91 protein-coding genes, 3 pseudogenes, 1 riboswitch and 1 other annotated feature (1 of these 96 running past the window's edge) are annotated in these 115,343 nt (G+C 37.7%); of the genes and pseudogenes, 79 read left to right on the plus strand and 15 right to left on the minus strand.

Translation table 11 applies throughout. From position 1 onward, the window contains the following. The first annotated feature begins 157 nt into the window (after window positions 1–157). From FYJ25_RS00005 to glgA, 8 genes are all read left to right on the plus strand, one after another. A complete protein-coding gene (locus FYJ25_RS00005) occupies window positions 158–9,574 on the plus strand; it encodes an InlB B-repeat-containing protein (RefSeq protein WP_167513752.1) in 9,417 nt (3,138 codons plus the stop codon). A gap of 231 nt (window positions 9,575–9,805) precedes the next feature. Then, entirely contained in the window at window positions 9,806–10,465 is a 660-nt protein-coding gene (locus FYJ25_RS00010) for a CpXC domain-containing protein (RefSeq protein ID WP_154580194.1), read from the plus strand. A 135-nt stretch (window positions 10,466–10,600) separates the two neighbouring features. After that, window positions 10,601–10,807: a 50S ribosomal protein L31 gene (gene rpmE, locus FYJ25_RS00015; protein WP_021907941.1), complete on the plus strand. Its 207-nt coding sequence runs from the start codon at window positions 10,601–10,603 to the stop codon at window positions 10,805–10,807. A gap of 149 nt (window positions 10,808–10,956) precedes the next feature. Next, window positions 10,957–11,898 carry a DUF1385 domain-containing protein gene (locus FYJ25_RS00020; protein ID WP_167513753.1) on the plus strand — a complete coding sequence of 314 codons (942 nt, stop codon included), beginning with the start codon at window positions 10,957–10,959 and terminating at the stop codon, window positions 11,896–11,898. Between the two features lie 2 nt (window positions 11,899–11,900). After that, entirely contained in the window at window positions 11,901–12,794 is an 894-nt protein-coding gene (gene prmC / locus FYJ25_RS00025; RefSeq protein ID WP_154580196.1) for a peptide chain release factor N(5)-glutamine methyltransferase, read from the plus strand. A 100-nt stretch (window positions 12,795–12,894) separates the two neighbouring features. Beyond that, window positions 12,895–13,974: a peptide chain release factor 1 gene (prfA, locus tag FYJ25_RS00030; RefSeq protein ID WP_005348348.1), complete on the plus strand. Its 1,080-nt coding sequence runs from the start codon at window positions 12,895–12,897 to the stop codon at window positions 13,972–13,974. A gap of 4 nt (window positions 13,975–13,978) precedes the next feature. Next, the gene (gene hisC, locus FYJ25_RS00035) at window positions 13,979–15,049 is read left to right on the plus strand and encodes a histidinol-phosphate transaminase (protein WP_154580197.1); all 1,071 of its coding nucleotides are present in this window, start codon (window positions 13,979–13,981) and stop codon (window positions 15,047–15,049) included. Between the two features lie 71 nt (window positions 15,050–15,120). Next, the gene (gene glgA / locus FYJ25_RS00040) at window positions 15,121–16,572 is read left to right on the plus strand and encodes a glycogen synthase GlgA (RefSeq protein ID WP_154580198.1); all 1,452 of its coding nucleotides are present in this window, start codon (window positions 15,121–15,123) and stop codon (window positions 16,570–16,572) included. A gap of 879 nt (window positions 16,573–17,451) precedes the next feature. Here glgA and FYJ25_RS00045 read toward each other — a convergent pair. The 4 genes from FYJ25_RS00045 to FYJ25_RS00060 all read right to left on the minus strand — a co-directional run bounded on the left by FYJ25_RS00045 (window position 17,452) and on the right by FYJ25_RS00060 (window position 20,867). After that, window positions 17,452–17,772, minus strand: a complete 321-nt coding sequence (locus FYJ25_RS00045) for a branched-chain amino acid transporter permease (RefSeq protein ID WP_154580199.1) — start codon at window positions 17,770–17,772, stop codon at window positions 17,452–17,454. Next, the gene (locus FYJ25_RS00050; protein ID WP_154580200.1) at window positions 17,769–18,500 is read right to left on the minus strand and encodes an AzlC family ABC transporter permease; all 732 of its coding nucleotides are present in this window, start codon (window positions 18,498–18,500) and stop codon (window positions 17,769–17,771) included. The genes FYJ25_RS00045 and FYJ25_RS00050 overlap by 4 nt, the downstream gene beginning before the upstream one ends. Before the next feature lie 692 nt (window positions 18,501–19,192). After that, window positions 19,193–20,410: a D-alanyl-D-alanine carboxypeptidase family protein gene (locus FYJ25_RS00055; RefSeq protein WP_154580201.1), complete on the minus strand. Its 1,218-nt coding sequence runs from the start codon at window positions 20,408–20,410 to the stop codon at window positions 19,193–19,195. Window positions 20,411–20,561: 151 nt separating this feature from the next. Continuing rightward, on the minus strand, window positions 20,562–20,867 hold the full coding sequence (locus tag FYJ25_RS00060) for a helix-turn-helix domain-containing protein (protein ID WP_021907146.1): 306 nt from the start codon (window positions 20,865–20,867) through the stop codon (window positions 20,562–20,564). Window positions 20,868–21,269: 402 nt separating this feature from the next. On the opposite strand from FYJ25_RS00060, the gene FYJ25_RS00065 reads away from it, so the two are divergent. The 4 genes from FYJ25_RS00065 to FYJ25_RS00080 are packed head-to-tail and all read left to right on the plus strand — an operon-like array spanning window position 21,270 to window position 24,885. Beyond that, window positions 21,270–22,253: a TFIIB-type zinc ribbon-containing protein gene (locus tag FYJ25_RS00065; RefSeq protein ID WP_154580202.1), complete on the plus strand. Its 984-nt coding sequence runs from the start codon at window positions 21,270–21,272 to the stop codon at window positions 22,251–22,253. Next, window positions 22,254–23,060 carry a TPM domain-containing protein gene (locus tag FYJ25_RS00070; protein WP_154580203.1) on the plus strand — a complete coding sequence of 269 codons (807 nt, stop codon included), beginning with the start codon at window positions 22,254–22,256 and terminating at the stop codon, window positions 23,058–23,060. Window positions 23,061–23,094: 34 nt separating this feature from the next. Then, on the plus strand, window positions 23,095–24,078 hold the full coding sequence (locus tag FYJ25_RS00075) for a TFIIB-type zinc ribbon-containing protein (RefSeq protein ID WP_243145648.1): 984 nt from the start codon (window positions 23,095–23,097) through the stop codon (window positions 24,076–24,078). Next, entirely contained in the window at window positions 24,079–24,885 is an 807-nt protein-coding gene (locus tag FYJ25_RS00080; protein ID WP_154580204.1) for a TPM domain-containing protein, read from the plus strand. A gap of 654 nt (window positions 24,886–25,539) precedes the next feature. Here the strand turns inward: FYJ25_RS00080 and FYJ25_RS00085 are convergent. Further along, window positions 25,540–27,675 (minus strand): BglG family transcription antiterminator, encoded by a 2,136-nt coding sequence (locus FYJ25_RS00085; protein ID WP_154580205.1) that lies wholly within the window; start codon window positions 27,673–27,675, stop codon window positions 25,540–25,542. A gap of 320 nt (window positions 27,676–27,995) precedes the next feature. Between FYJ25_RS00085 and FYJ25_RS00090 the strand changes: the two genes are divergently transcribed. The 12 genes from FYJ25_RS00090 to FYJ25_RS00145 all read left to right on the plus strand — a co-directional run bounded on the left by FYJ25_RS00090 (window position 27,996) and on the right by FYJ25_RS00145 (window position 46,370). After that, complete coding sequence (locus tag FYJ25_RS00090) at window positions 27,996–29,873, plus strand: PTS mannitol transporter subunit IICBA (RefSeq protein ID WP_154580206.1); 1,878 nt, start codon at window positions 27,996–27,998, stop codon at window positions 29,871–29,873. 114 nt (window positions 29,874–29,987) lie between these two features. After that, a complete protein-coding gene (locus FYJ25_RS00095) occupies window positions 29,988–31,130 on the plus strand; it encodes a mannitol-1-phosphate 5-dehydrogenase (RefSeq protein ID WP_005344894.1) in 1,143 nt (380 codons plus the stop codon). Between the two features lie 484 nt (window positions 31,131–31,614). Then, complete coding sequence (gene glmS, locus FYJ25_RS00100; RefSeq protein WP_154580207.1) at window positions 31,615–33,456, plus strand: glutamine--fructose-6-phosphate transaminase (isomerizing); 1,842 nt, start codon at window positions 31,615–31,617, stop codon at window positions 33,454–33,456. Between the two features lie 980 nt (window positions 33,457–34,436). Continuing rightward, a complete protein-coding gene (locus FYJ25_RS00105) occupies window positions 34,437–36,254 on the plus strand; it encodes a diol dehydratase reactivase subunit alpha (protein WP_154580208.1) in 1,818 nt (605 codons plus the stop codon). 293 nt (window positions 36,255–36,547) lie between these two features. Next, window positions 36,548–38,749 carry a fibronectin type III domain-containing protein gene (locus FYJ25_RS00110; protein WP_243145649.1) on the plus strand — a complete coding sequence of 734 codons (2,202 nt, stop codon included), beginning with the start codon at window positions 36,548–36,550 and terminating at the stop codon, window positions 38,747–38,749. Between the two features lie 197 nt (window positions 38,750–38,946). Then, window positions 38,947–39,816 (plus strand): DegV family protein, encoded by an 870-nt coding sequence (locus tag FYJ25_RS00115; RefSeq protein WP_154580210.1) that lies wholly within the window; start codon window positions 38,947–38,949, stop codon window positions 39,814–39,816. 41 nt (window positions 39,817–39,857) lie between these two features. Further along, complete coding sequence (locus FYJ25_RS00120) at window positions 39,858–40,511, plus strand: SGNH/GDSL hydrolase family protein (RefSeq protein WP_147607722.1); 654 nt, start codon at window positions 39,858–39,860, stop codon at window positions 40,509–40,511. Window positions 40,512–40,917: 406 nt separating this feature from the next. Then, window positions 40,918–41,958, plus strand: coding sequence for a branched-chain amino acid aminotransferase (locus FYJ25_RS00125; protein WP_021907006.1), 1,041 nt, complete (start codon window positions 40,918–40,920; stop codon window positions 41,956–41,958). 275 nt (window positions 41,959–42,233) lie between these two features. After that, on the plus strand, window positions 42,234–44,138 hold the full coding sequence (gene glgB / locus FYJ25_RS00130) for a 1,4-alpha-glucan branching protein GlgB (RefSeq protein ID WP_154580211.1): 1,905 nt from the start codon (window positions 42,234–42,236) through the stop codon (window positions 44,136–44,138). 272 nt (window positions 44,139–44,410) lie between these two features. Beyond that, complete coding sequence (locus tag FYJ25_RS00135) at window positions 44,411–45,349, plus strand: glycosyltransferase family 2 protein (protein WP_096239114.1); 939 nt, start codon at window positions 44,411–44,413, stop codon at window positions 45,347–45,349. 377 nt (window positions 45,350–45,726) lie between these two features. After that, complete coding sequence (locus FYJ25_RS00140) at window positions 45,727–46,035, plus strand: type II toxin-antitoxin system RelB/DinJ family antitoxin (protein ID WP_154580212.1); 309 nt, start codon at window positions 45,727–45,729, stop codon at window positions 46,033–46,035. Next, window positions 46,032–46,370 carry a type II toxin-antitoxin system RelE/ParE family toxin gene (locus FYJ25_RS00145; protein ID WP_154580213.1) on the plus strand — a complete coding sequence of 113 codons (339 nt, stop codon included), beginning with the start codon at window positions 46,032–46,034 and terminating at the stop codon, window positions 46,368–46,370. The genes FYJ25_RS00140 and FYJ25_RS00145 overlap by 4 nt, the downstream gene beginning before the upstream one ends. A 264-nt stretch (window positions 46,371–46,634) precedes the next feature. Here FYJ25_RS00145 and FYJ25_RS00150 read toward each other — a convergent pair whose 3' ends face one another. Then, window positions 46,635–48,029, minus strand: coding sequence for an alanine/glycine:cation symporter family protein (locus tag FYJ25_RS00150; protein ID WP_154580214.1), 1,395 nt, complete (start codon window positions 48,027–48,029; stop codon window positions 46,635–46,637). A gap of 452 nt (window positions 48,030–48,481) precedes the next feature. Between FYJ25_RS00150 and FYJ25_RS00155 the strand changes: the two genes are divergently transcribed. From FYJ25_RS00155 to FYJ25_RS00220, 14 genes are all read left to right on the plus strand, one after another. Then, window positions 48,482–48,778: a thiamine-binding protein gene (locus FYJ25_RS00155; protein ID WP_154580215.1), complete on the plus strand. Its 297-nt coding sequence runs from the start codon at window positions 48,482–48,484 to the stop codon at window positions 48,776–48,778. After that, complete coding sequence (locus tag FYJ25_RS00160; RefSeq protein ID WP_154580216.1) at window positions 48,747–49,526, plus strand: ABC transporter permease; 780 nt, start codon at window positions 48,747–48,749, stop codon at window positions 49,524–49,526. Before FYJ25_RS00155 ends, FYJ25_RS00160 begins: the two co-directional genes overlap by 32 nt. A gap of 51 nt (window positions 49,527–49,577) precedes the next feature. Further along, on the plus strand, window positions 49,578–50,627 hold the full coding sequence (locus tag FYJ25_RS00165; RefSeq protein WP_154580217.1) for an ABC transporter substrate-binding protein: 1,050 nt from the start codon (window positions 49,578–49,580) through the stop codon (window positions 50,625–50,627). Between the two features lie 40 nt (window positions 50,628–50,667). After that, window positions 50,668–51,402 (plus strand): ABC transporter ATP-binding protein, encoded by a 735-nt coding sequence (locus tag FYJ25_RS00170; protein WP_147607717.1) that lies wholly within the window; start codon window positions 50,668–50,670, stop codon window positions 51,400–51,402. A gap of 133 nt (window positions 51,403–51,535) precedes the next feature. Next, window positions 51,536–52,309: a C39 family peptidase gene (locus FYJ25_RS00175; protein ID WP_154580218.1), complete on the plus strand. Its 774-nt coding sequence runs from the start codon at window positions 51,536–51,538 to the stop codon at window positions 52,307–52,309. Window positions 52,310–52,619: 310 nt separating this feature from the next. Continuing rightward, window positions 52,620–52,872 (plus strand) — a binding site (T-box leader). 96 nt (window positions 52,873–52,968) lie between these two features. Then, on the plus strand, window positions 52,969–54,201 hold the full coding sequence (tyrS, locus tag FYJ25_RS00180) for a tyrosine--tRNA ligase (protein ID WP_154580219.1): 1,233 nt from the start codon (window positions 52,969–52,971) through the stop codon (window positions 54,199–54,201). A gap of 852 nt (window positions 54,202–55,053) precedes the next feature. Then, entirely contained in the window at window positions 55,054–55,407 is a 354-nt protein-coding gene (locus FYJ25_RS00185; RefSeq protein WP_096239121.1) for a rhodanese-like domain-containing protein, read from the plus strand. Window positions 55,408–55,551: 144 nt separating this feature from the next. Next, window positions 55,552–56,721 (plus strand): THUMP domain-containing class I SAM-dependent RNA methyltransferase, encoded by a 1,170-nt coding sequence (locus FYJ25_RS00190; protein WP_096239122.1) that lies wholly within the window; start codon window positions 55,552–55,554, stop codon window positions 56,719–56,721. 87 nt (window positions 56,722–56,808) lie between these two features. Continuing rightward, window positions 56,809–57,393 (plus strand): XTP/dITP diphosphatase, encoded by a 585-nt coding sequence (locus tag FYJ25_RS00195; protein ID WP_154580220.1) that lies wholly within the window; start codon window positions 56,809–56,811, stop codon window positions 57,391–57,393. Between the two features lie 19 nt (window positions 57,394–57,412). Next, entirely contained in the window at window positions 57,413–57,919 is a 507-nt protein-coding gene (locus tag FYJ25_RS00200) for a metallophosphoesterase family protein (RefSeq protein WP_096241523.1), read from the plus strand. 117 nt (window positions 57,920–58,036) lie between these two features. Beyond that, window positions 58,037–59,677: a 23S rRNA (uracil(1939)-C(5))-methyltransferase RlmD gene (rlmD, locus tag FYJ25_RS00205; protein ID WP_154580221.1), complete on the plus strand. Its 1,641-nt coding sequence runs from the start codon at window positions 58,037–58,039 to the stop codon at window positions 59,675–59,677. Window positions 59,678–59,960: 283 nt separating this feature from the next. Then, window positions 59,961–60,437, plus strand: a complete 477-nt coding sequence (locus FYJ25_RS00210) for a hypothetical protein (protein WP_154580222.1) — start codon at window positions 59,961–59,963, stop codon at window positions 60,435–60,437. Window positions 60,438–60,635: 198 nt separating this feature from the next. Continuing rightward, window positions 60,636–60,845 (plus strand): helix-turn-helix domain-containing protein, encoded by a 210-nt coding sequence (locus tag FYJ25_RS00215; RefSeq protein WP_167513754.1) that lies wholly within the window; start codon window positions 60,636–60,638, stop codon window positions 60,843–60,845. Between the two features lie 199 nt (window positions 60,846–61,044). Next, entirely contained in the window at window positions 61,045–62,655 is a 1,611-nt protein-coding gene (locus FYJ25_RS00220) for a DNA primase family protein (RefSeq protein ID WP_154580224.1), read from the plus strand. A gap of 1,920 nt (window positions 62,656–64,575) precedes the next feature. Here the strand turns inward: FYJ25_RS00220 and FYJ25_RS14715 are convergent. Together FYJ25_RS14715 and FYJ25_RS00225 are read right to left on the minus strand one after the other, a co-directional pair. Then, window positions 64,576–64,704 carry a hypothetical protein gene (locus FYJ25_RS14715; RefSeq protein WP_279237037.1) on the minus strand — a complete coding sequence of 43 codons (129 nt, stop codon included), beginning with the start codon at window positions 64,702–64,704 and terminating at the stop codon, window positions 64,576–64,578. Window positions 64,705–65,026: 322 nt separating this feature from the next. Then, the gene (locus tag FYJ25_RS00225) at window positions 65,027–65,422 is read right to left on the minus strand and encodes a hypothetical protein (RefSeq protein WP_154580225.1); all 396 of its coding nucleotides are present in this window, start codon (window positions 65,420–65,422) and stop codon (window positions 65,027–65,029) included. An 818-nt stretch (window positions 65,423–66,240) separates the two neighbouring features. On the opposite strand from FYJ25_RS00225, the gene FYJ25_RS00230 reads away from it, so the two are divergent. Both FYJ25_RS00230 and FYJ25_RS00235 read left to right on the plus strand, forming a co-directional pair. Beyond that, window positions 66,241–66,852 carry a ParA family protein gene (locus FYJ25_RS00230; protein ID WP_154580226.1) on the plus strand — a complete coding sequence of 204 codons (612 nt, stop codon included), beginning with the start codon at window positions 66,241–66,243 and terminating at the stop codon, window positions 66,850–66,852. Between the two features lie 72 nt (window positions 66,853–66,924). Next, complete coding sequence (locus tag FYJ25_RS00235) at window positions 66,925–67,185, plus strand: plasmid mobilization protein (RefSeq protein WP_243145650.1); 261 nt, start codon at window positions 66,925–66,927, stop codon at window positions 67,183–67,185. Between the two features lie 148 nt (window positions 67,186–67,333). Here FYJ25_RS00235 and FYJ25_RS00240 read toward each other — a convergent pair whose 3' ends face one another. Beyond that, the gene (locus tag FYJ25_RS00240) at window positions 67,334–68,248 is read right to left on the minus strand and encodes a type II restriction endonuclease (RefSeq protein WP_154580228.1); all 915 of its coding nucleotides are present in this window, start codon (window positions 68,246–68,248) and stop codon (window positions 67,334–67,336) included. A gap of 109 nt (window positions 68,249–68,357) precedes the next feature. Between FYJ25_RS00240 and dcm the strand changes: the two genes are divergently transcribed. The 18 genes and pseudogenes from dcm (at window position 68,358) to FYJ25_RS00330 (ending at window position 84,606) form a co-directional block, all read left to right on the plus strand. Beyond that, window positions 68,358–69,509: a DNA cytosine methyltransferase gene (gene dcm / locus FYJ25_RS00245; protein WP_154580229.1), complete on the plus strand. Its 1,152-nt coding sequence runs from the start codon at window positions 68,358–68,360 to the stop codon at window positions 69,507–69,509. Window positions 69,510–69,725: 216 nt separating this feature from the next. Continuing rightward, a complete protein-coding gene (locus FYJ25_RS00250; protein ID WP_154580230.1) occupies window positions 69,726–70,058 on the plus strand; it encodes a hypothetical protein in 333 nt (110 codons plus the stop codon). Between the two features lie 182 nt (window positions 70,059–70,240). Further along, window positions 70,241–70,651 carry a hypothetical protein gene (locus FYJ25_RS00255; protein WP_154580231.1) on the plus strand — a complete coding sequence of 137 codons (411 nt, stop codon included), beginning with the start codon at window positions 70,241–70,243 and terminating at the stop codon, window positions 70,649–70,651. Between the two features lie 388 nt (window positions 70,652–71,039). Then, window positions 71,040–71,807, plus strand: a complete 768-nt coding sequence (locus tag FYJ25_RS00260; RefSeq protein ID WP_154580232.1) for a hypothetical protein — start codon at window positions 71,040–71,042, stop codon at window positions 71,805–71,807. Continuing rightward, on the plus strand, window positions 71,789–73,135 hold the full coding sequence (locus FYJ25_RS00265; RefSeq protein ID WP_154580233.1) for a relaxase/mobilization nuclease domain-containing protein: 1,347 nt from the start codon (window positions 71,789–71,791) through the stop codon (window positions 73,133–73,135). The genes FYJ25_RS00260 and FYJ25_RS00265 overlap by 19 nt, the downstream gene beginning before the upstream one ends. A gap of 23 nt (window positions 73,136–73,158) precedes the next feature. Then, window positions 73,159–73,644 carry a hypothetical protein gene (locus FYJ25_RS00270; protein WP_154580234.1) on the plus strand — a complete coding sequence of 162 codons (486 nt, stop codon included), beginning with the start codon at window positions 73,159–73,161 and terminating at the stop codon, window positions 73,642–73,644. A 181-nt stretch (window positions 73,645–73,825) separates the two neighbouring features. Then, the gene (locus tag FYJ25_RS00275; RefSeq protein ID WP_154580235.1) at window positions 73,826–74,398 is read left to right on the plus strand and encodes a recombinase family protein; all 573 of its coding nucleotides are present in this window, start codon (window positions 73,826–73,828) and stop codon (window positions 74,396–74,398) included. Between the two features lie 133 nt (window positions 74,399–74,531). Then, complete coding sequence (locus FYJ25_RS00280; RefSeq protein ID WP_154580236.1) at window positions 74,532–76,283, plus strand: recombinase family protein; 1,752 nt, start codon at window positions 74,532–74,534, stop codon at window positions 76,281–76,283. A gap of 250 nt (window positions 76,284–76,533) precedes the next feature. Then, complete coding sequence (locus FYJ25_RS14495; RefSeq protein ID WP_243145651.1) at window positions 76,534–76,782, plus strand: ParB N-terminal domain-containing protein; 249 nt, start codon at window positions 76,534–76,536, stop codon at window positions 76,780–76,782. 243 nt (window positions 76,783–77,025) lie between these two features. Further along, on the plus strand, window positions 77,026–77,304 hold the full coding sequence (locus tag FYJ25_RS00290) for a helix-turn-helix domain-containing protein (protein WP_117603044.1): 279 nt from the start codon (window positions 77,026–77,028) through the stop codon (window positions 77,302–77,304). A 185-nt stretch (window positions 77,305–77,489) separates the two neighbouring features. Then, a pseudogene (locus tag FYJ25_RS00295) lies at window positions 77,490–78,008 on the plus strand (ORF6N domain-containing protein); the annotation flags it as partial. A 55-nt stretch (window positions 78,009–78,063) separates the two neighbouring features. Then, window positions 78,064–79,110 (plus strand): virulence RhuM family protein, encoded by a 1,047-nt coding sequence (locus FYJ25_RS00300; protein WP_154580238.1) that lies wholly within the window; start codon window positions 78,064–78,066, stop codon window positions 79,108–79,110. A gap of 235 nt (window positions 79,111–79,345) precedes the next feature. After that, window positions 79,346–79,594 (plus strand): hypothetical protein, encoded by a 249-nt coding sequence (locus FYJ25_RS00305; RefSeq protein WP_154580239.1) that lies wholly within the window; start codon window positions 79,346–79,348, stop codon window positions 79,592–79,594. Between the two features lie 151 nt (window positions 79,595–79,745). Further along, a complete protein-coding gene (locus tag FYJ25_RS00310; protein ID WP_154580240.1) occupies window positions 79,746–80,285 on the plus strand; it encodes an RNA polymerase sigma factor in 540 nt (179 codons plus the stop codon). Continuing rightward, window positions 80,272–81,051 carry a hypothetical protein gene (locus tag FYJ25_RS00315; RefSeq protein ID WP_154580241.1) on the plus strand — a complete coding sequence of 260 codons (780 nt, stop codon included), beginning with the start codon at window positions 80,272–80,274 and terminating at the stop codon, window positions 81,049–81,051. Before FYJ25_RS00310 ends, FYJ25_RS00315 begins: the two co-directional genes overlap by 14 nt. Continuing rightward, the gene (locus FYJ25_RS00320; RefSeq protein WP_005338319.1) at window positions 81,035–81,919 is read left to right on the plus strand and encodes an ABC transporter ATP-binding protein; all 885 of its coding nucleotides are present in this window, start codon (window positions 81,035–81,037) and stop codon (window positions 81,917–81,919) included. Before FYJ25_RS00315 ends, FYJ25_RS00320 begins: the two co-directional genes overlap by 17 nt. Continuing rightward, a complete protein-coding gene (locus tag FYJ25_RS00325; protein ID WP_154580242.1) occupies window positions 81,912–83,102 on the plus strand; it encodes an ABC transporter permease in 1,191 nt (396 codons plus the stop codon). The genes FYJ25_RS00320 and FYJ25_RS00325 overlap by 8 nt, the downstream gene beginning before the upstream one ends. Before the next feature lie 562 nt (window positions 83,103–83,664). Further along, window positions 83,665–84,606, plus strand: a complete 942-nt coding sequence (locus tag FYJ25_RS00330; RefSeq protein WP_154580243.1) for an Abi family protein — start codon at window positions 83,665–83,667, stop codon at window positions 84,604–84,606. A gap of 561 nt (window positions 84,607–85,167) precedes the next feature. Here the strand turns inward: FYJ25_RS00330 and FYJ25_RS14940 are convergent. Together FYJ25_RS14940 and FYJ25_RS00345 are read right to left on the minus strand one after the other, a co-directional pair. After that, window positions 85,168–85,299: a plasmid mobilization protein gene (locus tag FYJ25_RS14940; RefSeq protein WP_456298091.1), complete on the minus strand. Its 132-nt coding sequence runs from the start codon at window positions 85,297–85,299 to the stop codon at window positions 85,168–85,170. 191 nt (window positions 85,300–85,490) lie between these two features. Continuing rightward, on the minus strand, window positions 85,491–85,928 hold the full coding sequence (locus FYJ25_RS00345; protein WP_154580244.1) for an Rrf2 family transcriptional regulator: 438 nt from the start codon (window positions 85,926–85,928) through the stop codon (window positions 85,491–85,493). 330 nt (window positions 85,929–86,258) lie between these two features. Here FYJ25_RS00345 and FYJ25_RS00350 point away from each other — a divergent pair, with 330 nt between their 5' ends. Beyond that, window positions 86,259–87,107: an SIR2 family NAD-dependent protein deacylase gene (locus tag FYJ25_RS00350; RefSeq protein WP_154580347.1), complete on the plus strand. Its 849-nt coding sequence runs from the start codon at window positions 86,259–86,261 to the stop codon at window positions 87,105–87,107. Between the two features lie 47 nt (window positions 87,108–87,154). Further along, a complete protein-coding gene (locus tag FYJ25_RS00355) occupies window positions 87,155–88,132 on the plus strand; it encodes an SIR2 family NAD-dependent protein deacylase (protein WP_154580245.1) in 978 nt (325 codons plus the stop codon). Window positions 88,133–88,138: 6 nt separating this feature from the next. Here FYJ25_RS00355 and FYJ25_RS15190 read toward each other — a convergent pair. Continuing rightward, window positions 88,139–88,285, minus strand: a pseudogene (locus FYJ25_RS15190) (tetratricopeptide repeat protein); the annotation flags it as partial. 91 nt (window positions 88,286–88,376) lie between these two features. Between FYJ25_RS15190 and FYJ25_RS14720 the strand changes: the two are divergent. From FYJ25_RS14720 to FYJ25_RS00415, 13 genes are all read left to right on the plus strand, one after another. Further along, the gene (locus FYJ25_RS14720) at window positions 88,377–88,511 is read left to right on the plus strand and encodes a hypothetical protein (protein ID WP_279237038.1); all 135 of its coding nucleotides are present in this window, start codon (window positions 88,377–88,379) and stop codon (window positions 88,509–88,511) included. Window positions 88,512–88,692: 181 nt separating this feature from the next. After that, a complete protein-coding gene (locus FYJ25_RS00365) occupies window positions 88,693–89,703 on the plus strand; it encodes a LacI family DNA-binding transcriptional regulator (protein ID WP_154580247.1) in 1,011 nt (336 codons plus the stop codon). Next, window positions 89,700–90,317, plus strand: a complete 618-nt coding sequence (locus FYJ25_RS14505) for an MATE family efflux transporter (protein ID WP_243145652.1) — start codon at window positions 89,700–89,702, stop codon at window positions 90,315–90,317. The genes FYJ25_RS00365 and FYJ25_RS14505 overlap by 4 nt, the downstream gene beginning before the upstream one ends. Then, window positions 90,302–90,727 carry an MATE family efflux transporter gene (locus FYJ25_RS14510; protein ID WP_243145653.1) on the plus strand — a complete coding sequence of 142 codons (426 nt, stop codon included), beginning with the start codon at window positions 90,302–90,304 and terminating at the stop codon, window positions 90,725–90,727. Before FYJ25_RS14505 ends, FYJ25_RS14510 begins: the two co-directional genes overlap by 16 nt. Before the next feature lie 390 nt (window positions 90,728–91,117). Next, window positions 91,118–92,209, plus strand: a complete 1,092-nt coding sequence (locus FYJ25_RS00375; protein WP_154580248.1) for a GGDEF domain-containing protein — start codon at window positions 91,118–91,120, stop codon at window positions 92,207–92,209. Between the two features lie 218 nt (window positions 92,210–92,427). Then, complete coding sequence (locus tag FYJ25_RS00380) at window positions 92,428–92,925, plus strand: PTS sugar transporter subunit IIA (RefSeq protein WP_154580249.1); 498 nt, start codon at window positions 92,428–92,430, stop codon at window positions 92,923–92,925. An 88-nt stretch (window positions 92,926–93,013) separates the two neighbouring features. Next, window positions 93,014–94,483, plus strand: coding sequence for a PTS transporter subunit EIIC (locus FYJ25_RS00385; protein ID WP_154580250.1), 1,470 nt, complete (start codon window positions 93,014–93,016; stop codon window positions 94,481–94,483). Between the two features lie 174 nt (window positions 94,484–94,657). Continuing rightward, window positions 94,658–94,733: riboswitch (cyclic di-GMP riboswitch) on the plus strand. 195 nt (window positions 94,734–94,928) lie between these two features. Continuing rightward, window positions 94,929–95,867 (plus strand): prepilin-type N-terminal cleavage/methylation domain-containing protein, encoded by a 939-nt coding sequence (locus FYJ25_RS00390; RefSeq protein WP_154580251.1) that lies wholly within the window; start codon window positions 94,929–94,931, stop codon window positions 95,865–95,867. A 49-nt stretch (window positions 95,868–95,916) separates the two neighbouring features. Further along, window positions 95,917–97,569: a sensor domain-containing diguanylate cyclase gene (locus FYJ25_RS00395; RefSeq protein WP_243145654.1), complete on the plus strand. Its 1,653-nt coding sequence runs from the start codon at window positions 95,917–95,919 to the stop codon at window positions 97,567–97,569. Continuing rightward, on the plus strand, window positions 97,559–99,460 hold the full coding sequence (locus tag FYJ25_RS00400) for a GGDEF domain-containing protein (protein WP_154580253.1): 1,902 nt from the start codon (window positions 97,559–97,561) through the stop codon (window positions 99,458–99,460). The genes FYJ25_RS00395 and FYJ25_RS00400 overlap by 11 nt, the downstream gene beginning before the upstream one ends. An 84-nt stretch (window positions 99,461–99,544) precedes the next feature. Further along, window positions 99,545–101,914: a diguanylate cyclase gene (locus FYJ25_RS00405; RefSeq protein ID WP_154580254.1), complete on the plus strand. Its 2,370-nt coding sequence runs from the start codon at window positions 99,545–99,547 to the stop codon at window positions 101,912–101,914. A 50-nt stretch (window positions 101,915–101,964) separates the two neighbouring features. Continuing rightward, window positions 101,965–103,011 carry an ABC transporter substrate-binding protein gene (locus FYJ25_RS00410; RefSeq protein ID WP_154580255.1) on the plus strand — a complete coding sequence of 349 codons (1,047 nt, stop codon included), beginning with the start codon at window positions 101,965–101,967 and terminating at the stop codon, window positions 103,009–103,011. Continuing rightward, window positions 103,008–104,444, plus strand: coding sequence for a sensor domain-containing diguanylate cyclase (locus tag FYJ25_RS00415; protein WP_154580256.1), 1,437 nt, complete (start codon window positions 103,008–103,010; stop codon window positions 104,442–104,444). The genes FYJ25_RS00410 and FYJ25_RS00415 overlap by 4 nt, the downstream gene beginning before the upstream one ends. Before the next feature lie 76 nt (window positions 104,445–104,520). Here FYJ25_RS00415 and FYJ25_RS00420 read toward each other — a convergent pair whose 3' ends face one another. Together FYJ25_RS00420 and FYJ25_RS00425 are read right to left on the minus strand one after the other, a co-directional pair. Continuing rightward, entirely contained in the window at window positions 104,521–106,008 is a 1,488-nt protein-coding gene (locus FYJ25_RS00420) for an AAA family ATPase (RefSeq protein ID WP_154580257.1), read from the minus strand. Between the two features lie 40 nt (window positions 106,009–106,048). Then, window positions 106,049–107,035 (minus strand): diaminopimelate dehydrogenase, encoded by a 987-nt coding sequence (locus FYJ25_RS00425; RefSeq protein WP_147608548.1) that lies wholly within the window; start codon window positions 107,033–107,035, stop codon window positions 106,049–106,051. Window positions 107,036–107,539: 504 nt separating this feature from the next. Between FYJ25_RS00425 and FYJ25_RS00430 the strand changes: the two genes are divergently transcribed. From FYJ25_RS00430 to FYJ25_RS00440, 3 genes are all read left to right on the plus strand, one after another. Then, on the plus strand, window positions 107,540–108,184 hold the full coding sequence (locus FYJ25_RS00430) for a methylated-DNA--[protein]-cysteine S-methyltransferase (protein ID WP_154580258.1): 645 nt from the start codon (window positions 107,540–107,542) through the stop codon (window positions 108,182–108,184). Window positions 108,185–109,386: 1,202 nt separating this feature from the next. Further along, on the plus strand, window positions 109,387–109,668 hold the full coding sequence (locus FYJ25_RS14425; RefSeq protein ID WP_205677368.1) for a hypothetical protein: 282 nt from the start codon (window positions 109,387–109,389) through the stop codon (window positions 109,666–109,668). 168 nt (window positions 109,669–109,836) lie between these two features. After that, window positions 109,837–110,736: a DegV family protein gene (locus FYJ25_RS00440; RefSeq protein WP_154580259.1), complete on the plus strand. Its 900-nt coding sequence runs from the start codon at window positions 109,837–109,839 to the stop codon at window positions 110,734–110,736. 281 nt (window positions 110,737–111,017) lie between these two features. On the opposite strand, the pseudogene FYJ25_RS00445 reads toward FYJ25_RS00440, so the two are convergent. Continuing rightward, window positions 111,018–111,446, minus strand: a pseudogene (locus FYJ25_RS00445) (manganese catalase family protein); the annotation flags it as partial. A gap of 97 nt (window positions 111,447–111,543) precedes the next feature. Between FYJ25_RS00445 and FYJ25_RS00450 the strand changes: the two are divergent. The 3 genes from FYJ25_RS00450 to FYJ25_RS00460 form a co-directional block, all read left to right on the plus strand. After that, the gene (locus FYJ25_RS00450; RefSeq protein WP_154580261.1) at window positions 111,544–112,482 is read left to right on the plus strand and encodes a recombinase family protein; all 939 of its coding nucleotides are present in this window, start codon (window positions 111,544–111,546) and stop codon (window positions 112,480–112,482) included. Window positions 112,483–112,823: 341 nt separating this feature from the next. Further along, window positions 112,824–113,981 (plus strand): flagellin lysine-N-methylase, encoded by a 1,158-nt coding sequence (gene fliB, locus FYJ25_RS00455; protein ID WP_154580262.1) that lies wholly within the window; start codon window positions 112,824–112,826, stop codon window positions 113,979–113,981. 856 nt (window positions 113,982–114,837) lie between these two features. After that, window positions 114,838–115,343: the 5' portion of a sugar ABC transporter substrate-binding protein gene (locus FYJ25_RS00460; RefSeq protein ID WP_118313946.1), read on the plus strand. 475 nt of this gene lie beyond the right edge of the window; the window shows 506 of its 981 coding nt (coding positions 1–506); its start codon is at window positions 114,838–114,840; its stop codon lies off the right edge, out of view.

A 115,343-nucleotide genomic window follows, 5' to 3' on the forward strand; every position in this document is an offset into this window, starting at 1 on the left:
CTCCTTTCGGGGCGTGATTTATGGTTTCTAGTCAACTCCATTATATCACAAACCGTGAGGAGATTTTTATTTTTAACAACAAAAAAATGACGTATTTATGCGACTTGTGGCGTTTCGCAAACGCCTAAAAAGTATCAAAAAGAAAGGGAGAGAAAGTATGAAGCAACGATTTTTAAGTATTTTTCTTGCGTTAGCCTTAATCATTCCATTCTTTCCGCAGGTAACTTTACCAGCGAAAGCAGCGGAAACGACAGCAAAAACGCAGGATGAGAACAGTAACGAAAACACGGATGCTTTTGGAATCAAGATGGATACAACCATTGATACCCAAAAGGAAAAAGCGAATAACCCTTATGGAACAAAAGGATGGGTGAATCTTTTTACCGTACCGGAACTGTTTGTTTCACAGGGGTATGATGGCTACAGAAGTTTTGAAACCTATAATTATAATAATGACAGAGATCATAAAGAAGGTTCCATTGGAAGCATAACAGACGGAACTCGGACAGGTAAAAAAGAGGAAGGGAACAAAAACGGATTTACCATTATGGATACGGCACCTGTCGATGCAAAGGGCGAAGGGCAGAAGCGCTATGTAGCTGTTCTTGGTTACTGGCTTGGAGGAAAGCGTCTGGAGCTTTATATTGCAGATAAAGACGGAAACAGGGTAAGCAATACTTATGCTATTGGAGGAGAAAAAACGCTTGATTATCTGGAACAAGCAGATGCATTTGAAGATACAGGATTTGTTTCTGTAGCAGCAGGCGATTTTAACGGAGATGGAAAGGATACAGTTATAGCCTATGCTCCGTTGATGGAATCGGATAGTGAACAGCCTCAGTTGTGGGAGTTCTCTATAACTGCATACGGAAATAATATGCAGTTAGATAAAACAGGAACTGTCTGCAATATATTTGATATTTTAGGTACAGAGAATATAGCAACAAAACATTCAAATAACGGAAAAGTATTCAGAAATACACCAGTTGTTCAGATGACAACAGCAGATACAGACAAAGATAGCGTAGATGAGCTTGTTGTCACAGCGGGAATGAATAATACGAAGGCGGATGTAAATAACCGCCAGTCGAGAATGTTTATTTATGATAAAATCACAGAGGAAAAAACTTACTGGAATAAAACTTTTGAGTTAAATACCCAAGGATATAATAATGGTAATCAGAGACTCCGCTGGGCATCTTCTTCTGTAGGTAATCTTGTTATGACCGGCAGCGGTGCGGACTATCCGGAGATTATCACAGCAGGATGGGTAGATAAGAAAACAAATAAAGATGCAGATCTGACCCATGATATCGGTGCATATGTAACATCTTGTAGTAAAACAACTAAAAAAGGTAATTCTGCAATAGGAACGTATGCGAAAAGTGAAGTACCAGCAATAGGGAGTAATGGACAGCCACAGGTCAGTGGATTTACAAAGGATGGACATTACAGAGATGACGTGCAGTCCCTGGTCGTTGTAGATACCTTTGCTGCAGATGGTGTGAACGCAGCAGCCTCTGTACTGATTATGGATACGATATATACCTATGAAGCAGGGAAAGGTCTTAATGAGGAATACCGTACGGATTATTTTAATCACAGTGATAATGGAATTGGTACCTCTATCATTACAAATGGATTGGTACAGGATGCAGTATCCGGTAATTTTTCCGGCAATGAAGAAGGCAGGGAACAGATTGTATTTACAACCTGTCAGAAACGAGCATCAAAAAATCAATATTTCTATAAGACCTATACATACAAAAAGACAGGTAAATCTTCCTGGCAGTGTAACTCAACAGGATATCGTATTAGTAAGAAGGGGAATGCGTACACATCTTTATGTGCACCAGATATTGACTCAGACAGTACGATCGCAAGAATTAAAGACGTATCTTTAACATATACAGAGCCGGAAGTGCTTGCACTTCTTGAATCAACTCCATATTTTTCTGAGGTAGACGAGGGAGATATCGGCAATAGTGAAACAGCTTATGGTAAGGAGAATGGAGAGGGAACTTCTGTATCAACAGCAGAGGGACTTACCACGAATATCGTAGCTGGTTTTGAGTGGTCTGTTGATGATATCTGTGCCGGCTTTGTATGCGGTGCCGGCTTTGAGACGAGTGTAGAACAGGGATATACCTGGGAGACTGCTACGAGTACGACAAAGAAATTTTCCTTAAATTACTCCAATGATACGGGAGAAAATCAAGTTATTGTTTACAGAAGACCGGTTACAACATATCGGTATGAAATTAAAGGAACAAAAGATACGATGGTACTTGCGAGACAGGGTACTCTGCTGACAAGTATGCTTCCGGTGGATGAGTATAATGAGGCAGCTCAAAGCTATGAACTGGAAGAAATCGCAGATGGAACACTTGCCACACCGGGCAATCCATTCTCTTACCGTTCAAGTACAGCGGGTCTTAATAATGTGGCAGAAAGCAAAATAACTACCCAGTATGGAAAGGAAGGAACGGTAACACAGGAATTTTCAACAGAGACAGAACAGGAAAAGACATTTACCTATGACCTGAATGCTTCGTTTACTGCTTATGGACTTGTATTTGGAGTAAAAGCAGGAGGCGGTGCCGGTACAACTTATTCGGAATCGCAGTCTACGATTAATACAGAGGCGATTACAAAGACGGGTGCAGTTACAGGTAAACAGGTAGAAGGTTATGATTTTAACTGGAAATTTGCACATTGGACAACAAAGGTAAATGGTACAGAAATACCGGTTCTTGGTTATGTGCTTACGAATGTTATCGCACCTCCGTTTCCACCGGAAAATCTGGCAGTAGAGAGTGTAACATCTGATTCTGCGAAGATTACATGGGATGCAGGAGAAAGAGGAGCTGATGAATATCGTATTTATCAGATTTATTCTGATGGAAGTGATATTCAGATCGGAACAGTCGATGGAACAGAGAGTACATACGAAGTTACAGGATTAAAACCAGATACATCCTATACTTACGCGATTAAGGCTTATAAAGAAGGAAAGAAAGGGGATGCGATCTCCGGAGAATCTGTTTTCAGTGAGAAGCTTATTGTTACGACACTTCCGGAGAAGATGGGAACTGTCACCATCACTAATCCAGAAAATGCAAGTGTAAAGATTGGCGGAAGTGCTGTATTTAAGGCGGATTTATCCAGTACAGCTTCTGATTACAGAGCAACTAATTACAAATGGCAGCGAAGAGAAAAAGGTGGTAAATGGCAGACGATTGACGGAGCAAAATCCAGTAAGCTTACACTTAATGATCTTACAGAAGCAGATAATAATACAGAATATCGCTGTATTTTCCGCGTAAGTTACACAAGTGCCAGCTCTCTTATTGAATATTACAGTAAGGCAGCGACGCTTACAGTTGGTGAAACTTCAGTTTTCCCAAAACTTATGATAACCGGACATGATAATACGGGAAATGGAACACTTGCCAAACCGTATGCAGGCAAGTCCAATTATAATAAGAAGACAAGTACAACAAAGCAAAAGATAGAGACAACACAGAATATTACGATAGAAAAATCAGGTACGCAGCCGGAGTTAACAGTGTATACAGGTGGAGACCAAACGGATCCGAAGTATTACGGTGTTGGAAAAGATGAGAATGACAATGTAGTATATTATCAGGTGGCTAAGACCGGCGATACGTACACTGCAGGCGATAAGATTACAGTTGCTGAAAAATATTCCTATACGAATCTAAACGGCGCTGCAGTTACGGATGTTCCGGCAGAATTTAACAGTGGAAAGGATTCTATAACTGTAAAGAAAAATGATGTTACCTATTATCTTCAGGCGAAGATTACCGGAAAACGGAGAGCAGGTATCAATACAGGAAGCAGTGGAGTTACATCAACAGACAGTCGTCTGGAATCCATGACAGGAATCACATATTACTGGAAATCAAATAATGGATATTATACATATGATTCTTCCGCACCGGATACGCCTGGAAGTGCTGTGACTTTATCAGATGCCGATAAAAATGCATTATATGATGTTTACCACAAGGCAGATACGAAGGTTGTTGTTGGAAGAAATGAAACCTATACAGTAAGTGATACAAGTACAGTGAATGGAAAGCAGGAGACTACTTACGAAAATGAGAGTCAGTACGGATTTGCTCTTGTAACGATAAGCAGCGGCGAAACGACAACATATACAATCACTTCTATTCAGGAGGATGTAAAAGAAACTTACACCGTAGGAGATACAGAACTTGCTGGTTTTGATCCGGCGAAGCTTACGCTTGTGACAAAGCAGGTTATCAATATCGTAGAGACACCTGTATATACGACACAGGCTGGGGATAGATTAACTCTTCGTGCAAAAGTAACAGAAAATGAAAATGAGGACAATAGTAAGGCAGCAGTAGGTGCTTCTATAGAATTTAAGATTGTAAATACACAGACAAATGGAGTAGAGACGATCAGTGCGACGACGGATGCCAATGGTGCAGCATCCGCAGAATGGACAGCAGCTACGAGTGGTCTCTACAGCATTCAGGTAAATGTTCTTGCCAAATCCGGTTATACAGCATCGGCAACGAAGGCACAGTATTATAATGCAGGTGGAACGTACGAGACAAACACAACAGAATACCGTCTTGTATTATCCAGTGCAGGAAAGACTTTGACAGGAACCATGACCTATGGTGGAAGTGTTAGTTATGAGCTTCAGGAAAGAGCCATTACCGTTTCCTCAGATGCGGCAAAGGCACAGACTGTTGGGGAGTGGAAGGAGTCAGAAAAGACTAATCTTACTTATACGGTAGAAACAACAGAAAAAGACAGAAAGAAAGTGGATGAAGTTAAACAGCCATTATCAGTGGCAAGCTATAATTTCCGCGTTTATGATGGAGATACGATTGATCCACAGAAAGAACTTGCAGCGGCAGCTTTACAGGTAACAAAAGCAGCAGTAACAATTACACCGGAAATTAAAAATGGTGTAACCCCGTCTAGTGCTTCTGACATTACTTTAAAGGTGGAACCGGAAATTTCGGGAGTGAACCTTAATGATGTTCTTAATGTGAACTGTGGATATTTTACCGATAAAACAGCGACCGGTAAGTTTGATGTTATACTTTCCTACAAGACGGACAGCAATGGCGCGGTAACGGATAAAGTAAAAGCATTCCAGAATAATTACACAGCAGTATTTGAAAGTGCAAGCTTTACTGTAAAACCAGATAGTGCACAGGTGAAGTTTTCCTGTGGAGAAAATGGTACGATTGTTGGACGTTATGCGGATAACTGGTATCCGATGGCATCTGGAAGTAACCAGACCAAAGGAACGAGACTTCGTTTTGCAGTGGCACCAAACAGTGGCTATGGCGTAGCTAAGTGGATTATCAACGGAACGGATTACGCAGTAGATGCAAAGAATCTACCAGAGGGAATGCGTATTTCTGAAGACGGAAAGATCTTAGATGTAGCTTCATTTAATCCGGCATCACAGACCGCATCAACAAATCCAGGTCATACAAAAGACGGCGTTCTTACAGTAGAAGTGAGCTTCAAGAGTACCTCTCATGAGATTACTTACAGTGTAGATGGTAAAGGTGGGACCTTAACAGCCGTTAATGAAAATGATAAGAAGATTAATTCTGGAACTAAGATTACACAGGGAAGCAAGGTGACATTTACCGCAGAACCAGAAGAAGGATATATCGTATCTGGCTGGAAAGTAGATGGAAAGACTTACAAATGGCAGGACAAAGACGAGGATTATCTTGGAACAACATTAGTTCTTGAAGATATTTCCAAGGATGAAAATGTAATAGTAAGCTTTAAGAAGAGCACAGCTTCCTACAAAGTAATTACCAGTGTAGCAGATGAAGATGGAAAGACCGATACTTCTCTTGCGAAGGTAACAGCAATCAACGCAGAGACAAAAGAAGCGGTAACAGATCTTACTTCTATTAAAGAAGGAACAACACTTACCTTTACAGCATCTGTAGCAGATAAGACAAATCATATGGTAAAACTGTGGCAGACAAGTAAGGATGGTAAGACCTGGGAAGATGCAGCGTTAAGCGGCGGAAGTAATACATTTACCCTTTACAATATCAGTAAAAATCTGTATATTCGCCCAGTGATTACCATCGCTCAGAAATACAGCTTAAAGTATAAGGTTGTATTAGATGACGGCAAACCTGGCGAGACAATAGTAACAGATAAAAAGATTGCAGAGCTCACAGCGACAAGCAATGGTCAGGAAATCGCAAGTGGGGAAAGTCATTCCGCATATATTCCGGTAAAATTTGCCCTCTCTTTAAACAATGATTACTATGTCACTGGCTGGAGTAAGAATGTGAAGGCAGGCGAAGATTTGTCAGGAGCAAGCCTTGATGCACTAGATAGAAATACAGAAGTCATTGTCACGATTAAAGAAAAACCGGTTGTAACAATACCATCTGATATCTCGAATGGAACTCTTACAGTGATTTACAAAGATGCCGCTAACAAAGATATATCGGTATTAAATGGAAATCATGTTCCAAATGGTACACAGTTGCTTGTTACATTAACACCGAAAAAAGGTTATGTTGTTGATGATTCTAAGCTGGATGCGGGAATTCAGACAGAATATACAGATGAAGATAAGTCTGGAAATACAACAGATACGAAGACTTACAAAGTAGAGAATGTAATAGCTAATGTAACCGTAAAAGGAGCATTTAAAGCCCTTGGAACACATACAGTAACTTATGAACCTGTAATTGCTGCAGGTGAGAGTGCAAACGGAACCTTAACCGCCCAGGCAGATAGAAAGCAGATGGACATTTACAAGGTTGACAAGCTTACTACTGACGGAAATGTATATGAAGGAAGTACACTGACATTTACTGCGGCACCAGATACGGATTATTCTGTTCAGGAATGGCGTATTAATGGTGATGTCTGGAAAAAAGATGGAATAAAAGTTACGGATTCTGTTTTAACTCTTCCTAATATCGCAAAAGATTACACAGTAACCGTACAGTTTAAGAAGTCAGGAAGTGACACAACAATCGCTGCCGGAGCAAACGGAAAGATTGTCAGTGCAGTAGCAGGAAAGGTAGATCAGATTGCCAATATTGAAACTGGATTTGTCCTTGCTTCCGGAGCAACGGTAGATGTTACAGCACAGCCGGATACTGGATATAAGGTAGGCTGCTGGAAAGTAAATGGAAAGGTTGTTGATGGACAGACAGGCAATACGTATACTTACACAGCTGATGAGAACGGCACAGGAGCCGCAATCACCGTACAGTTCGTACAGATTGATTATGCAGTAAGCTGGAGTGCAGTAAACGGTACAGTGAAAGCAGAGGATACATCGGGCACAGAATATGAAGGTAATAAAGCCGACATACGTGGTGGAAGTCAGGTGACATTTAGTGCAACACCAAAAGAAGCTTATAAAGTAAGCTGCTGGAAAGTAAATGGAGAGGCTGTAGACGGAGAAAATGGTGATACATTTACATTTACTGTTCCAAGTGGTGCAAAAGAGATACCAGAAGTTGCTTCTTATAAAGTAGAGGCAGTTTGTGAGAAAGACCAGTTTACATTAACCTATGCACAGCCTTCTAATGGAACGCTCACAGCAAGGGGAGCGGCAGGCGAAGTTGCAAGTGGCGATAAAGTAAATGGCGATGAAAAATATACATTTACTGTGAAACCGGATGCAGACTATATCGTTGAAAGCTGGAAAGTAGACGGTCAGGTAATTGACAGCCACAGCACTTCCTATGAAGTGACAGTAAAGAAGAATACAGAAGTTTCTGTACGGCTTGTTCCTGCATCTTATAAAGTAACTTATAAAGTAAACAATGAGCAGGGTAAACTTCTTGTTGGTAAAGATACAGAGGAAAAGACCGATGGAGAAATTGCAGCAGCATATGGAACAAGTATCAAGTTTACTGCAGTATCCAATAAATTCTGTCATATCAAAGGCTGGAAGCTTGATGGAACAGAAGTCACAGATACGACAGAGGGAATAAGCATAAGTGCAGATGGTTCTGAACTGACTCTTTCCGAAGTTAAGAAAGAGCATAGTGTAGAAGCAATATTTGATGCAGCTACAATGTATGAAGTTTCTTATGAAGTTGATGAAAAAGGTGCTGCTTCTGATGCAGGAACTCTTAAAGCGAAAGCTGGTAACACAGATCTTAAGCTGAAAAAAGGTCAGACAACCACAGTAGAAGGCGGAAAAACTCTTACATTTACGGCAGTTCCAAAGAGTGCAGACTTTATGGTAGCAGGCTGGTATGTGAATGGTAAGAAAGTAGAAAATGAACTTTCCAATACGTGTGTCATTGAAGAGCTCGACATGAAAGTACATGTAACTGTACAGTTTACACAGTATAAAGGATACGCACTTCCAGTCAGTGGTGAAGGCTATGCACTTTCTGAGATGAAGAGAACACCATATGATACAACACCAGACACGGAAATCCGTGAAAATGGAACGCTTTCCTTCAAGGTAGCACCAGATACAGATAATAAATATATCCGTATTGATAAGCTGGTTATTAACGGATATGACTGCCTGGCTGATAAGCTTTCAGAAGGAAAAGAACAGCCAGAGAACTGTACCTTAGTAGAAGTACAAAAGAATGAGGATGGAAGTTATGTGATAACCGTTTCAGGAATCACAGGAGAAATCCAGACAGATATTACTGCCCACAAACATACCTTAAAGAAGGTGGATAAGGTAAATCCAACCTGTACAAAAGCAGGAAATAAGGAATACTGGATCTGTGAGGATGAAAATTGCAAGGAAATGTTCTTAGAAGAAGCAGCTATGAAGGCGGTACAGTGGAAAGATATTTTACTTCCGGCAACAGGTCACAACTATCAGAATGGTATTTGCAAGAACTGTGGAGCTAAAGATCCGACATATGTAGATATTCATCCAGGAACGCCAAAAGTAAAAGCAAAAGCGAAAGGTGATCGAAAGATTAAACTTAGCTGGAGCAAGGCAAAAGATGCACAGGGCTACATAGTATATCGCTATAATGCAAAGACAAGGAAATATGCTGTGATTGCTAATACAAAGAAGACTGCCTATACAGATAAGAAGCGTACGCCGGGAACGGTATACAGATATCTTGTAAAAGCATATGGTGTATCTTTAAATAAAAAAGTAATTTATGGACAGGTATCTAATTGTGCATCTGCTGTTACAAAGCCGCAGACTCCAAAGATTACATCTGTAAAGAAAGCTGGAACGACAAAGGCAGCAATTCAGCTTAAAACAGAACGTAATGTTAAAGGATATCAACTCTATGAGTACATGTGGCAGACGAAGAAGTTTAAACTTGTTGGAAAGATTGAGGGTAAAAAATATTATAAGTATGACAGTAAAAAGAAGAAATTTACCCGCGATAGAAAGTCTAAAGTTGTACAAAATGCAAAGAAAAAGACAATTTCTGTAAAGATCACAACAAACAATGTAAACTTCAAACGTTACAGAAGATATCGTTTCAAAGTACGTTCTTATGTAAAGTATAATGGCAAGCAAATTTTCAGTAAGCTTTCTAAACAAAAGATTGTAACTCGTTAAACAGGAAATATGATCTGCGTTTAAACTAAAAGAGACTTCCCGGAAGGTTCGGATGCCTCCTCCTTCCGGGAAGTCCTTTTTGTCTTTACAAATAGATAAATATGTGGTTTGTGAGAAGCATATTCTTTCTTGACTGCATGGCAAAATCAGCCTATTATAAGAGTTAGAAAAGGCAGATATCTTTTTACTTTTTTTATAAATATATCTGCAGGTGTTGGAGGAAAATGTAGTATGGAAGGCAAAAGACTGACAATTTATGCGATGGAAGAATTAGAATGTCCAAAGTGCGGGCATAAGCATTCCCTTAAAAAGTATAAGGTTATTAATGTAACAGAGAAGGCAAAATTAAAAGAAGAAATTATGAAGAACAGGCTGTACCAGTTTAGCTGTGAAGAATGTGAGTATATGGCACCGCTTACATATGACAGTTTATATGTAGATAGCCGAAGAAATATTATGATTTACATGGCACCGGTCATGAATGCAGAGATTAAAGCAGAGATTGCGGAACTTGAACAGGAAAAGGGTATAGATAAACGTCTTGTAGATAATATTAATGATTTAAAAGAAAAGATTATGATTGCCGATAACCATTTAGATGATCGTGTGATTGAGATTATCAAAATCATGTATATTGACCAGATGAAAAAGGAAATGGAAGACGACACACTTTTGAATATTCTTTTTGATTATAATAGAGATAACTATTGTTTTTTAGTCTTTTTCCAGAAAAAAGGAATAGGAAAGATTCCGCTGACAAGAGAGTTTTACCGTCAGGTGGAGGACAAGTACAAAGATGCAATTAAAGAACATTCTATGGACAGCTTTATGAAAGTAGATATGGAATGGGCAGGAAAGATTCTTTTTAAAAACCACAATAAATTTAATTAAAAATAATTGATTAAAAAGAAGTAAAAAGTTCTTGCACTCTACATACTGTTATGGTATAATAAGAACGCTGTTTGAAATAAGATAACTATTGAATATAATTAATTAATGAAACATATATTGGAAGAGGTGAATAAGATGCGCGAGGGAATCCATCCAAAATACTATCAGGCAAAGGTTGTATGTAACTGCGGTAACGAATTCGTTACAGGTTCTACTAAAGAAGACATCCATGTAGAAATTTGTTCTAAATGTCATTCATTCTACACAGGACAGCAGAAAGCTGCTAAGGCTCGTGGACGTATTGACAAGTTCAATCGTAAATATGGCATGAATCAGAATTAATAACCGTAAGGTTTTAAATTAGGCGGCGGTGCAATGTATCACAGAGAATGTTGTGATATTGTACCGTCGCCTAATTTTGGTTATACCAGATGTGAGATGACACACATTTCGCAGCAAGAATGCGAGACATTCTTGAAAGGAGGTGCTCTTTGAAAAAGACAAGTATTGGTGGACAGGCAGTAATGGAAGGGGTCATGATGAAGAATCTTGACCGTTATGCAGTTGCTGTCCGGAAACCAGATCATGAAATAGAAGTAATGACGGACGAGTATAAAAGTCTGGGAAGTCGTTATGCGGTTCTTGGATTACCGATCATACGTGGAGTTGTTAACTTTGGAGAGTCTTTATATATCGGATTAAAGACATTATCCTATTCTTCTTCTTTTTATGAGGAAGAGGATTATGAGCCGGGAAAAGTGGAACAGTTTTTTACAAAAATTTTTGGAGATAAGTTAGAAAGCGTTCTAATGGGAATCACAATGGTCATTTCTGTTATATTGGCGCTTGGAATTTTTATGGTACTTCCATTTTTTCTTACGAATTTGATGAAAGGATTTCTGCCATCTTACAGTATACGTACCCTGATTGAAGGAATCATACGTGTGGCGTTATTTCTAATATATATATGGCTTATATCTAAGATGGAAGATATAAATCGGGTATTTATGTATCATGGTGCAGAACATAAGACGATTAACTGTTTAGAACATGGAGAGGATCTGACACCGGAAAATATTAAAAAGTATTCGAGGCTTCATAAGCGTTGCGGAACCAGTTTTCTGCTTATTGTTATGATTGTCAGTATCGTAGTGTTTATGTTTATTCGTGTAGATAGCTTATTATGGAAGTTTGTTTTACGAATCTTACTTGTTCCGATTGTAGCGGGTATTTCCTATGAATTTATCCGTCTGGCAGGAAGAAGTGATTCGAAGCTTGTGAATACGCTTAGTAAGCCTGGCTTATATCTTCAGTACTTTACAACGAGAGAGCCGGATGCAGAGATGATAGAGGTAGCGATCAAAGCGGTAGAAGGTGTATTTGATTGGAAAGAGTATCTTCGGGCAATGCATAATGGAGAGCTGGAGGATTGAACATGACAATTCGGGACATTTTAACAAGTATACGAGAACGCCTGCAAAAAGCAGGAATTGAAGATTTTGAATATGAAAGCTGGGTTTTGCTTGAATGGAAGCTTCACATTGACCGGGCAGAATTTTATATGAATCCAAACGGGGAAGTAAAGCAGGAACTTCTGGAGGAACTGGAAGAAGTTCTTTTAAAAAGAGAACAGAGAGTTCCTTTACAATATCTCATGGGTGAATGTGAGTTTATGGGATTTGATTTCAGTGTTGATGAGAGGGTTTTAATTCCAAGACAGGATACAGAGTGTCTGGTTGAGCTGGCTGTCGAGGATATTCGGAATGTAAAGACACAGAACCGATGTGAGTTTAATAATGCAGCAGATCAGAAAAATGAACAGAAAGTCAAAGTGCTAGATTTATGTACAGGCAGTGGCTGTATCGGTATTTCTGTAAAAAAGCTTTGTCAAAATACAGAAGTAACCCTTGCAGATATTTCTGAGGGGGCGTTAACGGTTGCTAAGAAGAATGCAGAAAACCTGAATGCAAATGTCACTTTAATAAGAGGAAATCTTTTTGAAAATATAGAAGGAAGATTCGATTACATTTTATCAAATCCACCGTATATTCCCTCGCAGGTAATTCAGGGACTGATGCCTGAGGTAAAAGATCATGAGCCACGACTTGCTCTTGATGGAGAGGAAGATGGTCTTGCTTTTTATCGGAGAATTATAGAACAGGCTCCGAATTATCTAAATTCAAATGGAAGAATCTATTTTGAAATCGGAGCAGAACAGGGTGAAGATATGATCCGCCTTATGACGGACAGAGGATTTTCTGAAGTAAAAGTGCATAAAGATCTTGCAGGACTTGACCGAATCGCGACAGGCATATATAGTAGAAGATAGTCTGTAATTTCGATTACAAAACACATCATAAATATATGATCATTTGGCAATAGAGTAAAGCCAGATGGTTATAAAATATAGAATAGCAGGAGGAAGAAAGATGTTTGATAAATTAGAAGATCTTGTAAAACGTCTGGATGAGGTTATGCAGGAACTGAGTGAGCCGGATGTAGTAAGTGATCAGAACCGTTTCCGCAATCTGATGAAAGAACAGAATGAGCTAGCTCCGATCGTAGAGAAATACAAAGAGTATAAAGAAGCCAAACAGACAATTGAAGACAGTGTAGAGATGCTTGAAGAAGAACACGATGAGGAAATGCGTGAGCTTCTGAAAGAGGAATTATCTGAAGCAAAGAAGAATGTAGAGCAGTATGAAGAGGAATTAAAGGTTCTCCTTCTTCCAAAAGACCCTAACGATGATAAGAACGTTATCGTTGAGATCCGTGCAGGTGCCGGCGGGGATGAGGCCGCATTATTTGCTGCTGAAATTTATCGTATGTATAAAAACTATGCAGAATCAAAACGTTGGAAAACAGAGTTCATCGATGTGAATGAGAATGGTATTGGTGGATTCAAGGAAGTTTCCTTTATGATCAATGGTCAGGGCGCATACTCAAGACTGAAATACGAAAGTGGTGTTCATCGTGTACAGCGTATCCCTGCGACAGAGTCCGGCGGACGTATTCACACATCTACGATCACTGTGGCAATTATGCCGGAAGCAGAAGAAGTTGATGTACAGCTTGATATGAATGATTGTCGATTTGATGTATTCCGTGCTTCCGGAAACGGTGGTCAGTGCGTAAATACAACCGATTCCGCTGTTCGATTAACACATATCCCAACAGGTATCGTTATTTCCTGTCAGGATGAAAAGTCACAGCTTAAAAATAAAGATAAAGCAATCAAAGTACTGCGCGCACGTTTGTATGATTTAGAGCAGTCCAAAGCACATGATGCAGAGGCCGAACTTCGTAAGAGCCAGATCGGAACAGGTGACAGAGCAGAGAAGATTCGTACTTACAACTTCCCACAGGGACGTGTGACAGATCACAGAATTAAATTAACTCTCCATCGTCTTGATGATATTTTAAATGGAGATCTCGATGAGATCATCGATAGCTTAACAGCAGCAGACCAGGCAGCCAAATTAAGTAAATTACAGGAAATGGAGCGTTAAAATTATGCAGGAGTGGAAGAAAAATATCAGACAGGTTGTTCCATACGTACCTGGCGAACAACCAAAAGAAGCAAATGTAATAAAGTTAAACACGAATGAGAATCCTTATCCACCTTCACCGAAGGTAAAAGAACAGTGTGCGAAAATCTGTGCTAAAACAGAAGAACTGCGTCTTTATCCGGATCCGACAGCCGGAATGTTAGTAGAGGCAATCGCAAAATACAAGGGATTAGAAAGTAATCAGGTTTTTGTCGGAGTCGGCTCCGATGATGTACTGGCTATGGCTTTTCTTACATTTTTTAATAGCGAAAAGCCGATATTTTTCCCTGATATCACGTATTCTTTTTATGATGTGTGGGCTGATTTATTCAAAATCCCATATGATAAGAAGCCATTAGATGAAAACTTTATGATTAAAAAAGACGATTACTACTGGAAAAACGGTGGAGTCGTATTCCCAAACCCGAACGCACCTACAGGAGTTTTGATGCCACTTGATGAGATTGAGGATATTATCGCTCATAATCAGGATGTCATTGTTATTGTAGACGAGGCGTATGTAGACTTTGGCGGACACAGTGCGCAGCAGCTTCTTTCTAAATATGAGAACCTTTTAGTTGTGCAGACATTTTCCAAATCACGTTCTATGGCAGGAATGCGTATCGGATATGCTATGGGTTCTGCAGAATTAATTAAAGCTTTAAATGATGTGAAGTATTCCTTTAACTCCTACACAATGAATCGCCCGTCCATTCTTTTAGGAACAGCATCCGTTGAGGACGATGCTTACTTTAAAGAAACTGTAGAAAAGATTGTTCATACGAGAGAGTGGTTTAAAGCTGAAATGAAGAAGCTTGGATTTACTTTCCCGGATTCTCAGGCAAACTTCCTGTTTGCTTCCCATCCGGATGTACCGGCAAAAGAAATCTTTGAAGCCGCCAGAGCAAACAATATTTACGTAAGATATTTTGATAAACCTCGTATTAATAATTATCTGAGAATTACCATTGGAACAGATGAAGAAATGAAAAAGTTCTTAAAATTCTTAACATCTTTTCTGAAAAGTCAGAAATAAACATGGTATTATGATGAAATATATTGTAAAATATAAGTATTACAATATAAGATAATACAGGGAGGATTACTATGAAAAAGATTCTGTTTGCAGCTTCTGAATGCGTGCCTTTTATGAAAACAGGCGGACTCGCTGACGTAGTAGGAGCGTTACCAAAAGAATTTGACAAAAACGAGTGGGATGTGCGTGTTGTAATGCCAAACTACCGGGGAATTCCAGAAGAGTATCGTAATAATTTTGAATATGTTACGCATTTCTATATGGGAGTAGGTCCATATATTCCTAATGTTCATGTAGGTATTATGAAATATGTTTATAATGGCATTACCTATTACTTTATTGATAATTTAGATTACTTTGGAGCGTGGGAGCCATACTCAGATACAAGAACAGACGTTGAAAGATTCACTTTCTTCTGTAAAGCAGTCCTTTCGATACTTCCTGTTATCGATTTCCGTCCGGACCTCATCCACTGTCATGACTGGCAGACAGGACTGATTCCGGTTTACTTAAAAACAGAGTTTGCAGCTAATCCATTTTTCTGGGGAATTAAGACAATTATGACGATTCATAATCTTCGTTTCCAGGGAGTATGGGATATTAAGACTATGAGAGGTTTAAGTGGACTTCCAGATGAACTGTTCACACCGGATAAGTTAGAGTTTAAGAAAGATGCCAATATGTTAAAAGGCGGAATCGTTTACTCTGATTTCATCACAACCGTAAGTAATACTTACGCACAGGAAATCCAGACCGCATATTATGGAGAAGGATTAGACGGACTGTTAAGCGCACGTAATCAGAGTCTTTTTGGAATTGTAAATGGCGTTGATTATGCATTGTATGACCCATCTAATGATGCAAAGATTTATCGGAATTATACAGAAAGAGACCATAAAGAAGGAAAGGCTGCCAATAAGGCAGAACTCCAGAAGCAACTTGGTCTTGAAGTGAATCCAAATAAATATATGATCGGATTGATCTCCCGTCTGACAGATCAGAAGGGTCTTGATCTGGTACGCTACGCAATGGATAAGATTATCGATGACAATACACAGGTTGTAGTAATCGGAACAGGAGATCCGGCATACGAGGAAATGTTCCGTTATTATGCATGGTGCAATTCAGATAAGGTGTCTGCGAATATTCTCTATTCCGACGATCTGGCACATAAGTTATATGCGGCAGCAGACTCCTTCTTAATGCCATCCTTATTTGAACCATGTGGTTTAACACAGATTATCGCTTTCCATTATGGAACGATTCCAATCGTTCGCGAAACAGGTGGATTAAAAGATACCGTTATTCCTCTGAACGAATTTGAGGATACCGGAGACGGATTCTCCTTTAGTAACTATAACGGAGAAGAACTCATCAATACAGTAAATTACAGCAAGTATATTTACTTTGAACAGCCAGAGCTTTGGAACCATATGGTGGCAAGAGCGATGGAAAAGGATCTTTCCTGGGGCGTATCCAAGAAGCGTTATGAAGAACTATATAATACTTTAATCGGAAGATAAAAATACGAATTTGTAGATTTCGTGTAGACGAAAAAAGAAAAAATACCATATCTCATCTGCTCTGTAGTCGTTGTGTTTAAAATGCTCGTCCGCATCTTAAACACGCTCCGAAGCCGCATCTGGGATATGGTATTTTTTCTTTTTTCTGACTATACTAAATCTACAGTTAGTGAGAATGGGGGATTAAATACTAATTTATTTGAGGGACTAAAGAAACGAAAAGCAGAAATTTGATAGAAAAGAAAATGTGAAGATAGTCGCTTCGTAGAAAATGCCTGTTCGGCATTTTTACTGGCTCAGACATCACATTTTCTTTTCTATCAAATTTTTGCTTTTCTGTTCTTGGGCTCCAGATGGAAATTAGTATTTAAATCTTGGATGGGAATAAGGGGATTGCCTAGAAGGTTATGAAAGTTAACCAGAGAGAAATTCTCCATAAGGTAGGAATAGATAAATATAATTTTTATACAATCGAGTAAGAAAGTACCCTCTTTTGGAGATGTTCATTCTAATAAAAACCATAGACTTCTGGAGAATCCCCTTCTCTTTCCAATATAAATCACTAATTTGCTATTTGTTATCAAAACCAGACAGCCGCTAAAACAAAATTTTATGCTGAATTGTAAGAAGACTATGATAAAGAAAAAAGAATTGTTATAAGTATTGCATTTTGTGACTTTGCGCTATGGAATTCTGACCATAGGAACTTGGGACTCGTTTTTCCCAAGTTCCTGTTTTTTCTGGGCAGAATGGAATGCTTAGCGCAACGGAACAAAATCAAACTTATCACAATTCTTTTTTCTTTAGAAGACTAACTACAATTCAGCTCAATATCTTCTGCCAAAGCGGCGTCTGTGTCCCCATCAAATTAGTATTTGGTTAAAATACTCTTTGTATTAGGAACATATACAGAATTGTTCCTCCTGCAATGTTGAGCAGTGTATTCTTCTTCCATTTATGCAGGATGAAAATAAATACCAGTGCGATGAGTTCAGGTATACAGTGATTTGTTCCACCAATAGAATCTTTTAAGGAATAAATGACAAGAAGTCCAATGACTGCATTAGGGAGAACTCGTCCTAGAAATCTTACGAAGTCAGGTGTGCTGTCTGCGGAGAAAATGATAAATGGCAGAAAACGTGTAGCCATTGTGCCGAGTACGACTGCGGTAATGGTGATAATCTGTTGTGTGGTAGTCATCGTACATTTTCCTCGCTTTCGTGTGGATTTTTTACAATTTTCTTTGAATCATCTAATCTGTTCCGACATAAAAAGAAACTTAAAATAATCAATGCCATAGCTGGGATCATGAAGTTGCTTTTTCCAAAGAGGAGCAGGCAGGAGAAAGAACATATGACTCCGATTAAAGCAGGAAGGTGTCGGCTTGCTGTATCCCATTGGTCAAGAAACATAACAAAGAAAAGAGCAGTCATAACAAATTCTATTCCTGTTGTGTCAAAATGAATGACTGAACCAAGTACAGCTCCCATTGTAGCTCCAAAGACCCAGTAAATCTGGTTTAAAAGAGTTACCCATATCATAAACCATTCTCGGTTGATTTCTGGTGGAGGAGTGATAGAACAATTTACAGAGAAAGTTTCATCACACATTCCATAGATTAGGTAGAACTTTTTAATTCCCTTATAATCTTTATAAGTATCCAGCATGGAAATTCCATAAAAGAGATGTCTTGCATTTACCATTAATGCCAGTAAAAAAGAATAAACTGGGTTAAAGGAAGCCAGAAGTAGACTTATAGTTACAAATTCCATAGAACCAGCAAAAATAAACATACTCATGAAGAGTGGATAAATAAAAGAAAACCCTTTGCTGCTTGCAAAGAAACCGTAAGACATTCCCAAAAATAAAAACCCGGCACAAATTGGCAGGGTATATGGAAAAGCATATTTTAATGCGTTACGTTTCATAAATAAAGTCCTTTCGTGTTGTGCTTACCAAATTGCAGGTCATAGACGAACGAATGGCGTTGCAATTTAGAATGACCTTATTCTAGCATAGAAAAGAAGACTATGCAAAAAGGAATTTACTGTTTGATTCATTAGAGGAAACAGACGAAAATAAAACTATTAGCCCATAGCCACTGTAAAGATATCACTGCGTAGAAAATGCCTGTTTGGCATTTTTACTTGCTCTCACATTACATTGGCTATGGGCTAATAGTTTTATTTTCTGCTTGTTGGCTCCAGAAGAAATGAATGCAATAGTTTTTGAGGAGAGAAGGGGGAGAAGTCAGGAGTCTACTGCTTGCTCGAAAGGTATCTCGTCAGAAGAGGAAAAATGACATATTGCGACAATATAATGATAAATTTATCATGTAAAGTAATAGCTTGCGGCATCATATTATCATCAGTGAAGCTTGAAAAAAGGTTCAGCATAGTGAAAAAGATATCAGAATAAGCCATAACCTTCTGTCCCCTCCCCCATCTCTCTCCAAAGACTATTGCATTCATTCCTTCTGGAGCCAAAACACAGAAAAAAGAAATACTACCATATCCCAGATGCGGCTTCGGAGCGTGTTTAAGATGCAGATGAGCATCTTAAACACAGCGACTACAGAGCAGATGGGATATGGTAGTATTTCTTTTTTCGTCTGTTTCCCCTAATGAATGAAATAGTAAAATAATTTTTTGTAACACCAGGAGAAGGTCCGTTTTTTTATAGTTTGTTTAGTGTATATAGGATAACTGCGATAGGGCTTAGAATCAATATAAAGAACAACAGAGCCGACAGCAGTGCCTTTTTGAACCGGAGCAGTTAAGGATGCAGGAAGAGTTATAATACATTTTGTTTTTTCGTTAGATGAGACATATAAGCTGACGGGTTTTGGAGCAGAAAGAGTGCAGGTAGATTTATATCCTCTTTTTAAAGGGAGTTTGGAAGGAACCCCCTTGTTTAAAGGAATTTCTTTTTTGCTATAATTTTTCATCCCGTAATCCATCAGTTTTTTTGTATCTTCCCATTTATAACGGCGGTTTGGGTACCATCCACTTCCTAAAACAACAGAAATCAAATAACGACCGTCTTTTTTTACTGCGCCGACAAAACAATATCCGGCATTGTTTGTGTACCCGGTTTTTACACCGATTGCACCGTTATAGGAAGTTAAAAACAGATTTTTGTTATTTAAAGAGTAAGATTGCCCGGTTTTTAATTCTTTGATAGAAAAAGATGGTTCTTTAATGATTTTGCAGAAGTTATCATTTTTTAAGGCAAGACAGGTCAGTAAGGCAAGGTCATGGCAGGTCGTATAATGTTTGGCACTATCGAGTCCGTTTGGGGTTTCAAAAGAGGTGTGATAGCAGCCATAATTTCTGGCTTCCTGTGTCATATCTGCACAAAATTGTTCTACGGAACCTCCGATATGTTCTGCAATTGCAACGGCAGCATCATTATAAGATTCGAGCATTAATGCATAAAGTAAATCGGATAGTAAGAATTGTGAGCCACTTTTAGCTCCGAGTTTTACTTTAGGAGCAGAAGCAGCGCGTTTTGAGAATACGACTTTATCTGAAAGATTTCCATGTTCGATTGCATAGAGACAGGTCATGATTTTCGTCGTACTTGCCATTGGAAGTTCTTTTTCTTCTTCCTTGCCAAATAGAATTCTTTGGTTATCCCCATCCATAAGAATCGCTGCTTTTGCATGAAGCGAGGAAAGTTCATTGGGAATAGTACTTTCTGTTTTTAAAAAAGTATGAGCGTTTATGTCACAGGAAACAAAAAAAGATAAAAAGAAGATTGAGATAGCAAAAATCAGGAAAAAAGTATAGATGTTATATTTAAAAATATGTTTTCGACAACCAGAATAATCGTTCAAAAAAGCACATCCTTTTTAGAATGGTGGGTTTTAATAACTATGTAAGAAAACGAGAAAATATGCTAAGTAGGAATAAGTAGGAATTTGCAGCAGGCAAAGCTGTCAGAGCCAGGAGAGAGATTTCTTATGGTTCATTAGCTTTGCCAATTCATCAAAGTAATTCTAAAAAATGGAGAAGGGCTTCATATTGCTCTGAATTTAGCTTAGCTGCATAATACATTAATCGAAGCTGTTGTTCATTCAATGTTGTAGTTTTGCATTCATCTTCCAGAAAAAACTGCGATAATGTAATTCCAAAAGCATCGCAAAGTTTAGTTAATGAAGGAATAGTGGGAAGCATATTTTTACGGTACCATGAAGAAATCGTAGACTGGGTAAGCCCGGACTGTTCCGCAAGCTGGTATTCTGTCCAGTTCCTTTCTTTTCTTAGATCGACAATTCTTTTTAAAATATCCATTCAAAATCTCCTTAAATCTATTTGTTTATAAAGGAATCATAACGTGGTTTAAAACATAATTTATCTGTTAAAAGTTGAGACGTATATGTTGATTGTAGTAAACAAAAACGCTACAAAATAATATATATAGACGTATAATTAAAACTAGAATAAGAAGGATAAGGCAGATGAAATTTTCTATCATAAATAAAACTTTCAGTTTATAGTGGATAATCTATAAAAAATAATCAATCAAATCATAAATATTTCGTTGCATTTTGTTGAAAAAACCCATATAGTAAAAGTAGGAGAAATACGAAATAATAAAGAGTTTGTAATGATCGGGATGAGGTCACAGGAACTATAGTTATACTGTTTTTCCTTTATTCCGAGAGTACATTCAGAAAGAAAAGGAGGGAGTCTATGTTTTATCGTTGTAAAAGCTGTGGTGGGAATGTAACCTACAACCCAGACAAAAAGAAAATGATATGTGAGAGCTGTGGGAATGAAGGGGAGCCGGAACTGATTTCTCAGGACAAGAAACACGTATGTAATAACTGTGGTGCGGAGATTGAAGCAGATCAGATTGATTTATCGCTGAAGTGTCCATATTGTGGTACCTATGTGATTTTTGAGGACCGGATGGAGAACGAATACGAGCCGAATCTGGTGCTGCCTTTTGCAATTGATAAGCATAAGGCGCTGGATCTTCTGAAAGAAAAGTTTGCAAAGCAACTGTTTCTTCCGGGGAATTTCTGTTCATCTTCTACAATAGAGTCAATGGAAGGACTGTATGTGCCATTCTGGATGTATGACCTGCATACGCACGTGCATTTTGAAGGAGAAGCAGATAAGATCAGAACCTGGGAAGAGGGAGATTATGATTGTACGGAGACCAGTACATATCGTATTGTAAGAGATTTTGATGTGGACTATGACAAGATTCCTGTGGATGCATCAAAGGCGATGCCGGATGCCATGATGGATTTAGTAGAACCATATAAATACGAAGCATTGGGAGAGTTTGATGCGAAGTTTCTTTCTGGTTTTCAGGCAGAAATTTATGATGAAGATAAAGACACTCTTTTCCCAAGAGCAAAGAAAAAGGCAGATAAATACAGCCAGAAGTATCTTGGTGGCTATAACGTAGAATATGATGCAGTAAGACCGACTGTAAATGATAAAAAGAGCACAGAAAAAGCATCTTTTTATTCGTTTCTTCCTTTATGGCGGTATGTGTATCGTTACGGAGGAAAGAATTATGAATTCTATGTGAATGGCCAGACAGGGAAGGCAGTAGGGGAGGCTCCGACTAGCTTAAGTAAAGCGGTTGTGTGGTTTATAGCAGTTTTCGGTTCCCTCTTCTTTACAGTAGAAATGCTTCTTTATTTATTGGGGGTGATGTAAATGGCAAAGACATATCGTAGAATATTAATTTTTATTGTTATACTCGGTGTTTTAATGGGGCTGCTTGGGAAAAAATTTGCGGGGGATCAATATGTGAATATAGAACCTCGAAAGAATACAGAGTGTACCCTGACAAAGAGAGTGTTTGATGATGCAGATGTTCTTACCGATGAAGAGGAGAAGAATCTGGAGGCGTTAATTGCAGAAAAAGAAGAATTGATCGGTGGAGATCTTGTTCTTATTACAACGAATGATGCAAGTCTTGATACGATGGAGAAGCTTCGTGACTATGCACAGAATTATTATAAAGAGAATAAGCTTGGCTGGGATCAGCCTATCGGAAGCGGAGCAATTTATGTAGATGACTGGGAGACCAGATATACTTGGCTTGCCACTCGCGGTATAGTAAAAGACAGATTATCTAAGGATAATACAGACTATATTGTGGATGAAACGAATGATATTGTGAATAAAGACCCTTATAAAGCATATACAAGGTTGATAAACCTAGTAGCAGAAGAGACACAAAAGAGTCCGATGTTCCATATAAACATCAGCCCAATCTGGGTACTGCTTGGCTGTCTTGTGGTGTCTCTCATCTTTGTAGTAGCGCAGCTTTCCGGACAGGTAGGAAAAGATACAGTAAAGAAGTCTACCTATGTGAAGAAAGATGGTGTACAGTTAAACGATAAGCAGGATGTCTTCTTACATTCTCATGTGACAAGAACAAAGAGAACATCAGATGATGACAGTGGAAGTAGCTGCAGCGGAACAGACGACTTTGGCGGCAGTGGCGGTTCTCACTAAGAATTTGGCAAGATAAAAACAAAGGAGGAATCCCATGTTTTACCGTTGTAAAGATTGTGGTGGTAATGCTGTTTACGACCCAAAGAAAAAGAAGATGGTATGTGAAAGCTGTGGCAATGAGGAGACACAGGAAAAAATACTACAGGAGAAGCTTCATATATGTAATAACTGTGGAGCAGAGATTGAATCCAAAAAGACAGATCTTGCTCTGAAATGTCCATACTGTGGGACGTATGTCATTTTTGAGGACAGGATGAAAGATGCGTATAAGCCTGATCTGGCATTGCCATTTGTGATAGATAGAAAAGAAGCGATAGAGATTATAAGGAAGAATTTTGCGAAGAAAATGTTCATTCCTAAAGATTTTTGTTCGACTTCAAGTCTGGAATCCCTTCAGGGAAGATATGTTCCATTTTGGATGTATGATATGGAGACCCATGTGCATTTTGAAGGAGAAGGAAGAAAAATCAGAACGTGGACAGAAGGAGACTATGATTGTACGGAGACGAGTATATATCGTCTTGTAAGAGATTTTGATGTGAACTATGATAAGATTCCTGTTGATGCATCGAAAAATATGCCAGATGAGAAAATGGATTTAGTGGAGCCTTATAAATATACTGCACTAGGGAAGTTCCGCTCAAGATATTTGTCTGGATTCCAGGCAGAAATTTATGATGAAAATAAAGAAGAACTTTTGCCGAGGGCACAGAAAAAAGCAAAGAAATATACAGAGGGTTACCTTGATGAGTATAACAATAGTTATAGCAGTGTGAAACCTGCTATTAAAAAAGTAGATAGTAAAGAAATGAACTCCTACTATACATTTTTACCGGTATGGCGTTATGTATACCGTTATCAGGGAACAAATTATGAGTTTTTTGTTAATGGTCAGACGGGAAAAGCAATAGGAACGCCGCCGACCAGCAAGGCGAGAATGTTCTCATGGTTTGCAGCAGTTACGTGTTCACTGTTCTTTCTTGCGGAAATGATTCTGTATTTTCTGGAGGTGGCATAAATGGGGAAAATCTGGAGACGAATTTTAATAGGAATCGTTATACTCGCCGCGATTATAGGCATCGTGGCAAAATTGCTTGAGCCGGAAGAATACACCAATACAAAACCTCGTCAAAATACAGAATGTACAATCACGCAGAGAGTATTGGATGAAGCGGGCAAAATGACTGATAAACAGAAGAAAGATCTTGAAGCTCTGATTGCAGAAAAAGAACAGCTAATTGGCTGTGATATCGTTATCCTTACAATAAATGAGCCGGGGCTTGATAGTTATGATGAAATCCGAGACTATGCACAGGTATATTATGAGGATAACAAATTTGGCTGGAATAAAGCTAATGGAGACGGGATCATTTATGTGGATGACTGGGAAACGGGATACACCTGGATGTGTACAACTGGTCTTGCAAAAACGAGACTCGATGATACGGACACAGAACAGATTGTGGATAGTGCCAACGAAATCGTAAATGATAATCCATATGAGGCTTACACATCTATTGTAAATAATGCAGCAACCATGATTCAGACAGGCCGTTCCTCTTATGTGCAGATTAACCTGATGATTGTCTTTCTTGCAGCAGCAGTAATTGGAGCCATTTTTGTAGGTGTCCAGTTAATCGGACATGGAGGAAAAGACACTGTTCTAAGGTCTACCTACGCAAAAGGAGGAGTGCAAATGAATGAAAAGCAGGATATCTTCCTGCATTCCCATGTGACCAGAACGAAACGACCGAGTAAAAGCAGCGGTGGCGGAGGAAAAGTCGGAGGAACTGGAGGACATGGCGGAGCCGGAGGAAGGCATTAATATAGTAATTTGTAGATTTCGTATAGACGAAAAAAGAAAAAATACCATATTCCATCTGCTCTGTAGTCGCTGTGTTTAAAATGCTTATTCGCATCTTAAACACGCTCCGAAGCCGCATCTGGGATAGGGTATTATTTCTTTTTTCTGACTATCCAAATCTACAGTTGGTGAGAATGGGGATTGCCCAGAAGGCTATGGTTTTCATTAGAATGAATATCTCCAGAAGAAGATACTTTCTTACTCGATTGTATAAAAATTACATTTAACTACTCCTACCTCATGGAGAATTTTTCTCTGGTTAGCTCACATAATCTTTTGGAGAATCCCCTTCTCTTTTCAACAGAAATCACTAATTTGCTATTAAAAACAGACAGCCGCTGAAGCAAAATTTCCTGCTGAATTGTAAGGAAACTATGGTAAAGAAAAAAGAATGGTTATAAGTATTGCATTTTGTGACTTTGCGCTATGGAATTCTGACCATAGGAACTTGGGACTCGTTTTTCCCAAGTTCCTGTTTTTCTGGGCAGAATGGAATGCTTAGCGCAACGGAACAAAATCAAACTTATAACCATTCTTCTTTTCTTTAGAAGACTACTACAATTCAACTCAATATCTTCTACTAAAGCGGCGTCTGTTTCCCCAGCAAATTACTATTTATACCTTTTCTGCACCGGATGTTTTTAGATGGAGTCTTGTTTGTACTGTTGATTTATAAAATCGTAGTAATATTTCTTCTAGTTGTTTTGTAAAGCTCTCTTTGTTAAGGCTTTGTAATGCTTTTAAAAGTGCTGGTTCTTCTAAGAGCGCACCGATTACCTCACTGGTTACCGGGGCAGCAACTTCACTTGCAGGTCCCGAGGGAATCAGAGATACAATAGCGCCCCGGATAATATGTCCACGTTCATAGATTGGTGGTTCAAGCTGGACGTAACCGAAGCAGGAGGTAGAAATTTCTGTACTTCTTCCGTGAAGGAGAAGTGCCTGAAATGGTTTGATATAGGTATCAGCCAGGTTATCTCTGTCTTTTAATATTTTGTATAAATGTGCCTGCATGTCGGAAGTGTCGGCATACAGGGAGGAACAGTAAGAGATTATTTCATCTCTGTTTTTCAGGATTGGAGCCTGATTGATGTAAATATTGCCGAGCAGTTCATAGATTTCGCTTCCAATGGCGGAGAGAAATTCTACATCTTTTCTACAGATTGAGGAATCAGAAGGAACTTCGGGTTCTTTGATTTCTTTTTCCTGTGCCTGTCTTTTCTGTTCCTGAATGACTTTGATGCGAGAATCGAGCAGTATTTTATCCTGACGGGTTAATATTGGATTGACGTGGATGTATGGGTAGGCAATCTCTAGCTTTACAGTGGAGATAACAAGGTCAACGCCTTCTTCCTGTAATCGAATATTATCTAATTCAAAAGCGGAGGTTATACCGCGGATATCAAGGTCAGGGTATTCTTTTTTCAAGCTCTCTGTGAGAAGTCTTGAACTTCCGATTCCAGTTGGACAGACAATCATAACAGAAAGCTTTTTGATTTCTTTTTCAATACGTTCTATTGCCATTGTGAAATAAAGGGTAATAAAACCAATTTCGCTGGCGGGAACTTTTTTTATGCCAAGAATCGGACAGAGGAGAGAAAGTCCCTCTTCACAAGCCTTATATACAGAAGGATAACTTTCCTGAAATTCCTTTAACAGCGGATTTTCTACGGGAATTCCAGCGCGGAGTCTGGCAATGGTCGGTTGGATATGTCCGCTTAATTCTGTGAGGAGCCGGCTGTCTCTCATAAAGTTTATATGTAAAATTTCGTTGACTTTTTTTATGATGGACAGGGTAATCTGATGTACGTCAAGGTTTTTTATATCAGTTAAATCTCTGCTTCCAGATGGCCATATACGCTGTCCGGAAATAAAGACAGCCATATAGATGGTCTCATCGACAGAAATAGATAAATGGAAAAACTGGCGTAGTTCCTTCATAATATATTCGGAAACGGCATACTCCGGCTGGATAGATATTTCTGCATAAGACTGTTTGAGTTCTTTGATAAACCGTCCTTTTTGCATTCTCTGTACACAGAGGGAAGTGTATACAAGCAAGTGTAAATATCCATTGTCAGAAAGCTGCATACCAAGCTGTTTCTGACAGCCGCCAAGAATGTGATTAACCTCGGCCATTACTTCGCCATCAATTTCATTGATAAAATTTCGGTCTGACAGAAACTTCTTGTCCTGGAGATTGCCAATGGAGTGATGTTCATTTACCTGTTTACATATGAAAGAAGTCAATGCCTGTCTTCTTGCGATTTCTGTTCCTTCTATAAATACACCAAGTCCGGGACGGCGGACGAGCTTTAGCTGATACTTTGTAAACCAGGTTTCAAGCTGGTTAAGGTCAGCAGTAAGTGTACCCTCGGAAATCTCGAACTTTTCTGTGAAGTAGTAAGATTTAATCGGCTCTTCTGCGAGGAGAAGGTCATGACATAAGAGAGTCAGCCTTTCTGGGCGGTTATCTGCAGGAGCGGAGCTATTTGTATCTTTTTCATCTAAAAGAGCAGCTAACTCTTTTAATCGTTCTGGTGTCTCGTCAATTAAAAGTCCTACACTTCGTTTGCGTACAAAGCAAAAGCCATTATGCTTCATCCATTTTTCAACGGTTGGCAGTTCGCGCTGGACGGAGCGGTCGCTGACACCGAGTTCTTCTGAAATGATACCGATTGTCACAGGGCTGTCCGGTGAAAAGCGGAGCAGAATGCGGATTATTTTATCTGCGCGTGGTGTGAGCTGCATGATTTTTTCTTCCTTTCCTATTCTTCCTCTTATTATACAATCTTTTACTGACAAATACTTCTTGTGAAAATGCACAAAAGAGCGACAAAGAAATTGGGTATATTGATGATAAAGTGACAGTTTGTCGGGAAGTCTTACCGACAAAGTTGCGGTATCATTCCTTTGAATTTTGTCATTTTGTGCTTTACAATAGAGACATAGAAAACAAGGGCAGTGCAAAAAAGCACAGTGTCAATATCCCAAAAGCCGGAGGCAAAACGTAAAACGGAGACAGGTATTAAGCCGATGGGGAGGGGCAAAAAAGAGAGGAGATATGTAACATGAAAAACGCAGTACAACGTTTTGGTAAGTTCCTTAGTTCAATGGTAATGCCAAATATCGGAGCATTCATCGCATGGGGCTTCATCACAGCATTATTTATCGAAAAAGGATGGCTTCCAAATGCACAGCTTGCAACTTTAAACGGACCAATGCTTAATTACTTACTTCCAGTCCTGATCGCATTCCAGGGTGGTAAGTTAATCGGTGGAGACCGAGGCGGAGTAATGGGTGCAATCGCAACCATCGGTGTAATCGTTGGAGCACCTGATTATCCAATGTTGATGGGTGCTATGGTAATGGGTCCTTTGGCTGGTTTTGTTATTAAAAAGTTTGACCAGGCAATGGACGGAAGAATGCCAGCCGGATTTGAGATGTTAATTAACAACTTCTCCATTGGTATCTTCGGTATGTTATTAGCCATCGTTGGTTACTATGCAATCGGGCCTTTCATGAGTGCCGTACTTGTAGTATTAAAAGGTGGTGTTCAGGTACTTGTAAATCATAACCTTCTTCCACTCGCAGCAATCTTTATTGAGCCAGCGAAGGTATTATTCTTGAACAACGCAATCAACCATGGTATCTTTACTCCTATCGGAATTGAACAGGCAGCAGAAGCTGGTAAGTCCATCATGTATATGTTAGAGGCTAACCCAGGTCCAGGTCTTGGATTACTTCTTGCTTACTGGGCATTTTCTAAGGATAAAGCAACAAAGGATTCCGCACCTGGAGCAATTATCATTCACTTCTTCGGTGGTATCCATGAGATTTATTTCCCATACATCCTTATGAACCCATTAGTAATCGTTGGACCAATCGCAGGTAATATCTGTGCAATCCTTTTCTACAGTATTACAAAAGCAGGTCTTGTAGGACCTTCTGCACCTGGTTCTATCATCGCATTTATGTCAATGTCACCAAAAACATCTATCGCAATCACAGCACTTGGTGTTCTGATTGCAGCAGCAGTATCTTTCTTAGTTTCTTCACCGATCGTTAAGATGGCAGGAAGCAAGAGTCTTGAAGATGCACAGAAAAAGACAAGCGACATGAAAGCTGAGTCCAAAGGACAGGCAGCAGAAGTTCTTTCCGGAGCAGATGTTAAGACAGATGACATTAAGAAAATCGTTTTCGCGTGTGATGCTGGTATGGGATCTTCCGCAATGGGAGCAACAAAGTTTAGAAATCGTATTAAACCTTTAAATCTTGGAATTACAGTAACAAATACATCCGTAGACAATGTTCCTGCAGACGCAGATGTCGTTGTATGCCAGTACATTTTACAGGACAGAGCAGTGAAGAGTGCACCACAGGCAAGATTAGTAGCAATCGGAAACTTCCTTCAGGATCCTAACCTTGATACATTCTATGCAGAGTTAGAGGGACGTGCAAATGCTACATCCGCTCCAGCTCCAGCAGTAGAGGCAGAACCTGAAGTAAAAGAAGAAAAGAAAGCAAAAAAAGCTGTCCTTAAAAAAGAAGGTATCAAAACAGGATTAAAGAGTGTAGACAAAGAAACAGCAATTCGTGCAGCAGGTCAGCTTTTATGTGACCTGGGCTTCGCAAATGAAGATTATATTCAGGCAATGGTTGACCGTGAAAATATGGTATCTACATACATGGGTATGGGAGTTGCAATCCCTCACGGAACATCCAATGCAAAAGAAACCGTTAAAAAATCTGGTATCGTAGTAATGCAGTATCCAGAAGGTGTTGACTTTGGTGATGAGAAAGCATATCTCGTAATCGGTATTGCAGGTGTTGGTGATGAGCATCTTGAGATTCTTGGAAACATCGTAGCAAGTCTTGAGGACGAAGAACTTCTCGAAACACTGAAAAAGAATGCTGACGTTGACACTATCATGAAAACTTTTGGTTAAAATAAATAACAAAGGTGAGTAATTAAATTAAGTAAAAATTATATTAAAAAATCATATTGAAATAACATCGGGAACAGTCCCGAGGTTTAGATTTAAGAAAGAAGGAGTCAGATTATGAAAAAGGCAGTTCAGTTTGGAGCAGGTAATATCGGTCGTGGTTTTATTGGAGCTTTACTTAGTCAGTCCGGTTATCATGTAGTATTTGCAGACGTTGTAGACAAGATTATCGACAAAATTAATGAGGATAAAACATACACAGTTCATGTAATGGACGTAGAATGTGAAGATCAGAAAATCGAAAACATCAGTGGTGTAAATTCTACAAAGCCAGAAGCAGTAGATGAAATCGCAAGTGCTGACCTTGTAACAACAGCTGTTGGTCTTGTTATTTTACCTCGTATCGCTCCTACAATCGCAGCAGCTATCGAAAAACGTATGGCAGACGGAAACAAAGAGCCGATGAACATCATCGCATGTGAAAATGCAATCCGTGGAACATCTCAGTTAAAGAAAGCTGTTTACGAAAACTTAAGCGAGGAAGGAAAAGCATTTGCAGATGAGTATGTCGGATTCCCAGACTGTGCAGTTGACAGAATTGTACCTCCTGTAAAGAGCGAAAACTTCATTGATGTAGTAGTAGAAGAATACTACGAATGGGATGTAGAGCGCGCAAGCTTCAAGGGCGAGATTCCAGAAATCAAAGGAATGACTCTTGTAGATGACTTAATGGCATACATCGAGCGTAAATTATTCACATTAAATACAGGACACTGCATCACTTCTTATCTTGGAAAGCTTCGTGGATTCCCAACAATTGATGCAGCAATCGCTGATGAAGAAATCTATGACATCGTATCTAAAGCAATGAAAGAGAGTGGTGACGGACTCATCAAGAAACATGGTTTCGACCCTGAAAAACATGCAGCATACATCAAAAAGATTATCGGACGTTTCAAAAACCCATACTTACAGGACGATGTAAGCCGTGTAGGTCGTGAGCCACTTCGTAAATTAAGCCCAACAGACCGCCTGATCAGCCCATTAACAACAGCAGCAGGATATGGACTTCCAGTAGACCACTTACTTGTTGGTGTTGGTGCAGCTTTACACTATGATAATCCAGAAGACAAACAGAGCGTTGAACTTCAGGCAAAAATCAAAGAGCAGGGCGTTCGTGAAGCAGCAAAAGAAATCACTCAGCTTACAGATGAAAAGCTGTTAGATGCGATTGTTGCTGAATATGAGAAATTAGCTTAGTTTTTATACAATATAACACAACCGTGGGACACACGGGAATATAATTATTAATTCATATTGGGCAAAATAAGAATTTTGAAAAATATTCATTTATCTCGATTTATTTAAACGGGTAGAAGTTATATAGTTGTTGTGAGTCTGTAATATGTTAAGTAATTTGGAATAAAAATAAGCAGAGGGAATAAGTTTTAATATTAGAAAAGTAACTATTCAGAGAAAAGCAGTATTTATCAAAAAGGGATTACGGGCAAACTGCAAGTACTCTGAATAGCTGCATATATAATAATTGTAGAAATCCGACAGAACAAAGAAGAAAATAAATTAAAACCGGATACTAACCTAATAAAAATAACAAACTGTTTCCGAAAAAATCAGGAAAGTGAATTGGCGCGTAAAATCTTGCCTTTTCCCGATAACCATGCTACACTTAAGGATGAAAAATTTAAATTGTTTCAATCATTTTAACTTTTAAAGGAGATTATATATGTGTGGAATTGTTGGATACACCGGTAGAGAGGCGGCAGCGCCAATTGTACTGAATGGTTTATCAAAACTGGAGTACAGGGGATATGATTCAGCCGGAGTAGCTGTTTTCAATGAAGTTGAGAATGACATAGACATTGTAAAGACAAAGGGACGTCTTAAGAATCTGTTAGAGAAAACAGACAGCGGAAAAGCGATGCCAGGTGGATGTGGTATTGGTCATACCCGTTGGGCAACACATGGCGCACCTTCTGAGAAGAACGCGCATCCTCATTGTAGTGATGACAAGATGGTTGTTATGGTTCATAACGGAATCATTGAGAACTATCAGGAATTAAAAGACCATCTCACACAGAAAGGTTATACTTTCTATTCTGAGACAGATACAGAAGTAGCAGTGAAGCTTATCGCTTATTACTATGAGAAGACAGATCATAACCCATTAGAAAGTATGTCAAGAGCATTACTTCGTGTTCGTGGTTCTTTCGCACTGGGTATTATGTTCAAAGATCGTCCAGGTGTTGTTTACGCAGCACGAAAAGACAGTCCATTAATCGTTGGACAGAATGAAGGTGGAGCATTTATCGCATCCGACGTTCCTGCTATCCTTTCTTACACAAGAAATGTATACTATCTTGATAACATGGAGATGGCAGAACTTCACGAAGACAGCATCCGTTTCTTTAACATGAACGGTGACGAGATTGAAAAAGAAATGGTTAACATTAAGTGGGATGCAGAAGCAGCGGAAAAAGGCGGTTTCGAGCATTTCATGATGAAAGAGATTCATGAGCAGCCAAAGGCACTCAAAGATACAATCAATACATATGTAAAAGACGGTAAGATTGATTTAAGTTCTGTCGGTATTTCACCAGAAGAATTTGCACAGTATCATAGAATTTGTATCGTAGCCTGCGGTTCTGCTTATCATGTTGGTATCGCAGCCAAATATGTGATGGAAGACCTCACAGGATTAATGGTAGACGTAGATTTCGCCTCTGAATTCCGTTACCGTAATCCAAAGCTTTCCAAAGATACATTAGTTGTCATTATTTCACAGTCAGGAGAGACAGCAGATAGCCTTGCAGCACTGCGTCTTACAAAAGAAATGGGAGTAAAAACATTAGCAATCGTTAATGTAGTTGGTTCCAGTATTGCAAGAGAAGCAGATCACGTTATGTATACTTTAGCTGGACCAGAGATCGCTGTTGCTACTACGAAGGCATATAGTACACAGTTAATTTGTATGTATATCCTCTCCATGTACGCTGCACAGGTAAGAGGCGAGATCGAAGAATCTACCTTAGGCAATATGCTCAAAGAAATCGTGCTCCTTCCAGAAAAGGTTGCAAGTATCTTAGCAGATAAAGAACGAATTCAGTGGTTCGCCAATAAATTCGCATCCGCACACGATGTATTCTTTATCGGTCGTGGACTTGATTACGCAATCTGCCAGGAAGGAAGCCTGAAGATGAAAGAAGTCAGCTATGTACATTCCGAAGCTTACGCAGCAGGTGAGTTAAAACACGGAACCATCAGCCTGATTGAAGATGGAACACTTGTAATCGGTGTTCTTACTCAGAGCCACCTTTGCGAGAAGACACTGAGTAACATGCAGGAAGTAAAGAGCCGTGGCGCATACCTCATGGGTGTTGCAGAGAATGGAAGTTACTACCTTGAAGACATGGTAGACTTTGTTGTATATGTGCCTAAGACAGATCCACATTTCACAACAACTCTCGCGATCATCCCACTTCAGTTAATGGGATACTATGTAAGCGTAGCAAGAGGACTTGATGTAGATAAGCCAAGAAACCTTGCAAAGAGTGTTACAGTAGAATAGTTATAAAATATTAATTTGTAGATTTCGTATAGACGAAAAAAGAAAAAATACCATATCCCATCTGCTCTGTAGTCGCTGTGTTTAAAATGCTCGTTCGCATCTTAAACACGCTCCGAAGCCGCATCTGGGATATGGTATTTTTTCTTTTTTCTGATTATACTAAATCCACAGTTGGTGGAAATTAGTATTTTAATTTGGGATGGGAATAAAGAGCTTGTCCAACCCAAATTACTAATTTGTTATTTGTTCTTAAACTGTCAGCCGCTAAAACAAATTTTTATGCTGAATTGTAAGAAGACTATGATAAAGAAAAAAGAATTGTGATAAGTATTGCATTTTGTGACTTTGCGCTGTGGAATTTTGACTCTGAAAACTTCGGACTCGTTTTTCTGAAGTTTTCGTTTTTTGAGGCAAAATGAAGCGTTTAGCGCAACGGAATAAAATCTAACTTATCACAATTCTTTTTTCTTTAGAAGATTTTCATTTCAAATAAAAACCATAGACTTCTGGGCAATCCCCTTATTCTTCCTCAAACAAAAATACTAATTTCCTTCTGGAGCCAAAAAGCAGAAAAACAGAAATTTAATATAGAAAAAAATGTGATGTCGGAGCCAGTAAAAATGCCGGTCAGGCATTTTCTACGCCGCGACTATCTTCACATTTTTTTCTATATTAAATTTCTGCTTTTCGTCTCTTTAGTCCCTCAAATTAGTATTTTAGATTTCTTATAAATGGCAAGAAAAGAAAGGATTAAGCAAAATATTACCAATAGAAATGCCGAATATCATAAATTGTTGTAAATTTTACATAATAATATCAAGAAATTCGTAATGGTTGTATTTGACCCGTTTTTTTGCCAGTGATATAATTTATACATAATATTGTGTAATTTTACAAATGCACAATGGCTGATTACAAAAACCGCCTGATAAATATATCCGGCAAGCCAGATGATTTGGGTGGAAGAAAGGATGGGAGATATGAAGTATGTAGCGGGTGTAGATATAGGTAATGCTACCACTGAGGTCGCTCTTGCAAAGATTGATGGGACAGATTTAACATTTCTGGCGAGTGGTATCGGACCTACAACCGGAATCAAAGGAACTTTGCAGAATATCAGCGGAGTTTTCATGTCTTTAAAGAATGCTCTTGAAAAGGTAGGCATGGATTACAGTGATCTGGCAGAGATTCGTATTAATGAAGCTGCTCCTGTTATTGGAGATGTAGCGATGGAGACGATTTCTGAAACAGTTATTACAGAGTCAACAGTAATCGGACATAATCCAAGTACTCCGGGAGGTACAGGAATCGGAGTTGGTACTTCTGTTCTTGTAACAGAGCTTTCTAAGATAAAAGAGGCGAAGGATGTTATTGTGATTGTTCCTGATAAAGTAGGTTTTGCGCAGGCAGCAACACTGATGAATCAGGCAAAAGAGAATATAAATATTACAGGTGCGATCGTACAGGCAGATGACGGAGTATTACTTAATAACCGTCTTGATAAGAAGATTCCTATTATTGATGAAGTTGCCATGATTGAAAAAGTTCCGCTGGGAATGACTTGTGCAATTGAAGTGGCACAGCAGGGAAGTATATTATCTACATTGTCTAATCCATATGGAATTGCAACAGTATTTCATTTGAATTCAGAGGAGACAAAGAGAGTTGTTCCGATTGCACGTTCTTTGATCGGAGCACGTTCCGGTGTAGTAATTAAGACACCAACGGGTGATGTAAAGGAAAGAAGTATTGAGGCAGGAACCATTAATATTATCGGTCTTAAGAAGGAAGTCGATGTGGATGTTGACGAGGGTGCCGATAAAATTATGGAAGCGATATCTGTTATTCAGGATATTGATGATATTCAGGGTGAGACAGGAACGAACGTCGGCAATATGCTGAATAATGTTCGTCGTGTTATGGCAGGTCTTACGAATAGAGAGCCAAAAGATATTAAGATTCAGGATTTACTGGCTGTAGATACATTTAATCCACAGAAAGTTGTTGGAGGTATTGCAGACGAGTTTGCATTAGAGAATGCCGTAGGAATTGCAGCGATGGTTAAGTCTGACAGACTCCAGATGGAGATGATCGCGAATGTACTTACTGAAAAGTTAAAAGTTCCTGTATATGTTGGTGGTGTTGAAGCAGACATGGCAATTAAGGGAGCATTAACTACTCCTGGTACAAGTGTTCCACTGGCAATTGTTGATATGGGTGCTGGTTCTACAGATGCATCGATTATCAACAGAGAAGGTAAGGTAAAACTGGTTCATCTGGCCGGTGCTGGAAACATGGTTTCTTTGTTGATTCAGTCTGAACTTGGTCTGGATACGATCGAACTTGCAGAAGATGTAAAGAAGTACACTCTTGCCAAAGTAGAAAGTCTTTTCCATATTCGTCATGAGAATGGAACGGTTCAGTTCTTTGATAAACCATTAGATCCATCTATTTTTGCAAAGGTTGTCCTTGTAAAAGAGAATGACGAGCTCGTGCCATTAGACGGTGTGGAATCTTTGGAAAAAGTAAAACAGGTTCGTATGGATGCCAAGAAGAAAGTATTTGTAAGAAATGCGATTCGTTCTTTGGCAAAGGTAAGTCCTACAGGCAATCCAAGAGATATTCAGTTCGTAGTAATGGTTGGCGGATCTGCACTGGATTTTGAGATTCCAAACTTTGTAACAGATGCGTTGGCGGATTATGATATTGTAGCTGGACGCGGTAATATTCGTGGTTGTGAAGGACCTCGTAATGCCGTTGCTACAGGTCTTGCTATGGCATGTGTAACAGAAGAATAATTTTATCTCAGTCGAGAAGACTCCCACCTCTTTCAGGTGATGAGTGACTGCTCGACTTGAATTAATAACAATAGACGAACTTATAAAACAGGCTAGTATATAAATGCTTTGTAGTTGCATTTTTATACTAGCCTGTTTTGTAAGTTCTTTTTTGATGCAGTGAAAACAAAAACAAGTGACTCTCAGTAACTATTTTTTTTTATTTATATTTAATACAATGAAAGTAGAAATAAAAAGTAGAAATAAAAAGTAGAAATAATAAGGTGTTTTAATCTAAAGGAGGTTTGATGTTTATGAAAAAAATGAGGAAAGTCCTGTGGAAGAAAGGTTTCCTTTCTTTTGTTCTCGCTGTTTCCTTTCTGGCTGGTGCTATCGCACCAGGAGGCTATGCACGAACGGCGGCACCGGCTGCTATTCCTGCCACTTTATCCTTAAAAGAAGCAACCGGTGTATGCAGTGGAAGTGCGACAGCATTTAATGTAAACAGCACTTCTTTTGAGTCAAGTAAATTAAAGTTCTACAGAGAAATGCTTGATGGTGTTCATGAAAAAAATAATGCATCAACAAAAGAGAATGCGCCGAAGGCAACGGCAGCGGAGGATTGGTTTTCTGTTGCATATATGCTTCATCAAAAACGGAGAACACAGTCGTCAACCAGTAATTACAACTCTCGAATGGAAGCAATGCGGTATGTTACAATTGCAGAATACAATAATACCAATAAGATATCCAATAATGAGTATAAAAATGGTTATAACTGGTACATTCATCGCAGTGGTCTAAATTACAGCAGTTCTTTAAGCGGTGCCAATACAGATATACGTAAAAAGCTGTATGACTATTATCTGGCACAACATACTAGTAGCAGTAATAAAAAAGGCTGGAATTCAGGCTCTCAAAGTGCCACGAATAGTTTTTCTGCTCTTACAGATACTACAAACCGCGATGTCTTCTGGTCTGTTTTAAGTTTAAATCGAACAGATGGTGACAAGAGAAGAAACGGTCATGGAAGTGCTCTGATTGCTGTTTTTTATGATTTTAAGATTAGTCCTGTGCTTCAGGAAGATAAAGGAACAACTTATATCAGGCAGAGAAATGATGGCAGTGATCGTAAAGACTCTTTTGTTTCAAGTATTACAAATAATTCACCGCAGAATGTTAATGCAGAATATACCGGCAGTACTGAAAATACGGTTTCACATACCAGTAATATTAATGGAAGTTCTTCCTATACAATGGGACATTCTGTAACAGTCGGCACAAATGTTAATTTTGGAGCATTCGCAAGTGGTTCGATTGATTATACATTTGATTATTCTAATACAGTGGAAAAAGGATGGTCAAAGGAAGAGTCCGTAAGCAAAACAGAGCGGAAAGAAGATAAATCGTCAATTTCTCTTCCGGCATACAGTGCGATTATGATGAAGAGGACAACTTCTGACAGTGAAGAAGTTACAACGTATAATTGCCCGGTACTCCTTACTTATAAAGTTATGTTATTAGAACATATATTAAATGCCAGTAATGATGAAGCTGATGCAGATACAGCAACATTAGGTGTTTTTGGAAGTGACAGTATCAGTGCGCGAGAAGATTTAAAAGTATACCTTACCGATAATATAAATATTAAAGATACTAACCGTAATATTACGTGGAGTGAACTGCAATCAAATTCTGATACTAAAAATGCATTTCAGTATGCAAAATCCAATACGGCATTGTATATTCCAATGTCTTCTGCAGGAGCTACATACAGTGTAAATTTAAAGACAATCAACGTTACATATGATGGACTGATTTCAACGCAGCCATTGTCAAAAATTGAAACGACAGCATCGGATTTGAATCTTTTGACTGGTAATTCTCTTACCATATCCAATATTAGAGTCAAAGGAATTAATAAAGCAGGTACGGATTATATTGGATTTAATCAGGACAAGGGACACTGGATCATAACTTCTGCAGATGGAAAAGAAGATGTTTCCGGGAACATAGCGAGTTTGAGCCAAAGCCGTTCTGGAAAAGTAACATTGAATGCACATAATCCGGGAACAGTCTACCTGGAATATGTGATTGATGAGAATTGTTATGCGACAGCATCTGCGCCGACGGCATATATGACAAATCGACAACTTGCTTCTACAGCAATTCTTAAAGTTACGATAGCAGCGAAAAAAACAGCAGTTCCGACACCGGAAGCAACAAAACTCGGCTCTGTAAAAGCAGCAAAAAGATCGATTGCTTTGACATGGAAGAAAATAACTTCCAAAGTGCAGAAAAAGAGAATCAAAGGTTATCAGATTCAGTATAGTACAAAGAGAAGCTTTAAAAAAGCAAAAACAAAAAATGTGAATGGATACAAAAAAACTCGTGTTACATTAAAAAAATTAAAAGTAAAGAAGAAATATTATATACGTGTCCGCACAATTTTAAAGGTAAATGGTAAGACATATTATTCTAAATGGTCAAAGATAAAATCTGTGAAAACAAAGTAATGTGCAACTGTGCAATTGCCAATTATAAACTTTCCCATCCCTTTAAATCCCCATCGTTCTAATTTTGTTGGAAAGGTGGGGATAGCATCAAGTTGACAGGATTCCGAAGCTTGTTTATAATAAATTCGTTAAGAATAATTTGTTGAGAGTAATTGAAAAATAATACTATTTATTTTGGAAGGGATTGAAAAGTTTTTATGGGAAAGATACAGATCATTACGGATTCTGCAAGTGATATCTCAAAGGAAGCAGAACAGAAATATAATTTAGATGTGATCTCCTATTCTGTTGTGATAGGAGATCAGACATATACAAGTCGTGTAGATTTTGATAATGAAGGATGTTATAAGCTGATGGAGGAGAATGATGGAATTCCAATGACTTCTCAGATTACAGCCTTTCAGTTTATGGATTTATATTATGAGTATTATCAGAAGGGATGCACAGAACTTGTATTAATTTTGATTAATGGAAAAGGATCAGCCACATACAATAACTCATTGATGGCAGTGGATATGCTGATTGAAGAACATCCGGAATGTGAAGGTAAGATGCATATTTACAGCCATGATGGTGGAAGTTATAGCGCCGGATATGGTGAACTTGCAGTTATGGCAGGAAAGATGGCACAGGAAGGAAGCTCTGTCGAAGAAATTAATGCGTATCTTGAGGAAAAGATTGTTCACAGACGCATTTATTTTGGAATTTATAATCTGAAATATGCAGGAAAGTCCGGACGTATTCCGAGTGCAGCGGCATTTATCGGAGATAAGATTGGAATTAAGCCGATTATGAAGATTTGGGATCATGAGATCACAACTGCCGGAAAGTGTCGGGGAGAGAAGAAAGTTGTATCTAAAATCTGCGATATGGCAATTGCAGACATGGAACCGGGTTCTGCATATCAGATCGAATACGGGGATGATGATAAGATTAAGGAAGAGATGGCGCAGAAGATGACAGAGAAGCTTGGCTACGGTCCAAGTAGCTATTATCAGATTGGAGCAGAAATAGCAGCGAATGCAGGACCTCGTGTTGTTGGTATTGCATTTGATGCAAAGGAGTAAGATTTTACTGGCAGGCAGAGTTCGTCGAGAGGTTACATTTTATGGAAAAGGTATTACAAAAAGAAAGGAAGCTGAGAATATCTATTCTCGGAGATTCGATCAGTACATTCGCTGGCTATACACCAAAAGACAGTGTTTTCTATGATTCTTATGTGCAGTGGGAGACAGGAGTTAAAACAGTAGAAGATACATGGTGGATGCAGGTGATTCGTGCATTTGATGCAGAGCTTGGCATTAATAATTCGGTGGCAGGCAGTATGGTATCAGGTAATTTATCTACATCTGCTATGGCAGAAGAAAGAATTCAGGCTTTAGGAGAGAATGGATTACCGGACCTCATTCTTGTGAGTGCAGGTTGTAATGACTGGGGATTTTGCGTATTGCCGGAAGAATTTGAATCGGCATACCAGACAATGCTTTGCAGATTGAAGAACACATATCCATATGCACAGATATGGTGCTGCACCCTTCCGGAGGGAAAAGAGCCGGAAGGAGAAGTGTTCTTTAATATCGATGGAACGATATCAAAGAGAATTTATTCTGATATTATACGAGACTGTGTACAGAAGGCAGAAGTGCATCTGGCAGATTTAGAAAAGTATCAGGAAGAATACGAAACTGTAGATGGAGTACATCCAAATAAAGAAGGAATGAAAATGCTCGCCGGATTATGGATGAAAGAATTGGCACTTTAATTTATCTCAGTCGAGAAGACTCCCATCTCTTTCAGGTGGTGAGTGACAGCTGCTCGACTTGAATGGAAGAGGAGAGCCTGCTGATTTTAAATGCAATAAACGAGAATTGATTTGAAGGTATAATGAATCATTCTTTCTTTTTTATTCGTTTTGTTTCTCTGTCATTATATGAAAAGAGCTAGAAAGATATGGATGAATAAATAAGAAGAATACATTTTTTTGTGCAAAATCATGAAATGATGGGAATATCATAAATTTTTTAGATTTATTTCTGTGATTTCATAGAAAATTGAAAAATGATGTGTTATAATAGCTTCAAAATTTATAAGAACATGAAATGAAGTTTTTTATAATATTTATTTCATATTTAGATTTATTTCATATTTTAAGAAGGGAAGTTTTCGCGATGGAAAAGAAAGATATTAACTGGGGCGAGCTGGGCTTTAGCTATCAGCAGACAGAGAAAAGATTTGTAGCTAATTTTAAGGATGGTGCATGGGATGAAGGTGCCCTTACAGAAGATGCTACAATTACTCTGAACGAGTGTGCCGGTGTATTTCAGTATGCACAGACATGTTTTGAAGGTTTAAAGGCATATACAACAGAGAGCGGAGATATCGTTTGCTTTCGTCCTGACTTAAACGCAGCCCGTATGGCAGATTCCTGTAGAAGACTGGAGATGCCGGTATTCCCTGAAGAAAAATTTGTTGAAGCTGTTGTAGAAACAGTAAAAGCGAATGCAGCATATGTAGCACCTTACGGTTCAGGAGCTACTTTATATATTCGTCCATATATGTTTGGTTCTAATCCGGTTATTGGTGTAAAACCAGCGGATGAGTATCAGTTCCGTATTTTTGTTACTCCAGTAGGACCATACTTTAAAGGTGGAGCAAAGCCTATTACAATCAGAGTTTCAGATTTTGATCGTGCAGCTCCTCATGGAACAGGACATATCAAAGCAGGACTGAATTATGCGATGAGTTTACATGCAATCGTAGACGCACATAATCAGGGATATGATGAGAATATGTATCTTGATCCAGCCACAAGAACAAAGGTTGAGGAGACTGGTGGAGCGAACTTTATTTTCATTACAAAGGACGGTAAGCTTGTAACACCGAAGTCAGACAGTATTCTTCCATCTATTACCCGTCGTTCTCTGATGTATATCGCAGAACATTATCTTGGAATGGAAGTAGAACACAGAGAAGTTCTGTTTGATGAGGTAAAAGATTTTGCAGAGTGTGGTCTTTGCGGAACAGCAGCAGTAATTTCTCCAGTTGGAAAGATTGTTGATCATGGAAAAGAAATCTGTTTCCCAAGCGGAATGGATGATATGGGACCTGTAATCAAGAAGTTATATGATACGCTTACAGGAATCCAGATGGGACATATTGAAGCACCAGAAGGATGGATCAAGACAATCTGTAAACATGGCGAATGTTAATATTCTAAAATAAATAAAATGGTTCTATAGTTATATATAAGAGACATATTTATACAGGAGAAAGAGATGAGAAGACATTTCTTTCTCCTGTTTTTTGCTTTACAGGAAAGAAATTCCTGGGAAATGTGTCGAGGCACATTCGTTATCCTTTTTTTCAAATAATTAGAATTATGGAAATCCTATTTGCAAAATGCATAAGTAATTGCTGAAAAAACTACTATTTTATGATATAATGAACAAGAAAATTGTGAATTTTGAAACGGGAGGAGTCTGTTATGTCAGATACCAGATTTATTACAGAATTTGACCAGTACTTATTTGGTCAGGGGACACATTATGATTTATATAATAAACTTGGAGCACATCCTATGACAGTTGATGGTGAAGAGGGAGTATATTTTGCTGTATGGGCACCGAATGCGGAAGCAGTTTCCCTGGTTGGTAATTTTAATGAATGGGATGAGAATGCTACACCGATGGAACGTTTAGAGCCATTGGGAATTTATGAAATCTTTCTTCCTGAAATGAAGATTGGAGATATTTATAAATATTGTGTTACAACAAAGGCGGGCTATACGATACTAAAGGCAGACCCTTATGGATTTCAGGCAGAACTCCGTCCGAATAATGCATCTGTTATTGCTGATATTTCCGATTTTAAATGGCAGGATAGCCGGTGGATGAAGAAGAGAGAGAAGTTCGATGATAAGAAAGATCCTATGTTTGTATACGAAGTACATCCGGGTTCCTGGAAAAAGCATGAACAAACAGAAGAAGATGTAGATGGATTTTATAATTATAGAGAGATGGCTCATGAGCTGGCAAAATACGTGAAAGATATGGGATATACTCATGTAGAGTTAATGGGTATTGCCGAGCATCCATTTGATGGTTCCTGGGGATATCAGGTGACGAATTACTTTGCGCCAACTTCACGACATGGTTCACCGGAAGATTTTCAGTATTTCATCAATTATCTTCACCAACAGAATATTGGTGTTATTCTTGACTGGGTACCGGCACATTTCCCAAGAGATGCTTTCGGCTTAGCTGAATTTGATGGAACCTGTCTTTATGAATATGCTGACCCAAGAAAGGGTGAACATCCAGACTGGGGAACGAAAGTATTTGATTATGGGAAGACAGAAGTCCGGAATTTCCTCATTTGTAATGCCCTGTTTTGGTTGGAAAAGTATCATGTAGACGGACTTCGTGTAGATGCAGTTGCCTCTATGCTTTATCTAGACTATGGACGAGAAGATGGTCAGTGGGTTCCTAATATTTATGGTGGAAATGAAAATCTTGAAGCAATCGAATTCTTTAAACATCTGAATACGATCGTAAAGAAGAGAAATCCTGGAATTGTTATGATTGCAGAAGAATCTACCGCATGGCCAAAAGTAACGGATAAGGCAGAGTATGGAGGCTTGGATTTCAGCCTTAAGTGGAATATGGGTTGGATGCATGACTTCTTAGAGTATATGAAACTTGATCCATATTTTAGAAAATATAATCATACTAAGATGAATTTTGCCATGGTCTATGCATATTCAGAGAACTATATGCTTGTTCTTTCTCATGATGAAGTTGTTCATTTAAAGTGTTCTATGATAGAAAAAATGCCAGGAAGCTACGAAGAGAAATTTAAAAATCTTATGGCGGGCTATGCATTCATGACAGGACATCCAGGTAAGAAACTTCTTTTCATGGGACAGGACTTCGGACAGCATCGGGAATGGAGTGAAGAGAGGGAACTTGATTGGTTCCTTTTAGAGAAAGAGCCGAATCATCAGCTTCAGTTATTTGTAAAAGAATTACTTCACCTATATAAAAGTAATAAATGTCTTTATGAATATGATTGCTGGCCGGAAGGCTTCGAATGGATCAATGCGGATGATGGTGACAGAAGTATTTTCTCCTTTGTAAGACATTCTGCAAGTGGGAAGAATAACATGCTTTTTGTTATTAACTTTACACCGGTAGAACGTCCGGATTACCGGGTAGGAACAACGTGCCGCAGAAAACATACTCTTGTACTGAACAGTGATGATAAGAAGTTCGGCGGAAAAGGAAAGAGACGACCGAAAGAATATAAGCCAGTGAAAAAAGAATGCGATGGAAGAAAGTATTCTATCCAATATAAGCTGCCAGCATATGGAGTAGCGGTATTTAAATTCTAATTTATCAATTTCTGAGTTTGCCGGGGTATTCTTGAATAATTTGCTGAAAAATACTCTTAAGAATTATTGACCAGAATTGACTATGATACATTAATAAAGTATAATCAGAATTACGGGAGTAGCGTTAGTTGCAAAGTAATTCGTGACATCATATAAGCATATCATGATATAGGGTCCCAAAGTCACACGCCTTATCGTGCTTGCACGAAATGGCGTGTGACTTTGGGACCCACGAAACATGAGGAAGAAGAAAAAGAGGACAATAGGATATTATGGATAAAATAGCAGTTCTTATACCTTGTTATAATGAGAGCAAAACAATTGAAAAAGTAATTAAGGATTTTAAAGCAGTATTACCGGATGCAACAATTTACGTGTATGATAATAATTCTACAGATGGTACAGATGAGATCGCACGTCAGAATGGGGCTGTGGTACGTTATGAGTATCAACAGGGCAAAGGAAATGTAATTCGTCGTATGTTCCGGGATATTGATGCGGAATGTTATATTATGACAGATGGAGATGATACATATCCAGCAGTGAATGCACCAGAGATGGTAGACAAGGTCTTAAACCGAAATGTAGATATGGTAGTTGGTGATAGATTATCCTCAACTTATTTTCAGGAGAATAAACGACCATTTCATAACTTTGGTAATTCATTAGTAAGAAGCTCCATTAATCATCTGTTCCACACAGATATTAAAGATATCATGACCGGATATCGTGCCTTCAGTTATGAATTTGTAAAGACATTCCCTGTAATCTCAAGAGGATTTGAAATTGAAACGGAAATGAGTATTCATGCCGCAGATAAGAATATGTTTGTAGAGAATGTAATTGTTGATTACAAAGACAGACCAGAAGGAAGCGAGAGCAAGTTAAATACTTATTCAGATGGAATAAAAGTACTTCGAACAATTGCACGATTATTCCGCACCTATCAGCCAATGAAATATTTCGGGTTGATTTCAGCGGTATTAGCAGTATTGGGTGGTGGATTTTCAGTACCAGTTTTTAAAGAATATTTTGCAACAGGTTTAGTAAAACGTTTCCCTACCCTGATCGTATGTTGTTTTGTTATTCTTACAGCAATTCTATCCCTGTTTTCTGGAGCAATTTTAAAAACAATTACTTGGAAGAATAGACAGGATTTTGAGATGATACGTCATTATGCAAGAAACCGCAAAAAAGAATTAGAAGAATAAATCTGATTTGTAGATTGATTTGTAGATTTAATATAGACGAAAAAAGAAAAAATACCATATCCCATCTGCTCTGTAGTCGCTGTATTTAAGATGCTCATCCGCATCTTAAACACGCTCCCAAGCCGCATCTGGAATATGGTATTTTTTCTTTTTTCTGATTACTTCAAATCCACAGTTGGTGAGAATGGGGATTTTTCCGAAGTTTTCGTTTTTTGAGGTAAAATGAAGCGTTTGGCGCCCCCTGCTAATCAGGATTTTAATAAATACCTTATCTGCATCTGCCGTCTGTCAGTGTATGAAATTATGAAAATAGATTGCGAATTGCTTGCAACTTGCAATCAAACAAGATATAATGAAAAAAAGAGGAGGCGATATCTATGGCAAGAACAGCAAATGTATTTGCACGTGTCGAACCTGAAGTAAAAGAACAGGCAGAACAGGTGCTTAATCGACTGGGAATTCCAATGTCCAATGCAGTAGGGATGTTTCTGAGACAGATTGTACTCCAGAGAGGAATTCCTTTTGAGATGAAACTTCCAGCTTATGAAGAGCCTGTTGTATATGGTTCTTTGACAAAGGAACAATTCAATGCAGAAATAGAGAAAGGCATGGAAGATATTAAGGCTGGCAGAGTATATTCGGCAGATGAAATTGAAGCAGAAATGAAACAGGAATTTGGTATATGAAATATAAAGTGATGTATACAGCAGGGGCAAAGAAAGATCTGCAAAATATTTTCAGATATATTTCAGAGGAATTGTTGGCTCCGGAGAATGCTGTAGGACAGACAAATCGGATTATGACCGCTGTTCGAAAGCTGGATACCATGCCGAGCAGAAATCGGTTTTATGAAGAAGAACCGTGGCACAGTAGAGGACTTCGATTTTTTCCAGTGGATAATTATTTGGTATTTTACAAAACAGATGATAAAACTGAAATAGTATATGTAGTGCGAATTATGTATGGTGGACGTGATGTTCATAAACAGTTAAGTCAAACAGAAGATGTTTCAGTAAATTAAAACAAAGTATGGAACTAAAATACGAGCAGTCAGTCTTTTAGAATTCAATTCCTCGGAAAGTCATAACCTTCTGGAGAGTCCCCTTCCGTTTCTCTAAATTAAGATATTGATTTCATTTGAAGCTAAGAAACAGAAAAGTAGAAATTTTATATAGAAGAAAATGTGATGTCGGAGCAAATAAAAATGCCGGTCAGGCATTTTCTATGCCGTGACTATCTTTACATTTTCTTCTATATAAAATTTCTACTTTTCGTTTGTTTAGCTTTACAAATCAGAATCTTTGTTAAAGTATTCTTTTGTTAATTTCACTACAGTTCCCGATAACAGGAATACAGCAATTAAGTTTGGAATGGACATAAGTCCGTTAAATGTTTCTGCGATACTCCATAATAATCCAAGGTCTACCGTTGCACCGATGATCGCAACGAGAGAGTAGACAATCATAAATGGGCGGATCGTTTTTGTTCCAAAAAGAAATTCGATACAGCGGGAGCCGTAAAGTCCCCAGCCAATCGTGGTGGAGAATGCAAAGCAGCAAAGTGCAATGGCTGTGAAGATGGATACCCATCCACCGTAAGTTGAGGTAAATCCCTGAATAGTCAGTTCTGCGCCAGCGGCTGAGCCGTAAGGAATGTTGATTCCGCTACATAAAATGATTAATGCGGTCAGTGTACAGATAACAATCGTATCAGTAAATACTTCAAAAATACCAAACAGACCCTGTTTTACAGGATGAGTGATATCGGCTGTTGCATGAGCGATAGATCCGGTACCAAGACCTGCTTCATTAGAGAAGATACCACGAGATACACCCTTTTTCATACTGATAAATAATGATCCAACCATTCCGCCGCTAAATGCTGCCGGATGGAAAGCTCCTTCAAAAATGGACCGAAATACTGCCGGTACATGCTGAATGTTTAAAAGAACAACGCCAAGTCCAAGGATGAGGTAAAGCAATGCCATAAATGGAACTAAAGTTTCTGTTACCTTTCCGATTCGGCGGATACCGCCGATAAGAATCAGTCCAACGCCGATGGCGATAATGATGCCAATTACAAGATTGATTGTAGAAAGGCTTTTTGATGAAGCAAGGTTAAAGTTGAGCATCAGGGAATCAATCGCAGTGACGATCGTGTTGACCTGTGTTGCATTTCCTGTTCCAAATACAGTGAGGACACCGAAGAGGGAAAAGAGAAAAGCCAGCCAGTGCCAGTGTTTGGAAAGACCATTTTTAATGTAATACATCGGTCCTCCTACCCAGTCACCCTGAGAATTCTTTTCACGAAAATGAACGGCAAGTGTTACTTCAGAATATTTGGTGCACATTCCAAGAAGGGCTGATATCCACATCCAGAAAACAGCGCCGGGTCCTCCTATCGTAATCGCACCGGCTACTCCGGCAATATTACCGGTTCCTACTGTTCCGGCAAGTGCGGTACAAACAGCCTGGAACGGGGTGATCGATCCATCTGCGGCTTCAGACTTATCAAAAATTCGTCCCAGTGTATTTTTGATAGAATAAGGAAACTTTCGAATCTGAATGAATCTTGTTCGGAAACTGAGGAAAAGGCCGACACCAATGATGCAGATCATGGCAGGGATTCCCCAGATAAAGTTGTTAACAACATTGTTAACGGCTTCTATTGTTTTTAGCATTAGTACAGTCCCCCTTTAATTTACTAAAGCAAAATTATACCATTATTTTGTTAATTAACGCAAGAGTTTTGCCCTTGTTTTTTTCTTAAAATTGTTTTATACTGTAAAAAGTTCAATATAAGACCAGGGGAGCTTGTGATTTTAAGAAGCTGAGAGTAAGGTAAACCTTAGACCCTTGTACCTGTTTGGATAATGCCAGCGTGGAAGAAGTTGTAAAAGAGCTTTTAATAACAAAATGTATCAGGATGTTTTTTGGAGAACTTTTAATATAAATTTTTTATAAAGTTTTTTATTTTATAAGATTATTTTATAAGAGATTTTTGGAATTTTATAAGAGAAAGTTTTAAGAATACCTGAGGATCATACAAAAGCAGCGTCAGCATTTATTGCCGGCGCTTTTCTTTTTTCAGGTAAGGCAGCACATGATATTTAAAGATATGGAGGAATGAAAAATGAACGCAAGTGTAGCAATTCAGGTTTTGCCATCTGTGCAGGAGGAAGAGGAAGTAATTCGTATTGTAGACGAGGTAATTGACTATATTAAATCAACCGGATTAAATTATTATGTAGGACCATGTGAGACATCAATCGAAGGAGATTATGATACACTCATGGAAATCGTGAAGAATTGTCAGTTAGTAGCTGCTAAGGCAGGCTGCAAGGCAATGAATACCTATGTTAAGATCTCTTATAAAGCGGAAGGAGATGTGCTGACTATTGACAAAAAGGTTACAAAGCATCACCAGTAAGCTTCCGGCAGCAGCAGCACTCTGTCTGTTAATTCTTCTCTGGCAGTTTTTATATCAGAGCGGGGCAGTTCCGGCGTATATGCTGCCGTCCCCGGTCCAGGTAGTAAAAGCACTTTTTACAGATCTGCCTACAATTTTAAGACATGCAGTTGTTACATTACAGGAAGCCTTTTACGGATTATGTATTGGTGTTGTACTGGCATTTGTTATGGCAACATTAATGGATCATTTTCGGATACTGAATAAAGCGTTGTATCCTATTATGATCATTACACAGACCATTCCAACGATTGCAATTGCCCCTCTCCTCGTGTTATGGATGGGATTTTATATGGCACCGAAGATTACGCTTGTCGTGATTACAACATTTTTTCCTATTACGGTAGGATTACTTGACGGATATAAGAGTGTAGATAAAGATTCTATTGATTTGATGCGGGCAATGGGTGCATCAAAAGTGCAGATCTTTTTCCATGTGAAGTTACCGGCCGCATTACCACAGTTTTTCTCAGGATTAAAGATTTCTGCTTCCTATGCAGTAGTAGGGGCAGTTATTTCTGAATGGCTTGGCGGTTTTGAAGGACTTGGTGTTTACATGACAAGAGTGTCAAAGGCATACGCCTTTGATAAAATGTTTGCAGTTATTATTTTTATTGTGATCATCAGCCTTCTTTTAATGTTTGCAGTGAATCTGATTAAGACGATTTCACTTCCATGGTTAAGAGTAGAAAAAAAGGAAGCTGAATAGTAAGAAGCTGAATAGTAAGAAGTATAAGAAAAGTATATACAGGAGGAAATTATGAGAAAGTTGAACTGGAAGAAAGTCATTGCAGGAACTTTAAGTGCAGTTATGTTATTATCGGTAACAGCATGCGGTTCTGCTAACGGAAAGAATGAAAGTGCAAGTACAGAAAATAACAAAAAGAATCTTACAAAGATAACATTTTGTCTTGACTGGACGCCAAATACAAACCATACAGGAATTTACGCAGCAAAAGCACTCGGCTATTATGAAGATGCCGGACTTGATGTAGAGATTGTGCAGCCACCGGAAAATGGGGCAGCAACTATGTGTGCATCAGGACAGGCACAGTTTGCTATTGAGGCACAGGATACAATGGCAGCAGCAATTGATTCAGATAATCCACTTGGGATTACAGCAGTTGCAGGATTGATCCAGCATAATACATCAGGAATTATTTCCAGAAAGGGCGACGGCATTGACAGTCCAAAAGGACTTGAAGGAAAGACATATTCTACATGGGAATCCCCAATTGAGCAGGCAACTTTAAAAACAGTTATGAAAGATGAAGGAGCGGATTTCAGTAAGGTAAAACTGATTCCTAACAACATTACAGATGAACCGGCTGCATTAAAAGCAAAACAGACAGATGCAATCTGGGTGTTCTATGGATGGGGCGGAATCAACGCGACAGTAGAAGGTGTTGACTGTGATTATTGGAATTTCAAAGACATTGATCCGGTATTTGATTACTATACACCGGTTATGATCGCAAATAATGATTTCCTGAAAGATTCACCAGATGAAGCCAAAGCTTTCCTTGCAGCAACAGAAAAAGGATATCAGTATGCAATAGATAATCCAAAGAAAGCGGCAGATATTCTTATTGAAGGCGATGATACAGGCTCTTTAAAAGGTTCTGAAGATTTAGTATATAAAAGTCAGGAGTGGCTTTCTAAACAGTATGTTGCAGATGCAGACAACTGGGGTGTGATCGACGAGACAAGATGGAATAATTTCTACACATGGCTTGCACAGAATAAGCTGACAACAAAAGATCTTACAGGAAAAGGATTTTCTAACGAGTATCTTCCATCTTCTAAGTAATTTTTCGGATAATGATTTGTTTATGAAAGGAAATGGATAAATGTGTCTTTTAAAAGCAGAACATATTACAAAGAAATATAGTGGAAGAACTATAATCAAAGATATTAATATTGAACTGAATCAGGGAGAATTAGTCTCTCTTCTCGGGGTCAGTGGTTCTGGAAAGACAACACTTTTCCATGTGCTTTCCGGATTAACAACGCCAGAAGAAGGAAAAGTATTCCTTAATGGAGAAGATATCACATCCAAACCAGGTCAGATCAGTTATATGCTTCAGAAAGATTTACTTTTTCCACATAAAAAAATAATTGATAATGCAGCGCTTCCACTCGTACTTCGTGGAATGAAGAAAAAAGAAGCGAGAGAAAAGGCGCAGACGTATTTTAAAGATTTTGGCTTAGAAGGAACAGAATATCAGTATCCTTCTCAGCTTTCCGGCGGCATGCGTCAGAGGGCAGCTCTTCTTAGAACCTATTTGTCTTCCAATGGAGTAGCCCTTCTTGATGAACCGTTCAGCGCACTTGATACTATAACAAAAACAGCAATTCATAAATGGTATCTTGAAGTCATGCAGCATATTGATCTGTCTACAATTTTTATCACGCATGATATAGATGAGGCAATTTTACTCTCTGACAGAATTTATATCTTGAATGGAAAGCCAGGGGAAATACGTGATGAGATCGTGATAAAGGAAAAGAAACCACGAGCAGAAGATTTTTATCTTACAGATCAGTTTTTAGCATATAAGAGAAAGATAATAGCAAAACTTTAGTTTAAAAAAGTGCCAGAATCTCTCCATTTGAACAAAAGTGCAGATGGAGAGATTTTACGAAGACGACATAAAGAAAACGAAAAACAGGAAACAATAAGCAGGAAATAATAAACAGGAAAAAGAAAGGATTTTTATGGAGTGTATACATTTGAACTTTTTGACAGATAATAAAGGAAAGAAGTTTCTTTCTCCATCCCTTCCGAACAGTGATCTGAATGGAAAAATACTTAAAGTAATAATTTCTGATGGCAGTACAAAAAGAGTTTATCCGGTTTTCCAGCAAAAAGCAGGGGTTTATGGTGAGGCCAGTGAATATATCCTTCGCCATGGGTGTGCGTGCTGTTCGTTGACAACCGCATTGGCAGCTTTTGTGGAAAAGTATGCGAAATTAACACCGGACCAAACCGTTTATGAAATCGAGAAAAAACATTTTCCAAAAGAAGTTTATGAAAAAAATTACGGAAAAGTGATGGCAAGGCAGATGCCGGTATCTCTTTATGGCATTTCAGTAATTTTGAAAAAAGAAGGAATTTCCTGTGAATACGTAGGAAACTTTGAGGATAACTATGCCGAAAAGCAGATTATGGAACATTTACAAAAAGGCAGCCCTGTTATTATAGAAACAAGTAGAATGAGAAGAAAAGGCAGAAGAATCGTTCACTTTTTTGATAAAAAATATGCGGGTTCTTATCATACAATGATTCTTCTTGGCGTTGATGAAGAAGGACAGGTAGTTTTTACAGATTCTGCAACAAGGGAATGGGCAGGAGAAGTACAAAGATTAAAAAGAGCAGACCTTTCCGAACTGATATCCTATATGTTTCCGCAGAAAAATACAGAGGATACGCATTTATATTTTAGCAGAAAGAAGAATACAGGAGGATATATTTTACTTTATCAGGCCTAATTTTAACCGGTTGTTTACAAACGAAAGAAAATGATAAGGATTAAATAGCGATTCTTCAGATTATCTTCATTTTTTTCTCACAGACTGTTCACAATTTCCCGGTATGATAGAGACATCAAAAAAACAACAACGCTTTTTTGATAGATTTTTTTCATACTTTCCTCTCTTTAAGAACTGGCAATTGACCAGTTCTTTTTATTCCTTTTTTCAAGAATTCCAAAATCCTACTTGACAAAATTTTGAAGGTTTACTACAATAGGAGACATAATGCCTGTCCGCATATAAAGGACATCATTTATATGAATTTCAGCGAAAGACGAAGACGGAAAGAAGTAACTTTTATTGATGCATTCCAGAGAGTGACCGGCTGGTGGGAGGTCATGTGCTAGATAGTAAGTGAATACATTCCTGAGTTGCACACCGAATGAGACCGATGTTTTTAGTAGGCTGTGACGGAGCGGCGGCCGTTATCCGCAGAGGCGTTGATTGACGCTTGTCTATGAGGCAGAACATTTTGTTTTGCGAAAAAAGGTGGTACCACGAAGTTATATCTCGTCCTTTTATTAGGACGGGATTTTTTTATTTTACAGGGAGTTTCATTGCAGAATTCCGTTGGGATACCCTGTTAAATAAAATAAGAAAAATAAATGGAGGTTTTTATGACAGTATATGACGAATTGGTTGCAAGAGGATTGATTGCACAGGTAACAGATGAAGACGAAATTAAGGAACTTGTAAACAATGGAAAGGCTGTATTTTATATTGGATTTGACCCAACAGCAGACAGTCTTCACGTAGGACATTTCATGGCTCTTTGTCTGATGAAACGTCTTCAGATGGCAGGAAATAAGCCGATTGCTTTAATTGGTGGAGGTACTGCTATGATCGGTGACCCATCCGGACGTACAGATATGCGTCAGATGATGACAAAAGAGACAATCAATCATAACGTAGAGTGCTTTAAGAAACAGATGAGCCGCTTTATTGACTTTTCTGACGGAAAGGCTATGCTTGTTAATAATGCGGACTGGCTGTTAGACTTAAATTATGTTGAGTTACTTCGTGAAGTTGGCGCTTGTTTCTCCGTTAATAACATGCTTCGTGCAGAGTGTTATAAACAGAGAATGGAAAAAGGTTTATCCTTCTTAGAATTCAACTACATGATCATGCAGAGCTATGACTTCTATGAGTTATACCAGAAATACGGCTGCAATATGCAGTTTGGTGGTAATGATCAGTGGAGCAACATGCTTGGCGGAACAGAACTGATTCGTCGTAAATTAGGACCGGATGCCGATGCTTATGCTATGACAATTACCCTTCTTTTAAATTCCGAAGGAAAGAAAATGGGTAAAACACAGTCCGGTGCCGTATGGTTAGATCCTAACAAGACTTCTCCATTCGACTTCTATCAGTACTGGAGAAATGTTGCGGATGCAGACGTTATGAAGTGTATCCGTATGCTGACATTCCTTCCGTTAGAAGAAATTGATGCAATGGATAGCTGGGAAGGCAGCAAGTTAAATGAAGCAAAAGAAATTCTTGCATTTGAGCTTACAAAGTTAGTTCATGGTGAAGAAGAAGCACAGAAAGCACAGGAAGCTGCAAGAGCATTATTCAGCAATGGCGGAGATTCTGCAAACATGCCAACATGTGAAGTTTCAGAAGAAGACTTAAGAGACGGTGCAGTAGATATTCTCGCACTTCTTGTAAAATCCGGTTTAGCAGGAACACGTTCTGAGGCAAGACGTAATGTAACACAGGGTGGTGTAACATTAGATGGAGAAAAAGTAACAGACTTTAAAGCTTCTTATACATTAGACGACTTCAATGGTGAAGGCAAAGTGTTAAAGAGAGGAAAGAAGAAATTTATCAAAATCGTAACAAAATAATCGTTTGCCTAAATATAGCGTATCGGTAAAGATCATCGCAGAATAGAAAATACGGATTCCATTTGGAGCCAAAGGTTCCGTCGCAGTAACGGTCTAACGACCGTAACTGCGACGGACTTTTTGTACACATTTTCAGCAGAATCTGCTTGCTTTGGCTACAGTTACAGCACTTGTACTGCTGAAAAAGCGCACTTATCTAAGCCTTCTGTCTTAGACAAAAGTCCAGCCTGGATACTCCGGTTCATCCTCAGCTGTGTCCCATACTCTCTGGTGATCCGTTCCAGATTTTCCCTTCTTCCTCGTTGATCTTGTAGAGTCTTTTCCGTCACTTCGGCTAATGTCTTTCCAGAGTCGTTCTTTGCAAAAAAGTTCGGCTTTTTTCTTTTGCTTTGCCACAGACTGGGGAAACAAAAACAGCTTTTGGCATCGGGCGTGGCGAATGGCGGGGATTCATGCATTGCATGGAATCGAATTCCGGAGATTTATGAAAAAAGCGTGGATGCCTATGGTATAAAGAGCAGATGCATTGCAGGTTTTGCGTCACGAAACTTGAGAACGAACCCGCCACCGAGCGCGTTGTCTGAGCGGCAGCGAGTTTAGCGCGAATGGCGTTTCCATAAACGTTCGAAAGTTGAGTAGTAAAACGCAAGTCGTCTGCGATTATGCCATAGGTCCCACGCTTGTTCGTAAAAATATGGCAGCGATTCCATGCAATGCATGAATCCGTGCCATAGAGTAGGGCTGTTTTTGGTGCGACATCCCCTTTTGTCTGTTCTATTCAATTAAATCAGAAGTGCACTTTTTTTAGAAAAATACATATGTTGATATATAGAGGTGGAAGAAGGCGAGGGTATGTTTGATCTCATTTCGATATCGGAGGCAATAAAGCAGAGTTATGCATCTAAAGGCTTACTTGTCGATGTTCGGTCAGAAGAAGCATTTAAAAAGGGACATCTGCCAATGGCGGTAAATATTCCTTTTACAGATATTATGAAAGAAAAGTTTGATATAGAGGCAGATTTTAATGTAGAAAAAGAACAACCGGTTTTCGTATATTGTGATACAGGTTCCACAAGTATACTGGCAGCGAGAAAGTTGGATTCTATGGGAATTCACGCATATAATGTCGTTGGTGGGATTATGTTTTATAAAGGATATCTGGAAAAAGAGAAGAATGACTTATGGACGATGGTGCGTACTTCTTGACACAGAAATATTTCCTAAGTACAATTATAACTATTAAGAAATATTTTTTAAAGATAAAAAGTGTATCTATATGAAGTTAAAAGAAAGATAAAAAGAAAAATATAAAGAAACATATAATGAAAAGATACAGTTAATGGAGGAAAGATGGGCAACAGATATGAATTTATAGCACCTTGTCATTTTGGACTTGAGGCAGTGTGTAAGAGAGAAATCGCTGATTTGGGATACGAGATTGTGAAGGTGGAAGATGGAAAGGTAACGTTTGCCGGAGATATGGAAGCCTTAGTAAGAGCGAATATCTTCTTGAGAACAACCCAGCGAATTCTTTTAAAAGTGGCAGAATTTAAGGCTGTAACTTTTGAAGAACTGTTCCAGAATGTCAAGAAAGTTCCATGGGAAGAGTATTTCCCATCAGATGCAAGATTCTGGGTAACAAAGGCAACTTCCGTAAAGAGCAAGTTATTTAGCCCTTCAGATATTCAGTCTATCGTAAAAAAAGCGATGGTTGAGCGCATGAAGGAACATTATCATATTAACTGGTTTGAAGAGGATGGCGAAGATTATCCGGTTCGAGTGATTATTTATAAGGATGTTGTGACGATCGGACTTGATACTTCCGGAGAAAGTCTTCACAAAAGAGGTTACCGCCGTATGGTAAGTAAGGCACCAATCGAGGAAACACTGGCCGCAGCACTTATTAAACTTACCCCTTGGAACAAGAATCGTATTCTTGTAGACCCATTTTGCGGAAGTGGAACATTTCCTATCGAGGCAGCAATGATGGGAGCGAATATCGCACCAGGAATGCATCGGGAATTTCAGGCACAGAAGTGGGAGAATATTGTATCTCCGAAGCTTTTTGCAAGAGGATTTGAAGAAGCAGAATCTCTGGTAGATTTAAGTGTGGAAATGGACATTCAGGGATACGATATTGATCCACAGATCGTAAAGGCGGCAAGAGAGAATGCGAAGAGAGCCGGTGTGGATGGACTCATTCATTTTCAGCAGCGACCGGTTCATCATTTAAGTCATCCAAAGAAGTACGGCTTTGTTATTACGAATCCTCCTTACGGAGAACGTCTAGAAGAAAAAGAAGATCTTCCGGCGTTATATCGTGATATGGGAAAAGCTTTCGCAGGACTTGACGGATGGTCAGAATATGTTATCACAGCTTATGAAGATGCAGAACGTTATATCGGAAAGAAAGCGGCGAAGAACCGTAAGATTTATAACGGAATGATGAAGACATATTTCTATATGTTCCCAGGTCCAAAGCCGCCAAGGAGAAAGAAGCCAGAGCAGTCAGAAGCGTAGTGACCTAGTGACTGTCACACGATGCAGTTAATAAGCGGATATTAGAAGTCATATAGATAAAGTATGAGCTTTGTAGGAGGCAGAATTTTGAAGAAAAAGTTAATATTTGCCACTGGAAATGAAGGCAAGATGAAGGAAATTCGCGAAATCCTCGGTAACTTGGATTATGAGATTCTCTCGATGAAAGAAGCCGGAGTCGATGTAGATATTGTAGAGGATGGAACAACATTTGAGGAAAATGCCATCATTAAAGCAAAAACGGTGATGGAGGCAACAGGAAGTATTGTTTTAGCAGATGATTCCGGTCTGGAAATTGATTATCTTAATAAAGAACCAGGTGTGTATTCTGCCCGATACATGGGAGAGAACACATCGTATCGTATTAAGAATCAGATTATTTTAGACAGACTGCATGGAGTTCCGGATATTGTAAGGAGTGCCCGCTTTGTCTGTGTTATTGCAGCGGCATTTCCGGATGGGACGATAGAGACTCGCAGAGCAACCATTGAAGGAAGAATTGCACAGGAGCCAGCCGGAGAGAATGGTTTTGGTTATGATCCTATTTTCTATCTTCCGGACAGAGGCAAAACAACTGCTCAGCTTTCAGCAGAAGAAAAGAATGAAATCAGTCATCGTGGAAAGGCTTTACGCCAGATAAAGGAGATTTTGTAAATAGATGAGTGAAAATAAAATGAGAATTTTGGTAATCAGTGATTCGCATGGACGTAATGATGATGTGGCAGGAGTAATCGAGCAGGTTGGACCAATCGATATGCTCATCCATTGTGGAGATGTAGAGCGAGGAGACGATTATATCCGTTCATTGGTAGATTGTCCGGTACATATGGTTTCCGGAAACAACGACTATAATCTTGATCTTCCTGCACAAGACATTTTTAATATTGGCGATTATAAGGTACTGGTTGTTCACGGACATACTTTTTACGTATATCGCGGTGTAGAACGCTTAAAACAGTATGCACTTCAAAATAATATCGATATTGTTATGTTTGGTCATACGCATAAACCATACATCGAAATCGATGAAGATGTAACGATATTAAATCCGGGAAGCGTTTCTTACCCAAGACAACCTGATCATATGCCAACATTTCTCATTATGGAAATTGATGATGAAGGCGAGGCCCATTACGGACATGGATATTATAAATCCAAATTTACCGAACTGAAAATTTAAAAAATAATATAAATGTACTCGTGCAAGAAAGCCGGGACATTCTTAAATATAATGGAAAAGGGTGTACATTGCAGCATCCTTTCCATTTTTTATGTATTTATAGAAAGGAATTATTTTATGAAAAAAGGAGATATTTTTGAGGGAAAAGTCATCCGAACCGAATTCCCTAATAAAGGAATTATAGATATTGAGGGGCAGAAAGTAATCGTAAAAAATGCGTTAGAAGGTCAGGTAGTACGCTTCTCCATTAATAAAAAGAAACGAGATAAAATCGAAGGAAGACTTCTTGAAGTCATCGAGCCATCTCCGATAGAACAGCCAGCAGCCTGCAAACATTTCGGTATCTGCGGTGGCTGCCGTTATCAGAACCTTTCTTATGAGCAGCAGCTTGATTTAAAGAAACGCCAGGTAGAAGAATTAATTGAAAAAAACGGTCTTTCCTTTGCTATCGAAAATATTTATGGAAGCCCGATCACAGAAGGCTACCGAAACAAGATGGAATTCACATTTGGTGACGAAGAAAAAGACGGTCCTCTTGCTCTTGGAATGCATAAGAAAAATAGTTTCTATGATATCGTAACATTAGAGGACTGTCGCATCGTAGACCCTGATTTTAACGTACTTCTCCAGGCAATCTTAAAATACTTTAAAGAAAAAGGAGAAACCTACTTCCACAAAATTCGTCACGAAGGATTTCTCCGCCACCTCGTAATGCGTCGTTCTGTAAAAACAGGAGATATTTTAATTAATCTTGTCACTACAACACAGAGCAGACTGGACGAATCTGAATTTGTCAATATGATTCTCTCCCAGAAAATTGATGGAAAAGTTGTTGGAATCTTGCATACATTAAACGACAACCTTGCAGACGTAGTACAAAGCGATGAAACAAAAACACTTTACGGACAAGATTATTTTTATGAATACCTTTATAACATGCGTTTCAAAATCTCTCCATTCTCCTTCTTCCAGACAAACACCTTAGGAGCAGAAGTCCTGTATGATCAGGTAAGAGAATACGTTGGGGAAACAAAAGATAAACTCGTTTACGACCTTTACACCGGAACCGGAACGATCGCACAGATGCTTGCACCCGTAGCAAGTAAAGTAGTCGGTGTCGAAATCGTAGAAGAAGCGGTGGAAGCCGCCAAAAAGAACGCAGTGGACAACCATTTAGACAATTGTGAATTCATTGCCGGCGATGTCCTAAAAGTTGTGGATAACTTAACCCAGAAGCCGGACATTCTCGTACTCGATCCTCCGCGAGATGGAATTCATCCAAAGGCTTTACGAAAAATCATTAATTTCAATGTAGATGAAATGGTATATGTAAGTTGTAAACCAACTAGTCTCATGCGAGATCTGCTTGTATTTAGGGAAGCGGGATACGAGGTCAAGAGATGTTGTTTAGTTGATATGTTCCCTGGAACTGTCCATGTGGAGACGGTTTGCTGTCTGGTGAGGGAAACGGTCAACGACAAAAGCATTGAGTATATGCACGTAGATTATGAGCCGGAAGATGCTGAATATCTTAAAGGTATCAAGGGTTCTGCAACGTATGCAGAAATTAAGAAATGGATTAAGGAACAGTATAATGTTTCTGTATCATCGTTATACATTGCTCAAGTAAAAGACAAATTAGGTTTTGAGAAGCGTGAGAATTATAATACAGGTGCCGAAGGTCATAAGGTGCCGAATTGTCCGGCTGAGAAGCGAGAACTGATTATGAAGGCTTTTAAGCATTTCAAAATGATATAAAAAAGTAGATATGAAAAGACCGTCCGGGAGGACGGTCTTTTTTTATGTGATACAGGTGAGTAATATACGTGTTGCGTTAGGGTAGGAAATGTGCTATTATGAAATTGCTAAAATAATTCCTAAGCATTATTTTAGCAATTACAAACTACATAAGGGTTAGACCGGAACTTTTCTTTAAATTTTGAGGAATCTCCTTTCATGTAAGCTGACCGGCTTATAAAGTTCAAAGAGCTATATTATGTTTTACAATTTTTAAAAAAAAAGAACAAAGGAGTATTTTATTATGAGAGAAATGAAAAGAAAATACATTGAAAATTTTGCAAAAGAAAATAAGTATATGACACAGATTGACAAGGATGTTGATATGGATGCTGCATTGTCAGCGCTGTCAACATTGTCAGCGAATGTAGAAGCAATCAGTGAATCAGATGAACTGAAAGAGCTTGTTCACAGTATTCCTGTGGGGTATTCAGTATATAATCCAGTTGTCAAGTTTACAAAGCGCGCTAAAAATGGTCGCTATGATAATCTGTCAGATGAGGAATATTGTGCAAAGCTTGATGATGTGAATATTATCGGTTCCCTTTTACATGAGAAACACGGTGATGATTTCATCAATGTTGATATGCGTGATGCATATGCTAGGATGCTGGAAGCTGCTGTGCAGGTTCAGACTTGTCTTAAACAGATGCATGATATTGCCATGTTTCTGAAGGTGTCAGATGCTGTAAATGTATTTGAAGACGAAGACAAAAATTAAAGGAAAGAAAAAAAGACCGTCCGTGTGGGCGGTCTTTTTTGTATGCTGTGAAAAAATTTTTTGAGCTGGATACGTTGATAGATAACACGTTTAAAGAAAATAGTGAAAAGTTGGGTAGGAAAGTCTTGAAATTAAGATTAAGGGCTGTTAAAATAAGATAAAACAAGGTAAATACAAGTAAAAATGGAGGTTATAGAGATGGCAGGTACAGCAGGAATTCCTTTTGGAGAACGTAAATATTTAACGATAAATGATACATCAGCATACATGGGACTAGGTGTTACAAAGCTAAAAAACATTATCAAGGGTGGGGAATTTAAGGAGTATATCACCGTTGGTAAATCAAACAAAGTTATGATTGACCGTGCAGCTTTTGAAAAATGGGTTGTTGAAAAAGGTCACATTTAAAATTACATAAAAAAATAGCAACTGTGAGTGGCATCACTGTTGCTATCAAGGAAGTCAGTGTCATTTGAAAGGACGTGCCAAGACTTCATTCATTCTCTATTTATGCTCATATATTAGCATATTTTGGCACTGACTTCAATAGGAAAACGTAGATTTTATACAGAAAATTAAACTCATTGAAGAAAGGACGTGTTAATATATGGCACATACGCAGTTAGATACAATTAGACAAGCTACAAGAGATTATCTTGTATCAATTAAAGGCACTACACCGGCTCCGGCTGATGTTGAAGAAGGCATTTTGGCTCTTACAAAAAATTATTTTGATTTATATAATGCAGCCGCTGAAAAAGGCGCAAGATGGAGAATTCCAACGAAATTGATGCCTGTGCAGATTGCTGAAATCATTGAGAGTTTATATCAGGTCGCATTGATTGAACTGGTCGATAAAGGCGGTTCTGAGCTGAGAACACAGTCTGCTGTTCTTGGTATTTATCAGGAATCTGGAGAATATGAAGGCTTGTATGATTGTACAGAAGCAACATTTGAAAAGCTGGCTGGCAGATATTGTTATGGAATGTCTGCAAAAGACAGAATCGAGATGATTAAACATCTCAGACTGATTGCACCGCATGTAAAGCTTTGCAGAAAGCCGAATCTGATTGCAGTCAACAATGGTATTTTTGATTATAATACAAAGGTGTTGATGCCTTTTACGCCGGATTTTGTGTTCATTACAAAATCAAGAGTTGATTATAATCCGAATGCAAGGAATGTCGTGATTCACAATCCTGTAGATAATACAGACTGGGATGTTGAGAACTGGGTGTGTTCATTGTCGGATGACCCTGAGATTGTCAATACGCTTTGGGAAGTGATGGGTGCAATTATTAGACCAAATGTACGCTGGAATAAATCAGCATGGTTTTATGCTGAATCAGGTAACAATGGTAAGGGAACATTTTGTGAGCTTATGAGAAATCTTTGTGGAGAGGGTACGTATGTATCACTGCCACTGGCTGATATGAGCAAAGATTTCTTGCTTGAGCCGCTTATCAATGCATCTGCCATCATCGTGGATGAGAATGATGTCGGTACATATATTGATAAGGCTGCGAATCTGAAAGCTATCATTACAAACGATGTCATTCAGATTAACCGTAAGTTCAAGACGCCGATTACATATCAGTTCCATGGATTCATGGTACAGTGTCTGAATGAGCTTCCAAGAGTGAAAGACAAGTCTGATTCGTTTTTCAGAAGACAGCTTTTCATTCCGTTTACAAAGTGTTTTACAGGAGCAGAACGACGTTATATCAAAGACGATTATTTGAGTAGAAAAGAAGTATTGGAATATGTATTGTATAAAGTTCTGAATATGAACTACTATGAACTGTCTGTACCGGAAGCATGTAAAGATGCATTGCAGGAATATAAAGAGTTCAATGACCCAGTACGTCAGTTCATGGCAGAAATCATGCCACAGTTACAGTGGGATTTTGTGCCATTCACATTCCTGAGGGATTTATACACAGCATGGTATAAGAAGAATGTGGGTGATAAGGATTGTTCAAAATCTATGAAGACACTGGTAAAAGATATTTTGAATATTCTGCCGGAATACCCTGATTGGAAATGTGATGACAAAGACAAAAGTATTAGACCTGGTAATAAGATGGACAAGCCGGAATGGATGATTGATGAGTACAAGTTGGAAGACTGGTACAGTCAGACATACAAAGGTAATGATAGGGATAAAAAATGCCGTCCGTCTTTGAAGGCATATTACAGAGGTATTCACAGAGTATGATATTGATTGAGATGATACAGAGAATGTATCATCTCTTTTTTTGTGGCACTAACTTTTGATATACAGAAAAAAATGTGGCACTTGTGGCACCAACTACGTGATACAGAAGTGAAATGTGGCAGTAAAATATGGATGTGGCACCTTTTGTGGCAGTTACTGCCACAAATGTGGCACCAACTGGTGCCACATCAAATCCGTTGACTGGTACTTGATTTAAGCGATTTGGCACTTTTTTTGTGGCAGTAAAAAAAAGTTACTGCAACATCAAATCCGTTGATACGTAAGGAAATTATCCATTTGTGGCAGTTGTGGCAGTAAAAATATAGGTTAATTTTAGAAAATATATATAAAATACAAATCTATTGTGTATCAACGTATTTGATTGTATCATTTTGATGTTAAGTAAAAACGGTATTTTACTTTGTATCACTATGATATTATGTGTATGATTGGATAAAGTGTAATACTATCAATGGATTTATCGAATTTGGGTGTAAAAATATGTGTTAAAAATTATTTATAAAAAAGCTACATGCGATTTGGTGCCACAAGTGCCACAAATCGACAAATCCATTACTGGGTAAGGGATTTGATGTTGCAGTATCATTTTTCGTACTGCCACATATTTTTTCTAAATCGGCTGAATGTGTTGCTGGGTACTGGATTTAGCGTTGCAGTAGTTGGTGCCACAAATGTGGCAGTAACTGACACATGTATGATTTTTTTATTTTTTTTCTATTTTTCGAGTTTCGGTATAAAAAACGGTATAAAAACTTTTTATACGCTAAATCTATTACCAGTCAACGGATTTATCATTTTTGGTTATACCCGGTATAAAAACTAAAAATCGTGTTTATACGCTGAATCTGTTGTCCTATAACGGATTTATCTTAAAGTATAAGAAGTATAAGAAAAATTTAAGTCAATTATATAAGAGAAAATAGAAAATGCTTAAAAACCTTGATATATAAGGATTTTACTTTGTATCATGTTGATGTTATCTATAAATATGTTTTACTTTGTATCATATTGATATTATGTGTATGATTGGATAAATGTGTTGATACATAAGGGTTTTAAGTATATTTATGGGGTATTCTATGTATGATATTTTTTATATAAAAAAGATTTTGAAATTTTATTATACTTTTTATACGGAACCCGTAAATCCCTTATGTATCAACAGTTTTAACGGGATAAGTTGAAAAAATCATTTTTATACCGAGAGTGTGAAAAACGATAAATCCGCTACCCAGTAACGGATTCACGGTATACAAAGTTTTTATACCGAAAAACAGTTTTTTCACTGTATGATGAAAATATTAGCAATTTCTTTGTATCATAATGATACTATGTGCTGGTTTTTTAGCATTTTACGGTGAATACATGACATGTAGAACACATGATTTACACATACTATCATTATGATATTATGTGTAATTTGGATAAATCCGTTGATACGTAATGGATTTGAATTTAGTGTAGACTAAAATAAAAATGTTATATATATGTTCCCAAAAAAACGTGCTACACGTGCTACAAAACACATGAATTCCTTACCAGTCAACGGATTTATGCGTAGCACGTTGTTTTTTTGTCTGCTACACTGTCTGCTACAAAAACGCTGAATGTGCTGCTGGGCATTGGATTTATGCGTAGCACGAAACGTGCTACATTTTTTTTGCTTCTGGATTTTTAGATGCTGATAACATTCATCATCCATCTGTTTCCCTGTATGCAGTTAGCAGAACAATTCAACCCCCATCGTTTAACACGCCGTATGACGTCACCATGAGCATAAAATATCAAACGTGTAAAATTATGTGATTTTCTCAAAAATCTTCGCTATACACGATATTTTGGTGTTATACGGCTATACGAAAAAATAATCCCTACTCGTTTCCGGGTAGGGATTTTTGTTTACTTGTTAAGCTGACCTTTGGTAGCCATGTAAACACGTGCATTGCTCCAATCTGGATGAGCTGCTCTCATGCTTCTGTAAACCTTCTTGAATGTGTTCTTTGCTTTGCTCCATTCTTTTGCTGTCATAATCGTAATCTCCTTTTCTTTTTGTGTATGATTAAATCTTTAATTATTTTCATAATTAAACCCGCAGACTGCGCAAGCAGTTAAAAATCTATCGGTACGATGGATGGAAAGGAGACCGAAGGTAAGAAAGTTCTGTTGGCAATCAGCTAAACAATTCAAAACCCATCGTTTAACACGCCGTATGACGTCACCACGCGTATAAAATATCAATCCTGTAAAATTATACGTTTTTCTTTAAAATGCTCGCTATATCCAATATTTCGGCGTTATACGGCTATATACAAAAAAATTACCCACAGAGCCTGCTAAGCTCTGTGAGTTCTTAAATCTTTCTCCATGGTGATGGATTTTTGCCCGATGCTGCCAGTAATGGGTGGTCTAATCTTGACCATGGTGTTAAATAAGGACTTTTGTCTCTGACTCCTAAGTCAGCGAATGTAATATCATAAATGATATCATGACATGCATCTATTATTTCTCTTTGTCTTTTGACACCTGTCAGTGTTGGATAGTTCTTATCTACACGTTTTGCAGCATCACGCATTAATCGTTCGTATCCTGGACGATTAATTTTGGCAACACGGAAATTTCGATATAGCTGAACGCGTACTACGCTTTCTGTATCATCTTCTGGAATGACATCTTTAAAAAGCTTTATTATACCGCCTGCATGTGTTACATCATAAGATTTATTTTCTTCGTCATAATAAAATATCATAGTTTCTAAGCTCCTTTATGTATATAAACGTTTTACGATGATTTTCTAATCATTACAGAATGACTCTCGGTCGATGTGACGATAGTTACATCTTTTACAATCCTGTTCACAGGATTGATTTTGTTTTTTGTTGTAATACAGGAAATTTCTATTGAAAAATGCACGTTTATGTGATAAAATTGTTATACAGGGTAGGAAAAAGAGTCATGCAAAAGTATGATTTTTGGTGCTAATCTTGTAATCACTCCTGCATAGGAGTGTGAATTGAAATTGAACGGTCTGTATGGTCTTATCATCCATGGTCACTCCCCGTACGGGAGTGTGAATTGAAATCTTTCAGAAACTTTGAGTGTAAAAACACCATGGGCAAAATATGGCACATAAATTGGGCAAATTTTGCCCATAATTTGCACCATATTTTTCCCATCAAAATTTTTTGAACAATCTGCTGAAAATGCAGTTTTTATATATTTTATATTCATCTTGTAGATATTTAGTAACTATAAAATATTTACTTAATATATATTCTAATATCCTCTTTTTTAACCCATGGATTTTTCCATGGGCATTTTTTGTGCCATAAGTTGGTCCTATTTTGCCCAAAATATGGCACATGTTTTGCCCAAAATTTTCCCATCATTTAAAATCATGATTTTGTGATACACGATGAAATCACTGCCTTGTATATTTTGGGTAGGAAAATTTGCGTAAGCTATTGCAATCCGAATCTGTATCTATTATAATGTTTATAGATATTCAATAGATATAAAATATTTATAAAATAGATACAACGTATATATAAAAGGAGCGATTTTAAGATGAAAACGATAGTATTCACATCTGAAAAAGGTGGCGTTGGAAAGACACGTTTATCAGATGAATTATATTATTACTATACAAGACAGAATGTTCCAGTGTCTCTGTACAGCTTCGATGGACAGTACAAGAACAGGAACAATGACAAGAAGGTAGACAATCCAGAGGTTGCCGTTGTCGATACGCCAGGGCGTATCATGGACAGCAAAACAATTCAGACCATTCAAGGAGCAGATGTGGTTGTAATCCCTGTCAGACCGACTGGTGGTAATATCGAAAGTTTTACACGTACCGTATCTCTTGTAAAGAAGAATACGAACTGTCCGATTGTCATTGCTGTCAATGGTGTCAACAGATTCACTGCATCTGTATCATTTATGGAATGGTTGCAGAAATACAGACAGAAAGAGCATCTGGATACTGTATTGACCATTCCACAGTCAGAAGTTCTCGTTCAGGCTGAGAACTGTCGCTGTTCTGTCAACGAAATCAATAAGCATTCTCCTGCAACACAGGCTGTAAACAACTTGTGTTCTGAAATCAGCTACCTTGCCAAGGTGCCTGTACAGCAGCAACCGAAAGTTAAGAAGAGCAAGAAACTGATTGCAAAATAGATATTTTGTATCTATAATGTAGATATGAAATAGATATAAAAATCAGTACAAGAATGTAAGGAGATGATTGAGATGCCAAGAGCAAAAAAGAATATGACAAGTCTTTTAGACAGTTTTGAGAGTGATACAGAAAAGGAACATGATGCAGCAGTGACAGCAGCGGTGAAGACACCGAAGAAAACAGTCGGCGGTGATACAAGAGCAACAGCCCTTGTATCAATGACCAGGGACGAGAAGGAACGTCTGACAACAAAGGCAAAGGCACACGGCTTGAGCCTGTCTGCATTTTTCAGACTGGCTGCTGATGAATACATGAATACCCACAATTGGTAATGTGTGAATATATATGTGGAGTGGAATCCGCAGCAGCAGTAGGTTTTGTGGGTATGTGGATAACTCGGAGAGTTATCCATATATCCATCAAAATAAATAAGGACATGAAAAAAGCGAAACGTATAGCTTCGCCTTTTTTGTTGCTGTGTTATTCAAACATATTTAATCTTTTTTCATAATACTTTCTTACGTATGGATATTCATTAAATTTTTCAATTTGCTTTTTGATATGACGTAAAAGCAGGTCTTTATCTTGGTCTGAATAATCGTAATCATTCCATTTGTCTGTAGTTTCCCGACCGATTGACAACATTTCTTCAAATGTAATCACTCGGTTGTTGTTAGGATAATTTGTTTCTTTGTTCATTCTTGTAGTTACAATAATGATGTTGGCTTCGTACATGATACGCAATGATTCATCTGAAATAGTGCTATCCAGTGTAGCAAGATACATTTCACGGATTCCAGTACGGTTAACTTCTTCAGGAACTTCTTGCCATCTTTCACGTAATGTTGTTTTAGCACTAATTAACATTGTATTGCGTTTGTTAGCTAAATATTCTGCAACAGATGGCGTTACAAAATCAACAAGTTTACCGATTTGATGCGTTTGAAAGTATTGTTTTCCAATAGCACCTTGTGCATCGGATGGAATTTCAGCACCAATAAGCAGCAATTCAATAATTGCTTCAAATTCTTTACCAGCTCTGCTGCGTCGACTTTGCGTATTGCTCAATGATAAATTGTAAATATGATTAGGATATTCCATTGTGAAATCTTTGATTGCATCAACGGGATTCATTTTGCATACTTTTTCTACATCAATGAGATATGTAAGCATTCTAGTAGTGAATTCTTTTTCAAATGGAACAAATTCGTTCCAACAATTTTCACGCATATCTGCAATATATTCGCTTGCGTGTTCCATAAAGTATGAACAATCTTTTTTGTCATATCCTAAGTCGATAAATGTTTTATACACCAGTCCAAATGGTGTAATAAAGTGTTCCGAACGTTCGGATTTGACTAATTCTTTAAATTGATTCTCAGAAATATGTGCCATAATAATAACCTCACAATAATAGTTGAATTAATGTTCATTGTATGGTATAATTGTGTCAAAGAGAGGACAAAATGTCCTGTTAATGACACAGAAAAGGAGAATTCATACAATGAACATAAATGTTTCAGAAGCAATTAAAGCAAAACGAGAACGTCTGCATATGACTCAAAAAGAGTTGGCAGATGCTGTTGGATTGCCTAAATTTGGTGATAGAACAATTCGTCGTTGGGAAAATGGAGAAGCTTCTCCGTCTGGTGCTGAGTTGAAAGCAATTCTTGATTTTCCAGAAACAGTACCATTCCCTAATGATGAAAATGCTCGATATCGGATGATTGATTTATTTGCAGGTATTGGTGGTACACGACTTGGATTTTATCAGACAGGTGCTGTAAATATCGTGTTCTCTAGTGAGTGGGATAAATTTGCACAGAAGACATATCACGCAAATTATGGTGAAATGCCTGCTGGTGATATTACACAAATCGATGAAAAAAATATTCCAGACCATGATATTCTAGTAGGCGGATTTCCATGTGTTGCATTTAGCCAAGCTGGTCTCAAAAAAGGTTTTGGTGACACAAGAGGAACTTTGTTTTTTGATATCGCCAGAATCATTAAGGAAAAAAGACCAAAGGCATTTTTGCTTGAAAATGTAAAAAATCTTGTTGGTCATGATAAGGGACGAACGTTTGCTACAATTCGTAAAACCTTAGAAGATATGGATTATGAAGTATATCATCAGGTTTTTCCAGCAAAAGATTTTGGCGTTCCTCAAAATCGTGAGCGAATCTACATTGTAGGTTTTGATAAAAATCAAGTTAAAAATTATCAAGATTTTGAATATCCTGTTCCACCTAAGACACCAACAAGAGTTGGAGATATCTTAGAAAAGAATGTGGATGACAAATATACATTGTCTGATAAGCTCTGGCAGGGTCATCAAAGACGCAAAATTGATAATGCAGCCGCAGGCAAAGGTTTTGGATATGGGTTGTTCAATGAAGATAGTCCATATACAAATACAATTTCCGCACGTTATTACAAGGACGGGTCTGAAATTCTTATTGAACAGAAAGGTAAGAATCCAAGGAAAATTACGCCTAGAGAAGCATCGAGACTTCAAGGTTTTCCTAATGATTTTATCATTCCTGTTTCAGATACCCAGGCATACAAACAATTTGGTAATTCAGTTGCAGTTCCAGTAATTCATGCAATTGCAGAAAATATTATCAAGATTTTGGATGCCAATACCTCAAATTAATTATAAGGGTATTTTCAGTGAAAATCAATTAGAATAGTTGATTAAATAAGACAGTTCCGTGATGGGATTTAAGTCTCATCACGGAATTATTTTTGTTTTTATTTAAGAAACACGTTAATGAGAAATAATAAAGATATAGGGTAGGAAATAATTTTGCAATGTGTTATATTTTATTTGTGAATAAAAATAATCAGTACAGAAGGTTGAGGTAAATTTTTGATGAACATTAAAATTAGTGAAACAAATTATCTGCATTTTGAGGATTCAATATTACAGGATATTGGAAAATATAAGGATTTACAAAGCTGGTTGTTAGCAATTAAAAATGATGAAGTTACTTTTCACCCTTTGGATTGTGCAGTCAGAATCAATCATAAATGGTTGTATGTTGTACAGGGTGGTCGATTAACAGAAGACATTGATACAGTAATCAATAAAGTGAAAAAAATTCCTGCGGTTTTTCGTGATTTTCCAAATGATTATATGGAAATTGAAGCTGATTCATTTGAGAAGGAATTGTTTTTCAATACAAATTATTATGTAGATTAATGTATAGTCCCGTGACGAGATTTAGTTCTCATCACGGGATATTTTTTTGCGTATACGTATGAAACACGTTATAAAAATAATATTTACACAATGGATAGGAAATCACATTAAAATGTGTTATATTTCAAGTATCAGGGAAAGTAAGTTAACAAAATTTATATAGAAAGTAGAGGTAACAGCATATGAGTAATTTAAAAAATGTTCGTGCGGAACTTGAAAAAATGAAGAAAGAAATGGCTGCGAAAGAAGCAGAACTCAAGCGTGAAGAAGCACGCCCGGTCATTGAAATCATCAATGATGTATTGCTGAACAGCGAAGATGTACAGGAAAAAATGTCAGCGTACAGCAAGGACGAAGCACGTGTGATTGCGAAGCACATTGTGAAGAACATTGATGCAGTTATCAGTGAATCACAGGGTGAAATCAATGAGCTGAGAGCAAAGAAAAAGGAACGTGCTGAGAAGAGAAAAGCTGCGAAGCTTGATAGAGAACTGGAAAAGATGGCAGCGGAAGATGACTATGAAGATGACGGCATGTACGGCGTGAACCAGTTCGAGGAACCAGACCCATACGAAACAGGACAGTTGCAGTAATGCATGTGAACAGTTGTGAAAACTGTTTGTGGTTTCGTTCGTAATTGGGCTGGAATTAAGAGTGAGCAGGATGCGAACGAAGCATGAAGGGGTCAAGGGGAAACGAAGTTTCCCTTGCAAGTAAGTGAGCGTAAGCGAACGGTAGGGTTTTTCGGCTCCGCCGACAAACCCTATACTTGCATTTTTAAAGAAAATGGGTAGGAAACCATGTACACAAGTGTTAGGGGACAAACCCTATATGGATGTGAACATGGGGCGAAAATACACTGTTGGAGACAAACCCTATGGGTAAAACAGCAGGTATTTGAGCAAGAAGGTGAACATTGGTGCAGAAAAGCCGGATTCGGCTTTGCAAGACAATGTGAACGAAGAAAGGAGATGACTGTGTATGTCGAGTGTGAATAATACGAACGGTACAGTTGATTTTTGGGCGGAGTTAAAGAAAAAGAAAGAGGAAGAAGCACGACAAAAGGAACAGGAAGCTCGTGAATTAGAAATGCAGTCTGCCATGCAGCAGGATGAAATTGATAATTTACCGGAGCCTGAACCAGACGATGACTTTATTGCATCCGAAGTGGTACAGGAACCGACAGGAGATGATGAAAAAGAAATCATCTCAGATGGTAATACAGAAGAAAGCGAAGATGAAATCGGCGAAGAGGAGTTAATCAGGCTTGTAAAGATTTCAGCACGAATCAATGAGAAAGTTGATGAAGTGATGAAGGACATGGCAAAAGAATTTGATGTACCATTCTCACAAGTAGTAAGACTTGCGATTGATGGGCATCTGGAAAAATATCTTGGAACCGTGAGATACATCGACGGTGACCAGGGTGAATACATGAAGCGTGCAACAGCGTTGATTGCAAATGAGTTACAAGGTATCAAGACAGCGTTGAACAAGCTGGGAGTGAATGTGAACCAGCTTGCAAAGTGGAATAACATTGATAGACGTATCAGTCTGTTAGAGAAGCAGCTGCAGACTGCGAATCCGTCGGAACAGAGATACATCAATATGAGATTACAGGAGTTACACAGAGCACAGGCGGCGTGTAACTGGAGTTATTTCACATTGTTCAGTGTTGAGAAATACATGGAACAATTAGATAATGCATCAGAAAGGATTGGTAAGGAATTATGGCATACACAAGAGTAACAAGGACTGCGAACGGACATGGTGCTCTTATGTATGCATACGGAAAAGGTAAGGGACATAACGGCAGTGACGTCCGTAATGATTTGATTGCAAATGTGAATATCTTACCGGGTGTACCAGCAGAAATTCAGATGCAAAAGTATTGGAACAGAGCAAGAGCAAATCATAAAACACAGGTGATTCGTGTTGTGCAATCATTCAGTATCAATGAACTGAATCCAGACGAACCGTCTGATGTTTTGACTGCGAGCATGATTGGTCAGGAGTTTGCACACACATATTATCCAGATAGACAGGCGGTCGTGTTTACACAGACAGATGGTAAATCACATTTGATACACAATCATATTATTATCAGTGATACAGACATGACATCGAGCAAAGGTTGTGATAAACAGCAGTATTATCAGCCGACACTTGCACAGTGGACAAACGAGATTGCAGGTCAGTATTTTGAACTGGACTTTGGTAACGCAAAGACAATGGACAAGACAACACAGACCGAACGTGCGAAGCGTGCACTTGGTGAATATGTATGGAAAGATGATTTGAAATCACGTATCACAGAAGCATTGAACGAGAGTGAAAGCGAAGAAGATTGGATTAAAAATCTGCCAGCTCACGGCGTGAACATCGAAGTACACGACAGCAAGAAGCGTGGAAAATATTACACGTATGAATTGATGGATACAGATGGATTCGGTGATAAAAAGATTCCTCAGAATTTAAAATCACGTTCATACAAGCTGGGAACATTGTATGATGCAGAGCACGTACAGGAATATTTTTCTGAGAAGGAAATTGAACACAAGCTGCATGGAAATCGTAATGAAGATAATGAACATGTGACCGCGCAGGAAGATGAAACAAATGTGACTTTACCGGTACAGGAAGATGTGACACCAGGACAGCGTGCAGCGATGCTGCCGGATGCAGATGACTGGGACGAAGATGAACACGAGAGTAAATCGGATGTGAAAAGACCCGTCACCGGACGTGTAGAGATTGTTGTTCCGGATGATGTAACAAGTGTTCCTCACTATAGACCAAGTAAGAATGTGAAGGTGCGTGAGTCATATCTCAACGTGGATGAACAGGATGATATTGATGATTTGGTTCTGGACAAGTCTGAAGATAAGAGCAGTGATATTTTGGCAATGCGATTACAGCAGAAAGCAGAACGAGACAGAAAACGTAAGAAAGCAAATTCTGGTGTAGTAGAGATTCGTAAAGATATGAAATCTGTACGTGGATTGTCAACAGAATCTGTTATGGAGCGTATCAAAGATGCTCAGGAACAGGATGAAAAAGAGGATAGAAGTTTATAAAGAAAGGATAAGTGTGAAAAGCTATGACTGACGAAGAAAGAGCTGCATTGAAAAAGAAGATGCAGGAAAGAGCAGGACAGAAAGATGAACTTGTTGAGAATAATACAGTGCCTGTTGTTAAACAGGAACCTGATGAACATAAATTAAATGTTATGGGGTTGTTAGGTTTTGCATGTGCTGCGTGTGGTGTTGTTACGGGATTTGTATTTTCGTTGATTGGTGGCATTGTTATTAACATTGTAGCATTGATTTTGAGCATCGTGGGATATTATCAAGAGAAGAATGATAAACATGTAAAGTATGATGGAATGATGTTAGTTTATTTGGCGATTATCATTTCATCAGTAAGTATTTGTTGTGGTAGTATGTATGCAGTATATGTATACCATGAACAGCGTAAGGCTGCTGTCCAGTATTATGATGATTTGAAAAATTTACCACGAGAGGAATTCATGAAAAAATACTGGGATTTTGATTATGATGAATATATAAAGAATAAGCATAAATAAAAATGTTGGCATCTGATTTTTCAGGTGCCTTTTTTTGTGTAAAAATAGGGCTTACCTTAAATTTATTGGGTAAGAATATTGACTTTTGTAAAATAATATGTAAAATTAGAGTTATAAACGATAATTATTTTACAAAGAGTAACACAAATACCCTTTAATTTTACATAAAAGGAGTGATTTTATGAGAATTGCATATGTTCGTGTCAGTTCTGTTGACCAGAACGAAGCAAGACAGATTGCGGCGTTAGAAAAATACGACATTGAAAAATGGTTTACAGAGAAAGTGTCCGGGAAAGATATGAACAGACCTGAACTGCAAAATATGTTAGAGTTTGCACGTGAAGGTGATACGGTGTATGTAGAAGATTTCAGCCGTCTGGCGCGTAGTACAAAGGATTTGCTTGAGCTTGTGGAACAGTTCAAAGCAAAGAAGATTGAGCTTGTGTCCATGAAAGAGAATCTTGATACAGCTACACCGACCGGGAAGCTGATGTTGACCATGATTGCTGCAATCAATGAATTTGAGCGTGCGAATATCTTGGAACGACAGAGAGAAGGTATTGAGCTTGCAAAACAGCGTGGGGCATACAAAGGTCGAAAAGCAATCGAGGTTGAAGATTTCGGTAAGTATTACGAACAGTATTTGAGAAGAGTCTATACAAAAAAGGAGCTTGCCGAAGAGCTTGGTATTTCCAGACCGACGCTGGATAGATTGATTAATGAATATTTAGATAAATACGGTGATACAGAATAAAGTGGAGTCACTCCTGTAATGGGAGTGATTTTTATATATTCCGCAATCATGTAGATAAATGTTGAAAGAAATGTATCAATGATATATAATAGAAGCACGATTGAATGATGAATAACAGAAAGTGGGTAGGAATATGGCAAAAAAACAAAGATGTTATATCTATACAAGAGTGTCCACGGAACTGCAAATAGATGGGTATAGTCTTGAAGCTCAAAAGGAGCGACTACGAAGCGAAGCAAAGCATAGAAAAATGCAAGTCTGCGGTGAATATTCGGATGAAGGCAAATCTGGTAAGAACATTGCTGGAAGACCTGAATTTAAAAAGATGCTGAGTGACATCAAGTCTGGCAAAGATGATGTTGATTATGTGCTTGTCTTCAAGCTATCGAGATTCGGTAGAAATGCTGCTGACACATTGAACAGTTTACAGTTCATGGAAGACTATGGAGTGAATCTGTTGTGTGTCGAAGACGGTATTGACAGTGCAGGTGCAGCTGGTAAGTTGATTATCTCTGTACTTGCATCTGTAGCAGAGATTGAAAGGTCTAATATCTCGGAGCAAACAATGGCTGGAAGACAGCAGAAAGCCAGGGACGGTAAATGGAACGGTGGTTTTGCACCTTATGGCTATAAACTTGTAGACAAAGAGGGTGAAAAAGCAAAGGTTCTGGTCATAAATGAAGAGGAAGCAGAGCTTGTGCGACTGATTTACAAACTGTATCTCCAGGGTATGGGCTTGAGCAGAGTTGCAAAATGGCTTAATGATAACGGATATATAAAGAAAATCAGGCAAAATGGGTCTGTATCGTTCATATCATCCGCTTTTGTAAAAGGTGTTCTGGATAATCCAGTCTACGGCGGATTTATTGCATACGGCAGACGTAAGAACGAAAAAATTGATGGTACACGTGACGAGTATCATGTTGTAAAACAGGACAAAGACAGCTATAAGCTATATGAAGGTCAGCACGATGCAATCATTGACAGAGAAACATGGTTCAGAGTGCAGGCGAAACGTGAGCTGAACGCTTTCAAGCGTGAGAAGACACATAGCAAGGAACATGAACATATGGTGTCAGCATTGCTGAAATGCCCGGTCTGCGGTGCTTCAATGTACGGCGTAGTCAACAGAAAGAAGAAGAAAAATTCAGATGAGTTCTATACAGATATGTGGTATTACACATGCAAGAACAGAAAACTGGTGTCTGGACATTTGTGTAATTACAAAAAGCACGTGCGACAGGATGAACTGAATGCGGAAGTGATTGCATTAGTAAAATACGTGTTCGGTGGTGAGAACGATATGAAAGACCAGATTTTGAAAAAGCTGGATTCGGATGATTCTGTGAAGGAATTGCTGGAAGAGAAGACACGTCTTGAGAAAGAGAAAAATTCTTTGGTTTCTAAGAAAACAAAGCAGCTGCGACGTATCAATGATTTGGATATAGATGATGAGTTCTATGATGATTTGATGAAGACATACAAAGATGGATTGTATGAAATCAATGAGCAGATTGCAGTAATTGACAATAATCTATATCAGAATGAGCTTGCAATACAGAATGCACAGGGTGAAAACCTGTCTGTTGAGGTGTATAAGCGAATCATTGATGAGATGATTGATAACATTGATGATATGACGGATGCTGACAAGAAGATGCTGATGAATCTATTAATCGAGAAGATTGAGATATATCCAGAGAAGCAGAAAGACGGTCGTTGGATTAAGTCTGTACAGTTCAAGATACCATTGAACATCGACGGAAAGGCTGTAGATACGCTGTATTTCGATGATGAAGAAGATGATACAGAAGGTGATGAAAATTCCCTACCATTATCGAAAAATGTGGAGACGGTCTGTTTACTACATCGGGCGAATATGTAAAAGTCCTTTGTTTTAGCCACTTTACGAGATATATGACCTTCTCGCAAACCGGTAAAAAAGGCAGAAAAAATCAGGTGAAGAACAGCATAGAAGTATCCGTAGTTCTGCATCTGGTAACAGGGGACACGTCCGACAATCCGTAACATTTTTATTAAATATCATAATTAAGAACCGAAAGGACGCTTGTTTTCAGTACTTCTGAAAAATGAGCGTCCTTTTCTTTTATCCAATTACAAAGGAGAAAATAAAAATGGCAGGAAAGACGGAAATGTGTTCATCAGCAAAAAACGAGTTGGGTGTTGGTATTGTACAAGTGAAAATTCAGGAGTTATGTTCCTTTAAAGGACATCCATTTAAAGTAGAAAGAAATCAGGAACTCTTTGAACTTCGCAGGGGTATAGAGGCAGAGGGAGTCCTTGTTCCTTTATTAGTACGCCAAAATCCATATGGCAAGCTAAGAATGCATTTTGTACGTACAAATGTACTGTTTGCCAATTAGAAGTATAACGAATGAGGAAAAGGCGCTTTATATGATTTTGTTAGATCGGCGTTGCTTATCAAAGTGTAATGGTGATGCATGGCGAGATGAATATGGAGTTACATTTATAGATATCAGCGATATTTCGATTGTATGAAAGCTATTGTAAAAAATGATACAACATGACATAATCGGATTGACTAAAGCGGCATAGATATTTATAATATAGACAAAACGAGAATGACATGAATGGAGGACAGGGTAATGGAGAAATCTGTAACACTTGAAGAGGCATTAAAAAGAATTGAGGAGTTGGAAAAAGAGAATGCAGAACTTCGGGAGGAATTGGAGTATTACAGAAATCGTAAATTAAGCGGTCGTCAGAAACATAACGCCAAGTGGATGGCAATTTATAATGATTTTGTTGTTGGGTATGAGAGCGGCATGACAATGGTAGAAATTGCGAAGCGGAACAATGTCAGTGAGCGGACGATTTATAGGTATAAAGCGTATTATGACAAAATGAAGAAAAAAGAGGAATAGACCATTTTACTGATGTCAGTAAAATGGTTCAATGCGGGAGGAGAAAGTCTAATATGGAAAAGAAAATGATTAACTGAGGTAATAGAACAATAATAGCAAATTGGACATATTGCTGATGTTAGCAATATGTTCATATGAGAATTGCGGACGATTTTTTTTGACCGCAAAATGGATGGAGGAATTCTATGGCAGAAGATAAAAAGAAAGAAATTGCAGTAATCGAAATTACAGAAGAATACATGAAGGATCGGCTTTATGAATTCAGAGGGAAAAAAGTTATGCTTGATTCAGATTTGGCAGAAATTTATGGGTACGAGACCAAAAATTTTAAAAGGCAGGTTAAGAATAACATTGCCAAATTTGAAGGCGATGATTTTATGTTTGAATTGAATGATGTAGAAGTGGAAAATCTTTCAAGGTGCAAAAATTTCACCTTGAATATGAGAAGAGGTTCAAATATAAAATACAAACCTTATGTGTTTACAGAACAGGGCGTATATATGCTTATGACAGTTTTGCGCGGTGATCTTGCAATTAAACAAAGCCGTGCACTTGTGAAAACCTTTAAGAAAATGAAAGATTACATTTTAGAAAATCGAGATCTTATTGGTCAGCGGGAAATACTTCAGATAAGCATGGAGACTGCTAACAACAGAATAGAAATTAACAAAATCAACTCAGATATGATATCTCTTGAAAAGCAGAACACTGTTGAAAAATCCAACTTTGATTTTGCCACAATAGAGGGGAGTGAATGTATTGAAAAAGAAAAAAGACAAAATTACCATCCGTTCCAGTGCAGCGGAGTACCTGACCTATGTTGCCTCTGTTGGCGACCAGCGAGACAGCATCGAGATGCGCTATGAGGATGAGAATATATGGCTGACACAGAAGATGATGGCCACATTGTATGATGTGGATGTTCGTACAATCAATGAGCATATTAAGAAGATTTATTCCGACTCAGAGCTTGAGGAAGATTCAACTATCCGGAATTTCCGGATAGTTCAAACCGAAGGTTCACGTCAGGTAAGTCGTGATACAAAGCATTACAATCTTCAAATGATTATTGCTGTTGGATTTAAGGTGAACAATGAACGAGCAGTGCAGTTTCGCAAATGGGCCAATGGCATCGTGAAGGACTACACCATCAAAGGCTGGGTCATGGATGATGAGCGTCTAAAGAATGGCGGTTCAATACTTACAACAGAATACTTCGACCGTTTGCTTGAGCAGATTCGTGAAATCCGTCTCTCTGAGCGTAGGTTTTATCAGAAGATAACCGACATATATGCTACAGCTCTCGATTATGACCGTACTTCAAAAACAACAAAGCAGTTCTTTGCAAAGGTTCAAAACAAGATGCATTATGCTGTTCACGGACATACGGCAGCGGAGTTGATTTACGAGCGAGCAGATGCAGATAAGCCACACATGGGATTAGCTACATGGGCAGCAGCTCCTGAAGGCAAGATTGTAAAAAGTGATGTCAGCATTGCGAAGAATTATCTTTCAGAGAAGGAAATGCGTTCACTGGAGCGTATTGTATCTGCTTATCTGGATTTGGCAGAGGATCGTGCGGAACGTCATATTCCGATGACAATGGAGGACTGGTCAAAGCGACTGGATCTATTCTTGATGGCAGATGACAGAGAGGTTCTTCAGGATGCAGGCAAAATCACAGCAGAGATTGCCAAAGCAAAAGCTGAAACTGAATTTGAAAAATATCGTGTGATTCAGGACAGATTGTTTATGTCTGACTTTGATAAGTACATGCTGGAACTGGAAGAGAATGCAAAGAAGTAGTAGCATTGTAACATAGGAGGACTCCGATAAATTCTAATATAGATTGAATTGGATAATAGTAAATGTTATAATTAGCTAAATGATTTTTGTAGTATTCTTGCAAAAATTATTCTCCGCCCTTGAAACTTGGTTAAATGCAGGGATAATCCATTTCTTGATGGATTCAGCTTAGAAGGTGACGAAGTGTCCGCTATCTTGTGCGTAATCATGTAAATGGAGGCAAGGAGAAAGGTTCATGGCAAAGAAGAGTGGCGTGTCATCGAAGACACATACCCAACAACAACTTAATGATTACGCTAATCAAAATAATCCAAATAACAAAGCGTATAAAACCAGAATAGCAAATGATAAAAAGACCAAGAGGGTATCAAAAAAGTATAAAGCTGTTCGTGAGGTAAAGTGTCAAGCTAAATTGTATGCTGAAATTGGATTAAATGCGGATTTAGATTGGATGCGCTATAGCAATCCATACGACTTTGACTAATCATTATAAAACAACGAGGAAGGCATCAATCAAAAATGGTTGGTGCTTTTCTTATGCTCGGAGAAATCCGGGCTATTTTTATTAAAATCCTAACTTTTTTTATAGTAGGATTGTTATATTATTTAGAAAACAGAGGGAGGCAAATTTGCGAATGGAATACAAAACTGATTCTTTGTTAGTGCATCTAGCAAGAGCAGGAGATGAAGATGCGTGTGAAAAACTGGTCAAAAAATATTACTCAAGTATATATCAATATTGTTTGCTACATATCAATGATCCCTATGAGGCAGAGGATTTGACACAAGAAGTGTTTACACGTTTCTTTTCCAATTTATATAGATATAAAGAATATGGAAAAGTTAAGAATTATCTTTATACAATTGCCGGAAATACCGTTAAAAATTATTACAAAAAGAAAAAAGATATTCCATCAGAGGAACTGCTAAAATCAGAGGACTGTAGTAAAAATCATGTAGAAGATCTAGGAGTCCGATTAACTATTGAACAGGCAGTGAGAAAGTTACCGGAAGAAATTAGAGAAACGGCAGTTTTATATTTTTTTCAAGAATTGAAACAAAGAGAAATTGCAGAATTACTTCATATCAAACTTTCTCTTGTAAAATATCGAATCGGAAGAGCAAAAGAACTTTTAATGAAAGAGTTGGAGGTGAAAAAAGATGATGAAATATAAGCAACAAATAAAGGAATATAAAGAGGAGATTGAAGAAAAGTATGTAAGGGCTGAAGCAGAGAACAAAACAGTAAAAACATGTCAGAATATTTTGTCAGAGTCGGTTTTATCGAAACAATCGCATAGAACATCTTATTTTGAATTTTTGTATGAGCAGACAAAATTCATAAAAAAAAGATGGTGGATTTTACAAGGTTGTGTTCTTATGTGTCTATGGATATGGTTGAGTAATTATACGTCAGACATAAAAGATATGATGAGGATTATGGGAATATCTGCCACAATATTTGTGGTTCTGATTGTCCCGGAAATTTGGAAAAACAGAAGAAATGGTGCGATTGAAATTGAGCAGGCGTCTTATTACACACTGCGTCAGATTTGTACAGCAAGAATGTTAATGTTTGGAGTAGTGGATCTGGTGATCGTTATGGTGTTTTTGGCAATTACATATCAAACAACAATACTCTCGTTAAGTGATTTGGTGGTTAATTTTTTGCTTCCAGTAAATGTTTCATGTTGTATATGTTTTCGTGTATTGTACAGCAGATGGGAAAAATCAGAATATATAGCAGTGCTTTCCTGTCTGGTATGGGTTGGTTTATGGATGATGATTGTTGCAAATGATGTTATTTATCAGAAAATTGTAACTCCGGTATGGGTGGCTATGCTGATATTGACTTTTGTATATTTTGTTTTTTGTGTTCAGAAGTCATTGGTATTTGATGAAAAAATTTTGGAGGATTACACGTATGAAATTAGAATTTAAAAATGTAACAAAACAATACGGAGAAGTAAATGCTGTTAATAAAGTGAATTGTGTTATGGAAAAAGGAATTTATGGACTGCTTGGAGTAAATGGAGCAGGAAAGACCACATTAATGCGTATGCTTTGTACGATTGTTCAACCATCAGAAGGACAAATATTATGGAATGGTAAAGATATATGGAAACTAGGAGGTGAATACCGAGAAGTTCTGGGATATTTACCACAGGATTTTGGATATTATCCAGATTTGACCGTATATGATTATATGATGTACATTTCTTCTATAAAAGGGTTAAAAATGCCGTTTGCCAGAAAAAAAGTGAAGCAATTATTAAATCAAGTAGGAATGGAAAAATTCAGTAAAAGAAAAATGAAGAATTTGTCTGGAGGAATGGTTAGACGTGTAGGAATAGCACAGGCGATGTTAAACGATCCGCAAATTCTTGTCCTGGACGAACCTACCGCTGGATTAGACCCGAATGAAAGAATACGTTTTCGTAATTTAATTAGTGAATTGTCGGAAGAACGTTTGGTGCTCTTGTCTACACATATTGTATCGGATATTGAGTACATTGCGAATAACATTATGTTAATGAAAGATGGAGAACTTTTTTATGCAGGTACTGCGGAAGATTTAGTATCTTCTATGAAAGAAAAGGTATGGCAATGTAATGTTTCGAGAAGTATGATAGACAAATATATGAATGAATATTTGGTTGGAAATATAAAAACAACAAAAACCGGAGCAGAGCTTAGAATTATTTCAATAGAAAAGCCAACAGAAGATGCTGTGGCTGTAGAAAAAAATCTGGAAGATGCATTTCTATTTTATTTTGGAGAAAAATCGGAGGAAAAACAAGATGCTTAAATTAGAATTAAAACGAATTTTTTCAAAGAAAATTAATGTATTTGCAATCGGATTGGCATTGATACTTGCTGTCATTTTTAGCGGATTTGCAGTTACAAGTAATCGCTATGTGGATGAGAATGGAAATGCTAGTACTGGAATTATGGCAACAAGAAAACTTACAGATAACAGACGAGCATGGAAAGGTACATTGACAGAAGATGAACTTGGAAAAGTTATAGAACAAAATAAAAATGCGATGACACAATCCTCAGAAGAAAATGCGATTTACGGAACGACATTACAACCGATAGATGATATTAGGAGTTTTATAATATCGGTATCAACACCGGATGCAGAATATGATGAAAGTGTTCTGAATCAAATTACAGAAGAAAATATACAAGAGTTTTATGACACTTATCATAAAAATATGGAAAAGATGGCAGAAGAATATGGAAAGACTTCTGTTCAGAAAAAATACTTGGAAAAGAAATATAATGAAATAAAATTACCAGTAGAATACGAATCTTATAGTTCGTGGGATACTATGATTATGTATGTAGAAACGTATTCTATTATTCTGGCAATCATAGTTGGTTTTATTTGTGCTGGAATATTTGCAGATGATTTTCAGACAAAAGCAGATGCAGTATTTTTCTCTACAAAGTATGGACGTACAAAAGCTGTTAAAACAAAAATACTGGCAGGAGTAGTTACGACAGTTATGATTTATTGTATGGGAATTATATTACTTAGTGTGATTTGTTTTGGAATTATGGGAACCAGTGGTATGAATACACCTTATCAAATGTATCAGGCATATAGTATTTACATTATGTCATATGGACAATACTATTTGTTGACAGTTGTATGTGGATTTATAGCCAGTATGCTGGCGGCTTCAGTGTCTATGTTAGTAGCGGCTAAAATGCATACAATTAGTGTCGCTGTTTGCATTCCATTCTTTTTATATTGCTTATTGCCATTTATAGGAAGGGCACTTTCTGGGTATACAACGCTTTTCAATTTGATACCAACAATTTTGACAAATGTACAGGCAAGTGTAAAAGTCCCACTTATTTATCAGATTGGGAATTGTGTATTTCGACAAATTCCGCTTGTAATGGTAATGTATACAGTGATGGCAATAGCCTTACTGCCTTTTATTTATAAGAGTTTTCGCAGATACGGAAATAAGTAAAAATTGAGTATATTTATCATAGCACGAACATACATTTGGTTCAAGAAAATGAGGATATTTTTAAAGTGATTGTGTCAATTTACAATCAATTTCTATTCAATGTGGTTTTCCGGCAGGTTCTGTAAAATAAGCTCAGATTAAGACAATAACGGGAGGAGCTTATGCAACAGAATATTGAATTTGAGCGGTGCATTGATTTTCTGGCATGGATGATCGATAAGTACGGCGCTGAAGTCCTCCGGGAGTTGGAGGAAGAAAAATAGAATAAAGAAGAAAAAGAAGCGGCAGTTTCCTGAAATACAAAATGTAAATCAGACTGTCGCTTTTTTCATGTATTTTTAAATCAAATAAATTTTAAAAGCTGATAAAAAAGAATGATAATTTGGAGAAAAATAGCATAGAATAATTTTGAGCTGATATGACAGAGAATGTTTTGGCGTATTGACAGGACATTTGAAATGACGTATACTAAGCTCAGTGATCGTTCTGTAGAAACTTGCGAAGCCTACAGGCGGGGGAGAGCCTGCGGGTCTCTCCCTCTTTTGTTTTAAGGAGAAATGAGATGCAGACACCGAAAAAGTTCTCTTCTTTTAGTGACCAGGTTTCCTGGATCAGTGATGAAAAGGGAATAAGAATAAAAGACAGAGAATATGCGGAAGAAATGTTACGCCAAATAGGATATTTCCCTCTTATGGGAGGATATAAACATCTTTTTAGAATATCGAATACAAAGAAATATAAAGCAGGAACAAGTTTTGAAGAAATAGTCAGTCTGTATAAGTTTGATGCAGAGCTTAGAGAGTTGTTCTTTAAATATTTACTGCAGATTGAGCGACAGATGCGTTCTTTGATGTCATACTATTTTACTGAAATGTATGGAGCAGAGCAGAAGCAGTACCTGGATGCTAATAATTATAATAATACAAAAAGAAATCATGCAACAATCGTAAAGTTGATAGCGACCTTGAAACGGGCAACAACGACCACAGATTATACATATATCAACTATTACCGCAAGACATATGGTGAAATTCCATTATGGGTTTTGGCAAATGTACTTACGTTTGGAAACTTATCAAAAATGTTCCGAGTGTTTCCGCAGTCCTTAAAATCAAAAGTATCAAAAAACTTTGAACCTTTGAATCAGCATCAGATGGAACAGTTTCTATCTGTTCTCACTAAGTATAGGAATGTATGTGCCCATGGGGAACGACTGTTTACATACAGAACAGTAGATGCTATTGCGGATACACCGCTTCATAAAAAACTTTCATTACCACAGAGCGGTAATCAGTACGAAAAAGGAAAACAAGATTTGTTTGCTGTGGTGATTGCTTTTAGATATATATTACCTGGAAAAGATTTTCTGGAATTTAAAAGAAAGCTCATAAAAGAGATTGACCGAGTAAACAGAGAAGTAGAGCATATAAGTGAAGTTGAATTATTGAATAAAATGGGCTTCCCGGAAAACTGGAAAAGTATTACCAAATACCATTTAAATTAAAGAAATATCCTCTAAGAGATAGTGAAACACCTATTGTCTTAGAGGATTTTTTGTATTAATTATAGGATTGATAAAGAAATGAGTCAATAAGAAAATAAGTCTCGTTTTCCACATATATATTCACCACTTAGATTTCTCTCAATACCCATCTGTGAATGAAGTCGGGTGTTACAAAGTGGACGAAGAGAGAAAAATGCATGACGAGGAAATGGATTATAAAAAACTGATTATTGATTTGATAGAAAAGATTGTTAATCAGGATCAGCTTAAACGTATATACAGATTTGTTAAGTATGGAAAACTGAAATAATTACTTTCTTCCAAAAGTGGGAAAAAGAAATTTTACGGCGGGCAATTATGTCCGCCGTAAAATTATGTCTGTTTTGTTAAAAAGTTTGATAGCTGTTGCCCAAGAAAGAAACCAACTTGTGGATATAACTCCTGAATTTCCTGATATTTTGCTTTAATCATTTCTGGTTCCTGCTGTTCTGTCAGGAACATTGCATAATTGGAAATCTAAGGGATGCTGTCATTTATATGAAGCAGGTTAAACCTACCTGCTCAAGTACATGCCTTGCGTAAAAAGGCTGACATGCTTTTCATGCCGGATGCTTTGAATTTGGTAGTGAGAATGTACTGCTCATCATCGCTGAGATAAAATTGTACCGGATTGATGCGGTTTCTGTTTGCCATTGAGTCACGTCCTTCCTAAAAATGGGTACAAAAAAACTGCTGTAAAATGTTCGGTTTTTACAACAGTCTGTTTCGTGTTTGATTCAATTTTGGGTGTAACTACCCAAGGCAAATTGTAGCAAAGATGGTAGGAAAGTGTGGGGGATTTCGCCTGTGTCATGACACAGGCAGTGCTTGCTATTCTTGATTAGTTAAAGGTTTTTAACTTCCCTGATTTTAAAATAATACCGATCAATAATATCCTGCAATGTAATGGATTTCATTTTTTCATTTACCATATTTTGAATTTCATGATAGAAGTCCCCAATAGCGAATTGAATGTTGATACCGATTCCACAATCCGGATTGGTATCTGTGTCTAGGTGAAGCAGCGGCTTATCGCCCTCTACGGCTCGGTAGATGTCATACATATTGATTTTATCTGCCGATTTTGCAAGAGCGGCATTCGCATGACCTTGTGTGTTGACAACAATGCCTGCATTTTTCAGGGTCGCCATAAGCTGTCTCACATAAGCCGGGTTTGTCTTGATACTTTCTGCAATTTTTGTGCTGGAGAGTTGTTCGTCATCTCCAAGAGCAATAAATATAAGAATATGAATGGTGTCACTAAGCTTTGTGGAATATTTCATTTGTCACCTCGAATTTTCTTCTTGCAATTTTTAAATTTACATGATAATATGATTTTAATGCTTGATGTAAATTTAATTTTAACAAGTAAAAAAATAAAAGTCAAGCGAAATAAAAAGTGTGGAATCTGATATAAAAAAGGAGATAAAGTGGTGTATGCAAATTCCTTTTTAGGAAATGACATACAAAAATGAAAAGGTGTTTTATGCCTGTCTGAATCAGAAGAAATCCTCAGCTCCAGAGCATATAAAAGACAAAGGAATTTATATAGCAGGAGATTTGGCAGAAACCCTGCGGGATTTAAAAGAAAACATAGCAGGAAAGGAAATGTGATGAAGATGAATGTATATCAAGAGATAAGTCAAATCATCAAAGAAGCAGATGGTATTTTGATTGGAGCCAGTAATGGTTTGTCTATCGCAGAGGGATATAATATTTTTGCTGATGACGCATGGTTTCAGGAAAATATGGGAGATTTCAGAGAAAAATATGGAATGCGTTGTGTTTTACAAGGATTTTCAGTGCCAATGAAGGTAGAAGAAAAGTGGGCGTTTGTAAGCAGACTTGTTAAGGCAAAAGCTATGCAGGATGAGCCGAGTGAGATTATGAAAAACATCTATGCACTAGTAAAGGATAAAGAATATTTCGTAGTAACTTCCAATGCAGAGGATCATTTTGTGCCGGCAGGTTTTGAGGCAGACCGTGTTTTTGAAATGGAAGGGAAATTAACCCAGATGCGGTGCAAGAACAGATGTCATGACGAGGTCTATCCTAATCAAAAAGCAGTTCTCGCCATGACAGAAGAGGAAGTAAACGGAAGAGTACCCAAAGAGTTACTGCCGAAATGTCCAAAATGCGGTGGAGATATGGAAGTAAATTGGGGTGAGATGTCCTCGTTTACAGAAACGAAAAATTGGAAGGAAAAGGCTGCCCGCTATCAAGAATTTATTCAGAATTTACATGGAAAGAAGCTGGTAATTCTGGAATTTGGCATTGGTTGGAGAAATCAGATGATTAAAGCTCCTTTGATGCAGCTTGCAGCAGTAGAACCACAGGCAAGTTATATCACATTTAACAAGGGCGAAATTTACATTCCAGAGGAAATCAAAGAAAAATCCATCGGTGTGGATGGTAATCTTACGGTAGCGTTAAAGGAAATCAGAAAGGAAAGGATAGACTAAGTAAGGTGGTTAAAGATATTACAGTTGTGAGATAGGAGAATGAAAAAATGAGCTGTTATGAAAATTTGATAATGAAAACACAAATGAACTATTCCAGACACTATAGTACCTATGCATCCGGCGGTACTGCTGTAGTGTTGAGCAAACAAAAGCCGCTTTCTTATGAGGAACAGATTCAGGAATTTGTTCGCAGAGTGCAGGAGGCAGAGTGTATCGTAGTAGGCGGAGCATCCGGTTTATCAGCGGCTGGAGGTGGTGACTTTTATTATAGTGATACCCCTTCTTTTCGTGAGCATTTTGGAAAATTTGCAGATAAGTATGGATTCAAAGGTGCTTTTAGCGGCATGATGCATCGGTTTTCTACAAGAAATGAACACTGGGGATATGTGGCCACCTTTTTAAATACTACACAAAATGCCCCTATCAGAGAGCCATATCTGGATTTGGATAGAATCTTGCAGGGAAAGGACTTTCATATCTTAACGACTAATCAGGATACACAGTTTGTAAAGATTTATCCGGAAGAAAAGGTCAGTGAGATTCAGGGAGATCATCGTTTCTTCCAGTGTTCCCAGTGCTGTCAGGATGAAACATGGGATGCCGTACAACCTGTGGCAGATATGATTGCGGCTATGGGAGAGGGGACAATGGTGCCGGATGAACTGATTCCTCGCTGCCCTCATTGTGGTGCGGAAATGTTTCCGTGGGTAAGAGGATATGGGAATTTTCTGCAAGGGAAAAAATACGAAGAAGAATATGAGAAAATCTCAAAATACATTCAAAAGAACAAAGATAGAAAAATTCTCTTGATAGAACTTGGAGTAGGGCGCATGACACCGATGTTTATACAGGAACCGTTTTGGGAACTGACAAACAGCCTGAAAGATGCATATTATATTTCCGTAAATTCAGAATATCAGTTTTTGCCGGAATTCATTGAAGATAAGGGGATTGCTATTTTGGGAGATATAGGAACAGTGTTAAAAGATTTGCGGAAAGCAAAAGAGGAAAGTGCATTTGTATAGGATATTGGTGTCATCTTGAATGAATAAAGTGTAAATATTTTGTATAGCCATATTACAGTCAGACATCAGTGGAAGAAGATTCTGGTGGATGGTATGGGCTAATTGTTCCTGATTGGATGGCTTGGAATAGTAAGCGGATATTTTTAAAGTGATTGTGTCAATTTGCAATCAATTTCTATTCAATGTGGTTTTCCGGCAGGTTCTGTAAAATAAGCTCAGATTAAAACAATAACGGGAGGAGCTTATGCAACAGAATATTGAATTTGAGCGGTGCATTGATTTTATGGCATGGATGATCGATAAGTACGGCGAAGAAGTCCTCCGAGAGTTGGAGGAAGAAAAACAGAATAAAGAAGAAAAAGAAGCGGCAGTTTCCTGAAATACAAAATGTAAATCAGGCTGTCGCTTTTTTGTCCACATTTTGCTGTTTCTATGCTTGCCATTGTAAAATGTTACAAAAACTGAGTACAAATTTTGTAATGGGTTACACGTTTAACCTTTGTAAAAAAAGTATTTCTATTATACGATGTAATAAAATATGAGGAAAAGAAGGAATAGATATGGAGCAGAACAGAGTTCGGATCGTGGATGTGGCAGATGTGTTAGGTCTTAGTACCGCAACTGTCTCAAAGGTGATTCATGGTAAAACAGAAAAGATTTCTGACGAAACGGTAAAACGTGTCCAACAGGAGCTTGAAAGTTCAGGATATATACCGAATATGGCAGGTATTTTACTTGCAAGAAATAATTCAAGAATCATCGGAGTGGTGGTGAATGATAACATAAAGTATGAGGGAAGGGTTTTAGAAGATGGGTTTGTGATGTCATCGTTGAATGCTCTTTCCCATGAGGTGAATAGAAAAGGATATTTTCTGATGATAAAAACAACATCAGATATCAGTGAAATCCCTGTTTTTGCTTCTATGTGGAATATGGATGGTCTGCTTCTCATGGGGTTTTGTGAAGCGGATTATGAGAAGCTTCGCAATCAGATGAGAATATCGTTTGTTGTGTATGACGGTTATTTTGAAAAGTGTTCTAAAGTTGTTAATCTGGTAATTAATCATTATGATGGAGGTTATCAGGCAGGAAAGTATTTTAGAGAGCTTGGTCATAAAAAGGCATTATGTATAGCAGATAATTTTATATGTATGGATAAGGAAAGAATCGAAGGATTTTGTAAAGCATTTGAGCCGGGGAAAACATTGATCTGGCAGATTCCAAAGACGGAAAAGGAAAGGATATGCTTTTATCAGGATAACTTTTCAGAACTGCTAAAGAATAATATTACAGCAGTTTTTGCTGTCTCAGATTTTTATGCACTTGAGGTTATGCGTTTTTTACAGGGGAAAGGATTACATATCCCTGCGGATATACAGATCATCGGTTTTGATGACAATATGTCTAGCAGGGGAAGTTCTCCTGCACTTACGACGATTCATCAGGATGCAGCATTAAGAGCAAAAACAGCAATAGAATGTCTTGAAGCAATGCGGGATGGATTAGATTGTGAGTCAGAAATTGTGCTGCCGGTTAAATTAATAAAAAGAGAAAGTACGGGGTTGTTATGATGTCAAAATTTACGAAATCGTTATGTAAAATAGCAATTCCGGTCACGTTGCAAAGTATGCTGCAGGCATCATTTTCAATTATAGATCAGGTTATGATCGGGCAGTTGGGAGAAACTAATATAGCGGCGGTTGGATTATGTGGTAATTTTTCTTTGATTTTTTCTGTAGTAATCGGTGCCGTTGGTACTGTTGCGGGAATTTTAATTGCACAGTTTATTGGTGCTGATGATACGAAAGAAGCCTGGTGTAGTTTTGATGTGAGCTTTATTTGTGGAATAATAATAGCTACAATGTTTCTGTTAGCATCAGGAGTTTTTTCATCGCAGATTCTGAGTCTATATACAAAAGATACGAGTATTATTAGTACGGGTGAAGTTTATTTTAGAATTGTGGCGTTTTCCTATATTCCAATGGCAATCAGCAATATTTTATCCGCATGGCTACGTTGTAAAGAGCATGCAGCCATACCATTTGCAGCGAGCTTTGTAGCAGTAGCTGTAAACACAGGACTGAATTGTTTACTGATATTTGGAAAATGTGGATTTGCACCGATGGGAGGAAAGAATATGATGAGGCTTATACAGAGTCTAAGAAGATTATGTATGCAGGCTTAATTGGTGCAGTAGCCGTATCGGTATTGCTTATTTTTTTAGCAGGTATCTATACTAGATTATATCGTGTGGATTATAGTGTAAAAGAACTTGGAAAAATTTTGCTGATTATATTTGCCTTGTATGCACCAATCAAGGTTGAAAATATGATTCTTGGTGGAGGTATTATAAGAAGTGGCGGCAATACAAAAATTATCATGGTGATTGATATTATTGGTACATGGTGTATCGGAATTCCTTTGTGCCTGGTTGCGGCATATGTATTTAAGTGGGGAATTATAGGTGTATACACGCTGTTAACCACAGAAGAAATATTTAGATTGGTTATGTCACTGATTATTTTTAGAAAACGTAAATGGATGATTAGTTTATCTCAGTCGAGAAGACTCCCACCTCTTTCAGGTGGTGAGTGACAGCAAATTTGTCTCAGTGGGAGTCCAATCTTCGACTGAGATAAACGCTCCGCGAGGATGCGCAGTGATTCTGTAAAGAATATGTCAGCTTATGCTGACCAGAATCACGCGCCAAGTCTCGCGGCTGCTCGACTTGAACATAGTATGGAGGAGACGAAAAACTCTGCAAAAAGGTATTACATATAATAGATGTGTATGATGATTGTAAATCTTACACATCTATTTTTTTGTAAAAATCATTTAAAGTAAATTAACAGGAAAAGGATGTTTCCAGTTTCAAATTGAAAAAGCAGGTTAACAGATGGACTTTTGGATGATAAAATAGATATTGTGCTAAGAACTAGTTTAGCTGTTAGAATTACAGTAATTTAAAGAATGGAATAATTTATAATGAATGGGTATTTTTATGTATTAACAATAATTAATCTTTTTGTTCTGAGTTTTATGTGCATTCTCACAAAGTTGAGTGAAGCACTTAGTAAAAAACAAAAGCAAGGTTTTGTATGTGCATTTGTGTTGATTGCTGGAATCTCCGTTCTGGAGGTTATCACGCTTATAGTTGACGGTAAGCCATCGAGTTATCGATGGCTTAATATCATGTCAAATTATCTAGGCTTTGGTTTATCGCCTGCAGTAGCAATCTGTCTTGTATATGTGTTGGATAAGAAAACAACTTTTAAGCGTGAATTTAAGATGGCGGTGTACTGCGAGCTTGGATATCTGATTTTTCTGGCTTTATCTATTCCACATGGAATTGTATTTTCTGTGGATGCTGATAATATCTATTCACGTGGCCAATATTTTTGCATTTATGTTATCATGTACTTTACTGCAATTTTGTATCTTTCGATATCTACGATCATCAAGGCGAGAGAATTTCAAAATCGCAGCAGGAAGCTCATCTATCCACTTATTGTTTTTTTGACGGCCGAGACGATTATTCAGGTCATGTCACCGGAACTGCGTGTTACTTGGTTATGTGTTACTTTGCTTTCTGTGTTGTATTTTATTTATTGTAATGAGATGTGGAATCAACTGGATGGTCTTACGGGTCTTTTGAATCAGAGTAGTTATCTGAATCGTACAGAGGAAATGCGATACAGTGGAGGGGTTCTCATAGTGTTTGATGTGAATGACTTTAAGATGGTGAATGATGATTATGGACATTTGCAAGGAGATATTTGCCTTGCTGCAATCGCAGACTGTATCAAAAAAGCCTATGCGTGTTATGGGTACTGTTATCGGATAGGTGGAGATGAGTTTTGTGTGTTATTGAAAAATGGAGAAAAAGAAGAGGAATGCTTACATGAATTTATGAATCGACTGGAGGAACGGAGAAAGGAAATTACTTTTTTACCAATCGTTTCATTTGGTTCATCGGTATTTTCTGGTGAGGATATCAATGTGGTTAAGGAGATTGCAGACCGTAATATGTACCAGTGCAAAAAAGAGCAAAAGAATCGTGTCGCTTCACAATTATAATACTATAAGTCAGAGAGAAACAGTATTATTTGTGAGATTGTAGAAGTATTTGTGTAAAATATATAATAATCACTATACGACCGTAGATTTTTGATACCTAATCTAAAAATATTCTATTTTTTTTCTTTGATTTTATAATTATAATAAACGAGATTTATTGTGCGGACGACTTATAAAATAAAAATAACATGGAAGATAAAGTATGGAGGGGAGATGACATGTTAGGTTTTTTCAGAGGGAAGGGAAAAAGAAAAGAAAATAAAAAAGAAAATATAATTTATACACCTTGCAAGGGAACTGTAGTTCCAATTACGGAAGTTCCTGACCCTGTTTTTTCAGAAAAGGTATTGGGAGATGGGTTTGCGGTAATCCCGGCAGAAGGAAAGATATATGCTCCAACAGATGGTGAAGTGACGTTGGTTTTTGATACGCTTCATGCAGTTGGTATGACAAGCAGCATGGGGACAGAGATATTGATCCATATCGGCTTAGATACGGTTACACTTGGGGGAGAACCATTCACAGCGCATGTTGTGGTTGGTGATAAGGTTAAAAAAGGTGATCTTTTGGTGGAAGTGAATCTGGATAAGATTAAAGCGGCCGGTCTGAATTCTATTACACCGGTTCTGATTAGTAATACAGATACCTATGATAAAATCAGTCTTCAAAAGGAGGGTGATGTTTTATTCGATGAAGCAGTTCTTAAGATTTTATAAAGAGATTTTATACAGAACTGTGCGTAATAATTAACCTGATTGGAACAATCCAATTAAGTATAATTTAAAAGAGAAGGAGGAGGAAATTATGAAATTTCTTCAAAAACTTGGGAAGGCATTAATGCTTCCTGTAGCGGTGCTACCAATCTGTGGTATCCTTATGGGTATTGGATATTGGTTATGTCCGGCAACTATGCAGGGCGGAGATATCCAGGGGGCAGCGAATCTGATTGGTCTGTTTTTGGTAAAAGCAGGAGCAGCGCTGATTGACCATATGGCAATTCTTTTTGCAGTTGGTGTTGGTGTCGGTATGTCAGAGAAGAATGACGGAACCGGCGGAATCGCAGCTCTTGCATCATGGCTGATGATGACAACACTTCTTTCAACAGGTTTTGTTACGACAATCATGCCATCTATCGCTGAAAGCGCAACAAAGACACTTGCATTTGATAAGATTGAGAATCCATTTATTGGAATTCTTGCTGGTGTGATCGGATCAATGTGTTATAACAAGTTTAAGGATACAAAGCTTCCGGACTGGTTATCATTCTTCAGTGGTAAACGTTGCGTGGCAATTATTGCCGGAGTAGTTTCCATTATTGTATCCGCAGTATTATTATTTATATGGCCATTACTTTTCGGTGCACTTGTATCACTTGGAAAGGCAATTGTAGGTATGGATGTTGTTGGAGCAGGTATCTATGCATTCCTGAACCGTTTGTTAATTCCTACAGGATTACATCATGCATTGAACAATGTATTCTGGTTTGATACGATCGGACTTGGTGACTTACAGCACTTTTGGGCTGGTGAGACATCTGCAGATGTAACATGGAGTCTTGGAATGTATATGTCTGGATTCTTCCCATGTATGATGTTTGGTATTCCTGGTGCAGCACTTGCAATGATTAAATGTGCTAAGCCTGAAAAGAAAAAACTTGCGATCGGTCTGATTGCTTCTGCAGCTCTTTGTTCATTTATCTGTGGTGTTACTGAACCGTTTGAGTTTGGATTTATGTTCCTTGCACCTGCACTGTATGTAATTTATGCATTACTTTATGGTATCTTTACTATGATTACAGTTGCACTTGGTTTCCGTGCAGGATTCAGTTTCTCTGCCGGTGCTATGGATTTGATCTTCTCATCTTCCCTTCCGGCAGCACAGAAGACATGGCTTATTCTTCCACTGGGAATCGCAGCATTTATTGTATTCTATGTGGTATTCCTTTTCGCAATCAAGAAGTTTGATCTTAAGACTCCTGGTAGAGAGGATGACGATCTTGAAGCAGAGAAGAAAGTGGAATTAGAAAGTAATGATTATACTGCCATCGCAGCAAAAATCCTCGAAGGATGCGGTGGAAAAGAGAATATTACAAGTATCGATAACTGTGTTACCAGATTGCGACTTGAAGTAAAGGATATAACAGCAGTAAATGATAAGGTAATTAAATCTGCAGGAGTTGCAGGGGTTATTAAACCTGGAAAGACTTCTGTTCAGGTAATTATCGGAACGAAGGTTCAGTTTGTTGCTGACGAATTTACAAAGCTTTGTGAATAATAGAAAGTTCTAAAAAGGACATGTGAGAAACTTTTGTTTTTCACATGTCCTTTTTAGTTTATAGCATTTATGATGATAGGGAATATTTTTTTCATAACTTTATTTATAAATGTTCCCAAGAATAACATTACCATGGACATTTTGACAGAAAAAAGGTATAATGGCAATAAAGAAATATAACTGTGGCAAATCAGTCGAAAGTCTGAGACGCAAAGCTAAAGGGCCTGTAAAATGGCAGCCAGTTGCAACGTTTTGAAGCATTGTCTGGAGGGCAGTGCTTTTTTCATTATTATGGATTTTATGATGACGACAGGAAGCGTTTGAATGTTAAATTAAGGATTTAGTTTACATAGAAAGCCGTAGCTTGTGTTGTGATTTTCGGTAATTTATATAAAGAAAGAAATAGGCTGAATAAGTGATAAATAAAAAATATAAACAAAGGAAGATGATTTTTAGTAAAATCTATAATAATAAAAACAGAGGTTTTACTCTGGTAGAACTTATAATCGTAGTTGCCATTATGGGTGTTCTTATTGCAATCTTAGCACCTGTTTATGCCAGACGTGTAGAAAAAAGCCGCGAGACGGTTGACATTGCTAATGTTCGTTCAGCATATGCAGAAATTATGGCTGAAGTGATGGATGAAGATGCATCGAATATAGTTAAGGTAGTAAAATTAAAACAGAAGAGAGATGACTGGCAGGCATTTGATCCTGTTGTAATTGCAGGAAAAACGCATTACAAAAGTCAGGGAGATACTGACAACTGGAAGGGAATTCCTGTTGCAGACGGGGAATGTGAGGTATCTTATAATGCATCAACGGGTATTCTTTTTGACTGGAAAGGAATAGGAAAAGATACGTCCGAAACAACAATAGATTTTAATGGAGATTTGCATGAAGTACTTAACAGAACAGGAATATTATCGGAATTAACAAATCAGTCGATTAAACGTTTTGAGATAGATTCTAAATGCTCTGATTCAAATATGGTTAATAAAGTAAATAAAGAGATTCAAGCAGAAGGTAACAATCTGCTACAATATGGTACATGGGCTTATCTTGGAAGTCCATCGAAAGATTCAAGCAGATATTTGTTTTGGACATCTATTGATACGAATCAGGTCGGGGCAGGAAAGAAAATACCAGTTATTGTAAGTAAAGCAGATGGTGGTTTTTATATATCTGAAACGACAACAGCTTATAGAAATCCTAAAGACAAGAAGAATTATGTTGCAATCGCAGATCATATTTATAATGATTATGGTTTTCAAACATATACCAAAGGTGAAAAATATAGCACGTTAAAGGAAGCTTATGAAGCATATTCTAAGCTTCTTAAAGAAGGGAAATACTCAGAATATAAAGATACTATGCCTAAATAGAAGGAGTTTTTCGGTACATAAATTGAAAAGGAAAAATATGGAGGAAGGTATGAAAGGGAAGAAAGTAGAAATGATATGTATAGTTGCTGTGTTGCTATTGTCATTTTTTTTGACGGAAAGATTGCAGAAGCCAGAAACTCATACATTTTATTCTCTTAACAGTGGATGGTATCAGATAAAAGATGGGGAGAAAATTCATATTGAATTACCTTGTTATGTTATGACAGATGCAGATGGAAAGATTGTTTTATATAATGATACGTTATCAGAAAAAGATCAGGGAAATTTTATCTCAGCTAGAGGAGTGCAGGATCATTTGCAAATATGGTTGGGAGATCGTGTTCTGTATCGTTATAAAGAAAATAAATTTCAGAAAAATAAACAAATGAAAGGAAAGATATGGGCTGATGTCTGTTTGCCAGAGAAAACGGGAGAGAAAACACTTAGTTTTATGTTTGAGGGTTCCCCCAATAGTTCACTGTATATACAGGCCCCGCTCATAGGAAGTTTTCTGGATATTGTTAAAAGTCATTTGTGGGAATCTGTTTTTTCAATTTTGATGATTATAGGAATGTTGGGGATGGGAATTGTTTCAGTAATCGTATTTTTATATACTAGACATCGTCAGATTATAGAGAAACGTTTTCTTAATGTGGCATTCTTTTTGATTTTATGTAGTTTATGGAGCATACTGGATTCAGGAATTTATCAGATGTATGGAAAACAGAATGCGGTAGGAATACAACTATCTTTTTATGCATTTATGCTTATGTCAATTCCAATGTTACATTTCGTACGAAACACAGTAAGCGAGGGTGTTCGATGGATTCCGAAAATATGGATTTTTCTTTTATATGGGGATGCTGTTGTACAGGGAGTTATAAACTATTTGTTTAAAGTTCCGTTTATATGTATGCTATATATAACACACATTATATTATTTACAGGAGTTGTAGCGATGATTCTTTTACTGTGGAAAGAATATCAAAAAAAGCGGACACAGGAATTGAAGTTTTGTCTGAAAGCGTTTGCTGTATTAGGTATTGGTGGAGTAATCGCAATTATTTTGTATCGGGTATTTTCTATTTACTGGTATGATGTGATTTTTCAGTTTGGTATTCTTCTTTATATTTCGTTTTTATTTGGAGGATTGCTTTGTAAAGTATCGAATGAGATTCAGTTTCACTTAGAACAGACGGTATTTGAAAGAATGTCTGTGGAAGATCGTATGACAGGTCTAAAAAATCGGAAAGCTTTTGAGAAATGTATGGAAGAAGTGCAGGAAGATGCCATATTACTTAAGAATGCCTTACTTTTATTTATACATATCGATGGATTGAAAGAGATTAATGATATGAATGGAATGCAGATGGGGGATGAAGCAGTTATTCGGACAGCAAGGAGTATTCAGGCAGCAGGAAAGAGTTTAGAACCAAATGCAGAAAGTTTTCGTATTGATGGTAATGAGTTTGCAGTAGTTGTAACGAATCCGCAGAAGATGCCAGGAGAATGGATAAGAATTATAATAAATGATGTGAAAAAAGAAAATAGCAGTAGATACTGTGTCCAGTTAAAATTTGGATACAGTTATCTGAGGAGCAAAGATGGGGTACTTCATTCTGTAAGTGATTGGAAGATGCAGGCAGATACGATGTTACGTTTCAATACAGGAAAATCGGTGGGGGATGCGTATGATTTATAATGTAGATTTTTTAATTGCAGGATTGGTCATATTACTGCTGATTCTGTGGTATTTTTTGGGCGAGAAAAGAGCAGAGGATTTGAATAATCAAGTGTTTCTTTTCTTTGCGGTTATTGGAAGTTTAGATGTGATTGCTGAGATTTTCAGCAACTATTGTATCATTTATGCGAAGGATTATTGTGCAATAGTAGCGGTATTAACAACAACTGTATTTTACTTATTCCAGGCAGTGCTTCCGCTTACTCTGATTTGTTATGTTCAAACATTATACAAGAATAAAATTGTTTCAGCAAAAAGAATGTTGTTGTCTGGATTACCGACGTTTGTTCTGATAGGAATCGTGCTAACGAATCCATTTACTGAAAAACTATTTTATTTTGATGTGCCGGCAGGATATATGAGGGGACCTTGGTATATGTTGATGTATTACAGTGCACTTGGTCATATGGTTGTGGCTTTGTTTCTTATTATTTTCTGGAGAAAAGAACTTGGTTACCGAAAAGTAAAAATACTTTTGGAAATACTAGTAATATCTGGAGTTGGAGTAGTAATACAGCTCGTACATCACTCTCTTCTTACAACAGGATTTGGTCTGAGTCTAGGTATACTGGCATTATTCATTACGATCAACAATCCTCATGCCAATATGGATAGTCTTACTGGCTTATATAATCATCTTTATCTTACCAGAAAAAGCAATGAGTTGATAGCAAGAGGGAAAAATTTTCATATTATCAGTGTATATCTGTATCAGCTAAAACATATCAATAAAATTGCAGGAATTCAAGGTGGTGACTATATTTTAAAGATGACAGCAAAAAGACTTGAAGAACTGTGTGGAAAGAAAGTATTCCGTATTACTGGAAAGAGGTTTTTAGTACTGGCAGATTCCTTGAAGGAATATGAATACTATCTTACACAATTAAAACAAATGTTTGATGTGAGTATGAAACTAGATGTGGAAAATAAGGACATTGCGACACCTGTAATTCTAAGTGGTATTATTAATGCAGAGAAGCTTGGAGAAAGCGAACTGATAATGGAATATGCAGAATATCTGGAAACATTATCGGTACAAAGTGGTCTGACAGAGGTAATTCAGGATGATCGCCAGACCATGAATGGATTTTTATATAATAAGCGTGTGGAGCAGTATCTGCATACGGCGATTACAGAAGATCTTTTTGAAGTTTATTATCAGCCTGTATACTCCACAAGGGAGAAACAATTTATTACATTGGAAGCATTGAGTCGTCTGCACCATCCGGAACTTGGTTGGATTGCACCGGATGTGTTTATTCAGATTGCGGAAAAGAATCATATGATTGAACAGATTACAGATTTACAGTTTTGTCGTATATGCAGATTCTTAAAAGAAAATAAAAGATTAATGGATTCTCTCTTGAACGTGAAAGTAAATTTATCTTCTTTAGATTTGATGCGAAGTGACTGTTGCAGTCATTTTATCTGTATGATGGATGAATTTGAGATCCCTCACAACTGGATACAGTTTGAGATTACCGAAACCGTAGCGACAGAATACAATGAAGGTTTAAGGAAGGTTGTAGATGAATTTACAGATGCCGGAATCCATCTTTGTCTGGATGATTTTGGTTCGGGATATGCCAATTTGAATACAGTTATGCGACTTCCATTTTCAACCATAAAGATTGATCGGTCTCTTCTTTTTGATATTTGCAGTGATAAAAAAAGGGAAATGTTTTATCAGAGTATTGTAGAAACTTTCCGGAAAATGAATTATCATCTTGTTTCCGAAGGAGTGGAAACAAAAGAAGAAATGGAAAAAATAAGCAGCTGGGGAGTTGATATGATTCAGGGATATTATTTTTCCAGACCGCTTCCACCAGAAGAATTACTGAAACTATTATAGAATATAGAAAAAGCAGATGGAAAACAGGGAGAAACATAGAGAAAATAATAGAGAAAATAGAGGGAAGGGAGACAGCCAATACACATGGAGATGAAACAAAAAATAATGATTGTCGATGATGCAGAGATAAATCGTCAGATTCTGATGGCGATTCTTGGGGACAAATATGAATATGTACAGGCAGAAAATGGCTGTCAGGCAGTCCATATGCTGCAGCATGATCTTACGATAGATTTGATACTTTTAGATATTAATATGCCAGAAATGAATGGGTTTCAGGTATTAGAGCGAATGAACAAGTTTCATTGGATTGATGAGATTCCAGTAATCATAATTTCTTCGGAAGAGAAAAGAGATGTTATTGAGAGGGCATACATTTTTGGAGCGGAAGATTATATACGAAGACCATTTGATTCTTTTATTGTGCGTAGACGTGTGCAGAATATACTGAAGCTGTATGCGAATCAGAAAAGATTAAAGCAGATGGTTTCTGATCAGATTTATGAAAAAGAAGAGAATAACAATCTAATGATTGGTATTTTAAGCCATGTGGTGGAATTTAGAAACAGTGAAAGCGGAGAACATATCCTTCATATCCGAATGGTAACAGAACGTTTATTGCGCCGGCTGATTCAAAAAACAGATCAATATCAGTTGTCTGAGTCGGACATTGCCATGATTACAACGGCAGCAGCTCTACACGATATTGGAAAAATAAATGTTCCAGAAAGTATTTTAAATAAACCGGGAAAGTTAACACAAGAAGAATTTGAAATCATAAAGACACATACGACGATTGGTGCGGATATTATTGACCAGATGATTAGTAGATCAGAAAAACCATTGCTACGTATCGCATGGGAAATCTGTCGTTGGCATCATGAACGGTGGGATGGACATGGATATCCGGATGGTCTGATTGGAGAAAAGATTCCAATTTCAGCTCAGGTGGTTGCTTTGGCGGATGTGTATGATGTACTGATTAGTGAGCGGTGCTATAAGAATGCTTATGACCATGAAACAGCAATGGATATGATCATGTCTGGTGAATGTGGGGCGTTCAATCCACTTCTCTTAAAATGTCTGTATGAAATATCATCAGAGCTTCGTATAGTAGTACAGGGTAATCTGGGAGAAGAAGCATATCGTCAGGAGGCAGATCGTCTGGCGGCGGAGATAATGAAGAAAAAGAGTACACCATGCAGTGATCGGGCGCAATGTATGCTTGAATCTATGCAGGAACAGCTGGAATTTTTTGCTTCTTTAAATGGAGGGATTCAATTTGAATATGATCATGTTTCCAGACTGGCAAATATAGTAAACTGGAATGAACCGCCACAATATCGTTATTCTGTCATGAATATTGCAGATAAAAATTGCTTCAAACATCTGAGTCAGAAAGATTTTCATCGCTTGAAAGATGCTTTAGATGCAACAACACCGGAAAATCGGGAATTTTCTATGAGTATCATGTTACTGCAGGGAAATGACTATGAGTGGTGTGAGCTTCGAATGCATTCACTTTGGTCAGAATTGTCACCGGATCATTATATCGGAGCGGTGGGACAGTTAATTAAACCACAGCATGTTACGTCGGAACTTCCTCTTCTAGATGGCCTTTCAGAAGGAGAAAACGCAGATGGAAAGGATATAAGGGTAGCATTCGAACAACTTAAGCAGATTTTTGATATTGTCCGCCTGGTAGATCCGGCTCATAATGCAGTCATGGAAATAGATGATAAGGGCATATTGAGGCAGACAGATCAGCACTGTGCCGCTTTCTGGGAGAATGGAGTAAATTGTGCCAACTGTATTTCAACGCGTGCTCTGTCACAGAAGACAATGCTAAATAAGTTGGAATTTACCAGAAGAGATATATATTATGTCGTTGCAAAATATCTTTGTATCAACGGAACACCGTGTGTACTTGAGATGCTCTCTAAGATGAATGAAGGGCGTTGGATTGATGCAAATGGAACTAGATTTTTATTGGATAAAAGTCGTGGGGAGAATAGGAAACTTTTTTCTGATGCATTGACTGGTGCATACTCCAGACGATATTTTGAGACATATCTTACTCATATGGAAGGTATGGAATGTGTAGAGATTATAGATGTGGACCGTTTCAAACAGGTAAATGATACATATGGACACTTGGCAGGAGATGTAGTGCTTAGGGATATTGCCGCAGCGATTCAGTCCTGCATTCGAAGCACCGATATTCTGATTCGTTATGGTGGAGATGAATTTTTGCTGCTTTTTCCCAAAATGTCTGAAAAACATATGCTGGAGAAAAACGAAAAAATTAAAAAAGCAGTTGAAAGCATCGTATTTACAGAATATCCGGATTTTCATGTAACGGTCAGTATTGGTGGTGTCTGTGGTGTGCATCCGATTATGGAAGCAATTCATCAGGCAGATAAGCTGATGTATGAAAACAAGAGAACGTTATAGGAAAGATAAGTAGATATTAAAGTTTTAAGAAGAAGGTAAAAGAAAATCATATGAAGTGCAGAAAGACCAAAATATATATGTTATGTGTGGTTCTGCTTTTTTCTTTTCTGCTAAGTGGCTGTCTGGGTAGTTCTACTATAGAGGAAAATGCAGATGAGGCGCAGGGAGAATCAGCACCGGTAGAATACCGTTGTATTTCAAACCCGGAAAGTAAGAAAAAGATCTATGTTATTTTAAAAAATTATCATGGAGATTACTGGAAAACAGTAATCGGAGGGGTAGAAAAAGCTGCGAAAGAAGTGGATGCGGCAATTTATCTTAGAGGGATTGATAATGAAACAGATATTTCCGGGCAGATACGTCTGATGAATGAGGCGATAGAGCAGGGAGCAGATGGGATATTGCTCGCACCAGCTAATTCCAATTCTCTGGTGGAAAGCTGTGAGAAAGCAAGGAAAAAGAATGTTTCGGTAGTGCTTATTGATTCTTCTATTAACAGTACAGAATTTGATGCGTGTTATATGACGGATAATATAGATGCTGGAAAAATGGCGGCAAAAGAAATGATCAAGCTGCTTCAGGATGCCGGGAATTCTCCAACACAGCCATTAGAAGTTGGAATACTGTTATCAGCAGATACTTCTCAGGCAATGGTGAATCGGGTTTCGGGATTTTTGGAGGCATGGACACAGTATGCGCCATCACAATGGGATATTGCCAAAGATATTTTTTTAAATGGAGGAGATGTGAAAAAAGCACAGACAGATGCATTTGCTTTGCTGGAAAAGAATAAAAATATAAAAGGACTTTACGGATGTAGTAATACATCGACAATAGGAATCGCAAAAACGCTTGTAAAAGAAAAAAGAACAGATATCGTTATGGTAGGCTTTGATATGGCAAAAGAGACACAGCAATTTATTCAGGATGCAGATTATCAGGGAGTTTCTTTATTACAAAAACAGGATCAGATGGGGTATTTGGGGATACATTCATTAGTTTCTTTAATTAAAGGGGAAAAATCAGAACAAAAATTTTTTGATACCGGGGTTATTATGGTTAATTCATACTATCTTATGGAGAAAGGTGTTTCATGAAAAATCAAAAAAAGAGAGGGGTATTGCTGGCTCTTTATCTGACAGTATGTCTGGTAATTATTGTGTCCGCATATTTTCGTCTAAGTAAAATCGCGCAGAGCTTTAATACACAGCATTTAGAATTAATTACCGGATTGTATGCAGAAAAAATGAATGAAGAGATGGATTATCTTCAGAATTTTGTGGAAGAGGATGTGAAGATGATTCAGGCGATGGAAGATAAAAATCCGGACAAGATTCAGAAAAGTCTGGAAAAAAATCTGAATCAGACAATGTTTTGTAATATCGGATTTATTATGAAAAATGGAGAAGTCTATGGAAGTAAATGTGCAGTCTCAGATATTAAAAAGAAAAATCTGGATAATTTGGCTTTAACTGCAAGAACATCCTTTAATTCTGATCCGTATCAATCAAGCGAAACAGGAAATATGATTATAACAGTTTTTGTTCCGGTAGCGGATTTCTCTCAGATACATATGCTGTATGTGTCAGTGATGATAGAGCAGATTAGACAGTTAGGAGTCTATGAACTTTTACAGGGGAAGATCAGTGTTCATCTGTTAAAAGCAGATTCTGAAAATTTTATCACTTGTATTAGCAGCGATAATTCAAGCACAGCCGGAGATTGGAATAATCTTTTACTTCAGCAGAAATATTTTGAATATAATGAGGGATATTCGTATAAGCAGTGGATTAGTGATATGCGTTCAGGGAAAAAGGAAGGCCAGTTTGCAGCAAAGATTCGGGGAGAAGACTCGACAATATCTTACAGGAGTATTTCCAGTATGCCGGGATGGTATGTTGTTGTCGAACTGACGAATAAAAATATTTCAAATATTACTCAGCATTTTTCAGTCTGGGGCGGGATTTATGGAAGTATATTAGTTGGCTTTACAATTTTATATATGCTCACAATTTTAATATGGGAGAGAAAAGATAAAAAACGATACATTGGTCTATCCAGTACGGATGCATTGACAGGAGTCCTGAATCGCAGAGCTTTCCGGGCAGATGTTGAACATGAGCTTAGAAAGAAAGAACCGGGGATATTCCTGTTTATCGATGTGGATAATTTTAAATCTTATAATGACACCTATGGTCATAGTAATGGAGACCTTTGTCTGAAATACTTTGCACAGACAATGCAGGAGTGTTTTCCGAAAGACAGTATACTCGGCAGGTATGGCGGAGATGAATTTGTTGCATATCTGAAAAATGTCAAACCAGAAACGGTTTATGCCTGTATGGAAAGCTTTCAGAAGAAGATTGCTCATTTTACCCTTTCGACAGGTGAGGTAGTAGAATTGTCTGCCAGCGCAGGAGGAGTAATTTTCCCTGAACAGGGAGAAGATTTTGTATCGTTATGTAAAAATGCAGATGCTGTCCTCTACGATATAAAACAGAATGGAAAAGCTACATTTAAGATGAAATAAGATAAAAAATAAAAAGTCTGGTAGAGCAGGAATTCTTATATTTGCTCTATCGGACTTTTTACATAATAAATCAAAGTTATAAAAGCAATTCTCTTACCATTTCTCCGGTAAAAACGACCTGTTTTAAATGATCCACTTCAATCTGATATAATGCATTCGCTACGATATGCTCTGCAGCCTGTTCTAAGTCACGAATACCTGTAGTATCGGAAAAGATGTCAATTACGGTATCTAATGCCTCATCCGTCATGATACATTCCCCTTCATATAAGCCGATTCGTTTGAGAACTTTAGGAAGAGCAAATTTAGAGAAGATTGCCTTCTTTTCTTCTGGTGTATAATCCGGAATATCAATGACAGCAAAGCGGGACATTAAAGGACTGCTGATCTGACTCTTATCATTGGCAGTTGCGATCGGATAAACTCCAACAGTAGGAATCATACATTCCATGTAGTTGTCAGTAAAGCCAAGGTTATCTAATAAAGTAAGAAGAACATCAGCAGGATTACCAGTTCCCTTACCGGAGTTTGCCTTATCAAGCTCGTTAATAATGAAAACGAGATTAGATTCTCCAGCCATTGAAAAAGCATCCATGATAATTCCAGGCTTTGCATTCGCATAAATACGGGAACTTCCGGTTAACTGTTCGGGATCATTAATGGAACTCATGTCTAAAGTTGTCCATGGGAGCTTTAAAATACGAGCAACAGCGTAAGCAATCTGAGACTTTCCGGTACCGGCAGGTCCTACAAGTAAAAGACCATAAGCAGGAAGAGTATGTGTACGGTTAATCTGGATAATCGTCTCAATAATTCTCTGCTTTACACGTTCCATTCCATAGAGTTCTTCATCAAGAATCCGTCGTGCTTCCTCAGGATCGATAGATTTAAAATAATCACTTTTCCATTGGATGTTCATCATAATAGATAAAGCACGCTGGGCATGGCGTCGTTCTTCTGGAGAAACTTCGCGTGAACGGGCAACAGCAAGGTTTCTTCTGGCCCACAGGCGGATATTATCAGGAAGCGTTCTTCCGGCGCAAGTCATAAAGTCTGTAATGCTCTGAAGACTGGTAAGCTTCATCTCATCACTGTCTTCTTCCTCTGTAGTTATCTCAGAAGTTTCCTCCACAGGAGCGCTGCTTGCAAAAAGACGCTCGATCATAAACTGTAAAAAGCCATCTTCTGCAGATAATTTCGTTCTTCCTCCAAAAGAAATTTCCTGAATTTTATAGACTGCATATCCTTGTGCAGTATTTTTACCGGAAAGCTGGATGTGAATATGGTGTTCGCCAAGCCATTTTAAAAGACTGACAAAACGAGCATCTACTTTTAAGATATCTGCACTGATCGTCCCATCTTCTTCTTCAAACTCAAATGTAGTCTGTTTATTTGGATTTGCAAAAATACCAAAAGAATGATGTTTCCATTCTCTCTTTGTATTGTCAATTATAAGAATCGGATTTTCCGGTGAAGCATGATCATTATCTGAATAGACCATGGTGTATGTACAGCGTACAGGCTCTTTTTTTGCCTGCATATTACTAAAATCAAATACTGGCATGATGGTTTAAAAGTCCCTCCTTGAATTTTAATATATCAGATTATAACATCTTAGCTCTTAATTCTTCCGGAGTCATCTGAGATAACATTGCCGGTGCGATATCAAATACACTTCTGGCACCAGATTCACCTTTCACAGAAAGTCTGTGAGCAGCACGTGCATAAGCAACAAGTACACTTCCTGTAAACTCTGGATTAGAATCAAGTTTTAAAGAGTATTCGATAACATGTTTGTTACCTTCACATCCCGTTTCACCAGTACGGATAACGAAACCACCATGTGGCATCTTACTATGATGTGCCTTTAATTCCTCCTCGGTAATAAATGTTACAGTTGTATCGTAGTCAGAGAAGTAATTAGGCATTGTTTTAATTGCTGTTTCAATAGCTGCTTTATCAGCACCTTCTTCCGGAACAACATAGCACTCTCTTAAATGCTTCTGTCTTGTTGTAAGTTCTGGTTCACTTCCACTTCTTACCTGCTCCACAGCATCTTCGATAGGAACTGTGTACTGGATTGCATTTTTAACCCCTTCAATACGGCGGATCGCATCAGAATGTCCCTGACTTACACCCTTGCCCCAGAAAGTATAAGTACTTCCCTGTACAAGAATGGACTCGGCATACAAACGATTTAAAGAAAACATTCCCGGGTCCCAGCCGACAGAAATGATACTGATCTTATTTCCTTTTTTTGAAGCATTATCCATAGCAGCAAAATATTCAGGAATCTTTGCGTGGGTATCAAAACTGTCAATCGTATTAAAAGAAGCAGCAACTTTCGGACCAATAACAGGAAGATCTGTCGCAGAACCACCACAAAGAATCATTACGTCAATCTCATCTTTCATAGATGCCATCTCATCAAAATGCTTCACAGCAGCACTCTCTGTCTGAATAGATACAGTAGCAGGATCTCTTCTTGTAAATACCGCTGCCAATTCCATATCATCATTACGCTTAATTGACTGCTCCACACCACGACCAATATTACCATAACCTACAATACCAATCTTGATTTTGTTCATTATTCTACCTCACTTATTATTTTATATATTTTTATATGCTTTCATAATCTCCCTTTGAGATATAAGCTTATGATACATTGCAAAACTGCATAGCGAAAAAATGCAGAGTCTGCTGTTTGATTATAACATATAGAAGTAAAAAAATGGAGAAAAAAGTTTTGATTAATAAAAAATTCAAGAATGTCCTGGAATTTTTCATAGCACTTGCCGGCATCTAAAAACAACACCGTCTCTTTTAGCAGGAGTATGTTATAATGAAAATAGGAGCAAAAAGATTCTAAGAATACCGAGGTATTCCTAATTCAAGTCGAGCAGTCGCGAGACTTGGCGCGTGATTCTGGTCAGCGTAAGCTGACATATTCTTTACAGAATCACTGCGCATCCTCGCGGAGCGTTTATCTCAGTCGGAGATTGGACTCCCACTGAGACAAATTTGCTGTCACTCACCACCTGAAAGAGGTGGGAGTCTTCTCGACTGAGATAAAAAATATTGGAGAATTTTGTATGATTACAAGAAAAGAAGCAATTGAATATGGTCTATCCTTTCCCAATACATATGTAGATGCTCCGTTTCGCGATCCAAACTGGCAGCTCATCAGAGTAAAAGAAAGCAAAAAAGTATTTTTATGGATATATGAAAAAGATGGATTTGTTCAGTTAAATGTAAAAGTAGAACCAGAATGGAGAGATTTCTGGAGAGAAGTATACCCATCGGTCATTCCGGGATATCATCAAAATAAAAAGCACTGGAATACAATAATACTTGATGGAACAATACCTGTAAAAGAAATTAAACGAATGATTACAGAAAGTTATGACCTGATAACAGACAGTCCAACAAAACGAATTTATGAAGCAGTCAAACGTATTCCAAAAGGTCATGTAGCAACTTATGGGCAGGTAGCGGCTATGGCAGGCAATCCAAAGATGTCACGTGCAGTTGGAAATGCTCTTCATAAAAATCCTGATCCGGAAACAATCCCCTGTTTTCGAGTGGTAAACTCCAAAGGAGAACTTGCAGAGGCTTTTGTATTTGGAGGGGAAGGAGAGCAGGCAAAACGTTTGGAAGAAGACGGTGTGGAAGTAAAAAATGGAAAAGTTGATTTAAAACATTATGGAATATCTTTAACTACTAATTTGCTAGACTAAAGAGACGAAAACCAGAAATTTGAGATAGAAAAAATGTGAAGATAGTCGCGGCGTAGAAAATGCCTGTTCGGCATTTTTACTAGCTCCGACATCACATTTTTTCTATCTCAAATTTCTGGTTTTCTGTTCTTTGGCGCCAGATGGAAATTAGTAGTTAAATCTTGGATGGGAATAAGGGGATTGTCCAGAAGTTTCTGGTTTGTATTTGGAGTGAAAATCTCCAGAAGAGGAATATCTTCTTACTGAATTGTAGTCGGTCTTCGAAAGAAAAAAAGAATTGTTATACGTTTGATTTTGTCCGTTGCGCTAAACGCTTCATTTTGCCTCAAAAAACGAAAACTTCGGAAAAACGAGTCCGAAGTTTTCAGAGTCAAAATTCCACAGCGCAAAGTCACAAAATACAATACATATAACAATTCTTTTTTTCTTTCTCGTAGTTCGCTTACAATTCAGCATAAAAATGTGTTTTAGCGGCTGAATGGTCTTGCACGATTCGGAGACTTTCACCAAAGAGTAGGTATACAAACGAAATTATCCTATATAAAAGTAGCATTAAAAACAGATATTAATAAAAGCGGTCATTCTCCATTTACAAAACTATACCAAGAGAATATCTATAAAAGGAAAATTCTGGTAAATAAGAAAAAAGAAAAGTATTTGCTATAAAGATATAGCATGAGCTATAATGTACACAGGAAAGTGTAGTAGGTACTTATCAGTGGAAAGGTGACATAGACCTTGCAAATATTGTCTTAATTGGTTTAGCAGAAGACCTTCCAGAAAAAGAGGAAAGATACGAACCAGAGCAGATAAGCGATATATTAGATATGGAAGTTGAGGAGGTACGGGAAATTATGGAGAATGAGTAATCTGTTTCAATCTAATAGATAAAAAAGAAACCGACATAAAGCCGGTTTCAAAAGAGAGGAAAGTATGAAAAAAATCTATCAAAAATCTGTTGTTGTTTTTGATGGTTTTATGATACTGGAAATTTGTGAACAGGTTGTGAGCAAAGAATGAAGATAATCTGACGAAAAAAGAAATTGCTGACGTTTTTCTGTAAGAAATAGAATAGGGTAGTAGTATCAAAAGAAACCTATAACGAAATAGTGTCAAAAGTAGGCCGTTAGGTTTGGCAAATCATATAAAAGTGAGTGTCAAATCTAACGGTCGTTTTTTATGATACGGAAAGGAAGAAAATCATGGAAAAGATTTATGGGTATGTGCGAATTTCTACAAAGAAGCAGAATATGGAGAGACCGCTTCGGAATATTCAGAAAATTAATTTTATAGGTAAGGTAACTGAACGGACAGAGATAGGGAATACCCTATGGGCTGAACTTAATCGTCTAATTTCAATTACACCTACTGGAACTATAACATCTTTTAATCCTCCAGAGTATTTAAAAAGAACATTATCTCTTATGGTTTCGCTATTAGAAAGATTGAAATATTATCAATTTAATGTTAAAATCATAAAATAATTACAAAACTTTTTGTTCTATTTTTACGCATATTTTTTAACACATTGATGCGGTTAGGGCAGGGGTTACAGTTTGTTTTCTGTCAGTATCAGTGTCCATACCGGTCCGGATACAGTTGGTATTGGTATCAGTTTCAGATAGAACGTTCAGAAAGGAGCAAAGTATCATATGTTTCAAATTTTTGTTGACTCCGCAGCCAATTTACCAGCTGTGATTGCAAAAAAATATAACATTCATGTCATTTCTTTTGTTAATCTGATTTCAGGCAAGGAGGTTACCTGTTATAATCCAGATCTTTCACCTGAAGAAGAACGCCAGAAGGGTACAGAGTATTATAATGCCATGCGTGAGGGTTGCGAGATTAAAACGGGGCTGATTAGTACAGCAACTTTTGAAGAAGAGTTTGAAAAGGTATTGCAGGCAGATCAGGATGTCTTATATTTTTCTTTGAGTAAAAATATTAGTGGAAATTATAATTCTGCAAGATTAGCGGCAGAAGAAGTAATGGATAAGGAAATCAATGGTCGTAAAATACGCTTAATCGATTCGCTTAATGCTTCGCTTGCACAGGGGATTCTTGCTATATATGCCAGTGAGATGAGAGATAAAGGTATGGCTGTTGATGCAGTTGCGGATGTTATGGAAAGCTATGTCGGAAAAATGAATGGTGTGTTTACTGTTGGAGATCTTAAGTATCTTTCCCGGACAGGCCGGATTAAGGGGAGTGTTGCCACGATTGGAAATGTTCTTAAGATTAAACCTATATTAAGAGGGGATAAAGATGGATATATTGTCACTTATAAAAATGTTCGTGGCCGTAAATCTGCTTTAAATACTCTGGTGAATCTGGTTTGCAATAATATCGTAGATCCAGAACAACAGATTATTGGTATTGCTCATGCTGATGCTTACGAAGATTCCCTTTATATTATGAATAAAATACAAGAAAGAATCAAAGTACGAGATTTTATTAATACTTCTTATGATTTTTGTACAGGAAGTCATGTCGGTCCTGATACGATCGCACTGTTTTTCCTTGGTAATGACAGGGAGTTATCACAAAACTAATATTAAAATTTTTTAAACGGCGTAAATCCAAAGAGAAAGAGTGGAAGAATTAAAAGAAATTCATGTAAATAAGATGAATTTTCGTGTGATAAGCAGACATCCGGAATATGCGAAAAATGTGTAAAGCCAGATAAGCAGAAGTATGAAAAAAGAAAAAATACTCTATCCTAGATGTGACTTCGGAGCGTGTTTAAGATGCGGATGAGCATCTTAAACACAGCGACTACAGAGCAGATGGGATAGAGTATTTTTTCTTTTTTCGTCTATACGAAATCTACAAACTAGAATTTTTTAGTATCAAATGCTGGGTTGAATGCATAGAAGTTCCGGCTGTCTAAGTGGTCTTGCACGATTCGGAGACTTTCACCAAATCTTTGAAAGTGTACGATTTCTCTTTCACGCAGGAATTTGATTGCGGCATAAACATCCGGGTCATCTTTTACAAGACGGAGGATATTGTCATAGGTAGTGCGGGCCTTCTGTTCTGCAGCCATATCCTCCATCAGATCTGTGATCGGGTCACCGGTAGACTGCATAGTATCTGCACTCCATGGAGTGCCACTTGCAGCGATCGGATAAATGCCAGTTGTATGGTCAACATAATAATCAGCAAATCCCTGTTCTTTAATCTGTTCTATCGTGAGATTACGGGTGAGCTGGTGAACAATTGTGCAGACCATTTCAATATGATTTAGTTCTTCAGTACCTACAGAAGCATCAGAAGAGAAGACGAAACTGAAACTGGAATACAGACAAGGCTATGTTCATATATTGGGTAGAGCTACATTTGCAGGAGTATTCATTTTTATGAATATGAATAAATATGAGTGTTTGAATCAGAAAAAGAAATATTGTGGAGAATCACCTTTTTCGGGTAAGAAACGAGTTGCGGCTTATTGTCGTGTTTCGACAGAGAAGGAGGAGCAGGCACAGTCTTTTGAGAGTCAGTGCGATTTTTTTCGATGTTACATTGAGCAAAAGAAAGAATGGGAGTTTTATAAAGTTTTTGCGGATGAAGGGATTTCGGGGACGAGTACGAAGAAGAGGGAACAGTTTAATCAGATGATTGCGGAGGCGAAGCAGAGGAAGTTTGACTTGCTTATTACAAAGGAGATTTCCCGTTTTGCGAGAAATACGCTTGACAGTATTTATTATACAAGAGAACTTCGCAAGGTGGGAGTCGGGGTTTTGTTTTTAAATGATGGGATTAATACCTTAGAAGGAGATGCGGAGTTACGTCTTTCGATTATGGCATCGATTGCTCAGGAAGAGAGCCGGAAAACATCGGAGCGAGTGAAATGGGGTCAAAAACGCCGAATGGAAGAGGGTGTTGTTTTTGGCAGGAGTATGCTTGGTTATGATGTGAGAAATGGAAAAATGTATGTAAATGAAGAAGGAGCTGAAGTAGTTCGGAAAATATTTTATAAGTTTGTTGAGGAGAGGAAAAGTACACATACTATTGCAAGGGAGTTACTAGAGGAAGGTATTTACCCGATGCGGAGCAAAAAATGGAGAAATACAGTGATTTTGCGTATTTTGCAGAATGAAAAATATTGTGGGGATTTGGTGCAGAAGAAGACATTTACACCGGATTATCTTTCTCATGAGAAAAAATATAATCGGGGTGAGGAAGAGTTTGTGATTATTAAAAATCATCATGAGCCGATTATTTCGAGAGAAATGTTTGAAAAAGCGGAAAAGATTTTTTCTCGAAATAAAGCACAGAAAGATCCTGAGAATACATAAAAATAAACGGAATATTTGAAGATACTGGCGAATTTGTCAGGAAATCTGCTTCATAGTAACTTTATGAAAGAGTTGAAACAGAAGAATGTAGAAGAACTTTATATTCATAATAGAATTGCTTTCCAGAGGGCGTTTGAAAAATATATTGATACTTGGCGCAACAGGGAGAATTGGGAAATCAATTGTTCGCTGTGTCGCATTTATTTTGTGTTATACTGTTTTATATAATTTTCCGTTATCAAAGTCCATAAGTACGAGTGGAATGACATAACACAAGGGAAAGAATAAAAAAATGGTAATTTGAAAACATTTAAAAAAGACAAAAAAAAGGAAAGAAAATAATGCGATACGTAAAACCACATTTTTATGACAGTTTTGTCTGTACAGCAGGAGATTGCCCAGATACCTGCTGTGCAGGATGGCAGATTATGATAGATGAAGAGTCTCTGGAGCGATATGAAAACGAGCCGGGAGAGTTTGGAAAAATTCTGCGCAATTCGATTGACTGGGAAGAAGAATGTTTTTATCAGAATAACCGCCGCTGTGCATTTTTAAATGATGAAAATTTGTGTGATCTCTACAAGGCATTGGGACCAGATGCCCTATGCGATACATGTCGTATGTACCCAAGACATACAGAAGAATATGAAGGACTTAGAGAATTATCCCTGTCTTTATCCTGTCCTAAAGCAGCAAAAATTATTCTGTCCTGCAAAGAGCCAGTTCGATTTTTAGAAGAGGAAACTGAGGAAGAAGATGACTTTGAAGAATTTGATTTTATGATGTTTTCTCAGTTAGAAGATACCCGCGATGTTCTCTTTGCTGTTTTGCAGGACCGTTCGCTTCCACTGACACTGCGGATATCTGTATCCGAACAACTAACAGAAAGCTATCAAAACTGTATAGAAGAAGGACGGCAGTTTGATATTGATGACCTTCTCCGAGAATGTGAACGCCACCAGAAAGAAGGCAGCCTTTCGGAATTTATCTCAAAACATCTTTCTGAAAAAGGAGCAGATGCAGCCTCTCTCCATCAATGGAATCGACAGAAAAAAGAACTGCAGGTACTTCGAGGCTTAGAACGTCTTCGTCCAGAGTGGAATCAGATACTCGATGGAGCCGAAAAGTGGCTCTATCAGGAGAACGAAGAAACTTATAAAAATATTTGCAAAGAATTTCACCAAATGTATGGAGCATTGAGTAACTACAAAGAAGAATGGGAGAACGTAGGTGAGCAGCTTATGATGTTCTTTGTCTATACTTATTTCTGTGGTGCAGTCTATGACGATATGGTCTGTTCCAAAATGGAAATGGCATTGTTTTCCATTCGCTGGGTACAGGAATTCCTGATTGTATGTTGGTTGGAAAATGGAAAAACACTCTCCATGAAAGACGTGGAAGAAATTTCCTGGAGATATGCGAGAGAGGTGGAACACTCCGACAATAATTTGAATACACTCGAAGACTGGCTGTTTGAGAATTACTATTTGATTCATTAAGTAACAGACGTCTGGGAAGCTTTTCATTTCGTGGGAGTCTGCGTTCTAAAATATATGTAGACAAAAGCGAATTGATTGCAAAGATAAACGAAGTTCTTTACACTGAGCAGAAGTATTATTTCAGAATCTTATGATTAGTAAAGATAGTTCATATAGGGAAAATCTAAATCAATATGATGTGATTAAGATTAATATGCAGGAATTTTTAAGTCTGTCGGGGACGATAGAAGAAATGCTGGAAATGCTTAGAGATTATCTGTTTTTAGATTCAAATTTTATGATATAATATTTCCATAAAGAAACGCTGTAATACATCATAACAAGAGAAATGAGGTGTATCAATATGACAGAAAAAACACGTAAACTTCGATTTATTGATGAAAACAGAACCAAAGGACTCCAGAAGGACTGGCAAGGCTACGGAAAATCACAGGCTTTGTTCGGAATAGTAGTCCTAATGATATTCTTATTAGCATTTGTTTATCATTTTGTTATGTAGATAATTTGATTTTACAGTATATCAGATATGAGATGACTCCCACATCTGTAGGTGGCGAGCAACATTCTTGAATTTTCAATATAATCAATTATTTTTAGAAAGTACTATAAAATTTTTATCAAAATCAGAAGACTTGAAGTAAAATAATCCATATCTGTGACCTCAGAGTGAAGGTTGGATGCGAGCATTTTTGCAAACATTCACCTGCAGCGACTAAAGTCACAGATATGGATTATTTGGTTTCAAGCCTTCGTCTGTTGTTCCTAAAAAATTCGATAGCATTTTCCACTTCCCATGTAAGAATTTCCAGTGTATAATGGAAAAAGAAGGTAAGTAAGATATAAAGCAGGTGAGTGAATGGATGAAACAGATAGAGGCAAAGTAGTTAGATTTTTCCTGGCAGGCAGTGTATTATGTTTAGTCGGGATGTTTTTTTCTTTTTATCTAAAAGGTTTTATTCTATATGGAAGTCAGTTTGGAAGAAAGTATAAGATTATTGGTGTGACCTATATGACATTAAATAATCAGTTTTATGACGTATTAAACAGTGAAATCCAGCAGCGTGTGGAGGAAAAGGGAGATCATTTGATTACCCTTGATCCGGCACTTGATCAGGAGAAACAGAATGAACAGATTGAGTATCTGATTGAACAGGGAGCAGATGTAATTATTTTGAATCCTGTTGACTGGAAGGGCGTGAAAAAAGGTCTTGAGGCAGCGAAAAAGAAAAATATACCGGTTATTGTCGTAGATACGGAAGTATATGATACAGATTTGGTAGATGTTACGATTGTTACAGATAACTATCAGGCAGGTGTGTTATGTGCGAAGGATATGATGGAGAGACAAAAAGAAGCCAACAT

The sequence above is a fragment of the Anaerobutyricum soehngenii genome, from assembly GCF_009697165.1.
In the GTDB taxonomy this organism is placed as follows: Bacteria; Bacillota; Clostridia; order Lachnospirales; family Lachnospiraceae; genus Anaerobutyricum; species Anaerobutyricum soehngenii.

Bases quoted from the DNA above. Each gene is read 5' to 3' on its own strand.
- FYJ25_RS00240 (WP_154580228.1), bottom strand. From the start codon at position 68,248: ATGGCACATATTTCTGAGAATCAATTTAAAGAATTAGTCAAATCCGAA.
- FYJ25_RS00235 (WP_243145650.1), top strand. From the start codon at position 66,925: ATGCCAAGAGCAAAAAAGAATATGACAAGTCTTTTAGACAGTTTTGAG.
- FYJ25_RS00115 (WP_154580210.1), top strand. From the start codon at position 38,947: ATGGGAAAGATACAGATCATTACGGATTCTGCAAGTGATATCTCAAAG.
- FYJ25_RS14425 (WP_205677368.1), top strand. From the start codon at position 109,387: ATGGAAAAGATTTATGGGTATGTGCGAATTTCTACAAAGAAGCAGAAT.
- FYJ25_RS00415 (WP_154580256.1), top strand. From the start codon at position 103,008: ATGAAAAATCAAAAAAAGAGAGGGGTATTGCTGGCTCTTTATCTGACA.
- FYJ25_RS00265 (WP_154580233.1), top strand. From the start codon at position 71,789: ATGGCATACACAAGAGTAACAAGGACTGCGAACGGACATGGTGCTCTT.
- glgA (WP_154580198.1), top strand. From the start codon at position 15,121: ATGAAAAAGATTCTGTTTGCAGCTTCTGAATGCGTGCCTTTTATGAAA.
- FYJ25_RS00090 (WP_154580206.1), top strand. From the start codon at position 27,996: ATGAAAAACGCAGTACAACGTTTTGGTAAGTTCCTTAGTTCAATGGTA.
- FYJ25_RS00150 (WP_154580214.1), bottom strand. From the start codon at position 48,029: ATGCTAAAAACAATAGAAGCCGTTAACAATGTTGTTAACAACTTTATC.
- FYJ25_RS00420 (WP_154580257.1), bottom strand. From the start codon at position 106,008: ATGCCAGTATTTGATTTTAGTAATATGCAGGCAAAAAAAGAGCCTGTA.
- FYJ25_RS00210 (WP_154580222.1), top strand. From the start codon at position 59,961: ATGAGAGAAATGAAAAGAAAATACATTGAAAATTTTGCAAAAGAAAAT.
- rlmD (WP_154580221.1), top strand. From the start codon at position 58,037: ATGAAAAAAGGAGATATTTTTGAGGGAAAAGTCATCCGAACCGAATTC.
- FYJ25_RS00175 (WP_154580218.1), top strand. From the start codon at position 51,536: ATGGAGTGTATACATTTGAACTTTTTGACAGATAATAAAGGAAAGAAG.
- FYJ25_RS00155 (WP_154580215.1), top strand. From the start codon at position 48,482: ATGAACGCAAGTGTAGCAATTCAGGTTTTGCCATCTGTGCAGGAGGAA.
- FYJ25_RS00355 (WP_154580245.1), top strand. From the start codon at position 87,155: ATGAGCTGTTATGAAAATTTGATAATGAAAACACAAATGAACTATTCC.
- FYJ25_RS00065 (WP_154580202.1), top strand. From the start codon at position 21,270: ATGTTTTATCGTTGTAAAAGCTGTGGTGGGAATGTAACCTACAACCCA.
- FYJ25_RS00230 (WP_154580226.1), top strand. From the start codon at position 66,241: ATGAAAACGATAGTATTCACATCTGAAAAAGGTGGCGTTGGAAAGACA.
- dcm (WP_154580229.1), top strand. From the start codon at position 68,358: ATGAACATAAATGTTTCAGAAGCAATTAAAGCAAAACGAGAACGTCTG.
- FYJ25_RS00050 (WP_154580200.1), bottom strand. From the start codon at position 18,500: ATGAAACGTAACGCATTAAAATATGCTTTTCCATATACCCTGCCAATT.
- FYJ25_RS00075 (WP_243145648.1), top strand. From the start codon at position 23,095: ATGTTTTACCGTTGTAAAGATTGTGGTGGTAATGCTGTTTACGACCCA.
- FYJ25_RS00270 (WP_154580234.1), top strand. From the start codon at position 73,159: ATGACTGACGAAGAAAGAGCTGCATTGAAAAAGAAGATGCAGGAAAGA.
- prfA (WP_005348348.1), top strand. From the start codon at position 12,895: ATGTTTGATAAATTAGAAGATCTTGTAAAACGTCTGGATGAGGTTATG.
- FYJ25_RS00255 (WP_154580231.1), top strand. From the start codon at position 70,241: ATGAGTAATTTAAAAAATGTTCGTGCGGAACTTGAAAAAATGAAGAAA.
- FYJ25_RS00350 (WP_154580347.1), top strand. From the start codon at position 86,259: ATGAAGATGAATGTATATCAAGAGATAAGTCAAATCATCAAAGAAGCA.
- FYJ25_RS00105 (WP_154580208.1), top strand. From the start codon at position 34,437: ATGAAGTATGTAGCGGGTGTAGATATAGGTAATGCTACCACTGAGGTC.
- fliB (WP_154580262.1), top strand. From the start codon at position 112,824: ATGCGATACGTAAAACCACATTTTTATGACAGTTTTGTCTGTACAGCA.
- FYJ25_RS14505 (WP_243145652.1), top strand. From the start codon at position 89,700: ATGATGTCAAAATTTACGAAATCGTTATGTAAAATAGCAATTCCGGTC.
- FYJ25_RS00135 (WP_096239114.1), top strand. From the start codon at position 44,411: ATGGATAAAATAGCAGTTCTTATACCTTGTTATAATGAGAGCAAAACA.
- FYJ25_RS00345 (WP_154580244.1), bottom strand. From the start codon at position 85,928: ATGAAATATTCCACAAAGCTTAGTGACACCATTCATATTCTTATATTT.
- FYJ25_RS00215 (WP_167513754.1), top strand. From the start codon at position 60,636: ATGGCAGGTACAGCAGGAATTCCTTTTGGAGAACGTAAATATTTAACG.
- hisC (WP_154580197.1), top strand. From the start codon at position 13,979: ATGCAGGAGTGGAAGAAAAATATCAGACAGGTTGTTCCATACGTACCT.
- FYJ25_RS00275 (WP_154580235.1), top strand. From the start codon at position 73,826: ATGAGAATTGCATATGTTCGTGTCAGTTCTGTTGACCAGAACGAAGCA.
- FYJ25_RS00095 (WP_005344894.1), top strand. From the start codon at position 29,988: ATGAAAAAGGCAGTTCAGTTTGGAGCAGGTAATATCGGTCGTGGTTTT.
- FYJ25_RS00120 (WP_147607722.1), top strand. From the start codon at position 39,858: ATGGAAAAGGTATTACAAAAAGAAAGGAAGCTGAGAATATCTATTCTC.
- FYJ25_RS00400 (WP_154580253.1), top strand. From the start codon at position 97,559: ATGATTTATAATGTAGATTTTTTAATTGCAGGATTGGTCATATTACTG.
- FYJ25_RS00005 (WP_167513752.1), top strand. From the start codon at position 158: ATGAAGCAACGATTTTTAAGTATTTTTCTTGCGTTAGCCTTAATCATT.
- FYJ25_RS00385 (WP_154580250.1), top strand. From the start codon at position 93,014: ATGAAATTTCTTCAAAAACTTGGGAAGGCATTAATGCTTCCTGTAGCG.
- tyrS (WP_154580219.1), top strand. From the start codon at position 52,969: ATGACAGTATATGACGAATTGGTTGCAAGAGGATTGATTGCACAGGTA.
- FYJ25_RS14715 (WP_279237037.1), bottom strand. From the start codon at position 64,704: ATGACAGCAAAAGAATGGAGCAAAGCAAAGAACACATTCAAGAAGGTT.
- FYJ25_RS00225 (WP_154580225.1), bottom strand. From the start codon at position 65,422: ATGATATTTTATTATGACGAAGAAAATAAATCTTATGATGTAACACAT.
- FYJ25_RS14720 (WP_279237038.1), top strand. From the start codon at position 88,377: ATGCAACAGAATATTGAATTTGAGCGGTGCATTGATTTTATGGCATGG.
- FYJ25_RS00200 (WP_096241523.1), top strand. From the start codon at position 57,413: ATGAGAATTTTGGTAATCAGTGATTCGCATGGACGTAATGATGATGTG.
- FYJ25_RS00185 (WP_096239121.1), top strand. From the start codon at position 55,054: ATGTTTGATCTCATTTCGATATCGGAGGCAATAAAGCAGAGTTATGCA.
- FYJ25_RS00325 (WP_154580242.1), top strand. From the start codon at position 81,912: ATGCTTAAATTAGAATTAAAACGAATTTTTTCAAAGAAAATTAATGTA.
- FYJ25_RS00365 (WP_154580247.1), top strand. From the start codon at position 88,693: ATGGAGCAGAACAGAGTTCGGATCGTGGATGTGGCAGATGTGTTAGGT.
- FYJ25_RS14510 (WP_243145653.1), top strand. From the start codon at position 90,302: ATGTATGCAGGCTTAATTGGTGCAGTAGCCGTATCGGTATTGCTTATT.
- FYJ25_RS00425 (WP_147608548.1), bottom strand. From the start codon at position 107,035: ATGAACAAAATCAAGATTGGTATTGTAGGTTATGGTAATATTGGTCGT.
- FYJ25_RS00280 (WP_154580236.1), top strand. From the start codon at position 74,532: ATGGCAAAAAAACAAAGATGTTATATCTATACAAGAGTGTCCACGGAA.
- FYJ25_RS00110 (WP_243145649.1), top strand. From the start codon at position 36,548: ATGAAAAAAATGAGGAAAGTCCTGTGGAAGAAAGGTTTCCTTTCTTTT.
- FYJ25_RS00165 (WP_154580217.1), top strand. From the start codon at position 49,578: ATGAGAAAGTTGAACTGGAAGAAAGTCATTGCAGGAACTTTAAGTGCA.
- FYJ25_RS00430 (WP_154580258.1), top strand. From the start codon at position 107,540: ATGATTACAAGAAAAGAAGCAATTGAATATGGTCTATCCTTTCCCAAT.
- FYJ25_RS00405 (WP_154580254.1), top strand. From the start codon at position 99,545: ATGGAGATGAAACAAAAAATAATGATTGTCGATGATGCAGAGATAAAT.
- FYJ25_RS00395 (WP_243145654.1), top strand. From the start codon at position 95,917: ATGAAAGGGAAGAAAGTAGAAATGATATGTATAGTTGCTGTGTTGCTA.
- FYJ25_RS00260 (WP_154580232.1), top strand. From the start codon at position 71,040: ATGTCGAGTGTGAATAATACGAACGGTACAGTTGATTTTTGGGCGGAG.
- FYJ25_RS00220 (WP_154580224.1), top strand. From the start codon at position 61,045: ATGGCACATACGCAGTTAGATACAATTAGACAAGCTACAAGAGATTAT.
- glmS (WP_154580207.1), top strand. From the start codon at position 31,615: ATGTGTGGAATTGTTGGATACACCGGTAGAGAGGCGGCAGCGCCAATT.
- FYJ25_RS00410 (WP_154580255.1), top strand. From the start codon at position 101,965: ATGAAGTGCAGAAAGACCAAAATATATATGTTATGTGTGGTTCTGCTT.
- FYJ25_RS14940 (WP_456298091.1), bottom strand. From the start codon at position 85,299: ATGGCAAACAGAAACCGCATCAATCCGGTACAATTTTATCTCAGCGAT.
- FYJ25_RS00305 (WP_154580239.1), top strand. From the start codon at position 79,346: ATGGCAAAGAAGAGTGGCGTGTCATCGAAGACACATACCCAACAACAA.
- prmC (WP_154580196.1), top strand. From the start codon at position 11,901: ATGACAATTCGGGACATTTTAACAAGTATACGAGAACGCCTGCAAAAA.
- FYJ25_RS00010 (WP_154580194.1), top strand. From the start codon at position 9,806: ATGGAAGGCAAAAGACTGACAATTTATGCGATGGAAGAATTAGAATGT.
- FYJ25_RS00080 (WP_154580204.1), top strand. From the start codon at position 24,079: ATGGGGAAAATCTGGAGACGAATTTTAATAGGAATCGTTATACTCGCC.
- FYJ25_RS00440 (WP_154580259.1), top strand. From the start codon at position 109,837: ATGTTTCAAATTTTTGTTGACTCCGCAGCCAATTTACCAGCTGTGATT.
- rpmE (WP_021907941.1), top strand. From the start codon at position 10,601: ATGCGCGAGGGAATCCATCCAAAATACTATCAGGCAAAGGTTGTATGT.
- FYJ25_RS00085 (WP_154580205.1), bottom strand. From the start codon at position 27,675: ATGCAGCTCACACCACGCGCAGATAAAATAATCCGCATTCTGCTCCGC.
- FYJ25_RS00170 (WP_147607717.1), top strand. From the start codon at position 50,668: ATGTGTCTTTTAAAAGCAGAACATATTACAAAGAAATATAGTGGAAGA.
- FYJ25_RS00315 (WP_154580241.1), top strand. From the start codon at position 80,272: ATGATGAAATATAAGCAACAAATAAAGGAATATAAAGAGGAGATTGAA.
- FYJ25_RS00450 (WP_154580261.1), top strand. From the start codon at position 111,544: ATGAATATGAATAAATATGAGTGTTTGAATCAGAAAAAGAAATATTGT.
- FYJ25_RS00290 (WP_117603044.1), top strand. From the start codon at position 77,026: ATGGAGAAATCTGTAACACTTGAAGAGGCATTAAAAAGAATTGAGGAG.
- FYJ25_RS00070 (WP_154580203.1), top strand. From the start codon at position 22,254: ATGGCAAAGACATATCGTAGAATATTAATTTTTATTGTTATACTCGGT.
- FYJ25_RS00330 (WP_154580243.1), top strand. From the start codon at position 83,665: ATGCAGACACCGAAAAAGTTCTCTTCTTTTAGTGACCAGGTTTCCTGG.
- FYJ25_RS00310 (WP_154580240.1), top strand. From the start codon at position 79,746: ATGGAATACAAAACTGATTCTTTGTTAGTGCATCTAGCAAGAGCAGGA.
- FYJ25_RS00125 (WP_021907006.1), top strand. From the start codon at position 40,918: ATGGAAAAGAAAGATATTAACTGGGGCGAGCTGGGCTTTAGCTATCAG.
- FYJ25_RS00190 (WP_096239122.1), top strand. From the start codon at position 55,552: ATGGGCAACAGATATGAATTTATAGCACCTTGTCATTTTGGACTTGAG.
- FYJ25_RS00380 (WP_154580249.1), top strand. From the start codon at position 92,428: ATGTTAGGTTTTTTCAGAGGGAAGGGAAAAAGAAAAGAAAATAAAAAA.
- FYJ25_RS00045 (WP_154580199.1), bottom strand. From the start codon at position 17,772: ATGACTACCACACAACAGATTATCACCATTACCGCAGTCGTACTCGGC.
- FYJ25_RS00140 (WP_154580212.1), top strand. From the start codon at position 45,727: ATGGCAAGAACAGCAAATGTATTTGCACGTGTCGAACCTGAAGTAAAA.
- FYJ25_RS14495 (WP_243145651.1), top strand. From the start codon at position 76,534: ATGGCAGGAAAGACGGAAATGTGTTCATCAGCAAAAAACGAGTTGGGT.
- FYJ25_RS00320 (WP_005338319.1), top strand. From the start codon at position 81,035: ATGAAATTAGAATTTAAAAATGTAACAAAACAATACGGAGAAGTAAAT.
- FYJ25_RS00145 (WP_154580213.1), top strand. From the start codon at position 46,032: ATGAAATATAAAGTGATGTATACAGCAGGGGCAAAGAAAGATCTGCAA.
- FYJ25_RS00390 (WP_154580251.1), top strand. From the start codon at position 94,929: ATGATTTTTAGTAAAATCTATAATAATAAAAACAGAGGTTTTACTCTG.
- FYJ25_RS00060 (WP_021907146.1), bottom strand. From the start codon at position 20,867: ATGGATATTTTAAAAAGAATTGTCGATCTAAGAAAAGAAAGGAACTGG.
- glgB (WP_154580211.1), top strand. From the start codon at position 42,234: ATGTCAGATACCAGATTTATTACAGAATTTGACCAGTACTTATTTGGT.
- FYJ25_RS00375 (WP_154580248.1), top strand. From the start codon at position 91,118: ATGAATGGGTATTTTTATGTATTAACAATAATTAATCTTTTTGTTCTG.